The sequence below is a fragment of the Acinetobacter sp. ANC 5045 genome, from assembly GCF_004331005.1.
Classification (GTDB): domain Bacteria; phylum Pseudomonadota; class Gammaproteobacteria; order Pseudomonadales; family Moraxellaceae; genus Acinetobacter; species Acinetobacter towneri.
This window is the reverse complement of record NZ_SJNS01000001.1, coordinates 1-115,343: the sequence shown is the minus strand read 5'-3', so window position 1 is coordinate 115,343 and position 115,343 is coordinate 1. Positions and strand designations below refer to the sequence as shown.

111 protein-coding genes, 4 tRNA genes and 3 pseudogenes (1 of these 118 running past the window's edge) are annotated in these 115,343 nt (G+C 42.5%); 68 read left to right on the top strand and 50 right to left on the bottom strand.

The annotated features are described in order from the left end of the window. Positions 1–2,019, bottom strand: the 5' portion of a protein-coding gene (recG, locus tag E0H79_RS00600) for an ATP-dependent DNA helicase RecG (RefSeq protein ID WP_131260595.1). 27 nt of this gene lie to the left of the window's left edge; the window shows 2,019 of its 2,046 coding nt (coding positions 1–2,019); the start codon lies at positions 2,017–2,019; the stop codon falls past the left edge of the window. Positions 2,020–2,055: 36 nt separating this feature from the next. Here recG and E0H79_RS00595 point away from each other — a divergent pair, with 36 nt between their 5' ends. The 3 genes from E0H79_RS00595 to E0H79_RS00580 all read left to right on the top strand — a co-directional run bounded on the left by E0H79_RS00595 (position 2,056) and on the right by E0H79_RS00580 (position 4,484). Further along, the gene (locus tag E0H79_RS00595) at positions 2,056–2,835 is read left to right on the top strand and encodes an NAD-dependent epimerase/dehydratase family protein (RefSeq protein WP_131260594.1); all 780 of its coding nucleotides are present in this window, start codon (positions 2,056–2,058) and stop codon (positions 2,833–2,835) included. Positions 2,836–2,959: 124 nt separating this feature from the next. Continuing rightward, a complete protein-coding gene (locus E0H79_RS00590) occupies positions 2,960–4,021 on the top strand; it encodes an RNA-guided endonuclease InsQ/TnpB family protein (protein ID WP_131260593.1) in 1,062 nt (353 codons plus the stop codon). A gap of 127 nt (positions 4,022–4,148) precedes the next feature. After that, on the top strand, positions 4,149–4,484 hold the full coding sequence (locus E0H79_RS00580) for a type II toxin-antitoxin system HicB family antitoxin (protein ID WP_004974672.1): 336 nt from the start codon (positions 4,149–4,151) through the stop codon (positions 4,482–4,484). Between the two features lie 90 nt (positions 4,485–4,574). Here the strand turns inward: E0H79_RS00580 and plsB are convergent, their stop codons facing one another. Then, positions 4,575–7,139, bottom strand: coding sequence for a glycerol-3-phosphate 1-O-acyltransferase PlsB (plsB, locus tag E0H79_RS00575; protein WP_131260591.1), 2,565 nt, complete (start codon positions 7,137–7,139; stop codon positions 4,575–4,577). A 304-nt stretch (positions 7,140–7,443) separates the two neighbouring features. Between plsB and E0H79_RS00570 the strand changes: the two genes are divergently transcribed. Then, positions 7,444–8,316 (top strand): acyl-CoA thioesterase, encoded by an 873-nt coding sequence (locus tag E0H79_RS00570; RefSeq protein WP_004974677.1) that lies wholly within the window; start codon positions 7,444–7,446, stop codon positions 8,314–8,316. Positions 8,317–8,481: 165 nt separating this feature from the next. Next, complete coding sequence (locus E0H79_RS00565) at positions 8,482–9,723, top strand: dicarboxylate/amino acid:cation symporter (RefSeq protein WP_004974680.1); 1,242 nt, start codon at positions 8,482–8,484, stop codon at positions 9,721–9,723. 78 nt (positions 9,724–9,801) lie between these two features. On the opposite strand, the gene E0H79_RS00560 is transcribed toward E0H79_RS00565, so the two are convergent. The 5 genes from E0H79_RS00560 to E0H79_RS00540 form a co-directional block, all read right to left on the bottom strand. Then, on the bottom strand, positions 9,802–10,215 hold the full coding sequence (locus E0H79_RS00560; RefSeq protein ID WP_019836869.1) for a VOC family protein: 414 nt from the start codon (positions 10,213–10,215) through the stop codon (positions 9,802–9,804). A gap of 216 nt (positions 10,216–10,431) precedes the next feature. After that, complete coding sequence (gene yihA / locus E0H79_RS00555) at positions 10,432–11,274, bottom strand: ribosome biogenesis GTP-binding protein YihA/YsxC (RefSeq protein ID WP_131260590.1); 843 nt, start codon at positions 11,272–11,274, stop codon at positions 10,432–10,434. A 130-nt stretch (positions 11,275–11,404) separates the two neighbouring features. Next, a complete protein-coding gene (locus tag E0H79_RS00550) occupies positions 11,405–11,848 on the bottom strand; it encodes an RrF2 family transcriptional regulator (RefSeq protein WP_004974689.1) in 444 nt (147 codons plus the stop codon). 92 nt (positions 11,849–11,940) lie between these two features. Continuing rightward, positions 11,941–13,152 (bottom strand): NO-inducible flavohemoprotein, encoded by a 1,212-nt coding sequence (hmpA, locus tag E0H79_RS00545; protein WP_004974691.1) that lies wholly within the window; start codon positions 13,150–13,152, stop codon positions 11,941–11,943. A 239-nt stretch (positions 13,153–13,391) separates the two neighbouring features. Then, the gene (locus E0H79_RS00540) at positions 13,392–14,975 is read right to left on the bottom strand and encodes a helicase HerA-like domain-containing protein (protein WP_131260589.1); all 1,584 of its coding nucleotides are present in this window, start codon (positions 14,973–14,975) and stop codon (positions 13,392–13,394) included. A 251-nt stretch (positions 14,976–15,226) separates the two neighbouring features. Between E0H79_RS00540 and E0H79_RS15445 the strand changes: the two genes are divergently transcribed. After that, on the top strand, positions 15,227–16,927 hold the full coding sequence (locus E0H79_RS15445; RefSeq protein ID WP_225543809.1) for a vWA domain-containing protein: 1,701 nt from the start codon (positions 15,227–15,229) through the stop codon (positions 16,925–16,927). Between the two features lie 55 nt (positions 16,928–16,982). On the opposite strand, the gene E0H79_RS00530 is transcribed toward E0H79_RS15445, so the two are convergent. Further along, on the bottom strand, positions 16,983–18,170 hold the full coding sequence (locus E0H79_RS00530; RefSeq protein WP_131260588.1) for a PLP-dependent transferase: 1,188 nt from the start codon (positions 18,168–18,170) through the stop codon (positions 16,983–16,985). A 148-nt stretch (positions 18,171–18,318) separates the two neighbouring features. On the opposite strand from E0H79_RS00530, the gene E0H79_RS00525 reads away from it, so the two are divergent. The 30 genes and pseudogenes from E0H79_RS00525 to E0H79_RS00380 all read left to right on the top strand — a co-directional run bounded on the left by E0H79_RS00525 (position 18,319) and on the right by E0H79_RS00380 (position 34,739). Further along, complete coding sequence (locus tag E0H79_RS00525) at positions 18,319–19,062, top strand: type 1 glutamine amidotransferase (RefSeq protein ID WP_131260587.1); 744 nt, start codon at positions 18,319–18,321, stop codon at positions 19,060–19,062. Positions 19,063–19,487: 425 nt separating this feature from the next. Beyond that, positions 19,488–19,799, top strand: a complete 312-nt coding sequence (rpsJ, locus tag E0H79_RS00520) for a 30S ribosomal protein S10 (RefSeq protein WP_000070912.1) — start codon at positions 19,488–19,490, stop codon at positions 19,797–19,799. Positions 19,800–19,858: 59 nt separating this feature from the next. Then, a complete protein-coding gene (gene rplC / locus E0H79_RS00515; RefSeq protein WP_026438075.1) occupies positions 19,859–20,497 on the top strand; it encodes a 50S ribosomal protein L3 in 639 nt (212 codons plus the stop codon). An 11-nt stretch (positions 20,498–20,508) separates the two neighbouring features. Next, positions 20,509–21,111, top strand: coding sequence for a 50S ribosomal protein L4 (gene rplD, locus E0H79_RS00510; RefSeq protein WP_004974702.1), 603 nt, complete (start codon positions 20,509–20,511; stop codon positions 21,109–21,111). Further along, positions 21,108–21,428 (top strand): 50S ribosomal protein L23, encoded by a 321-nt coding sequence (gene rplW, locus E0H79_RS00505; protein ID WP_004974703.1) that lies wholly within the window; start codon positions 21,108–21,110, stop codon positions 21,426–21,428. The genes rplD and rplW overlap by 4 nt, the downstream gene beginning before the upstream one ends. An 11-nt stretch (positions 21,429–21,439) precedes the next feature. After that, on the top strand, positions 21,440–22,264 hold the full coding sequence (rplB, locus tag E0H79_RS00500; RefSeq protein ID WP_004974706.1) for a 50S ribosomal protein L2: 825 nt from the start codon (positions 21,440–21,442) through the stop codon (positions 22,262–22,264). A 19-nt stretch (positions 22,265–22,283) separates the two neighbouring features. Continuing rightward, the gene (gene rpsS, locus E0H79_RS00495) at positions 22,284–22,559 is read left to right on the top strand and encodes a 30S ribosomal protein S19 (protein WP_004673001.1); all 276 of its coding nucleotides are present in this window, start codon (positions 22,284–22,286) and stop codon (positions 22,557–22,559) included. 11 nt (positions 22,560–22,570) lie between these two features. After that, a complete protein-coding gene (rplV, locus tag E0H79_RS00490; RefSeq protein WP_001982638.1) occupies positions 22,571–22,900 on the top strand; it encodes a 50S ribosomal protein L22 in 330 nt (109 codons plus the stop codon). A 1-nt stretch (position 22,901) separates the two neighbouring features. Next, positions 22,902–23,718: pseudogene (gene rpsC / locus E0H79_RS00485) on the top strand (30S ribosomal protein S3). Continuing rightward, a complete protein-coding gene (rplP, locus tag E0H79_RS00480; protein WP_004691317.1) occupies positions 23,658–24,071 on the top strand; it encodes a 50S ribosomal protein L16 in 414 nt (137 codons plus the stop codon). The pseudogene rpsC and the gene rplP overlap by 61 nt, the downstream one beginning before the upstream one ends. Beyond that, positions 24,071–24,268, top strand: coding sequence for a 50S ribosomal protein L29 (gene rpmC / locus E0H79_RS00475; protein ID WP_004650482.1), 198 nt, complete (start codon positions 24,071–24,073; stop codon positions 24,266–24,268). Before rplP ends, rpmC begins: the two co-directional genes overlap by 1 nt. Beyond that, positions 24,265–24,522, top strand: coding sequence for a 30S ribosomal protein S17 (gene rpsQ, locus E0H79_RS00470; RefSeq protein ID WP_131260586.1), 258 nt, complete (start codon positions 24,265–24,267; stop codon positions 24,520–24,522). The genes rpmC and rpsQ overlap by 4 nt, the downstream gene beginning before the upstream one ends. Positions 24,523–24,613: 91 nt before the next feature. Continuing rightward, positions 24,614–24,982, top strand: coding sequence for a 50S ribosomal protein L14 (rplN, locus tag E0H79_RS00465; protein WP_001982634.1), 369 nt, complete (start codon positions 24,614–24,616; stop codon positions 24,980–24,982). A gap of 9 nt (positions 24,983–24,991) precedes the next feature. Then, positions 24,992–25,309, top strand: coding sequence for a 50S ribosomal protein L24 (gene rplX / locus E0H79_RS00460; protein WP_004974717.1), 318 nt, complete (start codon positions 24,992–24,994; stop codon positions 25,307–25,309). A gap of 16 nt (positions 25,310–25,325) precedes the next feature. Beyond that, positions 25,326–25,862: a 50S ribosomal protein L5 gene (gene rplE / locus E0H79_RS00455; RefSeq protein ID WP_004974719.1), complete on the top strand. Its 537-nt coding sequence runs from the start codon at positions 25,326–25,328 to the stop codon at positions 25,860–25,862. A 9-nt stretch (positions 25,863–25,871) separates the two neighbouring features. Then, complete coding sequence (rpsN, locus tag E0H79_RS00450) at positions 25,872–26,177, top strand: 30S ribosomal protein S14 (protein ID WP_004825185.1); 306 nt, start codon at positions 25,872–25,874, stop codon at positions 26,175–26,177. A gap of 12 nt (positions 26,178–26,189) precedes the next feature. Then, positions 26,190–26,585 carry a 30S ribosomal protein S8 gene (gene rpsH, locus E0H79_RS00445; RefSeq protein ID WP_004974720.1) on the top strand — a complete coding sequence of 132 codons (396 nt, stop codon included), beginning with the start codon at positions 26,190–26,192 and terminating at the stop codon, positions 26,583–26,585. 16 nt (positions 26,586–26,601) lie between these two features. Continuing rightward, positions 26,602–27,135, top strand: coding sequence for a 50S ribosomal protein L6 (rplF, locus tag E0H79_RS00440; RefSeq protein WP_131260585.1), 534 nt, complete (start codon positions 26,602–26,604; stop codon positions 27,133–27,135). Between the two features lie 14 nt (positions 27,136–27,149). Then, positions 27,150–27,500: a 50S ribosomal protein L18 gene (gene rplR / locus E0H79_RS00435; RefSeq protein WP_004281497.1), complete on the top strand. Its 351-nt coding sequence runs from the start codon at positions 27,150–27,152 to the stop codon at positions 27,498–27,500. 2 nt (positions 27,501–27,502) lie between these two features. Beyond that, entirely contained in the window at positions 27,503–28,000 is a 498-nt protein-coding gene (gene rpsE, locus E0H79_RS00430; RefSeq protein WP_004974725.1) for a 30S ribosomal protein S5, read from the top strand. 6 nt (positions 28,001–28,006) lie between these two features. After that, positions 28,007–28,183 carry a 50S ribosomal protein L30 gene (gene rpmD / locus E0H79_RS00425; RefSeq protein ID WP_004786899.1) on the top strand — a complete coding sequence of 59 codons (177 nt, stop codon included), beginning with the start codon at positions 28,007–28,009 and terminating at the stop codon, positions 28,181–28,183. A 3-nt stretch (positions 28,184–28,186) separates the two neighbouring features. Further along, entirely contained in the window at positions 28,187–28,627 is a 441-nt protein-coding gene (rplO, locus tag E0H79_RS00420) for a 50S ribosomal protein L15 (protein ID WP_004974728.1), read from the top strand. 45 nt (positions 28,628–28,672) lie between these two features. Next, on the top strand, positions 28,673–29,992 hold the full coding sequence (secY, locus tag E0H79_RS00415; RefSeq protein WP_171062591.1) for a preprotein translocase subunit SecY: 1,320 nt from the start codon (positions 28,673–28,675) through the stop codon (positions 29,990–29,992). Between the two features lie 20 nt (positions 29,993–30,012). Continuing rightward, complete coding sequence (gene rpmJ, locus E0H79_RS00410; RefSeq protein WP_000867907.1) at positions 30,013–30,129, top strand: 50S ribosomal protein L36; 117 nt, start codon at positions 30,013–30,015, stop codon at positions 30,127–30,129. A gap of 107 nt (positions 30,130–30,236) precedes the next feature. Beyond that, positions 30,237–30,593, top strand: coding sequence for a 30S ribosomal protein S13 (rpsM, locus tag E0H79_RS00405; RefSeq protein WP_004974734.1), 357 nt, complete (start codon positions 30,237–30,239; stop codon positions 30,591–30,593). 19 nt (positions 30,594–30,612) lie between these two features. Next, on the top strand, positions 30,613–30,999 hold the full coding sequence (gene rpsK, locus E0H79_RS00400) for a 30S ribosomal protein S11 (protein WP_001040166.1): 387 nt from the start codon (positions 30,613–30,615) through the stop codon (positions 30,997–30,999). Positions 31,000–31,011: 12 nt separating this feature from the next. Then, positions 31,012–31,638 (top strand): 30S ribosomal protein S4, encoded by a 627-nt coding sequence (gene rpsD, locus E0H79_RS00395; RefSeq protein ID WP_004974744.1) that lies wholly within the window; start codon positions 31,012–31,014, stop codon positions 31,636–31,638. Positions 31,639–31,655: 17 nt separating this feature from the next. Next, the gene (locus E0H79_RS00390; protein ID WP_004974745.1) at positions 31,656–32,663 is read left to right on the top strand and encodes a DNA-directed RNA polymerase subunit alpha; all 1,008 of its coding nucleotides are present in this window, start codon (positions 31,656–31,658) and stop codon (positions 32,661–32,663) included. An 18-nt stretch (positions 32,664–32,681) separates the two neighbouring features. Further along, complete coding sequence (gene rplQ, locus E0H79_RS00385) at positions 32,682–33,047, top strand: 50S ribosomal protein L17 (RefSeq protein ID WP_004974746.1); 366 nt, start codon at positions 32,682–32,684, stop codon at positions 33,045–33,047. Positions 33,048–33,248: 201 nt separating this feature from the next. Continuing rightward, on the top strand, positions 33,249–34,739 hold the full coding sequence (locus E0H79_RS00380; protein ID WP_131260584.1) for a flavin-containing monooxygenase: 1,491 nt from the start codon (positions 33,249–33,251) through the stop codon (positions 34,737–34,739). 74 nt (positions 34,740–34,813) lie between these two features. On the opposite strand, the gene E0H79_RS00375 is transcribed toward E0H79_RS00380, so the two are convergent. Further along, positions 34,814–35,986 carry an acyl-CoA dehydrogenase family protein gene (locus E0H79_RS00375; protein WP_131260583.1) on the bottom strand — a complete coding sequence of 391 codons (1,173 nt, stop codon included), beginning with the start codon at positions 35,984–35,986 and terminating at the stop codon, positions 34,814–34,816. Positions 35,987–36,171: 185 nt separating this feature from the next. Between E0H79_RS00375 and E0H79_RS00370 the strand changes: the two genes are divergently transcribed. From E0H79_RS00370 to E0H79_RS00350, 5 genes are all read left to right on the top strand, one after another. Further along, positions 36,172–36,429, top strand: coding sequence for a succinate dehydrogenase assembly factor 2 (locus E0H79_RS00370; RefSeq protein WP_004974752.1), 258 nt, complete (start codon positions 36,172–36,174; stop codon positions 36,427–36,429). Continuing rightward, positions 36,422–36,844: a protein YgfX gene (locus E0H79_RS00365; RefSeq protein ID WP_131260582.1), complete on the top strand. Its 423-nt coding sequence runs from the start codon at positions 36,422–36,424 to the stop codon at positions 36,842–36,844. The genes E0H79_RS00370 and E0H79_RS00365 overlap by 8 nt, the downstream gene beginning before the upstream one ends. Before the next feature lie 445 nt (positions 36,845–37,289). Then, positions 37,290–38,336 carry a hypothetical protein gene (locus E0H79_RS00360; RefSeq protein ID WP_004974758.1) on the top strand — a complete coding sequence of 349 codons (1,047 nt, stop codon included), beginning with the start codon at positions 37,290–37,292 and terminating at the stop codon, positions 38,334–38,336. Between the two features lie 103 nt (positions 38,337–38,439). Continuing rightward, positions 38,440–39,021, top strand: a complete 582-nt coding sequence (gene rrtA, locus E0H79_RS00355) for a rhombosortase (protein ID WP_104853260.1) — start codon at positions 38,440–38,442, stop codon at positions 39,019–39,021. Positions 39,022–39,241: 220 nt separating this feature from the next. Then, positions 39,242–41,449: a TRAP transporter large permease subunit gene (locus E0H79_RS00350; RefSeq protein WP_131260581.1), complete on the top strand. Its 2,208-nt coding sequence runs from the start codon at positions 39,242–39,244 to the stop codon at positions 41,447–41,449. Between the two features lie 109 nt (positions 41,450–41,558). Here the strand turns inward: E0H79_RS00350 and E0H79_RS00345 are convergent, their stop codons facing one another. The 6 genes from E0H79_RS00345 to rnr all read right to left on the bottom strand — a co-directional run bounded on the left by E0H79_RS00345 (position 41,559) and on the right by rnr (position 48,437). Beyond that, positions 41,559–42,452 (bottom strand): DMT family transporter, encoded by an 894-nt coding sequence (locus tag E0H79_RS00345; RefSeq protein WP_131260580.1) that lies wholly within the window; start codon positions 42,450–42,452, stop codon positions 41,559–41,561. Positions 42,453–42,553: 101 nt separating this feature from the next. After that, positions 42,554–42,964, bottom strand: a complete 411-nt coding sequence (locus tag E0H79_RS00340; protein ID WP_104852579.1) for a hypothetical protein — start codon at positions 42,962–42,964, stop codon at positions 42,554–42,556. A 21-nt stretch (positions 42,965–42,985) separates the two neighbouring features. Continuing rightward, the gene (locus E0H79_RS00335) at positions 42,986–43,195 is read right to left on the bottom strand and encodes a YheV family putative zinc ribbon protein (RefSeq protein ID WP_171324836.1); all 210 of its coding nucleotides are present in this window, start codon (positions 43,193–43,195) and stop codon (positions 42,986–42,988) included. Positions 43,196–43,235: 40 nt separating this feature from the next. Beyond that, a complete protein-coding gene (locus tag E0H79_RS00330) occupies positions 43,236–45,275 on the bottom strand; it encodes a M3 family metallopeptidase (RefSeq protein WP_131260579.1) in 2,040 nt (679 codons plus the stop codon). A gap of 74 nt (positions 45,276–45,349) precedes the next feature. Then, positions 45,350–45,934: a hypothetical protein gene (locus E0H79_RS00325; protein ID WP_111885424.1), complete on the bottom strand. Its 585-nt coding sequence runs from the start codon at positions 45,932–45,934 to the stop codon at positions 45,350–45,352. A 79-nt stretch (positions 45,935–46,013) separates the two neighbouring features. Beyond that, entirely contained in the window at positions 46,014–48,437 is a 2,424-nt protein-coding gene (gene rnr, locus E0H79_RS00320; RefSeq protein WP_131260578.1) for a ribonuclease R, read from the bottom strand. Positions 48,438–48,701: 264 nt separating this feature from the next. Here rnr and E0H79_RS00315 point away from each other — a divergent pair. From E0H79_RS00315 to E0H79_RS00290, 6 genes are all read left to right on the top strand, one after another. Continuing rightward, positions 48,702–48,791 (top strand) — tRNA-Ser (locus E0H79_RS00315). Positions 48,792–48,806: 15 nt separating this feature from the next. Further along, positions 48,807–48,883, top strand: a tRNA-Arg gene (locus tag E0H79_RS00310). Positions 48,884–48,932: 49 nt separating this feature from the next. Continuing rightward, a tRNA-Arg gene (locus E0H79_RS00305) sits at positions 48,933–49,009 on the top strand. Positions 49,010–49,221: 212 nt separating this feature from the next. Beyond that, positions 49,222–49,298, top strand: a tRNA-Arg gene (locus E0H79_RS00300). Positions 49,299–49,491: 193 nt separating this feature from the next. After that, complete coding sequence (locus E0H79_RS00295; RefSeq protein WP_096901373.1) at positions 49,492–49,989, top strand: YcxB family protein; 498 nt, start codon at positions 49,492–49,494, stop codon at positions 49,987–49,989. 40 nt (positions 49,990–50,029) lie between these two features. Beyond that, positions 50,030–50,668: a fumarylacetoacetate hydrolase family protein gene (locus E0H79_RS00290; protein WP_096901374.1), complete on the top strand. Its 639-nt coding sequence runs from the start codon at positions 50,030–50,032 to the stop codon at positions 50,666–50,668. A 71-nt stretch (positions 50,669–50,739) separates the two neighbouring features. On the opposite strand, the gene msrA is transcribed toward E0H79_RS00290, so the two are convergent. From msrA to lgt, 7 genes are all read right to left on the bottom strand, one after another. Further along, positions 50,740–51,261, bottom strand: a complete 522-nt coding sequence (msrA, locus tag E0H79_RS00285) for a peptide-methionine (S)-S-oxide reductase MsrA (protein ID WP_004974785.1) — start codon at positions 51,259–51,261, stop codon at positions 50,740–50,742. 62 nt (positions 51,262–51,323) lie between these two features. Then, positions 51,324–51,791 carry an META domain-containing protein gene (locus E0H79_RS00280; RefSeq protein ID WP_004974787.1) on the bottom strand — a complete coding sequence of 156 codons (468 nt, stop codon included), beginning with the start codon at positions 51,789–51,791 and terminating at the stop codon, positions 51,324–51,326. A gap of 153 nt (positions 51,792–51,944) precedes the next feature. Then, positions 51,945–53,000, bottom strand: coding sequence for a DUF4105 domain-containing protein (locus E0H79_RS00275; RefSeq protein WP_131260577.1), 1,056 nt, complete (start codon positions 52,998–53,000; stop codon positions 51,945–51,947). A 70-nt stretch (positions 53,001–53,070) separates the two neighbouring features. Next, positions 53,071–53,583 carry a dihydrofolate reductase gene (locus E0H79_RS00270; protein ID WP_004974792.1) on the bottom strand — a complete coding sequence of 171 codons (513 nt, stop codon included), beginning with the start codon at positions 53,581–53,583 and terminating at the stop codon, positions 53,071–53,073. A 91-nt stretch (positions 53,584–53,674) separates the two neighbouring features. Next, positions 53,675–54,517 (bottom strand): thymidylate synthase, encoded by an 843-nt coding sequence (thyA, locus tag E0H79_RS00265; protein WP_004974795.1) that lies wholly within the window; start codon positions 54,515–54,517, stop codon positions 53,675–53,677. 98 nt (positions 54,518–54,615) lie between these two features. Further along, on the bottom strand, positions 54,616–54,999 hold the full coding sequence (locus E0H79_RS00260) for an AzlD domain-containing protein (RefSeq protein ID WP_004974797.1): 384 nt from the start codon (positions 54,997–54,999) through the stop codon (positions 54,616–54,618). A gap of 111 nt (positions 55,000–55,110) precedes the next feature. Then, a complete protein-coding gene (gene lgt / locus E0H79_RS00255; RefSeq protein WP_096901379.1) occupies positions 55,111–55,920 on the bottom strand; it encodes a prolipoprotein diacylglyceryl transferase in 810 nt (269 codons plus the stop codon). A gap of 93 nt (positions 55,921–56,013) precedes the next feature. Here lgt and E0H79_RS00250 point away from each other — a divergent pair, with 93 nt between their 5' ends. Then, positions 56,014–56,796 (top strand): NRDE family protein, encoded by a 783-nt coding sequence (locus tag E0H79_RS00250; protein ID WP_004974805.1) that lies wholly within the window; start codon positions 56,014–56,016, stop codon positions 56,794–56,796. Positions 56,797–56,836: 40 nt separating this feature from the next. Here E0H79_RS00250 and E0H79_RS00245 read toward each other — a convergent pair whose 3' ends face one another. From E0H79_RS00245 to rdgB, 5 genes are all read right to left on the bottom strand, one after another. Beyond that, positions 56,837–59,152 (bottom strand): PhoX family protein, encoded by a 2,316-nt coding sequence (locus E0H79_RS00245; RefSeq protein ID WP_131260576.1) that lies wholly within the window; start codon positions 59,150–59,152, stop codon positions 56,837–56,839. A 172-nt stretch (positions 59,153–59,324) separates the two neighbouring features. Beyond that, positions 59,325–60,110 carry a twin-arginine translocase subunit TatC gene (gene tatC / locus E0H79_RS00240; RefSeq protein ID WP_004974811.1) on the bottom strand — a complete coding sequence of 262 codons (786 nt, stop codon included), beginning with the start codon at positions 60,108–60,110 and terminating at the stop codon, positions 59,325–59,327. Then, entirely contained in the window at positions 60,107–60,577 is a 471-nt protein-coding gene (tatB, locus tag E0H79_RS00235; protein WP_019836836.1) for a Sec-independent protein translocase protein TatB, read from the bottom strand. The genes tatC and tatB overlap by 4 nt, the downstream gene beginning before the upstream one ends. 18 nt (positions 60,578–60,595) lie before the next feature. Beyond that, positions 60,596–60,820, bottom strand: a complete 225-nt coding sequence (tatA, locus tag E0H79_RS00230; protein ID WP_004974820.1) for a Sec-independent protein translocase subunit TatA — start codon at positions 60,818–60,820, stop codon at positions 60,596–60,598. A 169-nt stretch (positions 60,821–60,989) separates the two neighbouring features. Then, on the bottom strand, positions 60,990–61,616 hold the full coding sequence (rdgB, locus tag E0H79_RS00225; protein ID WP_004974822.1) for an RdgB/HAM1 family non-canonical purine NTP pyrophosphatase: 627 nt from the start codon (positions 61,614–61,616) through the stop codon (positions 60,990–60,992). 130 nt (positions 61,617–61,746) lie between these two features. Here rdgB and E0H79_RS00220 point away from each other — a divergent pair, with 130 nt between their 5' ends. Next, positions 61,747–61,992 carry a cytoplasmic protein gene (locus tag E0H79_RS00220; RefSeq protein WP_225530414.1) on the top strand — a complete coding sequence of 82 codons (246 nt, stop codon included), beginning with the start codon at positions 61,747–61,749 and terminating at the stop codon, positions 61,990–61,992. A 50-nt stretch (positions 61,993–62,042) separates the two neighbouring features. Here E0H79_RS00220 and E0H79_RS00215 read toward each other — a convergent pair whose 3' ends face one another. From E0H79_RS00215 to E0H79_RS00180, 8 genes are all read right to left on the bottom strand, one after another. Next, on the bottom strand, positions 62,043–62,633 hold the full coding sequence (locus E0H79_RS00215) for a tetratricopeptide repeat protein (protein WP_070153255.1): 591 nt from the start codon (positions 62,631–62,633) through the stop codon (positions 62,043–62,045). Then, positions 62,630–63,223, bottom strand: a complete 594-nt coding sequence (gene metW, locus E0H79_RS00210) for a methionine biosynthesis protein MetW (RefSeq protein ID WP_004974832.1) — start codon at positions 63,221–63,223, stop codon at positions 62,630–62,632. The genes E0H79_RS00215 and metW overlap by 4 nt, the downstream gene beginning before the upstream one ends. After that, complete coding sequence (gene metX, locus E0H79_RS00205; RefSeq protein ID WP_004974835.1) at positions 63,223–64,383, bottom strand: homoserine O-succinyltransferase MetX; 1,161 nt, start codon at positions 64,381–64,383, stop codon at positions 63,223–63,225. The genes metW and metX overlap by 1 nt, the downstream gene beginning before the upstream one ends. 93 nt (positions 64,384–64,476) lie before the next feature. Further along, positions 64,477–66,174, bottom strand: a complete 1,698-nt coding sequence (gene leuA / locus E0H79_RS00200) for a 2-isopropylmalate synthase (RefSeq protein ID WP_131260575.1) — start codon at positions 66,172–66,174, stop codon at positions 64,477–64,479. Between the two features lie 227 nt (positions 66,175–66,401). After that, positions 66,402–67,508 (bottom strand): alpha-hydroxy acid oxidase, encoded by a 1,107-nt coding sequence (locus E0H79_RS00195; RefSeq protein ID WP_004974839.1) that lies wholly within the window; start codon positions 67,506–67,508, stop codon positions 66,402–66,404. Next, a complete protein-coding gene (locus tag E0H79_RS00190) occupies positions 67,505–68,188 on the bottom strand; it encodes a Fe2+-dependent dioxygenase (protein ID WP_131260574.1) in 684 nt (227 codons plus the stop codon). Before E0H79_RS00190 ends, E0H79_RS00195 begins: the two co-directional genes overlap by 4 nt. 159 nt (positions 68,189–68,347) lie before the next feature. Next, complete coding sequence (locus E0H79_RS00185) at positions 68,348–70,582, bottom strand: catecholate siderophore receptor Fiu (protein WP_131260573.1); 2,235 nt, start codon at positions 70,580–70,582, stop codon at positions 68,348–68,350. Positions 70,583–70,876: 294 nt separating this feature from the next. Continuing rightward, a complete protein-coding gene (locus tag E0H79_RS00180; protein ID WP_131260572.1) occupies positions 70,877–73,015 on the bottom strand; it encodes a TonB-dependent receptor domain-containing protein in 2,139 nt (712 codons plus the stop codon). A 265-nt stretch (positions 73,016–73,280) separates the two neighbouring features. Between E0H79_RS00180 and tig the strand changes: the two genes are divergently transcribed. The 4 genes from tig (at position 73,281) to E0H79_RS00160 (ending at position 77,657) form a co-directional block, all read left to right on the top strand. After that, positions 73,281–74,612: a trigger factor gene (tig, locus tag E0H79_RS00175; protein WP_004974853.1), complete on the top strand. Its 1,332-nt coding sequence runs from the start codon at positions 73,281–73,283 to the stop codon at positions 74,610–74,612. A 190-nt stretch (positions 74,613–74,802) separates the two neighbouring features. Continuing rightward, complete coding sequence (clpP, locus tag E0H79_RS00170; protein ID WP_004974855.1) at positions 74,803–75,408, top strand: ATP-dependent Clp endopeptidase proteolytic subunit ClpP; 606 nt, start codon at positions 74,803–74,805, stop codon at positions 75,406–75,408. Positions 75,409–75,437: 29 nt separating this feature from the next. Beyond that, entirely contained in the window at positions 75,438–76,748 is a 1,311-nt protein-coding gene (gene clpX / locus E0H79_RS00165; RefSeq protein WP_004974856.1) for an ATP-dependent protease ATP-binding subunit ClpX, read from the top strand. Between the two features lie 192 nt (positions 76,749–76,940). Then, positions 76,941–77,657 (top strand): DUF2846 domain-containing protein, encoded by a 717-nt coding sequence (locus tag E0H79_RS00160; protein ID WP_070153234.1) that lies wholly within the window; start codon positions 76,941–76,943, stop codon positions 77,655–77,657. A gap of 102 nt (positions 77,658–77,759) precedes the next feature. Here the strand turns inward: E0H79_RS00160 and E0H79_RS00155 are convergent, their stop codons facing one another. Further along, positions 77,760–79,286 carry a fumarate hydratase gene (locus tag E0H79_RS00155; protein WP_131260571.1) on the bottom strand — a complete coding sequence of 509 codons (1,527 nt, stop codon included), beginning with the start codon at positions 79,284–79,286 and terminating at the stop codon, positions 77,760–77,762. A gap of 236 nt (positions 79,287–79,522) precedes the next feature. Here E0H79_RS00155 and E0H79_RS00150 point away from each other — a divergent pair, with 236 nt between their 5' ends. After that, on the top strand, positions 79,523–80,134 hold the full coding sequence (locus E0H79_RS00150; protein ID WP_131260570.1) for a class I SAM-dependent DNA methyltransferase: 612 nt from the start codon (positions 79,523–79,525) through the stop codon (positions 80,132–80,134). A 114-nt stretch (positions 80,135–80,248) separates the two neighbouring features. Here E0H79_RS00150 and pta read toward each other — a convergent pair whose 3' ends face one another. The 4 genes from pta to E0H79_RS00130 form a co-directional block, all read right to left on the bottom strand. Further along, a complete protein-coding gene (gene pta, locus E0H79_RS00145; RefSeq protein WP_131260569.1) occupies positions 80,249–82,390 on the bottom strand; it encodes a phosphate acetyltransferase in 2,142 nt (713 codons plus the stop codon). A gap of 55 nt (positions 82,391–82,445) precedes the next feature. Then, entirely contained in the window at positions 82,446–83,663 is a 1,218-nt protein-coding gene (locus tag E0H79_RS00140; protein ID WP_096901391.1) for an acetate/propionate family kinase, read from the bottom strand. 340 nt (positions 83,664–84,003) lie between these two features. Beyond that, entirely contained in the window at positions 84,004–84,414 is a 411-nt protein-coding gene (locus tag E0H79_RS00135; RefSeq protein ID WP_026438428.1) for a hypothetical protein, read from the bottom strand. A 186-nt stretch (positions 84,415–84,600) separates the two neighbouring features. After that, positions 84,601–85,866 carry a glutamate-5-semialdehyde dehydrogenase gene (locus tag E0H79_RS00130; RefSeq protein ID WP_131260781.1) on the bottom strand — a complete coding sequence of 422 codons (1,266 nt, stop codon included), beginning with the start codon at positions 85,864–85,866 and terminating at the stop codon, positions 84,601–84,603. Between the two features lie 341 nt (positions 85,867–86,207). Here E0H79_RS00130 and E0H79_RS00125 point away from each other — a divergent pair, with 341 nt between their 5' ends. After that, positions 86,208–87,542 (top strand): alpha/beta fold hydrolase, encoded by a 1,335-nt coding sequence (locus E0H79_RS00125; protein WP_004974874.1) that lies wholly within the window; start codon positions 86,208–86,210, stop codon positions 87,540–87,542. A gap of 59 nt (positions 87,543–87,601) precedes the next feature. Here E0H79_RS00125 and E0H79_RS00120 read toward each other — a convergent pair whose 3' ends face one another. Together E0H79_RS00120 and nagZ are read right to left on the bottom strand one after the other, a co-directional pair. Next, positions 87,602–88,492, bottom strand: a complete 891-nt coding sequence (locus tag E0H79_RS00120) for a class I SAM-dependent methyltransferase (protein ID WP_004974878.1) — start codon at positions 88,490–88,492, stop codon at positions 87,602–87,604. A gap of 557 nt (positions 88,493–89,049) precedes the next feature. Next, the gene (gene nagZ / locus E0H79_RS00115) at positions 89,050–90,153 is read right to left on the bottom strand and encodes a beta-N-acetylhexosaminidase (RefSeq protein ID WP_004974880.1); all 1,104 of its coding nucleotides are present in this window, start codon (positions 90,151–90,153) and stop codon (positions 89,050–89,052) included. Between the two features lie 194 nt (positions 90,154–90,347). Between nagZ and E0H79_RS00110 the strand changes: the two genes are divergently transcribed. The 8 genes and pseudogenes from E0H79_RS00110 (at position 90,348) to E0H79_RS00075 (ending at position 100,623) form a co-directional block, all read left to right on the top strand. Then, positions 90,348–92,552, top strand: coding sequence for a carboxy terminal-processing peptidase (locus tag E0H79_RS00110; RefSeq protein ID WP_131260568.1), 2,205 nt, complete (start codon positions 90,348–90,350; stop codon positions 92,550–92,552). Between the two features lie 322 nt (positions 92,553–92,874). Continuing rightward, complete coding sequence (locus E0H79_RS00105) at positions 92,875–94,941, top strand: putative bifunctional diguanylate cyclase/phosphodiesterase (RefSeq protein WP_131260567.1); 2,067 nt, start codon at positions 92,875–92,877, stop codon at positions 94,939–94,941. A 3-nt stretch (positions 94,942–94,944) separates the two neighbouring features. Beyond that, positions 94,945–95,181, top strand: a pseudogene (locus E0H79_RS00100) (Fic family protein); the annotation flags it as partial. Positions 95,182–95,317: 136 nt separating this feature from the next. After that, positions 95,318–96,910, top strand: a complete 1,593-nt coding sequence (locus E0H79_RS00095) for a peptide chain release factor 3 (RefSeq protein ID WP_131260566.1) — start codon at positions 95,318–95,320, stop codon at positions 96,908–96,910. Between the two features lie 163 nt (positions 96,911–97,073). Then, positions 97,074–97,889, top strand: coding sequence for a hypothetical protein (locus E0H79_RS00090; RefSeq protein WP_096901395.1), 816 nt, complete (start codon positions 97,074–97,076; stop codon positions 97,887–97,889). 49 nt (positions 97,890–97,938) lie between these two features. Next, on the top strand, positions 97,939–98,955 hold the full coding sequence (locus E0H79_RS00085) for an RsiV family protein (RefSeq protein ID WP_096901396.1): 1,017 nt from the start codon (positions 97,939–97,941) through the stop codon (positions 98,953–98,955). Between the two features lies 1 nt (position 98,956). Beyond that, a complete protein-coding gene (locus E0H79_RS00080; protein WP_004974890.1) occupies positions 98,957–99,781 on the top strand; it encodes a TatD family hydrolase in 825 nt (274 codons plus the stop codon). A 68-nt stretch (positions 99,782–99,849) separates the two neighbouring features. After that, positions 99,850–100,623, top strand: coding sequence for a ThiF family adenylyltransferase (locus tag E0H79_RS00075; RefSeq protein ID WP_004974901.1), 774 nt, complete (start codon positions 99,850–99,852; stop codon positions 100,621–100,623). Between the two features lie 63 nt (positions 100,624–100,686). Here the strand turns inward: E0H79_RS00075 and dusA are convergent, their stop codons facing one another. Further along, entirely contained in the window at positions 100,687–101,709 is a 1,023-nt protein-coding gene (dusA, locus tag E0H79_RS00070; protein ID WP_131260565.1) for a tRNA dihydrouridine(20/20a) synthase DusA, read from the bottom strand. Positions 101,710–101,940: 231 nt separating this feature from the next. Here dusA and E0H79_RS00065 point away from each other — a divergent pair, with 231 nt between their 5' ends. After that, positions 101,941–102,585, top strand: coding sequence for a hypothetical protein (locus E0H79_RS00065; RefSeq protein WP_131260564.1), 645 nt, complete (start codon positions 101,941–101,943; stop codon positions 102,583–102,585). Between the two features lie 28 nt (positions 102,586–102,613). On the opposite strand, the gene E0H79_RS00060 is transcribed toward E0H79_RS00065, so the two are convergent. Then, the gene (locus E0H79_RS00060; protein WP_004974921.1) at positions 102,614–103,804 is read right to left on the bottom strand and encodes an MFS transporter; all 1,191 of its coding nucleotides are present in this window, start codon (positions 103,802–103,804) and stop codon (positions 102,614–102,616) included. A gap of 94 nt (positions 103,805–103,898) precedes the next feature. After that, positions 103,899–104,822, bottom strand: coding sequence for a DMT family transporter (locus E0H79_RS00055; RefSeq protein WP_131260563.1), 924 nt, complete (start codon positions 104,820–104,822; stop codon positions 103,899–103,901). 882 nt (positions 104,823–105,704) lie between these two features. Here E0H79_RS00055 and E0H79_RS00045 point away from each other — a divergent pair. The 3 genes from E0H79_RS00045 to E0H79_RS00035 are packed head-to-tail and all read left to right on the top strand — an operon-like array spanning position 105,705 to position 108,616. Further along, positions 105,705–106,832 carry a Re/Si-specific NAD(P)(+) transhydrogenase subunit alpha gene (locus tag E0H79_RS00045; protein ID WP_004974923.1) on the top strand — a complete coding sequence of 376 codons (1,128 nt, stop codon included), beginning with the start codon at positions 105,705–105,707 and terminating at the stop codon, positions 106,830–106,832. 11 nt (positions 106,833–106,843) lie between these two features. After that, positions 106,844–107,167, top strand: coding sequence for a proton-translocating transhydrogenase family protein (locus E0H79_RS00040; RefSeq protein ID WP_004974924.1), 324 nt, complete (start codon positions 106,844–106,846; stop codon positions 107,165–107,167). A gap of 3 nt (positions 107,168–107,170) precedes the next feature. Beyond that, positions 107,171–108,616, top strand: coding sequence for an NAD(P)(+) transhydrogenase (Re/Si-specific) subunit beta (locus E0H79_RS00035; RefSeq protein WP_004974925.1), 1,446 nt, complete (start codon positions 107,171–107,173; stop codon positions 108,614–108,616). Positions 108,617–108,897: 281 nt separating this feature from the next. Here the strand turns inward: E0H79_RS00035 and rsfS are convergent, their stop codons facing one another. The 5 genes from rsfS to E0H79_RS00010 all read right to left on the bottom strand — a co-directional run bounded on the left by rsfS (position 108,898) and on the right by E0H79_RS00010 (position 114,970). Next, the gene (gene rsfS, locus E0H79_RS00030) at positions 108,898–109,299 is read right to left on the bottom strand and encodes a ribosome silencing factor (protein WP_131260562.1); all 402 of its coding nucleotides are present in this window, start codon (positions 109,297–109,299) and stop codon (positions 108,898–108,900) included. A gap of 75 nt (positions 109,300–109,374) precedes the next feature. Continuing rightward, positions 109,375–110,169 (bottom strand): hydroxypyruvate isomerase family protein, encoded by a 795-nt coding sequence (locus E0H79_RS00025; RefSeq protein ID WP_131260561.1) that lies wholly within the window; start codon positions 110,167–110,169, stop codon positions 109,375–109,377. A gap of 45 nt (positions 110,170–110,214) precedes the next feature. After that, complete coding sequence (locus E0H79_RS00020; RefSeq protein WP_131260560.1) at positions 110,215–111,081, bottom strand: NAD(P)-dependent oxidoreductase; 867 nt, start codon at positions 111,079–111,081, stop codon at positions 110,215–110,217. Positions 111,082–111,171: 90 nt separating this feature from the next. Further along, positions 111,172–111,957 (bottom strand): crotonase/enoyl-CoA hydratase family protein, encoded by a 786-nt coding sequence (locus tag E0H79_RS00015; RefSeq protein ID WP_004974929.1) that lies wholly within the window; start codon positions 111,955–111,957, stop codon positions 111,172–111,174. Positions 111,958–112,153: 196 nt separating this feature from the next. Further along, on the bottom strand, positions 112,154–114,970 hold the full coding sequence (locus E0H79_RS00010) for an ATP-binding protein (protein WP_131260559.1): 2,817 nt from the start codon (positions 114,968–114,970) through the stop codon (positions 112,154–112,156). A 163-nt stretch (positions 114,971–115,133) separates the two neighbouring features. Between E0H79_RS00010 and E0H79_RS15440 the strand changes: the two are divergent. After that, positions 115,134–115,343: pseudogene (locus E0H79_RS15440) on the top strand (RNA-guided endonuclease TnpB family protein); the annotation flags it as partial.

Here is a 115,343-nt window from a genome sequence, read left to right as displayed (position 1 = left end):
AGGCAGCCAGCGTTTTAGCAAAGCTTCGGCATGTGTAGGATAATCGTTTAAAATTTGCTGTGCCACATGATGCGCCTGTGCCAGCAAATGATCATCCCGTTCTAATTTAGCCACCCGAAAGCCCATATCTCCCGTTTGTTTGGTTCCCAAGAGTTCACCTGGGCCGCGCAGTTCTAAATCTTTTTCTGCAATCACAAAACCATCGTTGGTTTCCCGCATAATCCGCAAGCGTTCTTGTCCATTTTGCGAAAGTGGATTTTTATACAACAGGGCACAAAAACTGGCTTTGGCACCCCGTCCGACTCGTCCACGTAGCTGATGTAGCTGTGAAAGTCCTAAACGCTCGGCATTTTCGATCACCATAATTGAAGCATTCGGTACATCGACCCCGACCTCAATTACTGTGGTGGCAATCAGCAACTGTAATTGATTGTCTTTAAATTGCTGCATGACGGCTTGTTTTTCATCGGCTTTCATTTTGCCGTGTACCAGCCCAATATTCAGTTCAGGAAAGCGTTCTTTAATTTCAGCAAAAGTCGCCTCGGCAGCTTGCGCATCTAAGGTTTCCGACTGTTCCACCAAGGTACAGACCCAATAGGCTTGTTTGCCTTCGGCACAATTGCTGGCAATGCGTTGTAAGACTTCTTCACGCCGATCTAGCGGAATAGTCACCGTTTGAATAGGTGTACGTCCTGGCGGTAGTTCATCAATCACCGAAGTGTCCAAATCGCCATAGGCGGACATGGCTAAAGTTCGCGGAATAGGCGTTGCAGTCATCACCAATTGATGCGGTGTAGTGTGATTGGCACCTTTATTGCGCAAAGCCAGACGTTGATCGACCCCAAAACGGTGTTGTTCATCAATAATCACCAAACCTAATTTGGCAAATTGCACATTGTCCTGAAATAACGCATGTGTCCCAACCACCAAATTGGCGCTACCATCTTGAATGCTCAGTTCAGCCGCTGCGCGTGCTTTGCCTTTTTGTTTGCCAGACAACCATGCCACTGTTAAGCCCAATGGTTCAAACCATTTTTGAAAGTTCAGATAATGTTGTTCTGCCAAAATTTCAGTGGGTGCCATCAGCGCGACTTGCCAGCCTTCTTCTAGGGCATGACAGGCTGCGACTGCAGCGACCAAGGTTTTACCTGCACCTACATCACCTTGTACCAAGCGCAGCATGGGTTTATTACGCTGCAAATCCTGCATGATTTCTTGCGAAACCCGTTGCTGTGCGCCTGTCATTTGAAATGGCATGTTACCGAGTAACGCAGGTGCTAGTTTTTGACTTGGGGAAAATGCAGGTGAGGCAATTTGCTGAATATAAGCCCGTCGGGTTAGTAAACTGACTTGATGCGCCACCAATTCTTCAAAAATCAGGCGTTGCTGTGCAGGGTGAGAGCCTTGTGCCAATTGCAGCATATTGGCATTTAAAGGTGGATGGTGAATATAATCCAGCGCCTGTTTGAGTGCGTAGCCATTGGTCATTTTTTCAGGCAAGAGTTCAGGCAAATCATCGCTATGCTGTGCCAAAGCTTGTTTGACGTATTCACGTAATTTGGCTTGGGTCAGCCCATCGGTGCTTGGGTAAATGGCAGTCAGTTGGGTTTTAGGCAGTGGGGTATGTTCAGTAATCAGTTGTAATTCGGGGTGATACATTTCCAGACCACGCGCCCCAACCCGTACTTCGCCAAATACTCTTAAACGATTGCCGAGTTTGGCACGATCTGTAATGCCTTTATAAATATGATAAAAACGTAAGGTGATTTTGCCAAATTCATCTTCTAAATTGACCGCCATTGACTTGCGTTTACCCGGTGGAAAATCGACCCCTTTAACCACACCTTCGAGTAAATAGCTGCGCCCCACGTTTAATTGGTTCATGGGAATGATCGTGCTACGATCTTCATAGTCACGCGGTAGATGAAACAGCAAGTCATCTGTGGTGAAAATATTTAGTTTTTCGAGTAATGCAGCAGAGGCAGAGCCTACCCCTTGCAACTGATGGACTGCAGCCATGTCCCCTCAACTTCAAATGCTATGATTAGGTGCTGAATGCATATTCTATTTATTGGTTATGGTAAAACATCGCAGCGTGTTGCAAAACAACTATTTACGCTCGGTCATCAAATTACCACAATTAGCCGCAGTCCGAAAACAGATCCTGATATGACGCATCTGCTTCAAGATATTCAACAGCTCGATTTATCACAGACTCAACCTGTTGATGCCGTTTATGTATTACTTGCACCATCTCGGAATACGGTTTTGAGTTCTGTAGAAGCGTATCAACAGACTTATGTAGATTCTGTGCAGCCGATTGTCGCTGCATTAAAAGATCATCCTGTAAAGCGAATTATTGTGGTGTCATCTACACGGGTTTATGGCGAAAACGCAGGTGAATGTATTGATGATGATACTGTGCCTAAGCCGAATGATGTACAAGGGCAGTTGTTGTTGCAGATGGAACACTTGTGGCAACAGGCTTATCCTGAACAATGTGTGATCGTACGTCCTTCGGGTATTTATGGCACTTCGACTGCACGCATGCTCAAACTTGCGGAAAGCACACAAAGTTACCCGAATATACATTGGTCAAATCGGATTCATATTGATGATTTGGCAGGTTTTTTGGCACATTTACTTCACGTGGAACATCCAGAACCATCATATATTTGCAGCAATAACCAAGCTCAGCCTTTGCATGAAATGATTTTAAAGATTCAGCGTGAATTGAATTTACCTGAATTGGTATTAGAAAGTGAGAGAGAAACAGGGAAAAGGATTTTTGCTCAGAGGATGGTGGCGAGTGGGGGTGAATTATTCAATGTGTAATCATTTATCAAATGGAGCGTAAAACTCAGTCCTTCAGGTCAGAGATATAAGCGACACGACATGAAGTGTCGTTTGATTTAACTAAGGACTATTTTTCTTGAGTTTTAATTGTTAATATAAGTACATGAAAACCCTTAAATTACGTATAAAAGACAAACATTGCAAGGTGTTAGACCAACTAGCATCAGAAGTGAACTTCGTCTGGAATTATGTCAATGATTTAGGGTTTAGGCATTTGAAGCGGAAAGGTGAATTTCTCTCTGCTTTTGATATTGCCAAATATACGAAAGGCACATCCAAAGAATGTAATTTACATAGTCAAACCATTCAGGCTGTAACTGAAGAATTAGTCACCCGAAGAAAGCAATTTAAAAAGGCAAAGCTGAAATGGCGTATCAGCAATAAAAAATCAGCAAGGCGCTCTTTGGGATGGGTTCCCTTTAAAAAGKTGGCTATCAAATATGCCAMTGGATATGTCCAGTATGGAAAACACCAATTTAAGCTTTGGGATAGCTACGGTTTAAGCAAATACACGTTAAAAACAGGTTCATTTGTAGAGGATAGCCGTGGGCGTTGGTATGTATGTCTTGTTGTTGAATCGCCTAAGCAAGATAAATCGACAGCAACCAAATCGATTGGTATTGATCTAGGCTTAAAAGATATTGCCACCTGTTCTGATGGCACTGTAATTTCAAATCCAAAATTCTATCGAAAATATGAGCAGACATTAGGTATTGCTCAGAGAGCCAGGAATAAGAAGCGTGTTCGTGCATTACACGCCAAGATTGCAAATAGTCGAAAAGATCATTTGCATAAAGCAAGCACCAAGCTTGTGAATGAAAATGCATTGATTATTGTAGGTGACTTGAGTGCTAAAAAATTAGTAAAAACCAAAATGGCAAAATCTGTTTTGGATACAGGATTTTCGGCACTAAAAACAATGCTCAAGTATAAATGCGAGAACGCAGGCGTATTGTTTGAAGAAGTCCAAGAAGCCTATACCACCCAAATCTGTTCGTGCTGCGGTGAGATCACCTCAAGTAGTCCCAAAGGTAGTACAGATTTTGGAATAAGAGAATGGGAGTGCATGAGCTGTGGTACAGCTCATGATCGAGATATAAACTCAGCTTTAAACATTCTTGCGCTTGGGCATAAGCGTCTAGCTGTAGGAATCACCCTCTTTTAAGGGGGGGAGGATGTCAAAACCTCAAAACCGAGCACATGGTTTTACTGCATCGACCTCACCCTGAAAATGAAATCAAAGGTGGGGCATTGAAAGCTGTAAAGCAAGCACTCAAGCAGGAGGGTTTTTTATGAGTTATTTTAAATACAAAGGTTATCTCGGGACGATTGAACCAGACCTTGAAACAGGTGAGTTATTTGGAAAATTGGCGTTCATTCGAGATCTTATTACTTATGAGGCTGAAACCTTAAAAACACTTGAGCAAGCTTTTCAGGAATCGGTAGATGGATATTTAGATTCTTGTGCAGAATTAGGGAAGAAACCTGATCAGCCATTCAAGGGAACATTTAATGTTCGTATCAGTCCTGAATTACATCGCAAAGCTGTTTTAGCTTCGGAGGAGAGTTCTTTGAATGCATTTGTGAGTGATGCAATTCAAGAGAAATTAATGCGCTTAGGTGTATGATTTTATCAATGCTATAAACTTTATTCTATATTCAATTTAAAGCATAGCGACCTATTGCTATACAGATCGCTATGTTTTTTTGTGTGAAAATTACTTCTTCTTACGTTTTAAGCGTTTCTTCGCCTGTTGTGCAGCAAGAGCCTCTAACGCCTCACGCAATTCTTCATCGCTAAAGGTGGTGATGTGTTGCAGCATCTGTAAAGTCACATCATCCAACACCAAATTGGCGTATTGTGCGACGTTTTTAAAGTTATCATCAAACACAATCGCATTGTCACTGTTGGTGCTGATATAACCTTGCTGAGTTAAGACTTTAATAAAGCTTTGGAACAAGGCTTTGTCAAAGAATTCAGGTGAGTTGAATTCATACAGCACCGACAAACGCTGACCGACCAAATGGCTGAGTTCTTCGACCTGACGTGCCGAAATATTGCCTGAGCCGCGTTGTGTAATCAGCGCCAGTGTCATGTAATAACGCTCTAAACTCTGCATTACAGGTGCAGCCAATACTACCAACTGGTTATGGTCTTCACTATTTGGTGCAGGTGAAATTAAGTTGCCTTCCGCATCTTCAGAAATCAATTTGGCCTGAATTAACGCTTCTACATAGGCACAAATCCGTTCTTTGAGTTCCTGATCTTGCCATTTCAAGAACAACTCGGCTTTCAGGAACGGATATAAGGTGCGGATGACGTTGATTAAATCGCCACGACGAATCGAACCATTATGTTTCACCAATGCTGCAATTAAAGATGGTAAGACAAAGGCATGCAAAATATTGTTGCGGAAGTAGGTGAGTAACACCGCCTGATGGTCTTCAATCGCGATAATATCGCCCAAAACGTGCTGCACTCGTTTAATCAGTTTGAGTTTTAAGCCGTAGGCAATAATTTCTTTACCTGATAATGGTGTGACTTGAGTGCGCTCATCATAAGGCAGGGCAGTGAGCAGATTACGGTAAGTGTCTAACTGCTTCACACAAATTTCTTCATCCAAGGTATGTTTTGGTGTTGCCAGTAAAATCAGCGATAACAAAGATACCGGGTTAATTACCGCAGCACGGTTAATGTTTTCCAAAATCGCATGTGCTGAAGTATTCACTGCATCTGACACTTGTGGTGGAATAGGATCATCATTTTTTTCAATGCTGATGTGTTCGGCATCGTGTTGTTTTAGAACATCATCTAAAAACACAGGTTCGCCAAAATTGACATGCACCTTGCCAAAAATCCGTTCAATCTTGCGCATGGTTTTTAAAATGCCCATTAGCGATTCAGATTCTTTTGGCTTGCCTTGCATTTCACCGACATAGGTTGAACCTTCCATCAGGCGTTCATAACCAATATAAGTTGGCACAAAAGCAATCGGTTTAGCACGACCACGCAAATGACTGTGAATGGTCATGGCGAGCATGCCTGTTTTTGGTGGCAACAAGCGGCCTGTACGTGAACGTCCACCTTCAATAAAGTATTCAAGCGGCGTGTTACGCGACAAAATACTGAATAAATATTCTTTAAAGACGGTTGTGTATAAGCCGTTGCCACGGAAAGTACGACGGATAAAAAACGCACCGCCACCACGAAGCAATTGACCTACAAATGGCATATTCAGGTTATCGCCCGCAGCAATGTACGGCACCATCATGCCGCGTTTGTAAATCACATAAGACAGCAATAAATAGTCGATATGACTGCGGTGACATGGGGTATAGATAATTTCATAGTCTTTGGCCAGTTCGCGCACGGTACTAAAATTATGCACTTCCACGCCATCGTACAATTGTGTCCATAAGCGGGTCAGTGCCATATCGGCAAAGCGTACCGCTGCATGAGAGTAGTCCGACACGATTTCATTTAAATAACCAATCGCACGACGCTCGGCTTCAATCACGCTAATTTTACTGCGTAAACTTTCACGACGAATGGCATCTTGCACATCGGGAGATTTAATCAGACTGAGCATGACATTGCGGCGGTCAGACAAGTCTGGGCCAAGTACGACTTCACGTTGTCCATCTAAGTAATTATTTAGCGTGTTAACAATAAAGGTCGCAGGCGACAGGTTTGGATGCTCAGTTTTGGCATGTTCAATTAAAGCGCGTAATGATTGTGGCTCGTGAAATTCCAAATAAGACTGACGACCATGTACTCCAATATTCATCAACTGCTTGACTGTGCCAGGCGTTGCCCAGGTATCGGTAAACAGTAGTTTAAACCACGAATCTTCTTTGTCTGGAGAGCGTCCCCACAACACGGTCACAGGTACCAGTTCAATATCAAGTTCTGGGTGTTGTTCTAATTGTTCAATTAAACGTAACAAGCGTGGTGGAAAAGCATAAGGTGGTGGATTGAGTAGGTTGTTCTCATCGTGATGCTGTAAAAACAGAATCGAGGCTTTTTCTTTATGTGAACCCATCACCAATGGATCAAGTGCAGGCGTGAGTTTTAAGCGACGTGTTTCGCCATCGACCACCAAGGCATTGCTGCGTGAGTGATTTTGCAAGACATAGCAGGTTATCTTGGTGCGAGTAGCATCTGAGTCTGCACTTTGCGCATCCTTGACAGGGACTTCACCCAAAACATGCGGTGTCACTACAAGGTCAAGCAGCTTACCAGAAAGCTGACGATACATTTGACCAAAACCACGCTTGGACATACTCACTCCTACTTCATCACCTAAGTCCCTAGCCAGTAGGGAATTTATTTTGCGTCATTGTATCTAATAATCGCGCTGCATTTTTAGATAATTTGCATGAATATTGTTAGATTTTATCGTTAAAAATCGTATTTTTAGCAAAATTGATCGGCTAAGTTGTGACACAGCGGTCAGTCTTTGATGGGTAAAAGATGCAGAATCTATGGCAAAATAGCAGGCTTAAAATAGTCAGTTTATTTTGACGATTTATTTTTTCATCGACTTCGATCCCGCATCCCCAATTTCCGCCATACATAGGTTAGTTATGAACGCACTCACACAAGAGCTGGTTGAACTTCTTTGTTTAGAAAAGTTAGAAGAAAATATCTACCGAGGTATCAGTCGTAACTTGGTGGGTAAACGTGTTTTTGGTGGACAGGTTTTGGGACAGGCTTTACGTGCTGCATCTTATACCACTGATCGTCCTGCGCACTCATTGCATGCCTATTTCTTGTTTGGTGGCGATGTCAACGCACCTATTATTTATGAAGTTGACCGTTTGCGTGATGGTAAAAGTTTTTCTAGCCGTCAAGTACGTGCCATTCAGCATGGGCGTACCATTTTTACTGCGATGGTGTCCTTTGCGCCGTTGGAAGACGGTCTGAATTATCAAATTTCAGAGCCAAACTATCCTGCAGCAGAAGCTTTAAAAAACGAAGCGGAACTCAAACAGCATATTGTCGAGTTTGTACCTGAAAATGTGCGTGCCAGTTTTATGCGTGATCGCTTGGTGGAGATTCGCCCGATTAATCCGAGCAATCCATTTTTACCGCAGCCTGAAGCACCTGCTTATGCACACTACATTCGTACCCATGACAGCATTTCACCAGAGGTGGATGAAGTGTCTTTGCATCAGGCAATTGCGGCATTTTATTCAGACTTCACGTTAATGACCACAGCACTGCGTCCGCATGGTTTGAGCTATTTATCACCAAGTTTGCAGTGTGCCAGTATTGACCATGCCATGTATTTCCATAAACCGTTCCGTGTGGATGACTGGATGCTGTACGACATGGAAGCCACCATTAGCACTAGTTCGCGTGGTTTGAACTTTGGGCGCATGTGGCAAAATGGTGAATTGGTGTGTAGCACCAGTCAGGAAGGCTTGATTCGTTTACGTGAAATCGAAACGCAATAAAATATAGCCTTTAAAATCTACATTCATCAGCCGACATTCATGTCGGCTTTTTTACATCCTGAAGCACGATCTGAACCTAATCAAAGTGCGCTAGAAAAATAATACTCGATTCAATTTCAGCCACATGGCATAGTCCACACATCACATTAAAAAACTCAATTGCGTATGAGCCTCAATACACAAATTCTAATTGCCGCAATTTTGGGTGTGGTGTTTGGTTTTATTCTGAATCTATTTCCAGACAGCACATTTTTTAGCGCCAGTTTGTATGGCATTGGTTTAATGAGCAGTATTTTTATTGGTTTACTGAAAATGCTGCTGATCCCACTAATTTTTAGCTCAATTGTGGTCGGTGTGTCGAACTTACAGGCTGTAGGGCAATTGAGTCGAGTCTGGAAAATTACGTTGGCGTGTTGTGTCACCACCACGACTTTGGCTTTAATTTTAGGTTTGGCGTGTGCGCATTTATTTGCAGTGGGTAAAGGCGTAGATATTGTGATGTTTCAAGATGCTATGGCGCAGCATCAAAGCCCAGACACGCTTACGCCGTCTTCGTTTTTTACCAATTTCATTCAAAACACCTTAATCAATCCGTTTAAAGCTTTTGCCGAGGGTAATGTTTTGGCAGTGGTGATATTTGCCTTATTGGTGGGTGTGGCGCTGGTCAAAGGCGGGGAGCACTTTAAAACGGTACGTAAACTCAGTCAGCAATTTTTTGAAATTATGATGTTGATGATTGGCTGGGTAATGAAACTGGCACCTTTGGGGATTTTTGCTTTATTGGCTAAGTTGGTTGCAACCGAAGATATTTCAGTCCTGAGTCGTTTGGCAGAGTTTGCTGCAGTGGTCACGGGCACCACGATTTTTCATGGTGTGGTGGTCTTGCCTTTGCTGTTGTGGATATTTGGCAAAATGGATCCGATCACCTTTTTTAAAGGCACACGTGCTGCCTTAATTACGGCTTTTGCCACCAGTTCCAGTTCTGCCACTATGCCACTTTCGATGAAATGTGCGCAGGAAAATTTAGGTGTGCGTCCGCAAACTGCAGGCTTTGTGATCCCGTTAGGTACACAACTGAATATGGATGGAACGGCATTGTATGAAGCTGCAGCGGCTTTGTTTGTTGCCAATTTAATGGGGCTGGATTTAAGTTTAGGACAGCAATTAATTGTCTGTGCCACAGCCATGATCGCTTCTTTGGGCGCGCCTGGTATTCCAAGCGCAGGCATGGTGACGATGATTATGGTATTACAATCGGTGGGCTTGCCTGCAGAAGCGATTGCGATTTTATTGCCGATCGACCGTTTGTTGGATACTGTGCGTACTGTGGTCAATGTGCAGGGCGATATGATGATTAGTGTGGTGGTCGATCGGCATACTCGTGATGACCCTGCACTGCATTCCTGATAATGGGTTTAAAATCGAATCAAGTTTTCAGCATCATCCTGTTTTATTGTGCTATGTAAAGACATGAGCCAAAGCAGATTAATCCCAACATGGGCTGTAGGCCACTTCCCAAATATGACCATCTAAGTCCTGAAAATAACCTGCATAACCGCCGTAAAAGGTGCTCTGTGCAGGTTTTAAAATTTTCGCACCTGCATTTTTTGCTTGTTTCAATACCTGATCGACCTCGAGTGGGCTATGTACATTATGTCCTAAAGTGATTTGTGCAGCACTGCTGGCTGTACCTGTTAAGCCTGTATCTTGTTGTAAACTTTGTTTAGACCATAAAGCCAGTTTTAAGCCTGCTTGCAGTTCAAAAAAGACCACCGCACCTTGTTCAAATTCCTGTCCAATAATGCCTTCAGTTACAAGTCCTAAGCCGTCGCGGTAAAAATCGAGTGCACGTTGTAAATCTTCTACCGCTAAGGTAATCACTGAAATGTGTGCCTGCATGTTTGATCTCCTTATCTTATGTAATTGTTTAAGCGTTTAATTGTTATGATCTTGACAGTAGGGCATTTCTGGCTGCGTTGTAAAGTGCAACTTTGGTGGAGAGGGAGATTGTGATTACGGCGTAAAACTGAAAGTGGACATACAAATAAAAAGTCCTATTCGAGATTGAGCGAATAGGACTTTATGTTATAGACCAATAGTCAGTAATTTAACGGACTATTTGGTTTCGGTATCAGATGCGGTTAAATCGTCAGTTTCTAAAAATTCAGGCTGATCAACATCAACATCAACATCATCGCCAGTCGCTTCTGGAATGCTGTCTAAATCAAATTGATGCGCTTGTTCTAAGGTAAAGTTCAAACGTCCGCCCATCACACTCGCAAGTTCTTCCAAACCTTGCTTATTGAGTGATGAAAACAATTGAATCGAGAAATCTAGTTTCATCTTTTTCAACTGCTGTTTGACTTCAAGCAATACTTTATTGGCAGGGCCGCGGTTGAGTTTGTCCGATTTGGTGAGCAATACATGCACGAACAATTTACGCGAATACGCCCATTCCAGCATCATCACATCAAAGTGCTGTAAGGGATGGCGAATATCCATCAGTAACACCAAGCCTTGTAAACTTTTACGATGAATCAAATAATTTTCGAGTTCTTTTTGCCACACAATTTTCATGGCTTCAGGTACGGCTGCATAACCATAACCGGGTAAATCGACCAAACGCTGTTCGGGGTTGCCCAAACTAAAGAAGTTGATCATTTGAGTACGACCCGGTTTTTTAGAAGCACGTGCCAATTGTTTTTGATTGGTTAAAGCATTAATTGCACTGGACTTACCTGCGTTGGAGCGTCCTGCAAAAGCCACTTCGTAGCCAGTATCTTCTACACATAAATTCAGTTTAGGCGCACTCATTAAAAACTCGGCTTTACGCAGCCAGTTTAAGGCGCGAACAGAGTATTCAGTAATGGCAGGGTCTACTTTTTTCTCGTAGCTAATTTTCTGCCGTGGCTGTGCTGCTGCCTTACTGTTTTTCGATTTTCCTCTGCTATGGTGCATAACTTAACTTCAATTCATGGTCTACAAACAGGCATTATAAAGCAAGTCATACAGGCAAGCGACCTTTGCGCCCTGAATGCCCGAAAAAAGCAACATCTAGAATGATATTGCTTTGACCGTTTAAGTTACTTTAAAGATGAATCAGCGGGATTGGAGATTGTGTACTGAACTGTAAATTGGGTACAGGCTGTAGCACTTCACCCAAGCTGTATTGATCTAAGCTTTGATAAAACTGTTCCATTGCCTGATTGAGAATGCCTTTTAGTCCACATTGCGCACGCAGCACGCAGGGCGGGGTATTACACTCTACAATTTGATTTTCACCTTGCAGGATTCTCACCACATGACCTAAACGCAAAGGCAATGCTTCAGGATGCAAGCGAATCCCGCCACCTTTACCACGAGTGGTAATTAGCCATCCTTGCTTACCCATAAAGTGAACGATTTTTACCAGATGGTTCTGGGAAACATGCAAATCCTGTGCAATTTCCGCAATGGTATAGGGTACATCTCGAGGACGCGAGATATACATTAAAATACGCAGCGCATAGTCGGTGAATTTATTTAATTGCATGATCGCACAGATGTTTTTTTTAAATACAAATAAATTAAGGCTAGTCTAGCATAACTAGACTAGCCTTACCTATTAGCTTTTAACGCTTTAGATTAGTGGCGAACACCACCTGTACCAAACGCTTCGCTATGGATTTGCTCATCTTTGATGCCACGCGCAAGTAAAGCTTTACGCTGTTCTGCCATGAATGGCATTGGACCACATAAGTAGTAATCTGCATCGGCTGGTAACAGCGCTGCATCTACAGTGCTGAGGTCTAAACGACCTGCAACATCGTAATCTTGACCCAGTACATCACCTTCGTTCGGGAACTCATACGCAGTCAACGTATGAATACGTGGACATTTTGCAGTTAAGTCTTGGAGATGCTGTTTCATGGCATGTACTTGTTTGCTACGACATGCGTGAATAAATGTCACAGGTTGTGGCACATCTAAAGTCACCAATTGATTCAACATTGCAATCATTGGTGTTAAGCCAACGCCGCCACTAATGAAGACATTGCGTTTGTTGCTGTCGATGAGGAAGAAGTTACCTGTTGGTGCAGATACTTCAACTTCAGAACCTTCTGGTAATTGGTGCAATACGTTCGATACCCAACCTGCAACTTTATCTGCACCATTGCCTGGCTCACGTTTTACAGAAATACGTAAGTAATCTTGTTGTGGGCTAGTCGATAGCGTGTATTGACGTGGTTGCTTCAAGCCAAGTTCAGGTACAAATACGCGTACTGAAATATATTGACCTGCTTCGTATTTTGGTAAATCGCCACCATCTACTGGCTCGAAGTAGATTGAAGTGATTTCGTCACTTTCTACAACTTTCTTGGCAATTTTGAAATTACGCCAGCCTAACCAGCTGCCTTTAGTTTGTTCGTGTTGTTCGTAGATTGCACGTTCAGCATTAATAAACACTTCTGCTAACTGACCATAAGCAGCTGCCCATGCATCAATTAGAGGATCTTCCATTGAAATATTTAATACTTCGCTAATAGAGTGAAGTAGGTTTTCGCCCACAATATTATAGTCAGGTGCTTGAATGTTTAAGCTCACGTGTTTGTGGGCAATCAATTCAATCACAGGCGCAAGCACAGAAGGATCTTCAATGTTTTCAGCATAAGCCAATACAGCACCTGCAAGCGCTTGAGCCTGCGCACCACTACGTTGGTGACCCATGTTAAAGGTTTCTTTTAGATCAGGATTATTCCCCAACATGCGGTTATAGAAATAACCAGTCAGTGCGACACCATTTTCACGGAGTACAGGAACAGTTGCTTTTACAAGGTCAATTTGCTGTGGAGTCATGTTCGATCTCTCATGGCTGTTATTTATAAGATGTATTCAAAATACATCTTATAAATAAGGATTGCAAACATTTTTTTGTGAAACCTTAAAAAAAATATGGATTATAAAAATATCCCATTATTTTTAAAGTTTTTATGGGGTTTGTAGATGTGACAGCGAGAGGTTTGTAAGTGTTCATTTAGGTTTTGGATGGTGCATCCATGAATGAAATCTATACAAACCTCATCGTTTATAACATGCTATTTCTTACCAAATAATGACCCTAACAAACCTCGTACAATTTTCTGCCCTGTAGAACCGCCTAAGCTGCGTGCTGCGCTTTTGGCAAAGGTACCCACAATATCCTGAGTCAGTTTTTCACGCTGTTTGGCAGCGCGTTCTGCTTCTTTTTGCTGTTCGCGGGCTAGACGTTCTTGCTCGCGCGCTTGTTGTTTGGCCAGTGCCTCGGCCTCTTTAGCCTCTTGCTTGGCGCGAGCTTCAGCTTCTTTGGCTTCAATTTTAGCTTGTTCTGCTGCTGCCGTTTGTTGCTGACGTTGTTCAACTTTTTGTTGCAGCATTTCATAAGCACTTTCACGATCTAGCTGCTGCTCATAAACACCTGCAATAACACTTTGGCTGATACAGGCTTGACGTTCTTCTGTGCTAATTGGGCTAAACGATGAGTAGGGTGGCATTACCCAAGCACGTTCTACAATTTGTGGTGTGCCTTGTTCATCTAAGCAACTAATTAAGGCTTCACCTACCGCAAGTTCGGTAATGGCTTGTTCAACTTTAAAGTCTGGGTTGGCACGGAATGTATCTGCGGCAGTTTTTACTGCTTTTTGGTCTTTGGGTGTAAAAGCACGTAAGGCATGCTGAACACGGTTACCCAATTGTCCCAATACGCTTTCAGGCAAGTCCAGCGGGTTTTGGGTCACAAAATAAATCCCCACGCCTTTAGAGCGAATTAAGCGTACCACTTGTTCAATTTTTTCTTGTAGCGCGCTGCTGGCATTGTCAAATAACAAGTGTGCTTCATCAAAAAAGAACACCAGTTTTGGCTTGTCCATATCGCCCACTTCAGGCAATTGTTCAAACAGTTCTGATAACATCCATAATAAAAAGGTGGCGTACAGTTTTGGCGTGTTCATGAGTTTGTCTGCAGCCAAAACATTAATATTGCCGCGTCCCTGACTGTCAGTTTGAATAAAATCCAAAATATCCAAACTTGGTTCACCAAAGAATTTATCACCGCCCTGATCGGCTAAAGCCAGTAAATTACGCTGAATCGCACCCAAACTGGCCGGAGAAAGATTGCCATACTCGGCTTTAAATTCACTGGCATGCTCGCTGACATAGGTCAGCATGGCTTTTAAATCCTTAAAATCAATCAGCAATAAGCCCTGATCATCGGCAATACGGAATACCGCAGACAACACGCCTTCTTGGGTATCATTCAAGTTCAGCATTTGCGCCAATAATAACGGGCCAATTTCAGAAATGGTGGTACGAATTGGATGACCCTGTTCGGCAAATAAATCCCAAAACACCACAGGAGATGCTGCAAACGGAATGCTTTCGATACCTAAGCTCTGAATACGTGCATCGAACTTTGGACTGATGCTACCTGCTTTGGCTAGACTGGAAACATCGCCTTTGGCATCGGCCAGAAAGACTGGGACACCAATGCGGGAAAAACTTTCTGCCAGTACCTTTAATGTTACGGTCTTGCCGGTACCTGTTGCCCCAGCAATCAGGCCATGACGGTTGGCAAGCTGAGAATGCAGCACGATATCCTGTGTGGTATCGGCGGTTTTTTTAGCAATAACGATTGGTGTATTCATTGACTTGAAAACCTCTATATAAATTTTTGTCTTTTGGAATACTTAAATTTCCCTTATGCACGGATTCGTGATTTAAGCCTCTTTTTTGGTTTATTGTGTTACATGTTAAGGTATTTTTACTTTATTGTTGAAATTGTATCCATTTTTTTTGTAATATTCACCATTCATTTTATTTTTAATAACATTATGAAAAATAAAATTTTAATTTAATAGCTTTTATTAAATAGTTTGAAAACGGTTAGAGGGTATAAATGAAACTTAACAAACAATTATTAGCAATGTTAGTGGGAACATCTGTATTTTTAACGGCATGTGGTGGTGATTCAGATAGCTCAATATCTACAAAGCCTACTGATCCAGTTCCACCAGAACAGCCAGACGAAACGCTTACTACTATTCAAGATGTTGCAACTGTAGTAAGTGAAAAGGCAAATATTGCAGTTTTTGGTGCAGTGAATCCTAAATATTTTACAGAGACAGCATTAACATCAGGTCGGACTGTTTTATTGTTAGATGATAATGTGACAAAAGCAGCTGGATTTGCTTCACAGGTTGATTTAACTGCTTCATCGGCACAGAATCAAGCGAAAGTGAGATCCGTTGTATTAAATCAAAATTTAGATGAATTTAGTAAATTCTATTTAGCTGCATTTACTGATGCTCTTATCCAGCAAAATGCAAAAGTCAATATTTTAACTAATCGTGTATCTACGAATGCTCAAGGTGAAGTGGTTAATGTAATCTTGGATATTGATTTTTCTAATGCCAATGAACTGACTAAAGTTCGTGATCTGTTGTTATCTGTATTAAATTCAAATTCATCTGTTACTACTCCTGTAGCCGTACAAGCAAGTGATAAAAAATTACGTCTCAATCTATCTTTTTGGCTTGCAAACCAATTAGGTTATATTTGGGGGAATACTTACGTAGCGAGTAATAGTGATCAAGTTAACCAAGTATATGGTGATTTGAATATTGCTAGTGCTTTAAGTAGCAATGCGGTTATTGAAGTGGCTACAGTAAAAGAAACTTTTACTCAAACAACACAATCTGCAAATGCGGTTGACATTTTATGGAATATTGATTCTTCAGGTTCAATGTCTGAAGAACAGCGTAACTTGGCTAATGGTGCTGCACAGTTCTTTAAATCATTGAATCAAGCAGGTGTAGATTATCGTTTAGCAGTGAATACGCAGGATGCGTACGCATGTAAGTCGCTTAGAACTTTAAAAGATAAAACGACTAATTTTATTGATAGAAATACACCTGATGCAGAGCAAGAGTGGGCAACCTTGGCTCAACCTGGAACTTATGGTTCAGCTACTGAAACAGGTTTTTACTGCGTTCGTGAAGCAGATTTGACTGGTTTTGACCGTCCAAACGTGAAGAATTTAGTGGTGTTTGTTTCAGATGAGCCTGAAAATGAAACATATTGGCAGTCCAGTCCAGTATATAGTAACTATACACGACGAGATTTTAATGATTATAAAAATTATTTCTTGTCTACAAACACTACCTACTTTTCGATTGTAGGTACATCTGATCATATTCGTCCAACTTTTGCAGATCCTACAATTTCTTGGAGTACACCAGGATTCGAATGTAATGGTCAAGGTGGATCAGCAGAGGGCGGTGGTCATTTTAAAGAGATTGCACGGTTGACTGGTGGGGCTTCTGCTTCAATTTGTGCGGATGCCACAAGCTGGAATGTAGTATTTGATGACATTATTCGTGTAGCAACCGGTCTTGCAAGTCAGTTTAGTTTAAAACAGGTACCAGTACCTTCAACTGTTAAAGTGACAGTAAATGGTCAAAATGTTGCGCGTGATACAACACATCGACAAGGCTTTGATCTAGTTTATAGTAATTCTGGCGTAAGTTTAGTGTTCTATGGAACAGCTTTACCAAAAGCAGGTGAGACTGTTTCAGTAAGCTATGATTACTTTAAGTAAAGCGAAACAATAATGTAAAAAATTGGGCAAATTGCCCAATTTTTTATGTCGATATTTAAGCTAAGACTTTTAAAGCTTGTTGAATATCCTGAATCAGATCTTCCGGATGTTCCAGACCAATACAGAAACGAACCAGAAAACCCTCCTTCAAATGTGAATGTTCAAGCACACGCATTTCTTTTAAGTTATATAGCATGACCAGACTGACAGGACCACCCCAGCTAAAGCCAAGCTTAAACAGTTTTAAGCTGTCACAGAAATTGCGAATATCTTGCAACTTGTAGTTATTGTCAAAAATCACGCTGACCAAACCTGCGCTGTGTCCATCGCGGCAAATTTCTTTCCAATACGCATGCCCCGCAGATGTGGCATCGGCAGGGTGCAACACCTGAGCAAATTGTGGTTGTAGTTTCAGCCAGTTGAGTAATTCAATTGTGCTTTTTGCTTGGTGCTCATAACGTAGTTGCATCGAAGCCAAACTGCGTTGTACTTGCGCGACATCATCCCCCGATACGCAAATACCTTGAATGGCATGCATACGAAACAGTTGATGATGTAAGTGTTGATCACGGGTCACGACAGACCCCATTAAAATGTCACCACCACCACTTGGGTATTTGGTCAGGGCATGCACGGTCATATCGACACTTAAATGTTCATTGCCAAAATCAAAAGCATTAAAGGCAAGACCTGCACCCCAGGTATTGTCCAGTGCAGTCAGAATGTTATGGGCTTGGGCTTTTTTTACCAGACCAATTAAGTCCGGAAACTCCAGTGTCACCGAACCAGCCGCTTCGAGCCATAACAGTTTGGCTTTATCGCTTGGGCTAAAGTTTTCTACCTCCAACGGGTTATAGACCTTGACGGCAATGCCATAACGCTGCTGCAGATTACGCAGATGCTCCATATTCGGACCATAAATATTGTCCGGAACCCAGACCTCATCACCCTGGCTTAACAAGCAGGAATTGACCAGATTAATCGCAGAGAGGCCGCTCGGCGCCAGCAGGTGATACAGACCGCCTTCGATCTGCGCGATGTGATCACCTAACGTAAAGGTCGTCGGTGTGCCATGTGTGCCATAGCTATAATCATAAGCATCAGTCCAGTGTCGATTAAACAGTGCATCTGTGTTTTCAAAGATAATGGTCGATGCACGAAATAGGGGAGGCTGTACCGTTTGAATATATTGTGGGGCACGTCTTGGTGCATGAATTAAAGCAGTTTGAGCATTTTTCTTCACAGGTTCACTCAGAAAATAAGCAAATATTGAGTTTAGCTTAAGAGAAATACTGGCTTTAGGCTATAAAAAGCTGCACTACAAGACATGCCTTGAACTTGGCGCTATTTTTGCAGAAGCTGAAGTATAGAAAATACAAAGGATGATCCAGATGAAAGCACCACTAAGCGTGCATTATTTTCAGCATAGTGCAGGTGAAGGTTTTGGAAGTTGCTATGACTATTTAAAGCAGATGGGGGCGCATATCACTGCAACCGAATTTTTTGCTTTACCGCCTGAGCAAAATATTGAAATTGAAGCCTTACCCAAAGTTGAAGATATTGACCTGTTAATTGTGATGGGCGGTGCCATGAGTGTAAATGATGAAGTACATTATCCATGGTTAAAAACAGAAAAACGCTGGATTAGGCGTTATTTGGCGATGGGTAAACCTGCAATCGGTTTGTGTTTAGGTGGGCAGATGATTGCCAATGCGTTGGGTGCAGCAGTGAGTCCTAATCCTGAACAGGAGCGCGGTTGGCATCCTGTCTATAAAGTCGAAAATATACCAGAAAGCTGTTTCCAAATGCCTGATCAAATCTCAGTGATGCAGTGGCATGGCGAAACTTTTGAATTACCTAAGGGCGCGGTAAGACTTGCCAGTAATGCCGCTTGCACCAATCAACTGTATCAAATTGGGAAAAACGTACTAGGATTTCAGTTCCATCCAGAAATTACCCCACGGGCTTTGCAGTTGTTTTTGGACAATGCTGAAATGAAACCTGCATTTTCAGGCATGTATGTACAACCCGCGCATGAATTAAAACAGATGTCTGCAGCACAATTTCAGGCAGGCAACCAATTAATGAATCGTGCAATAGATTATGTTTTAGCACAAAGCAAACTTAGGGAATAAAGTCATGGATTGTGGAGTGAACACAAAAAATGAAAGTTAGTCATGGTGAGGATGATTTGCGCTGTCAAGGTAGAGGAAATGGTCAAAAAGCAGATTACCTACATTTACACTCAATAATTGGATAGGAATGCTGCCTAACTCATATATAAAGTGCTAATCGTATATTTTAAAAAGAGAAATCGGCAGAGCGTGAAAAATAAAGCAATAAAGCCAAAAAGAGATTTGCTTATGCATTAAACAATCGTTATAATGGGCGACCCTTTATGCAAGGGGGTTAACTGCGAAGAAAGTAGTTAACATCGTGACAGTCGTGGCATCGATCATGACCTTAGTGATAATTCACTGCCTTTGACACTTGCCTTAAATTAGTGGGGTGAGATGCGTCAAGGGTGATTCTTTATATATTTGGCTTGGAGTTAACTGGTATGTCTAACCAGAGAATTCGTATCCGTTTGAAGTCTTTTGATCATCGTCTGATCGATCAATCTGCTCAAGAAATCGTAGAAACCGCTAAGCGTACTGGCGCACAAGTTTGTGGTCCAATCCCGATGCCAACTCGCATCGAACGCTTCAACGTTTTAACATCACCACACGTAAACAAAGATGCGCGCGACCAGTATGAAATCCGTACTTACAAGCGTTTGATCGACATCGTTCAACCTACAGATAAAACTGTTGATGCGTTGATGAAATTAGATCTAGCAGCTGGTGTTGATGTTCAGATTGCATTGGGTTAAGGCTTTCGGTTAATTAACACTCTAAGTTAATTAGGCCGCTTTTTTAGAGGTTTATGCACATGGCTATTGGTTTAGTCGGTCGCAAGTGCGGTATGACCCGTATCTTTACAGATGCTGGTGTTTCTGTACCTGTTACAGTGATTGAGGTTGATCCTAACCGCATCACTCAAATCAAAACGCTTGAAACAGATGGTTATCAAGCAATTCAGGTTACTACTGGTGAACGTCGCGAATCTCGCGTAACTAACGCTCAGAAAGGTCACTTCGCTAAAGCGGGTGTTGCTGCTGGTCGTTTAGTTCAAGAATTCCGTGCTACAGAAGCTGACCTTGAAGGTCGTGAAGTTGGCGGAACTATCGGTGTAGATTTGTTCACAGTAGGTCAGATCGTTGACGTAACTGGTCAGTCTAAAGGTAAGGGTTTCCAGGGTGGTGTTAAGCGTTGGAACTTCCGTACTCAAGACGCTACTCACGGTAACTCTGTTTCTCACCGTGTTCTAGGTTCTACAGGTCAAAACCAGACTCCTGGTCGCGTATTCAAAGGCAAAAAAATGGCTGGCCATTTAGGTGCTGAACGCGTAACTGTACAGGGTCTTGAAATTGTATCTATCGACACAGAGCGTTCAGTTCTTGTTGTTAAAGGTGCGATTCCTGGTGCGACTGGTGGTGACGTAACTGTACGTCCTACGATCAAGGCTTGAGGGGAAATAACGTGAATTTAAATACTGTTTCCGGCTCTGCTGTTGAGTTATCTGAAGTTGCGTTCGGTCGTGAATTCAATGAAGCACTTGTACACCAAGTTGTTACGGCTTACTTAGCTGGTGGTCGTCAAGGCTCTAAAGCTCAGAAATCACGTGCAGACGTTGCTGGCGGTGGTAAAAAACCATTCCGTCAAAAAGGTACTGGCCGCGCTCGTGCTGGTTCTATTCGTAGCCCAATCTGGGTTGGTGGTGGTAAAACTTTTGCTGCTCGTCCACAAGATTGGTCTCAAAAAGTTAACCGCAAAATGTACCGCGGTGCAATGCAATGTATCTTAGCTGAACTTGTTCGCCAAGATCGTCTTGTATTGGTTGAAGAGTTTGCTGTTGAAGCTCCTAAAACTAAAGAGTTGCTTGCAAAACTTAACGACTTGAATGCAACTCGCGCATTGATCGTAACTGAAGCTGTAGATGAGAATCTATATCTTGCAGCGCGTAACCTTCCACACGTTGATGTGGTTGATGCTACTGCAATCGATCCTGTTAGCTTGATCGCGTTCGACAAAGTTGTAATGTCTGTTGCTGCTGCTAAGAAAATTGAGGTAGAACTCGGATGAACAACGAACGTTTATATCAAGTCCTACAAGGACCTGTATTTTCAGAAAAAGCACAAGTTTTAGGCGAAACTGCTGGTGTTCAAGTATTCAAAGTTGCATTAAATGCAAACAAACTTGAAATCAAAAAAGCAGTTGAGCAATTATTTGGTGTGGAAGTTGTTAAAGTTAACACGACTATCACTAAAGGTAAGACTAAGCGCTTTGGTCGTACATTAGGACGCCGTTCTGATGTTAAAAAAGCATACGTCACCCTGAAAGCTGGCCAAGATGTTGAAATGGCTGACTTGGGCGATACCGCTGAAAGCGCAGCGGAATAAGGACGAAATTTATGCCGATTCAAAAATGTAAGCCAACGTCTCCAGGACGTCGCTTTGTAGAGAAAGTCGTTCACGACCATCTTCACAAAGGTGCGCCTTATGCGCCGTTGGTGGAAGCTAAAAAACGTACTGGTGGTCGTAACAACAACGGTCACATTACTACACGTCACGTTGGTGGTGGTCATAAGCAACACTACCGTATCGTAGACTTCAAACGTAACAAAGATGGCATTCCTGCTGTTGTAGAGCGTATTGAATACGATCCAAACCGTACTGCACACATCGCATTGTTGAAGTATGCTGACGGTGAACGTCGTTATATTATTGCGCCTAAAGGTTTACGTGCTGGTGATCAAGTTCAATCTGGTAACGATGCTCCAATTCGTCCAGGTAACTGCTTGCCACTTCGTAACATGCCAATTGGTGCTACTCTTCACAACATCGAACTTAAAATCGGTAAAGGTGCTCAATTAGCGCGTTCTGCTGGTACATCAGTTCAATTGTTGGGTCGTGACGGTTCATACGCTATCGTTCGTCTACGTTCAGGCGAAATGCGTAAAGTGCACGTTGAATGTCGCGCTGTGTTAGGTGAAGTATCTAACTCAGAAAGCAACCTTCGTTCACTTGGTAAAGCAGGTGCTTCGCGCTGGCGTGGTGTTCGTCCTACCGTTCGTGGTATGGCAATGAACCCGGTTGATCACCCGCACGGCGGTGGTGAAGGGCGTACTAAAGGTATCCAACCTGTAAGCCCATGGGGTCAAAAAGCTAAAGGGTACAAGACACGTACCAACAAGCGTACGACTAAGATGATTATTCGCGACCGTCGCGTTAAGTAACAAGTAAAGGAATCTGACAATGCCTCGTTCTCTGAAAAAAGGCCCATTCGTCGATGCGCACTTGTTCGCTAAGGTTGAAGCGGCAATCGCGGCTAATAACCGTAAGCCGATCAAAACTTGGTCGCGTCGTTCGATGATCCTCCCAGATTTTGTTGGTTTAACAATTTCTGTTCACAATGGTCGTAACCATGTTCCAGTGATTATCTCTGAACACATGGTTGGTCATAAACTCGGTGAATTCGCGCCAACTCGTACCTATCGTGGTCACGGTGTTGACAAGAAGTCTAAACGTTAATAGGTGCTATGATGGAAGTAACTGCTAAATTACGCGGTGCCGCTATCTCGGCACAAAAAGCACGTTTGGTTGCAGATCTTATCCGCGGCAAATCTGTTGCGCATGCACTTAACATTTTAAACTTCAGCAACAAAAAAGCTGCTGTTTTAGTTAAGAAAGCATTGGAATCTGCAATTGCAAATGCTGAACACAATAACAGTTTAGATGTAGACGACCTTAAAGTATCTACGATTTACGTTGATGAAGGCATGAGCCTTAAACGTATTATGCCACGTGCTAAAGGCCGTGCAGATCGTATTACTAAGCGTACTTGTCACATCACCGTTAAGGTAGGGGTTTGATATGGGTCAGAAGGTTCATCCAATCGGTATCCGCCTAGGTGTTGTGAAACGTCATAACGCTAACTGGTATGCGAATCCGAAACAATACGCTGAATACTTGCTTAAAGACCTTCAAGTTCGTGAGTTTTTAACTAAAAAACTTAAGAACGCAATGGTAAGCAATATTCTTATCGAACGTCCAACGGGTGCTGCTAAAGTAACAATTAGCACTGCGCGTCCTGGTATCGTAATCGGTAAAAAAGGCGAAGACATTGAGAAATTACAACGCGAATTAACATCTATTATGGGTGTTCCTGCGCAAGTAAGCATCAACGAAATTGACCGTCCAGACTTAGATGCACGTTTAGTTGCTGAAGCAATCGCTTCTCAATTAGAAAAGCGTGTAATGTTCCGTCGTGCTATGAAGCGTGCGGTACAGAACTCTATGCGTGCTGGTGCTAAAGGTATCAAAGTTGAAGTTTCTGGTCGTTTAGGTGGTGCAGAGATTGCACGTACTGAATGGTATCGTGAAGGTCGTGTACCTTTGCATACACTTCGTGCGGACATCGACTATGCAACTATGCGTGCTGAAACTACTTACGGTACGATTGGTGTTAAAGTTTGGGTATTCCGTGGTGAAATCTTGGGTGGCATGAAGCAAGTCATGAACCCAGCACCTGCTGAAGAACGTCCAGCTAAACGCGGTCGCGGTCGTGGTGAAGGTCAAGAGCGTCGTGGTCGTCGCAATGATCGTTCTGCTGAAAAAGGAGAATAATCCATGTTGCAACCTAAACGTACTAAATTCCGTAAGGTGCAAAAAGGCCGTAACACTGGCTTAGCGCACCGTGGTAGCTCAGTATCTTTCGGTACTATCGCTCTTAAATCAGTTGAGCGTGGTCAAATGACTGCGCGTCAAATTGAAGCGGCACGTCGTACAATCAGCCGTCGTATTAAGCGTGGTGGTAAGATCTTTATCCGTGTATTCCCAGACAAACCAATTACTTCTAAGCCTCTTGAAGTGCGTATGGGTAAAGGTAAAGGTTCTGTGGAATATTGGGTTTGTCAAATCAAACCAGGTAAAGTCTTGTACGAAATTGATGGTGTGAACGAAGAATTGGCGCGTGAAGCATTTACGCTTGCTGCTGCTAAACTTCCGTTTAAAACCACTATCGTGACTCGGACGGTAATGTAATGAAAACTAAAGATCTACGTGAAAAGTCGGTAGAAGAGTTGACAGCTTTGCTTGATGAGCAACAGCTTAACCAATTCCGTCTTCGTATGGCGAAAGCAACTGGTCAATTGGGTAAATCGCATGAAGTTGCGCTTACTCGTAAAACTATTGCACGCATCAAGACCCTCCTTACCGAAAAACAGGGGAACGGGCAATGAGTCAAAATACAGTCCGCACGTTAACTGGCAAAGTTGTAAGCGACAAAATGGAAAAATCTATTGTTGTCCTTATTGAACGCCAAGTTCAACACCCGTTGTATGGCAAATTGATTCGCCGTTCAACCAAATTACACGCTCATGATGAGAACAATGCCGCCAAGATTGGTGATGTTGTAACCATCAAAGAAAGCCGCCCAATGTCTAAAACTAAGTCATGGACTTTAGTTGAAGTTGTTGAAGCTGCTGCTGAGTAATTAACGTTCTTGTTGCATCATCGGTCAATTTCGAGTACTCTTTGAGCCTTTCGAAATTGTGACCGGTGATGCTCGGTTTTGGAGTAGGGCAATGATTCAAACCGAAACGATGCTTGACGTAGCTGACAACAGTGGTGCTCGCCGCGTACAATGTATTAAAGTACTAGGTGGTTCACATCGTCGTTATGCTTCTGTTGGCGACATTATTAAAGTTACTGTAAAAGAAGCTATTCCACGCGCACGTGTTAAAAAAGGTGACGTGATGAATGCTGTTGTTGTACGTACAAAGTTCGGTATTCGTCGTCCAGACGGTTCTGTGATCCGTTTTGATGATAACGCTGCTGTTATTTTGAATAACAACAAAGCACCGATTGCAACTCGTATTTTCGGACCAGTGACTCGTGAACTTCGTACTGAACAGTTCATGAAAATCATTTCATTGGCTCCTGAAGTTCTATAAGAGGCAATCATGGCTAAGATTAAAAAAGGCGATCAAGTAATTGTGATCGCAGGTAAAGAAAAAGGCAAACAGGGTACTGTTCTGTCAGTTTCTAATGACCGTGTTAAGGTCGAAGGTCTTAACTTGGTTAAGAAGCACCAGAAGCCAAACCGTGCTACGGGCGCTGAAGGCGGTATCGTAACGCAGGAAGCTTCGCTTCATATCTCAAACGTGGCAATTTTTAATGCTACAACCCAAAAGGCTGACCGTGTTGGTTACCAAACGATTGATGGCGTGAAAACTCGCGTTTATAAATCGAATGGTGAATCAGTGGCGGTGGCGAAGTAATAGGTTGAAATAGGCAATGGCCAGACTTAAAACACGTTACAACGACGAACTTAAGGCTCAATTACAAGAACAATTGGGCGTTAAGAATGTGATGGAGATCCCTCGCATCACTAAAATTACCATCAACATGGGTGTTGGTGCTGCAGCTGCTGACAAGAAATTGTTAGATGGCGCTCTTTCTGATATGCAAGCTATTGCTGGTCAAAAACCAGTTTTAACATTAGCTCGTAAATCAATCGCTGGTTTTAAAATCCGTGATGGTTGGCCGATTGGTTGTAAAGTTACTTTACGCGGCGAACGTATGTACGAATTCTTAGACCGTTTGATCTCTATCGCGATCCCTCGTATCCGTGACTTCCGTGGTTTCTCTTCGAAATCATTCGATGGTCGTGGTAACTACTCTATGGGTCTCAAGGAACAAATCATGTTCCCTGAAATCGATTTCGATAAGATTGATCAAATTCGTGGTATGGACATCACCATCACTACGACTGCTCGCACCGATGACGAAGGCCGTGCGCTTATGCGTGCATTCGGCTTCCCGTTCAAATAAGAGGTCGATATGGCTAAGAAAGGTATGATTAATCGCGAATTGAAACGCGAAGCTACTGTTGCGAAATACGCTGCAAAACGTGCTGAATTAAAAGCAACGATTGCAAACGTAAATGCAAGCGACGAAGAGCGTTTCGAAGCGATGATGAAGTTACAAGCATTACCACGTAATGCGTCTCCAGTACGTCTTCGTAACCGTTGTGGTTTAACTGGTCGTCCTCATGGTTACTTCCGTAAGTTCGGTTTAAGCCGTAACAAATTACGTGACACAGTAATGCAAGGTGATGTACCGGGCGTTGTTAAGGCAAGCTGGTAAGGAGCACTATAAATGAGTATGCAAGATACCGTTGCCGACATGCTAACGCGTGTTCGTAACGCCCAAATGGCAAAGAAACAAACTGTTTCTATGCCTAATTCTAAGTTGAAGGTTGCTATTGCAAACGTACTTCAACAAGAAGGTTATATCGCAAATGTAGAAGTGGCTGACAACGAAGGCAAACCTACATTAACGATTACTTTAAAATACTATGAAGGCAAACCAGTTATCGAAACTGTGAAACGCGTAAGCCGTCCAGGTCTACGTCAGTATCGTGGTAAAGATGCTCTTCCAAGCGTTAAGCAAGGTTTAGGTATTGCAATCGTTTCTACAAGCAAAGGCATCATGACTGATCGCGCTGCACGTGCTGCAGGTATCGGTGGTGAAGTTATTGCTTTTGTTTCTTAATAATAGGTGATTCCTCATGTCTCGTGTGGCTAAAGCCCCAGTAACTGTACCTAACGGTGTTACAGTTACTCAGAACGGCCGGCAGGTCGAAGTGAAAGGCAGCAAAGGTACATTGTCTTTCAACCTGCATGCGCTGGTCGAGCTAAAACAGGAAGACGGTATTTTAGCTATTGCTCCTAAAGCTGAGTCGAAAGACGCTTGGATGCAAGCTGGTACTGCTCGCGCTGTGCTTAACAACCTTGTAAAAGGTGTGAGCGAAGGCTTCGAACGTAAGTTGCAATTGATTGGTGTTGGTTATAAAGCTACGGTAAAAGGTAACGTTGTTAACCTTAACCTTGGTTTTTCACACCCAATCGATTACACCCTTCCTGAAGGTGTGACTGCAGAAACTCCAACTGCAACTGAAATTATCCTTAAATCTGCTGATAAAGCAGCTTTAGGTCAAGTTGCTGCGGATATCCGTGGATACCGTCCACCAGAGCCATATAAAGGTAAAGGTGTTCGTTATTCGGATGAAGTTGTTCTTCGTAAAGAAGCTAAGAAGAAATAAGGCGCGAGGTTCTTATGAACGAAAAGAAACAATCCCGTTTGCGTCGTGCGAAAAGCACACGCTTGCACATCCGTGCATTGGGTGCGACTCGTTTGTGTGTAAACCGCACGCCGCGTCACATCTATGCTCAAGTTATTTCAGCAGATGGTGGCAAAGTTTTAGCGCAAGCTTCAACTTTAGATGCTACTTTACGTGCTGGTACAACTGGTAACGTTGAAGCAGCTCAAAAAGTAGGTGCTTTAATTGCAGAACGCGCGAAAGCAGCTGGCGTAACTAAAGTTGCGTTTGACCGTTCTGGTTTTAAATATCATGGTCGTATCAAAGCCTTGGCTGATGCTGCTCGTGAAAACGGCTTGGAGTTCTAATCATGGCTAAAGTTGAACAAAACGAAGGTCTTGTTGAAAAGCTGGTTGCCGTTGATCGCGTAGCCAAAGTTGTTAAAGGTGGTCGTATCTTCTCTTTCACAGCATTAACTGTTGTGGGTGATGGTAATGGTCGCGTAGGTTTTGGTCGTGGTAAAGCACGTGAAGTTCCAGCTGCTATTTCTAAAGCACTTGAAGCTGCACGTCGTAACATGATCACTATCGAATTGGCAGATGGTACTTTACAACACCCGATTCATGCGCGTCATGGTGCAAGCCGTGTTTACATGCAACCAGCATCTGAAGGTACTGGTGTAATTGCGGGTGGTTCTATGCGTGCAGTTTTAGAAGCTGCAGGTGTACGTAACGTATTGACTAAATGCCGTGGTTCTACTAACGCTGCAAACGTAGTGAACGCAACTTTTAACGGTTTGCGTGACATGACAACTCCTGAAAAGGTTGCTGCGAAACGTGGTCTTTCAGTAGAACAAATTCAAGGGTAATCAATCATGAAAACGATTAAAGTTACCCAGACTAAATCTGCATCGCACCGCTTGAAAAATCACAAGCTTAGCCTTAAAGGTTTAGGTCTGCGTCGTATTGGTCATACTGTAGAAGTGCAAGATACGCCTTCTAACCGTGGTATGATCAACCAAGTCTACTATATGGTTAGTGTAGAGGAATAAGCCATGACTCTGCGTTTAAATGAACTTGCACCTGCAGAAGGTGCTAAGCGTGAAGCCCGTCGTCTAGGCCGTGGTATCGGTTCTGGCGTTGGTAAGACTGGTGGTCGTGGTATCAAAGGTCAAAACTCACGTAAGAGCGGTGGTACACGTCCTGGATTCGAAGGTGGTCAAACTGCGTTATATCGTCGTTTACCTAAATTCGGTTTCACTAGCCAAATCGCTTTGAAAACTGCTGAAGTACGTTTATCTGAGCTTGCTAAAGTGGAAGGCGACATCGTTAGCCTTGAAACTTTAAAAGCAGCGAACGTTGTACGTAAAGATATGGCTCGTGCTCGTATCGTACTTTCTGGTGAAATTACTCGCGCATTCACTATTCAAGGTGTTGCTGTGACTAAAGGCGCTAAAGCTGCTGTTGAAGCGGCTGGCGGTAAAGTCGAGGAGTAATCCCCAGTGTCTATGTCTCCTAGTTCTTCAGGTCATGTTCACATGATGAAAGGCCAACCATTTCACGTGAAATACCGTGAAATTATACGCCGAATGATGTTTCTCATTGGTGCGTTGTTGGTATTTCGACTAGGAGCGCATATTCCAGTACCAGGCATTAATAATGCCGCACTTGAACAATTGTTTAATGCAAACCAAGGTACAATCCTTGGTTTGTTTAACATGTTTTCGGGTGGTGCATTAGAGCGGATGTCGATTCTTGCTTTAGGGATCATGCCATACATTTCTGCTTCGATTATCGTACAGTTGATGTCTACCGTGGTTCCTTCGCTTGAAGCTTTGAAAAAAGAAGGCGAGCAAGGCAAACGCAAAATTAATCAATATACGCGCCAAGGCACATTGTTTCTTGCACTTGTGCAAGCGATTGGGATGTGTGCAGGTCTGATTGGTCAAGGTATTACCTTAACGTCAGGTCTGGCTTTTTACGTTCCAGCTGTGACCTCTTTGGTTGCAGGCACAATGTTCTTAATGTGGTTGGGTGAACAAATTACCGAACGCGGAGTGGGCAATGGTATTTCCATGATCATTTTCGCAGGTATTGTTGCAGGCTTGCCTAATTTAATTATGCAATCCTTCACATCTATTGACAGTGGCCAGTCAAGCCTGATTGGTTTGGCAATTTTTGGTTTATTGTCTTTGGGTGTACTTGCAGCAATTGTGTTTATTGAGAAGGCGCAGCGTCGTATTCCAGTAAACTATGCTCAAAAACAACAAGGTCGTCGTGTATTTACTGCTCAGCAAACGCATTTGCCATTAAAAATTAATATGGCAGGTGTGATTCCAGCAATTTTTGCCAGTTCATTGCTTTTGTTCCCAGCGAGCTTAGGTCAATGGGTCGGCAGTGCGGATCCTAGTGCTGGATTAATCAAGCGTAGTCTACAAGACTTGGCATTGGTATTGTCGCCTGGACAACCGTTGTATTTGGTGCTCTTTGGTGCGTTAATTATCTTTTTCTGTTACTTCTACACTGCGCTAGTTTTCAGCCCTAAAGAAGTTTCGGAAAACTTGAAACGCAGCGGAGCTTATGTGCCTGGTATTCGCCCAGGTGAGCAAACTGCTCGTTACTTAGATCATATTCTCAGTCGTTTGACCTTTATTGGCGCGATTTACATCACTGTAGTCTGCTTAATGCCGATGATTCTACAAAGCTCATTTGGAATTCCATTTAGCTTAGGTGGTACATCATTATTAATCGTTGTAGTGGTTGTGATGGACTTTATGGCTCAGCTTCAAGCACATCTCACCTCGCACCAGTACGATAATCAAACGTTAATGAGAAAAACGACTGCTCATCCTAAGGGATAAGCGCACTTAGAGGTTTCATCATGAAAGTACAAGCTTCTGTAAAGAAAATTTGTGGTAGCTGCAAAGTTATCCGTCGTAATGGGGTTATTCGCGTAATTTGCAGCGCAGAACCTCGTCATAAGCAGCGTCAAGGTTAATTTGATTAAGACCTGTTGATTTCAGTAGGCTAATTAGGTTATTATCCGCCCCTCAAGATTTTTGTGGGGCGGTTGATTATCTTAACTGCCTTTTTGGAGAAAATTGAATGGCTCGTATTGCCGGTGTAAACATTCCGGATAACAAGCACGCTGTTATCTCTCTCACTTATATCTTTGGTATTGGTCGCCACACTGCTAAGACTATCTTAGCTGCTGCTGGTATCGCACCAACAACAAAGATCCGTGAATTAGATGACGCTCAGCTTGATGCGATTCGTGCAGAAGTTGCTAAGGTTCCGACCGAAGGTGACTTACGTCGCGAAATTTCCATGAACATTAAACGTTTAATGGATTTAGGCTGCTACCGCGGTCTTCGTCATCGTCGCAGCTTGCCTGTCCGTGGTCAACGCACCAAAACTAACGCACGTACCCGTAAAGGTCCGCGCAAACCGATTAAGAAATAAGATTTCTGGAAGCTAAAAGATGGCTAAAGATACTCGCACACGCAAGAAGGTCACTCGTACCGTCTCTGAAGGTGTTGCACACATTCACGCTTCTTTTAATAACACCATTGTGACCATTACCGATCGTCAAGGTAATGCACTGGCTTGGGCTACCTCAGGTGGACAAGGCTTCCGTGGATCACGTAAATCAACTCCGTTCGCTGCTCAGGTAGCTGCTGAAGTTGCTGGTAAAGCTGCTTTAGATTACGGTTTGAAAAACTTGGACGTCCTTGTTAAAGGTCCTGGTCCAGGTCGTGAGTCTGCGGTTCGTGCATTAGGTGCAGTGGGTTATAAAATTAACAGCATTACCGATGTGACTCCAATCCCTCACAACGGTTGCCGTCCACCTAAAAAACGTCGCGTGTAAGGAGAAACATTCATGGCTCGTTATATTGGTCCAAAATGCAAACTCTCTCGCCGCGAAGGGACAGACCTGCAACTAAAATCTGGCGTTAAACCATTTGACGTCAAAACTAAAAAACACGCTAAAGCTCCTGGCCAACATGGCGGGGCTCGTGGTGGTAAGCAATCTGAGTACTCACTACAATTACGTGAAAAACAAAAAGTACGTCGTATGTACGGTGTTTTAGAGCGTCAATTTAGTAACTACTATAAAGAAGCTGCTCGTGTGAAAGGCGCAACAGGTGAAAACTTGTTGAAATTGCTCGAAAGCCGTCTTGATAACGTTGTTTATCGCATGGGTTTTGGTTCTACACGTGCAGAAGCTCGTCAGCTTGTATCTCACCGTAGCATTACTTTAAATGGTCGTCGTGTTAACATTGCGTCTATTCAAGTTAAAGCTGGTGATGTAATTGCAGTTCACGAAGGTGCAAAACAACAATTACGTATTAAAAACGCAATTGAATTGGCTGCTCAACGTGGTATCCCTTCATGGATGGAAGTTGACCATTCTAAATTTGAAGGTACGTTTAAAGCTGCACCAGATCGTTCTGATTTACCTGCTGAAATCAACGAAAGCTTGATTGTAGAATTGTATTCTAAATAATCCTTGAGGTAGCAATAATGACGCGTACTGCAAATGAGTTTCTTACTCCGCAAGCGATCAAGGTCGAAGCGGCAAGCGGGACCTCGGCAAAAGTTATTCTAGAACCATTAGAGCGTGGCTTTGGTCACACTCTTGGTAATGCTTTACGTCGCATCCTTCTTTCTTCTTTACCTGGCGCAGCTGTGGTAGAAGTTGAAATTGAAGGTGTCGAGCACGAGTACAGTACTTTGGAAGGCTTGCAGCAGGACATCGTCGAGCTCTTGCTGAACCTGAAAGGATTGTCTATTAAGCTGTTCGATCAAAATGAAGCTTATTTGACATTGGAAAAACAAGGTCCAGGCGATGTAACTGCTGCAGACCTTCGTTTACCGCATAATGTTGAAGTGGTTAACCCTGAACACTTGATTGGCACTTTAAGTGCTACAGGCAATTTAAAAATGCGCCTGAAAGTTGCTCAAGGTCGTGGTTATGAAACATCTGACTCACGTTTCCCAGAAGGCGAAACTCGCCCTGTAGGTCGTTTGCAGTTAGATGCTTCTTATAGCCCAATTAAACGTGTGTCTTACATCGTAGAAAATGCGCGTGTAGAACAACGTACTGACCTTGACAAGTTGATCATTGATCTTGAAACCAATGGTACAGTTGATCCAGAAGAAGCAATCCGCAAAGCGGCAACAATCTTGCAACAACAAATTGCAATTTTTGTTGATCTTCAGAAAGATCAAGCTCCTGTTGCTCAAGAGCCTCGTGAAGAAGTTGACCCAATCTTGCTTCGTCCAGTAGATGATCTAGAGCTTACTGTTCGTTCTGCTAACTGTTTGAAAGCAGAAAATATTTACTACATTGGTGATCTTGTACAGCGTACTGAAGTTGAGCTACTTAAAACACCTAACTTGGGTAAAAAATCGCTTACAGAGATCAAAGATGTTCTGGCTTCTAAAGGCTTACAGCTCGGCATGCGTTTAGAGAACTGGCCACCGGCTAGTCTCCGTATGGACGATCGTTTCGCCTATCGTAGCCGTTAATTAAGTAGGACTATCACCATGCGTCATCGTAATAGTGGTGTGAAATTAGGCCGTACAAGCAGCCATCGCAAAGCGATGTTCCAAAACTTGGCTAATTCTTTGTTCGAACACGAGTTAATCAAAACAACTGTTCCTAAAGCAAAAGAATTACGTCGTGTTGCTGAGCCTTTAATCACTTTAGCTAAAAACGATACAGTAGCAAACCGTCGTTTAGCGTTTGCTCGTACTCGTTCAGCAGCAACTGTTGGTAAATTATTTACCGTTCTTGGCCCTCGTTACAAAGAGCGTAACGGCGGTTATCTACGTGTTCTTAAAGCGGGCTTCCGTGCGGGTGATGCTGCACCGATGGCTTACGTTGAGCTTGTAGATCGCGAAGTTAAATAATTTCGCTAAGAATAACGCACGTTGTTCAGAAAAAGACCGGTTTTACCGGTCTTTTTTTATGAAAAAAATATATTGAATCTCAATAAATGATGAAATTGTCCCGAATTGATATAAATTTTAGTAACTTTTGCTAAACTTGACATTGTGTATTGTCAAATTTATGCTTTAATAAAAAACATCATTCAAGCTGGACAATAAAACATGGATAAGCAGGTTGATATATTAATTATTGGGGCAGGGATTTCGGGCATTGGTGTAGCAGCACATTTAAGTCAAAACTGCCCACAGCGTTCTTTTGAAATTATTGAGCGTCGTCAAAGTTTTGGTGGCACTTGGGATTTATTCCAATATCCGGGCATTCGTTCAGATTCGGATATGTCGACTTTTGGTTATAATTTTAAGCCTTGGAAAAAAACCAATGTACTTGCCGATGGCGCATCTATCAAAGGTTATTTAGCAGAAGTCATTCAAGAAAAAGCCTTACATTCAAAAATTCATTTTAAACATCGTGTACTATCTGCCAATTATGATTCTCAAACACGTAAGTGGACGTTACGCATAGAAAATGCAGCACAACAGATTGAAACTTGGGTGGCTAATTTTGTTTTAGGCTGCACAGGCTATTACAATTACGATCAAGGTTTTCAGCCTGACTTTCCGAATCAGCAGGCGTTTAAAGGCACATTTATCCACCCTCAGCATTGGCCTGAAAATTTAGATTATCGTGGTAAAAAGGTGTTAATTATTGGCAGTGGTGCAACTGCGATTACCTTAGTCCCTGCCATGTCGAAAGGTGGTGCAGCGCATGTCACCATGCTGCAACGCTCACCGACATATATTGCTTCAGTGCCTGCAATGGATTTTGTTTATCAGCAAATGCGTAAAGTTTTGCCTGAAGATGTTGCTTACAAAATCACGCGCGCACGTAATATTGGCATGCAACGCGCAATTTATGCTTTAGCACAAAAACAGCCGAAATTACTGCGGACTTTGTTGCTGAAATCTATCCAAATGCAGCTCAAAGGCAAGGTGGATATGAAGCATTTCACGCCACATTATAATCCGTGGGATCAGCGTTTATGTGTTGTGCCTGATGGTGATTTATTTAAGATTTTACGCGAAGGGCATGCCTCGATTGAAACTGATCAAATTGCAAGTTTTACTGAAACAGGTGTGCAATTAAAATCAGGTAAGCATCTGGATGCCGATATTATTGTCTCTGCCACTGGTTTGAATATTCAGATTCTAGGTGGTATTCAAGCCACAATTGATGGTGAGCCTTTAGACACTTCTAAGCACATGCTGTATCAAGGTGTGATGGTTAGCGATGTGCCGAATATGGCGATGATTATTGGCTATATTAATGCATCTTGGACACTTAAAGTGGATGTGGCTGCGGATTATATTTGTCGTTTGCTCAATTATATGGATCGACAAGGTTATGACGAGGTGATTCCTCAAGGCGATCAAACTGAGTTATTGGAAGATACGGTGATGGGCAGTTTGAGTTCAGGCTATATCGCGCGTGCTGCTGATGTGATGCCGAAGCAAGGCAAACATGCGCCATGGCGAGTCACCAACAATTACTTAGAAGATCGCAAAACCTTAAAACAGGCAAGTTTTGAAGATGGTATTTTAAAGTTCAAACAAGCTGTGCCTGCACAGCAGCGTAAACCTAAATTAGTGTCTTAAATCATCAGGGGCAAAAATAGCATGGTGCAAGGGATTTAAAATCTCTTGCGCCATTTTATGTTGAGGTGGAAGTTTTATAAAGAACGTGAAATCAGCTCTTTCATAATTTCATTGGTGCCTGCATAAATGCGATTGGCCCGATTGTCTAAGTAAGCACGTGCAATTGGATACTCAAGCATATAGCCATAACCACCATGCAGTTGTAGACATTCATCCACCACTTTGGAGTACATCTCTGAAATTTTATATTTGGCGGCCGCTGCAGCTTCAACACTGAGCTGATCTTGAAGTTGTAACTGCATACATTGATCTAAAAAAGCACGACAGAAATCAATTTCGGTGCGTAATTCTGCCAGTTTAAAGCGCGTATTTTGAAAGCTATGAATACTTTTGCCAAAGGCTTGACGTTGCTGAGTATATTGCAGTGTATGTGCAAAAGCAGCTTCTGCACCTGCTTGGCAAATAATCGCGACAATTAAGCGTTCCCAAGCCAGTTCTTTCATCAGCATGATAAAGCCCATGCCTTCTGCACCCAATAAATTGCTGCGAGGCACGCGGACATTATCAAAAAATAATTCGCAAGTGTCCTGACCTTTCATACCAATTTTATTCAGTGGTTTGCCTTTGCTAAATCCCGCACGGTCTGCTTCTACCAATATTAAAGACAGATTGGCTGAACCTTTGTCTGTGTTCGCTGTTTTACATACCACAATCGCCATGTCGCACAAATAGCCGTTGGTAATAAAAATTTTAGAACCATTAATCACGTATTCATCGCCATCCAATACCGCAGAGGTACGCACAGCTTGTAAGTCTGAACCTGTACCGGGTTCGGTCATGGCAATCGCGGTTATCACTTCGCCTGTGGCCATGCGGGGTAACCAGTGTTGTTTTTGTTCAGTTGTGCCAAAGTTATTAATGTAATTGGCGACAATATCTGAATGCAGTGAAAAACCGGTAGCACTGTCACCTGCATAGGCTTGTTCTTCAATCAAAATCATGCTGTATAAGCGGTCTACCCCTGAACCTGCATATTCTTCAGGCATGGTGCTACACAGCAAACCCAAAGTACCTGCTTTACGCCATAGATCACGGTCTACATGCTGCTGCGCTTCAAATTTTTCAGTATGGGGGATGACTTCCTGCAAATAGAATTTTCGTACCAAATCACGAAAACTATCGTGTTCAGCACTGAATAAGGTGCGCGGTAACATATTGGCAATGGGGCGAATTGCGGCAGATTGCATGGTTTTATCTTCTTGATGTTGTTATTTTGAATTCACCTTAGAAGAATTTATAGGGGGCAACAAGGTGCAAAAGTTTCAATTGCAAATGAAAGATGATGCTTTTGGTCAATGCTGCATAAAAGTCATCGAAACTTTAAAAGGGGTCGGTTAAACTAGCCTGAGTTTAATTTTAATGGGGAAACCGCATGAGTGATGACATCAGCTTAGAAGAACGCAAAGTGATTTACCGTGCCCGTCGTGGTTTAAAGGAAATTGATGTCTATTTTGACCCGTATGTGAAAAATCATTATTTGACTGCCAGTGCGGAAGAAAAACAAATGTTTGCCGATTTGGTTGAGCAGGAAGACCCAGATTTATTGGATTGGTTTATGGAAGTGTCTGAGCCACCACGTCCTGAGTTGAAAGATTTTATCCGTAAACTAAAGCATTATGTGCATGGCTAAGCAGCAGTTTCAGCTGAAACCTAGTGTCATCGCAATAGTGTTTCAGCTGATGATCGCTCTACTCATCGTTTGGCTTTTACTACAAGTGTTAAAGCCATGGCTTAGCGTTGTATGTATTGTCATTATGGGCTGGACATATTTTAAATTTGTTCGTGCAAACCGAATTGTTGGTTTAGATCAATTAGATGACCGTGAATGGTCAATTTCCTATCTCGCGCCTCGTGTAGTATCACAACAGATTAAAAGCACAGCTCGCCAAATTGAAATTCAGCGTGTGCAACTGCGTCAAGTGATAGATCATCAAATTTATATCGTCATGGAATTTCAGCAAGCCTTTAAACCTGTGGTGATTTGGTGTGATCAGGTTTCCAAGGCGGAATGGAAGGCTCTAAAAGTATTGGCGAAAATGCTCTAATTTACAGACAGCTGTATATTTTTATAATAATAAAAAACTATAAGTATCATAAAGATAAAATTATCATCTATTTTTCGTGTCCTGATCAGTCATTTTATATTGGCATAAAAGATTACACATATCCCTATTTTCAGTTATATTCATTCCAGACAAGTGTAGATCAATACAAATCAGATTCCTGAAATGTGCAGATTTAAATTTAGTCGAAAGATTTTTTAAGATAAGCCCGAATTGGGCATCAGTTAATAAGTAGCATGTGCTGAACCGTCGCAATGCTACTTTTTTTTGCCTAAATTTTGTCGGATGACAGATTTCAGTCAATTTTAGTCACTTTAAAACATGGCAAAGTTATCCATCTGAAGCAGCAAGTAGACGCTTTTATTCAGATATTGCTTCTGCTATGTTTGTTGCAATGGACATAAACACAATTATAGAGGACAGGAAAATGTCGCAAGTCCAAAAAATAGGCCAGGGTGTGGCCGTATTTGCAATCACAAGTTTATTATTATCAGGTTGTTCACAAGTGATCAAAACAGGTGCCAATGTCGCACTTGGATTTACTGAAAAACATATTGTGCCGCCAATTTTAGCGATGGAAGATGCTGAAATGGTGTGTAATTCTGGTAATTCCTTAACCCCTGCCATTATGGCGACTAAAGATATGGGCGCAGACCCAACCCGTGTTGCGGTACTAATGTATTCGGCTGCGGGTATTTGTGCCGAAGAAAAAGCTTTGGATGCTGAATTGCGTTATTTACGTGCAGCAAAAGCAGGGCAAGTGGGCGAAGCGCAAGATGCGCGGATTCAGCAAAAACGTTGGGCGGCTTTGGCGGCACAGCGCCAATACACAGGCTATCAATTGTTTCAGCATCGTTGGGAAAAGAAATATCGGAAACCTTTGGGCGAAGGTTGTCCAAAAATGAACAGTGATATTGATCAAACTGTGTATATGTTGGGGATGTTGAGTGGCTTGCAAGCCATGACCAATGATATTAATTCAGGCGGGGCAGTGCATGTGCCTAAAGATATTGCCGCGATTGTTGAACGTGGTATGACCTGTTTAAACAATGAAAAATTCTGGGGCGCACCAGAGGCTACACGTGCCGTAATTTGGACTTTGCTTCCAGGTGCGGGAGATGGCAAACCTGATCCGTATCAAACCTTAAAGCAGTCGATGCAAATTGGTGAAAATAAAGGGGTGCGTTTATCACACGCTTTATATGCGGTTGCTGCCCAAGCCAGTGGTGAAGATGCCAAAATCCGCGATGCACTCAAAGCCTTTTCTAATGCACGCAGTGACGAAAAACCTGTAAATCCACAATTTAAATTGATTGATGCCATGGCAGGAAGCATGGTACAAGGAATTTCAGACCGTTACTGGACTGAACATACAGGTGTGCGTACTGGTGATCAGCAACGTTTCTGGGATGAACAAGATGATTCATCTGAATTAGATGATTTATTTAATGAGGATACGGCAGCTCAATTGTAAAAATATCAAGATTGCCCAATTCAATATAGACAAGAAATTTTAGGATTGGGCAATCCGTTTGCCGAAGCACATAACAAGAATAATTTGGAGGATGCAAGCGCCTATGCAATATTCATCTCAATTTCTCAGTCGAAAAATTGTGTTTATTGCGGCATGTATGTCGGTTTCGGCATGTTTGCAGATTTTTGCAGAGCATTTTATTTATTGGTCTACACATTTATTGGATGAATTTTGGCGCTTATGGACAGGGCATTGGGTGCATGTGGGCTGGATTCATTATTTACTCAATATGATCGCGTTTGCCTGTTTACCTTTTATTTTTCCGCATGCCAAAGTATGGCACTTTGTGGCGCTTTTGTTGGTACTACCGCCAGCGATTAGTCTGAGTTTCTATTACTTCCTTGCCGATATTGATGCCTATGCAGGACTTTCTGGGGTGTTGCATGGTGCTTATGTGGCGGTGGCATGTGTGCATTTGCTTTATAAAAAAGAACGTGGCTTTGCCACATTGGTCTTGCTGCTTATTTTATCTAAACTGATTTGGGAAAATACCGTGGGCAGTTTGGGTACAGCAGAATTAATCGGGAGTCCTGTATTAGTTGAGGCACATTTATTGGGGGTGATTTGGGGAGTAATTTTTGCACTGGCTTATATTATTTGGGCCTATTGCATTGATCCGCATTAAAATTACATCAAAATGATGGCAAAAAGGGCTCACATAAAATCTCACAATTGACCATTTTTACTTAAAAGAAAATCTATATTGTCATTTTAAAAATAACGACGTTCATTCACATTTAAACTGAATACAAAAATGCTCAATGGAAGATGGACATTCCGTTGAATAAGGATAGACAGAAATTCGAGTGTCTCGGTTTCTGCATAGAATAAAAACAGGAAAATATATGCACAATAACGGACAACGCAGGTCTGGCTTGGCTTTGCTCAGACATATATGGACAGAATGGATTTCTACATTCGTTATTTTGATCTTGTTGCTACTGACACTTATTATTGGTACAGGTGAAATGGTACATGGTCAGTTGTTGCGCATGGGTGAACGCCTATACGGTGACCCTGCAACGGGTATGCAGTATTCATTTTTGCGTGCCGAACCCACTGCACCTGACTGCGAACGCAACCCCGATATCGATGCACAAGTACATGCCCAAATGCAAGCCAATGCTGCTGATGAGTTTGCCGATATTTTTGGTACTGCCTCTGAGTCAGATGTCCGTGCTTCAATTTTGGCAGCCAAACAAATTTGTGAAGAAAAATTTCAATTTCATGATCAGGCGATTCAGCATATTCAAGCCCATCCAAGCTTGAAAATTTATCGAACCATTGAAACCTCTTTTTTTGGTATTTTTAAATTTGGTACTGAAAACCGTGCCATTTTATTGGTATTGATGGTGGTCTTTGCTGCAATTAGTGCCACTTTAAAGACCCATCACATTGGTTTACGTGGCCCTGCGACCAAAATTGACTTCAAGGTGTATTCGACCTTAATGGTGGTGGCGAATGGTTTCTTAACCTCGTCAAGTATCAGTCAATATCGTTCAGTACTCAATTCAGGCGTACCGATGAGTGGTGAAACGCAAATCATTTACTGGATGTGGATGATTCTGTTTGCAACTCTGACTTTAATTAGTTTATTCCAGCTTATTAAGCCACCTGCACCGACCCGTGAAGGCGGTAGTTTAGGTCTTGCTTTCCTGAGCGTACCTTTGTATGCCTATATGGCAATTAGTACGGGTTTCTCTTTTACCTTCCTGATGGATTATCCAATGGGGCAAGGGATTTACCTAGGGCAACTGGTCGAATTCTCTAGTATTTTCTTGAACTTGGCTTTGTTTATTTGGGCGGGGATGTTGCTCAAACAAACCCGAATTGTGGATTTGTTCCTGAATATTCTGCGTCCGTGGAATTTGGCACCTGAAACTTTAACCTGGCTGATTTTGATTGCTGCGGCATTGCCGACGGCTTATACCGGTGCATCGGGGATTTTTGTCATTGCCGCAGGTGCGATCATTTATAAAGAAGTTTGGAATGCGGGTGGACGACGTCAGTTTGCACTGGCGGCAACAGCTATGTCGGGTTCAATGGGGGTCGTGCTTCGTCCATGCCTATTGATTGTTGTGGTGGCATCGCTGAATAAAGAAGTCACAACGGACATGCTGTATCACTATGGTTTGTATGTGTTCCTACTGACTTCAACCCTATTTTTAGTGATTTCGTTGTTCTTTGCTGAAAATAAATTCCGCATTGCTGCACCGAACATAGCTGCGCCATTGTCCTTACGTGCTTTTGGCCCAGTATTGCCATATATCCTCATTTTTATGTTGATTTGGTTGTTCTATAAATATGCTTTAGACACCAATATGAATGAATTTACTGCACCTGTAATGATGCCGGTTATTTTATTGATGATGGTGTTGTTTGATAAATTGCGCCATGAACCTGCGCCTATTCCAGCGATGGGGCAGTGGGATCAGACTTTAGATCACAAGCCTGTAGCACAACAGACAGCAGCTTCATCTGAGCGCTCATTATTGACTGCACCTGATTCACCATTGCGTCAGTATGGTTTCTTCAAAGCTCTGCATTTATCGACCAGTGAAACGGTGGGACATATTGGGGCATTGGTAATTTTGATGGCGCTTTCAGTCAGTGTAGGTGGCTATTTAGAACGCATTGAAATTATGGAAGCGTTCCCAACCGACATTAGCAGCATCTTTATTGTGATTAGCCTGATTGTTGCCCTGATGATTTTTGTGGGCATGATTATGGATCCATTCGGTGCGGTAATTCTAATTTCGGCAACAGTTGCGCCCGTGGCGTATCAGTATGGGATTCATCCTGTGCATTTCTGGATGATTACCCTCATCGGCTTTGAATTGGGCTATGTGACGCCACCTGTAGCGCTGAATCACTTATTGGCAAGGCAGTCAATTGGTGATGAAGAAGTCGCTGCAGCCGATGCGGAAGTTCGTCATAAACCGTTCTATTATCGCTTTGAGCGTTGGGTTTTACCTGTGATTGTGATGCTGCCTGCGATGTTGATTATTGCCTATGTACCGTATGTGTTTAAGCTATTCGGTTGGTATGAATAAGCATACTTAATCACAGTCATCTTATTGTTTAACAACACCCTGTAGTTCGCTACGGGGTGTTTTTTTATAAGGTTTATGAGGCTGATGTGTAGGGAATACAAAAACAGCATTAAGAATGTGGTGAGTGGTGATTCAGGTGTTTTTGTAACAGTGGACTGCACAAAATAATGGCAAGCAAAATTAGGGCAAAGCCAATTAAACTAAATAAGTCTGGCGTTTCATGCCAAAAGCTAAAGCCCCAAATCCCTGCAAAAATAATCGCAATGTAATTGACAGGGCCAATTTGCCCAGCAGGGGCAAGACGGTAGGCATTGGACATAAAGATCTGACTGATATTGGCCAGCAATCCTGCACCAATTAAAAAACTCAATTCTTTTAAGTTGTAAGGACGCCATGACCAGAACATCGGTACAACAGAAATGAGTGTCCCAATCATGCAAAAATAAAACACAATGCGTTCAGGCGGTTCGGTTTGAGTCAGGGCGCGTACCGTGACAAAAGCCATCGCTGCTAAAAAACTGGCACTGAGTCCAATTGCGGACATGCTATTAAACATACCTGCATCGGGTTTGGCGACAAATAACACGCCAAATAAACCAATGAACGCAGCCAATAGCATCGGTTTGGTGATTTTTTCTTTAAGGAATAGCCATGCAATTAAGGGAATAAAAATAGGCGATGAATAGGTAAAGACCATCGCATTGGACAGTTTTAGATTGGCAATCGCGTAGAAAAAACCATACATGGCGGTTAAGCCGACCACCGAACGCCAAGTGTGCATCCATAACTTTTCAGTTTTAAAAAAGCCCAAGCCTTTATTGAAAATGAACGGGATAAAAATAAACAAACCAATAAAATTACGGAAAAATACCACTGTGGCATTATCTACCGTTTCTGAGGCGTAACGAACGCACACTCCCATGAGTGAAAACAGAAAGGCAGAGCAGGTCAACAGCATAATTGCTTTGAGCAAATTTTGTTGGGCAGAACCAGAAGATGTCATACAAATAAAGCCAGAATAACCTCTGGCTATTCTAGCTTAAATTGGCTACAACACTGACCCTTTATCGTATTTTAAAATGACTGATGTGAAGCAGAGGAGGCTTACTGTGCCAGTTGGGCTTCCAGTATTTTGATTTGTTCTTCTTTCAGTTTAATCAATTCATCGGCATCGTTATGTTGCTGTTTTAATAAGGCACGTTGATCATTCAGCTGATTTTGAATGTCATCTAATTTAGCCACTTCTTCTTTGGCAAGCGCTGCATTCTCAGATACAGGTGCTTTGAGTAAATCTTCTGTGACCAACTGTTTTGGTGCTGCTTCATCTTCTTGCAATGGCGTTGCTTCAGCAGGTACAGCTTTCGCTACAGACGCCGTAGTTGGGGCAGTTTCTATAGGCGCAGTATTGTCGCTATCGCCCATCCATTGAAAGATAAATACGGCAATAATGACAATAATTAACCCACCCGTAATCGCCCATAAAAGCTTAGGGTTATGTCGTTGATCTTCAGTCATGCGTTGTTGAACCTTATTGTTTTACTTTGACTGACGCGGCTTAAACTGGATCACCCCAATTTCATCTGAAACCTCTGGGATTTCAGGTTCATCAATATGTGTTGGACGGTTTTCCGTATAATCACACTCGATACATTCGATCCATTCAGCTTCGTCAGCGGTGAGCATGACAACCCGATCCATCGCCTGACATTTCGGACATTTTGCGCCTGCAATGAAACGACGTTTAATGGTCATCACGACTCCCCTAACTTCATCTAAAGTTCTTAGTTTAAGCGTTTTTGACTATGTTCGTCCAACCTTGATGACGTAATAGTGCGTCTATTTTTGGCTCGCGTCCGCGGAAATTGATAAATGCGTCAAGCGCTGAATCTTTTCCGCCAACTGCTAGAATAAACTGTCTAAACTGCTTGCCAGTTTCGGTGTTAAATAGCCCTTCATTTTCAAAGCGATCAAAGGCATCGCTGGCCAAAACCTCTGCCCATTTGTATGAATAATATCCTGCAGCATAGCCGCCTGCGAAAATATGGCTGAAGCTGTGCTGGAAGCGGTTGTAAGCTGTAGTTGGCGCAACGGCATAGTTTTGACGAATATCATCTAGCATGGCTTGAATCTGTTCCGCATTTAAAGCAGGGTTGCTGCGATGAATACTTAAATCGAACAGGGCAAATTCAATTTGGCGCAGGCTCTGCATTCCCGACTGGAAGAAACGTGCATCTAACAGTGCTTTAAGCAGGTGTTCTGGCAGGGTGTCTTGGGTTTCAATATGCGCACTCAGCATATCTAAACTATCTTGATCCCAAGTCCAAAATTCCATGAATTGGCTTGGTAATTCCACCGCATCCCAAGCGACACCATGTGTACCTGCCACAGCAATATTATCTACTTCAGTTAGCATGTGATGTAAGCCATGTCCAAATTCATGGAATAGGGTGATGACTTCATCATGCGTTAAAAGCGCGGGTTGGTCTGCAACAGGTGGGGTAAAGTTACACACCATATAGCAAATTGGTTTTTGTAAACCTTGTGCCAATTGCATGCGTGAACGGAAACCACTCATCCATGCGCCGCCGCGTTTGCCTGTACGGGCATATAGATCAAAGTAAAAACCACCAATCACTTGACCTTGATCTTCAAGTTCAAAATAACGTGCATCAGGATGCCAAACAGGGGCAGCGCGCTCAATAATATCGACATCGTATAAACGCTTGACGATGCTAAATAGACCTTCAACCACTTTCGGTGCAGGGAAATATGGTTTTAACATTTCTTGTGAAAGGTTAAATTGCTGTAATTTTAATTTTTCAGAATAGTAGCCTGTATCCCACGGTTGTAAGGTATCAATCCCATCTTGGGCGGCAATGGCTTTGAGTTCGGCAATTTCTTGTTCTGCAGGTGCACGAGCATGTTCTGCCAGTTCACGCAGGAATTGATCGACTGCTTCGACACTTGGTGCCATTTTGCTGGCAAGGGATAATTCTGCATAGTTGTTAAAACCGAGCAATTGCGCCATTTCTTGACGTAAACGCAAGATTTCTTCCATGATCGGGGTGTTGTCAAATTCAGACTGGGCTGATTGATCGGACGCGCGAGTAGTGTATGCCTGATACAAGGTTTCGCGCAAAGCACGATCATCGGCATAGGTCATAATGGCTAAATAGGCAGGAATATCCAGTGTTGCCACAGCTTGTTCCAATTCGCGTTGCTGACCATATTGTTTCAGCAATTCAACGCTGCTTGGCGGTAAACCTTTGAGCTGATCTTCGGACAATACTTTGTAATAGGCTTGGGTGGCATCCAATACATGATTGGAAAAGTCTGATGACAGTTGCGATAAACGCGCTGAAATTTCAGCATAGCGTTTTTTAGCTTCACCTTCTAAGGCCACACCTGACAGTTTAAAGTCGCGCAATGCCAGTTGAATTGCGCTTTGTTGTGCAGCAGGCAAATCTTTAAAGGTGTTGGCGTCGTGAATATGTTGATAGCTTTGATACAACACCGTGTGCTGACCCAATTGAGTGTAGTAGTCGCTTAAACTTGGTAACAGCGCTTGATACACTTCGCGGGTTTCAGGATTATTCATGACCGCATTTAAATGTGACAGCACGCCCCATGCTTCGCTCATGTTATTTTCGAGCTGATCAATCTGTTCTAAAACATTTAATTGCGCCGTCGTATTTTCAGGTACTGCAGTCAGATTATTTAAAAAGTTTTGTCCCTGCTGAATGGCATGCTCAATTTTTTGTTTTAAATCTGCCAGGGTAATTTGATCAAATTGTGGAACAGGCAAAGTTGCCTTTTCTAATGTCATGTCGGTCTGCCGATTTATTTCCTGTGTTATTTGTAGAAGTAAGGCTTCTAGAAGGATAAATCAAGCCTTGGGTGCTATTTATTCGCTCTTGTTTCACCGTGGATAGATTGAATATCTTGGATGTAGGTGCCAAAGCGCCCCTCAATGACCGATAATTTTATGAATAGATTTTGATTTTTGTAGTGTTCATATTCATCTACATTGATTCGAAACATACCAGTAGAGTCATACGGTGTTTCAATAGAATAGTAGACACTTCCTTTTTTACCATGTTTTTTAACAGCGCTTGCTTCCAATGTCACCACAGTAGGTGTACCCAAAACTAGGGTATGAAGCAGAGGAGGATAGACAACTAGATTTAAGTAAAGAAACAGAATTACAAAAATAGGGAAGAGGAGTAAAAAATAGAATTTTGGCTTTTTTTGTACATTTGTCCATGTACGTGGAATGATCCATTGTCCGTATCTATGCAGAACATAAAAGTAGATCAAAACAGCCAAATAAATCAACGTTGCAACAATGAAGGCTGTGATTTTGACTTGATTTGTTGGGGTGAAGTCTATAAAAAAGAGAGCAATCAGTGCTGAAATACTAAGTACAAAGACTAAGCATATTACATATTCATGGTAATAGTATTTAGTAATTTTCTGTGATGTCATGATTTTTAAGTGGTTTATTTTTATAGAGATATATTAAATGAAAAAGAGCACCGTAGCACTCTTTTTTATTTAGTAAAATTTACTCACCCTTTGCTTTGGCATTGGATTTTTTCTTTTTCACCTTGGTCTTTTTTTTGGCTTTGTCTTTCGGTTTAGCTTCCGACTTCGCTGAGGTTTTTTTACCGTAAGAGCTCGGTTTGCTTTTTGGCTTTTTCTTCGGCACAGGTTGCTCACCGTTTTCACTTAAAGTCGCCTTGCTTGGACGCTCAGAAAAAACTTCTTCAGTGGCTTCACGGCTGAACGGTTTTGCCACGCGCGGTGCGCGCATACGAATAGCACGACCTGCATGGGTGAGTTGCTGCATGAGCTCAAAATCAATTTTGCGATCTTCTAAATTGACAGCCGCGACTTTAATTTTAACTTCATCGCCCAAGCTAAAGCTTTGACCACGTGCTTGTCCAATTAGACTTTGGCTGGCTTGGTCAAATACAAAGAAGTCATCGCCCAACTGGCTGACATGAATCATGCCATCGACATAAAGGTCTTTGAGAGTAACAAATAAACCAAATTCGGCTACTGCAGAAATTACGCCCACAAATTCTTCACCCAAATGCTGCTGCATATAGTGGCATTTTAGCCATGTGGTGACAGAGCGTGAGGCTTCATCGGCACGACGTTCAGTTGCAGAATAATGTTCGCCTGCATCATCTAAAGCTGCGCCCGAAAGTGGTGATGGTTTTTGTTTTAAATGCGCTTTAATGGCACGATGCAACAATAGGTCAGGGTAGCGACGGATTGGTGAAGTGAAATGCGTGTAGGCATCGTAAGCTAAACCATAGTGACCTGAATTATTGGCGCCATAATAGGCTTGCATCATTGAGCGTAATAACACCGCGTGAATACTTGGTGCATCAATACGATCTTTAGTGGCTTCAATCACCGCTTGATAGTCGGCCTGAGTGGGTTGTTCTGGAAAATGTAGCCCAAGTAATTTGACAAAATCACGGACTTTTTGAATACGTGAAAACTCTGGCGGTTCATGCACACGGTACAGCATCGGCACATCATGTTTGAGTGCATATTCTGCTGCTGCGACGTTGGCGAGTAACATACATTCTTCAATCAGTTTATGCGCATCGTTACGGCTGCGCGGCAAAATTTCTTTAATTCCACCTAACTCATCAAAGGTCATGTAGGTTTCAACGGTTTCAAACTCCATGGCATGACGTTCAGCACGTAAACCTTTCAGCACTTGATACAGTTGGAACAGAGTATTTAATGATTTGCGCACCTCCCGATCTTCTGGAATTGCCGCACTATCACCCTCAAAATATTGTGCCACTTGAGTATAGGTTAAACGTGCTTTGGAATGCATGACCGATGGATAAAATTCAAAACCTGTGACACGACCTGCGCGTGACAGTTTTAAATCGCAGACCATACACAAACGGTCAACCTGCGGATTGAGTGAACATAAACCATTCGATAAAGCTTCAGGCAACATCGGTAATACAAAATGCGGGAAATAGACTGAAGTCCCACGTTCCTGTGCTTCATCATCCAATGGTTTGCCTGTGCGGACATAATGGCTGACATCGGCAATCGCGACCACGACACGGTAGCCACCGCCTGGACGTTTTTCTGCGTACACCGCATCGTCAAAGTCGCGGGCATCTTCACCATCAATGGTCACTAAGGCTAAATCGCGTAAATCAATACGTCCTTCACGGTCTTGGGCTGTCGGTTCTTGAAAGCTTTCGGCTTCTTGAATGACCTCTTCAGGAAACTCATACGGCAGACCAAATTCTAAAATGGTTTGCGGAATAATAATTTCAGTATCGGCTTTGTCTGCCATCGACTGAATAATATGTCCTGTGGCAAATTCTTCGCGGGTTGGATAGTCGTCAATCGCAATGCGCACAGAATCGCCCAATTTAACTTGGGCATGTTCAATCAATTCTTTTTCAAGGGTAATGGGCTGATGGCTATTTGGCTGGGCAGGCTGAATAAAATATTCACCATCGTATTCTGACAATTTACCAATGATTTGTTTGACACGACGTTGGGTGACTTCGGTAATAAAGCCCCATGCCTTGCCTTTACGATCTACCGATGTCTGGCGGACTTTGACTTGATCGCCATTAAACACCAAACGTAGTTCGCGTTCAGGCAATAAAATATCTTCATGACCTGCAATATTGGCTGTGCCTAAACCTTTACTGTTGATGTAAACCGTGGCGTCATGAGTCGGTTGTTCTGCAGCCAGCTGGAACTTGAATCCATCTTTCATGAGCTGACCATCACGTACCATGGCAATTAAACGATGGCTCAGGGCATCAATACTTTTTTGATCGGCAATCGCAAAATGCTCTACCAAGTCTGCATGTGACTGTGCCGCTTGCAAGGTTTCAATGGTTTCTAAGATTAAGGTACGGCTTGGAATAGGATTTTCGTAGCGTTCGGCTTCAGCTTTCGCTTCAGGATCGACCCAATTTTTCATCATGGAATAAACTTCATGTCAGAAGATAGGTTTAGCATAAGTCATGTACGGAAAGACTGCACGTAAATGATTGCAATAATGTGTTTTCTGTCGTTATTTTACGATGTTTCTAGTTTTTGTGCAGCGATTGCCAAAAGTTCAGGCGTAATTCTGGTGATGAATCCTGAAAATTGTTTAAAAAATATTTAATTGAGCAAAAATATGCAAAAATTGTGGTATCGAAGCTTGCAGTGCTAGCACTTAATTTGTATTATGGCGGCACGTTACGGTGAGATGGGTGAGTGGCTGAAACCACGTCCCTGCTAAGGACGCATACGGGTAACTGTATCGAGGGTTCGAATCCCTCTCTCACCGCCACGCTTTACTTATGTCGCGCTCATAGCTCAGCTGGATAGAGCACTTGGCTACGAACTAAGGGGTCGGGAGTTCGAATCTCTCTGAGCGCACCAATAAGTAAACCGAACAGTAACGTATCGCCTAAATTGGCACACAAGTAATGCGCTCATAGCTCAGCTGGATAGAGCACTTGGCTACGAACTAAGGGGTCGGGAGTTCGAATCTCTCTGAGCGCACCAACTTGAACAATCAACCGCTTAAATGCGGTTTTTTTGTGCCTGAAATTTAGTAAACTCAAACAATAATCAGTTTATTAAAAAGAATAGCGTACTCATGGTTTTACGTTAAAATTCTTTTGAATCGTCCAATATCTGTGCATTTGATTGCAAAATGATGAATTAATACTTAACAGCCAGAAAAAAACACGTATAATGCACCCCATCAAGTCGTCGCGCTCATAGCTCAGCTGGATAGAGCACTTGGCTACGAACTAAGGGGTCGGGAGTTCGAATCTCTCTGAGCGCACCAACTTGAAATAAAAAACCGCACTTTTGATGCGGTTTTTTTGCATCTACACTATCTAAAAATGATGAAATTTCTGTGTCAAAAGCATGACCATTGTTTTACGTCTGGCTTTGAGCGAATAAACACGAAAAAAATAAGGAAAGTGCTCAATCTAGTGTAAGATTTAGCTCAATTTGAATGACTTGATGATGAGCTTATGTCTGACACGCAGCCAGCATTGTCTTTGCGCTATTTTTTAAATTTAGAAGAATCTCAAGACGGCTTTGCCCTTGCGACTTTTGGTAAAAAACAATTTACCCGTTTTATTACACCGTTGATTAGTGTGGCGATTATTGCTTGGGGCTTTTATTTGGGCTTCGATGGGGTAGGTCGCTATTATGTTGCACTCGGTGCTTTCTTTTTAATCTTGCAAACTTTAATGCGTTATTGGTTTTTGCCAATGATGTTTAAACGCCAGTTTGTAAAATACCAATTTGGAAAAAGCGAGCAAGGCATTGATTTATTTCAGGACTATGCCGAGCTGTATGCCAATGGTCGTAAACAGGTATTTCATTATAACGAGGTGCAAAATTTCGCTGTGGGTAAACTCACCTATATGCTGGAATTAAAAAATCGTACAGTGGTGATTGTACCGAAACGTGCATTTAATCTGCCTGCAGAACAAACGGTTTTTGAAAATACTTTTAAAAAGTAAGTTTTAATTTTCCCAATTTACGAGTTATTTGAGGATGATCATGAGTACACGTCCATCTAAAATTGTCTGTGTCGGTCGCAGTTATGCAGACCATGCCAAAGAATTAGGTAATGCTGTACCTGATCATCCTGTGTTATTTATTAAACCGCCAAGCAGTTTACGCAGTTTAAGTGATGGGATTACGTGGAATAAGGTCTGGGGCAATTGTCACTATGAATGTGAATTGAGTTTACGCATTGACCAGCCTTTAAATGCAGACACAGATCCTGCCAAAGTATTGGATGCTGTAGGTGCAGTGACTTTGGGCTTGGATTTAACTTTGCGTGAATTGCAGGATGAACTTAAGAAAAAAGGACAGCCGTGGGAACGAGCCAAAGCGTTTGACGGTTCTTGTGTGTTGGCAGATTGGGTGGATGTATCGGAAATTCAGGACTGGAAAAACGTGCAATATCGTTTGGACATTAATGATGAATTACGTCAGCAAGGCGATACCAGTTTATTGATTTTTGATATTGCGGCATTGTTGGCAGATATTAGCCAAGTATTTAGTTTAGAACCTGGTGATGTGGTAATGACTGGTACACCTGCAGGGGTGGCAGCATTACAGTCGGGCGATCAGTTGAAGATGACCTTACAAGGACGTACTCAGGCATTTGTCTGGACGACTTTTGTAAAATAAATAGTGGTGTAAACGGTGATGTCATCAAAAGATGAGTATCACCGTTTTGTACTTGCTTTTAAATCCAATGGTTATACTTTCAGTAAATGCTGAAATTTACTGCGTAATTTATTCAGTTTCGGTGGAATGGAAAAATTGCAGTAGCCCTGATTTGGATTTTTGGCAAAGAAATTCTGATGATAGTCTTCTGCAGGGTAAAATTCAGGTGCTGCACTGAGTTCAGTCACAACATTCACACCTTCAGCTTGTAAGGCTGCAATCATCTCGGCGGCAGCTTGTTGCTGTGTAGCATCTAAATAATAAATCACAGAGCGGTATTGTGTGCCGACATCATTGCCCTGACGGTTTAATGTGGTTGGGTCGTGTGTGGCAAAAAACACCTCAAGTAATTGTGAATAGCTGATCTGCTGCTCATCAAAATCAATCAAAATGACTTCTGCATGTCCGCTGTCGCCACGGCAAATATCTTCATAGCTTGGGTTTAAGGTATGTCCACCTGCATAACCGCTGGTGACTTTTTCTACGCCTTGCAGTTGTAAAAATACGGCTTCGACACACCAGAAACATCCGCCACCAAACAATGCTTGTTGCATGATTTTGTCCTTATATTTTATGAATAAACCATTTTAAGCCTGTCTATTATTAGGCTTAGCCGTTAACGTGCAGCCGTTGGTGTTTCAAATTGAATCAGTAAATTTCCATGGCGATCTAGCAATTTCAGGGTTTTACCATAGACCTGATAATGCGTCACTTTATTTAGGGCTTCATGAAATTTCTGATCTAAGTTGTTGTTATTTAAGCAAGCCATTCGCGTGGTTGCCAATTGCCCCAATTGTAGGGTGTCACGTCCTGCGACATAACTACCGCTGAGTCGGTTACAACTATCTGAACCTGTGACTGTTTGTGTGGCGGCATCAAAGTTTAAATATGGCAAGTTTTGGCGGTTTGCTTCTGTTTTTAACATGCTGTTGCCCAATTGCGTAGCAGTCCATGTACGTTGTACTAAGTTGGCTTGATTGATTGCGCTAATTTGGCTTGCACTCGTTTGAGTTGGCATAGTTTCACATCCTGATAAAGCAATCATTGCACCCAATAAGGTGATCCCGAAGTATTTTTTTAGCATGGAATGATCTCTAATTTTTTGAAATTGTTGCTATCTAAACAAATTATGCGCCGTGGCTCTAGTTAAATTTGTATGTTTGCTGCAACTTTTTCCAAGATATGGTGTGGTTTTTTCTCTGAATTGATTGTATCTGCGCAAAATGACCAAAATAGGTCAGGGCAGCACTTTGTTCTGATAAGTCGGATGCGAATAAGGCGTGCTGATGTTTGCTGAAGAATCGAGCTGCACGCCTTGTCGAATGAGCGCGGAAAAGTCTTGGCTGTGGATATCTTTTAAGTTTTCCACACGTGGGTTAATGTGGGCACGTTGATACCAAGTTTGCATATCCCAACGATGATCCAGCGCATGCAAATCATATAAATAATTGGGTAAATAACCCGAAGCAAACAGACGATAGTCGGCAGGGAAACGTTTTTGAGATACTGCCTGAATCATGTCAAACAGCAGCGTGGTGCAATTACTGGTCAACGTATTATACCAACGCGCTTTGGCGGCTAAAGCATCGGCTTTATGCAGATATTCCTGAAACAGTGCTTGTGCTTCTTGTGGATTGAGCTGGATCGGGAAAAAATAAACTTGCTCACCCCGAATATTGCTGCGGGTGTAGATGATATCTTTTTCATCGGCAGCGACAAGGCTGAGTTCATATTGCCGAAAGAAGCCACCAATCGCAGAAAACTCTTCGTGTTTTTCTTTGCGAATTTCAATGGAAAAGGTGAGTGGCGCTTGATCGGCAAAGTCAAAACTGACTAAGGTATGCGCAATTTTTGGCCCCATCCAGTAAGAGGTGATGATATTCACCCCCGTAATCTGTTTCAGGTTAAATTGGCGGGTTTCCCAACGTTCGGTATAGCGACCATCGGCATGCCAGTCAAAATTGCGGACATTGTGCAGCGTGACCTGATCTTGTACTTGTTCATAATGCAGCATACGGGCTACTTCAGGGTTCCAGTCACGGTCTTGCTTGGCATCCATCCCAAAATACCAAAACAGCCCCAAGGCAAAACCCAAAAGATAAACCAAAATATCCTGATTGCGACTGAGCAAATGCTGAGTGATATAAATGCCCAAAATGCTGAGGGTGAAGGCTAGCCAAGTCCCAATCAGCACACGGCTCATTAACCAACCCAAAGGCTGATGAATCCACAAGGCCATACTGAGCCAAATAGAAGAAAGAACGACACCTAAACTGAAGATGAAATGCAGCATCCGCCATTCCTGAGGCAAAGTTAAATTCCGTTTAAGTCATCATAATCAAATATTGCCAAGGCTGTCAGCATTATTTTTGATAGCGGGCAAACTCAAAGGCAATCCCTGATTTTTCATCGACATGCTGTTCTGAGGCCACTTTTTTAAACTCGGCAGGAATGGCAGGATAATGCGCATCTCCCTGAACATCTAGTTCAATATGCGTCAGTTCCAAACGGTCAGCAATCGGCATAGTTTGGCTAAAAATTTCACCACCACCAATAATAAATAAAGTGTTTGGTTTTTCTGAGGCTTGAACATCGGCAACGGCTTGTTGCAAGGCATCTTCAATGCTATGCGCCACTTTTGTGCCTTCAAATGCCCAGTTTGGGTCGCGGGTAATCACCCAATTGACACGTTTAGGCAGGGTGCGTCCCATCGACTCCAAGGTTTTGCGTCCCATAATCACCACGCCACCTTGGGTGATTTCTTTGAAGTGTTTTAAGTCTGCCGAAATATGCCACGGCAATTGGTTACCCTGACCAATGCAGCGTTGTTGATCCATAGCGACTACGTGTACAACTTCTAAATTTTGAAATGACATAATTAGGCTCGTATTTTCTTAGTCTGCCAAGCATCTTTTGGGGACGTTGGGGCAATTTAAATGTTGAGATGATAAATCTAGCAACAGGCAATTAAACAGCGACAGGTGCTTTAATTGCAGGATGTGACTCATAGCCTACAATTTCAATATCTTCAAATTTAAAATCGAAAATATCTTTGATTTCAGGATTGAGTTTTAACTGACATAACGCCAGTGGTTCACGGCTTAGCTGTAACTGTGCCTGTTCAAAGTGGTTGGCATATAAATGCGTATCGCCACCTGTCCAGACAAAATCTCCGACTTCTAAATCACAGACTTGCGCGATCATGTGGGTTAGTAAAGCATAGCTGGCAATATTAAAAGGCACGCCTAAAAACACATCGGCACTGCGTTGATATAGCTGGCATGAGAGTTTGCCGTTGTGCACAAAAAACTGGAATAAAGTATGGCAAGGCGGTAAAGCAACTTGACCTGCTTCTTTCGGGTTCCAGCCTGACACGATTAAACGCCGTGAATTTGGATTGGTTTTAATTTCATTGATTAACCATGCAATTTGGTCAAAACCATCTTGCTCATACAGACCATCGGCTTTTTGTGTTGCACCAAAATTACGCCATTGATGTCCGTACACTGGGCCAAGTTCACCTTCAGGACGACCAAAGCGCGCGGTTTGTTCTGCGGTAGACCATTCATCCCAAATACTGACTTTATGTTCTTGTAGATATTTGACGTTGGTATCGCCTTTTAAAAACCATAACAGCTCAATTACGATAGAACGGAAATGTACTTTTTTGGTAGTCAGCAGTGGAAAACCTTGTGCAAGGTTAAAACGCATTTGGTGCCCAAACACTGAACGTGTGCCTGTTCCGGTACGGTCACCTTTGTCGCCACCATGGTCAAGAATATGTTGGAGTAGGTCTAAATACTGGCGCATAGCGTTCTCTGGTCAAGCAAAAGAAATATTTTTTGTTTGGGCAATTCGATGCCCAGTAAATCAGAAAGAATAATAGCAGAGTTTTTAAAGTTGTGACTTTATTGTGTGTCGGAAGCGTGATGTTGATGCAGTAAAGCCAACGGCGAAAACAGGCAAATAGCCAAAGCGGTAAAGCCAATGCCTTGAGCGCCCGACAGTAAAATTTCACCGTGTTGAATCTGCATGAAAATTATTGCGAGTAACAACGCCAGTGGAATCCAAGTCAATAGTCGTGCCAACCAACCTGTGGGATGTTGTGCAGTAAAATGAATTTTGCAGTAACGACAAATTAAAAAAACAATACCTGTGGCCAGAAACATTAAAATCGCATCGAGCTTTAAGGGTTCTAAGAAGTATACCGCTGCAGTGACCAGCGCGATCACCATCAGCAGGGCAATTTTCTTTGTGACCGCAACCTGTGGGTTAAACCAAAATTCAAGCATGTGAGATATTGATGTCTGAAAAGTGTAAGTAATAGATAGCACTGTAGCATAAAAAAGGCGAAGATTGACTTCGCCTGAATGGATGAAACCTGCATTTAAATGGGTAGTAGCTTAGCTGTTTTTTTGCGGCCCCCAATCATAAATTTTCTTTTGATAGGCATACCACATCATCCAGAAACCGACCAAAATCATTGGTAAGCTCAGGAATTGTCCCTTACTCATCCATGCAATAAAGAGCTGACCATGATCGGGTTCGCGGAAAAATTCGACAACAAAGCGCGCCAAACCATAACCAATCAGGAATAGGGCAGACACTGCCATGCGTGGACGTGGCTTTGAACTAAACCACCACAGTACAATAAACAGGATTAGACCTTCACATAAGGCTTGATACAATTGCGATGGATGACGTACCAATTGTAAAGGATCGGTCGGGAAAATCATCCCCAAAGCAAAATTCGGATCGGTCACAGGGCGACCATATAATTCACCACCAATAAAGTTACCAATACGACCAAACATTAGACCTGTAGGTACACATGGGGCAATAAAATCCAAAGTTTGAAACCACGTCATTTTGTATTTTTTACACCAGAACAGCATGGCTAAAATCACGCCCAGAAAGCCGCCATGGAAACTCATGCCGCCTGTCCAGACTTGGAATAACCACAGTGGATTTTCCAAAAATTGTTCAAAGCCGTAGAAAAACACATAACCGACACGTCCACCAATCACCACGCCCAAAGCGCCGTAAAAGATCAGGTCGGAAACCATGTCTGGTGTCCAGCCACGCTGTTTGGCACGGTAAGTTGCCAAACCCCATGCAAATAAAAATGCCAGTAAATACATCAAGCCATACCAATGGACTTGTAAAGGCCCGAGCGAAATAGCAACGGGGTCAATATTTGGATAGGTGAGCATTCCTGTTCCTTGTGATTCTGTTTTGCACAGATTTTAGCTGAATGTGATGAAAAATGTTGTACATTCAATGTGTAAAGATCAAGAGTTTAAATTATGTGTATTGTGGCATTGGCTTGGCAGGTCTTGACAGACACACCACTGTGTTTGATTTCAAATCGAGATGAGTTCTATCGGCGTCCGACAGCAGCACTGGCAGCATGGTCTGATAGTCCAATTGTTGCAGGGCAAGATTTAGAATCGGGCGGTACGTGGATGGGCATTACCCCATCGGGACGCTGGGCTGTGATTACCAATTATCGTGATGCGAATGATGTTCGTGAATATCCAACTTCACGTGGGCATATTATTCAGGCTTTTTTAGAATCTGAGCAAACGCCTATCCGTTTTGCGCAAGCCTTAGAAAAACAGCAATGTGAATATGCAGGTTTTAATTTATTTGTGGGTGACACCACTCAAGCGGTGTACATGAGTAACCGTGGAGAAGCGCCGCAGGTTTTAGCTAAAGGCGTTTATGTGGTGTCGAATGGATTGATGAGTGACCCTTGGGAGAAAACTGCACGCTTACGCAAACGCTTTACGCAGGAGTTTTTACCGATGCTGCAATTGCCTGATCTTGCAACGGCAGAGCTAAATGCTGCGGCGTGGGATATTTTGCAAGATGAACGCAAAGTTGCATCTGAATTGTTACCGCAAACAGGGATTTCATTGGAGATGGAAGCGTTGTTGTCATCGACTTTTATTCAAAGTCCACTTTACGGTACACGTTGTTCCAATTTTTTACGTATGCAGGCGCAGCAATTTACATGGCTGGAAAAAACACAATATGGTGAGCAAAAGGGAGATATTGTGCAGCAACAGTTGAACATTGAGGCATAAAAAATGCCGACGTGATGTCGGCATTTTTAATTTATGGATGTTATCCAGCAATTGCTTTGCCGTCTTTACGGGTGATGACAACCGTTGCTGAACGAGGACGTGCAGTTTTATTGTTCATGTCAGTTTGTGTTGCAGGCCAATGGCTGCTTGGCGCATCAAAACTCTTTGAATCTTCACCTGGGTGCTGAACGTTAATAAAGATTGCTTTGTAGTCAGGTGTCATGGTTACACCTGTAATTTCACATTCTTTTGGCCCAACAAGGAAGCGACGTAAGTTTTTATCGGTGACTTGAGCACCAGCAATTGTACTTTGATCACCAACAGTTTTTACAACACCGCCATCACCAACTTGACCAGGTAGTGCTGCTAACATCATACAGTTTGTAACATCTGTATATGCGCCATCATCTGTTTGAATCCAAAGAACACCACGTGGGTCAAACCACATACCATCTGGACTTGAGAAGTCGTTTGCATCGCTTAAATTAGAAAGGTTAATTGTCGGATCCATACTTGCTTCAGCACCAAATAGATAGATATCCCATTCAAATGATGTTGCTGCAGTATTCTCTTCTTTAAAGCGGATAATATGACCATTGACGTTACCTTTACCACCTTCAGGATCGGTGTAGTTACGTGGGTTTGCAGGATCTGTTGCATAGCTTGAACCACGGTTCGAGTTATTGGTTAAAGTCACGTACACTTCACCATTTTCAGGGTTTACAGCAACCCATTCTGGACGATCCATTTTTGTAGCTCCTACAGCATCTGCTGCAAGACGAGCAAAAGTAAGGACATCCGCTTGTGAGCTAAATGGGTAAATAGCGTTTGTTTCGGTTAAGCCATTTTTACCATAAGCCAGTTCAATCCACTCTCCTGTGCCTGATGCATTAAATTTAGCGACATAGAATTTCCCTGAATTCATATATTTGTCGCCAGCTCGATAGCCACCATTCACATCTTTAGGATCCCATGTTGCATCTGATACAAATTTGTAGATGTACTCACCGCGCGAGTCATCGCCCATATAGAATGCAAATTTTTGCCCTTCAATTGCGCGGCTGGCGCGACAGTCTTCGTGAGCAAAACGACCTAATGCAGTACGTTTTACTGGGTTTGAGCGGCTATCGAATGGATCAATTTCTACAATCCAGCCAAATGTATTTGGCGCATTACGATAGTCTTGAGTTGCAGACTCTTTGGTTACGTTAGCAGCCCAACGATCATACATGTCTTGAGATTCAAAACCAGCTTCTGCTGTTTCCCAACCATAGCGTGAAGATTTATTCAAATACACGATGCGATCTTGCTCATCGCGTTCTGGAATTTTTTTACCATCAGCATCTAAAATATAAATGATGTTGTTTTTCGCATCACGTTTAACACTACCGTCTGCATTTTTTTCAGTTTGATAAGAGATCTCTAAGCCTAAGCCATAGCGTTTAAGTGCTATTTTTTCAGCTTCACTACGGGCTGAGTATTGGTCTGTACCTGAGCGTTGGAAATAACCAATAAAATTTTCTTCAGCAGTTAAATAAGTGCCCCATGGTGTATAACCATTACCACAGTTATTTTGTGTGCCTCGAGTTTGACGACCAGCGGGAGAGAATGCTGTGTGCAGTAATGGAGAACCAGCTACAGGCCCTGCAAAATCCATGACAGTCGAAGCTGTAATACGACGGTTAAATGGTGATGACTTCACAATCTCTACAGCTTGAGTTTCAGCATTTTTCTTAATATGAACGACTGAAACACCGTGTGCATTTACTTCACGAATCACTTCATCTTCTGGGCGACGTCCATCCTTTTTAGTTGCGCCTTTTGGATGTAAGAAGGTTTGGTTGATATATTCGTGGTTCAAAACCAATAAGCCATGATCTGATGCATTTTCATCATAACGACCAGTTTTAGTACTTAAGCCAAAATAGCTCATGCCATCGTGACAGTCACCAGAGCGGAATTGGAAACTTGGGCCAGATGGAACATCTGCATCTGCATTCCAATTGCTATAAGAAGGATTGATTGAGTCACCTAAAGCATATAATACAGTTGCTTGGTAACCTTCAGGAACAGTAACAATATCATTTAAATTTTTATCTACAGCTTTAAATGTTAATGTTTCAGGCTTGGTATTGGGTTCTTCTTTACTTGTTGGTGGTGTTACATTTGTATCTTCATCATCATCACTACATGCAGATAAAGAAGAAGCTAAAGCTAAAGCTGCTGCACCGCTTGCAGTTTTTTTAATTAAACTGCGACGGCTCATGCGTTGTTCTAGAATGTCACGAAAGTGCGTATTGTCTGAAGTGTTATTATCTAACTCTTGATCTTCATTGTAAGGCATAAAATCAGTCATTTTTTTTCCTAGCAAATTGCTTAGTCGTTTGAAAGTTATATGTAAATTAGTGGCTAAACATGACATGCGGGTTAAGCTTATGTGTCAAACTGATTAAATCCGTTCAGTTGTGATCTACACGCACAAAAAAAGAAGCAACCATGTGCTTCTTTTTAAAATTCAATATTTTAGATTAGCTGTGACTGACTCGGCGCTTCTCAATTAATTTGCCAAAAAACAAACCAATTTCAAACAGCATCCACATCGGAATGGCAAGCATGATCATCGATAAAGCGTCTGGCGGTGTGACAAACATGGCCACAAAAAAACAGCCAACAATAATAAAGCGACGTTTTTCAACCAAAGTTTGCGTAGACACGACACCAATCATAATCAGCAAAAGTGTGACAATTGGAATCTCAAAGGTAAAACCAAAAACCAAAAACAGCTTCAAACAAAACGTAAGATAGCTATTAATGTCGGTCATCGGGGCGACTGTTTCAGGGGAAACGCTAATGAAAAAGTGCAGAATGGATGGCAAGGCGACAAAGTAAGCAAAGCTAATTCCGATATAGAACAAGCAAATACTGCCGATCAGCAAAGGCAGCGCCAAACTTTTTTCTTTTTCATATAACGCTGGTTTTACGAATGCCCAAATCTGATACAAAATAAATGGCATCGCAATGAACAGCGCGACAAAAAAGTTTAGTTTAAACGGCGCCATAAAGGTTGCGGTAACATCAGTCGCAATCATGGTTGATGTATGTGGCAACTGTGCACGTAGTGGTTCCGACAATACTTGATAAGTTTTATTGGCAAAGGGCAATAAACAGAAGAATAAGGCAAGAATAAGCCCTACAATTTTAAAAAGATGATTACGCAGCACCATCAAGTGCTTGGTAATTGGCATTTCTTCTAATGCGGCTTGCTCTGCCTTCACAGGCAAATGTGAAAGCTCAGAAGCGTTTGATTGGCTCATACTGCAACCTTCATTTCAGTATAGGGCGCTGTAGTATGTTGTAGCGCAGATAAATTTGAATGTGATGTCATTTTAGTTTTAGGGAGTAACACCGCAGAGGTTTTTTCAGTATTTAAAACCAAGGTGTAATGATGCTGTTGTAAGGTATTTTTTGATACGGCATGCGGGGAATGTGTGCTTTTTGCAGTTGTATCTTCAAATATTTTTTCTTGCTGCATTTCATGCATTTGTGCTTGCATCTTTGCTTCAAGTTCCTGAATACGCGCCATTTCTTGCTGCATTTGCTCGCGTAATTCAGATAAACGCAATTCGCGGTCAATGTCATTTTGAACATTACTGACCATACGTTTAATTTTAGCGTACCACTTGCCGACAAAACGCGCTGCTTCAGGGAGTTTTTCAGGACCCAGCACCAATAATGCAATGATGCCGAAAATCAGCAGTTCCGTCATTCCAATATTGAGCATAATCTCAAACCCTCAGCCTTAATGCTTTACAGTCGAATTTACATCACTGCTATTGGCTTGATGTTCAATCGTACGAGGTTCTTTCAGTTGCGCCGCTTCTGCCTCATCATCTTTTATTGATTTTTTAAAATCTTTGACCGCGCCACCTACATCTTTACCTAAGTTTTTAAGCTTAGATGTACCAAATAATAAAATGACCACAATTGCAAAAATCAGCACGTGCCAAATAGATAATCCTGCCATGATTTAGACCTCTCAATAGTTGAGCCTATCTCAACAGGTCTGTATGACAATGCGGTGACGAATGTGTTGCGATTTGACGACAAGGGATGTTTGACCTGATTTGTAAAGCTTGAAAATAAAACAGCCCGTGTTTGAAAACGGGCTGTAAGATCAATCACATCTGTTAAATCTAAGCTTGTAAACTTGCTTTAAACAGTTGCATCGCCTGACCACGGTGACTGATTTTATTCTTTTCTGCTTTCGACATTTCTGCGCTCGACACTCCCAATTCAGGCAACCAAAAGAGCGGGTCATAGCCAAAACCATTTTCACCACGAGCTTCTGCTAAAATCTCGCCTTTCCAAATACCTTGGAAAATTTGTGGTAATGGATCATCGGCATGTTCAACCAAAGCCAAAACACAAACAAACATACCTTCAATTGCTGCGCCGTCTTGACGTAGTGGTTTGAGTTTATTCAAAAGTTTTTCATTGTTGGCTGCATCATTGCCATGTTCGCCTGCAAAACGTGCAGAATAAATCCCCGGTGCGCCGCCTAAAATAGGCACACATAAACCAGAGTCATCTGCAATGGCAGGCTTTCCTGAAATTTTTGCGGCATGGCGTGCTTTTAAAATGGCATTTTCAACAAAGCTCAAACCATCTTCAACAGCATCTTCAATATTTAGTTGACCTTGCGGAATCACTTGCACAGGCAAGTCTAATTGCGCAAACAGGGTTTCAAATTCTGCAATTTTTCCCTTGTTATTGCTTGCTAAAACCAAAGTACCTTGAGCACGCCAATCAGTTGCAGCCATAATTCAGATCTTAATTCAAAATAATCTTGGATATTTTAACGGATTTTGCAGACTTAAAAGTTTAATCTTAGATAGATTTGTTTTAATACATACCAATTATGCTGAGATATAAAAAAATAGGGGAATCATGATGAGCAAAATTTCAGAGATCTACCGTTATTCGAGTCAGCACCGTACATTATTGCAGCAAAGTGAGCGTTCTGGCTGTTTTTACTGTCTGGAAACTTTTGCTTATAGCGAAATTGAAGATTGGTGTGATGATGAGCAAACCGCAATTTGTCCGCATTGTGGTATAGATGCGGTATTAGGTTCTGCTGCAGTAGAAGAATTCAGTCCTGAACTGCTACAGGCCATGCAGGCAGTTTATTTCGGATAAAACAAAAAGCACCCGAAGGTGCTTTGAGATCACTTCAAACGTAGTTAAATTTATTGCGCTTGAATCCATTGGTCTGCGCGGTCACGTGCTTGACGAATTTGTTCTTGAGTTAAGTTAGCTGCCAAAGCGGTTTTCTTACCTTCAGACAAAGAAATTACTTTATTGTCGAGCATGCCATCACGGGTAGATAACTCATACCACTGATACGCACCCATATAGTTTTTCTTTTGTTCTTCCATCATGGCAAGGTTAAAGCTGGCACGGTTATCACCACGGCTAGCCGCCTTTTCAAAATATTGACGTGCTAAGACTTCGTCTTTTTTCGTGCCAATACCATCTGCCAACATACGACCTACATTTAATTGCGCAGCCGATAAACCTTGATCTGCCGCAGCTTTGTACCAAGCAAACGCTTGACGGCTGTCTTGTTGAACGTCTTTACCTTGTTGATATTTTGTCGCTAAGTAAAATTGTGCGCCTGCCTGACCTGCTTTGGCTGCTTTAATCAAGCCATTAATATCCATGGTTGAATATTGAGCCGCTTGGCTCGCTACAGAAGATGATGGTGAAACATAATCTGCATGGGCTTGAATGCTCAACAGTCCAACCAATAGCGTGGTGCTTAATAATAGTTTTTTCATAGAGCGCTCACTCGATAAATTGCGACTTCACCAAACAAATTAGGCAGATGCTTACTGAGTAAACTATCTTGTTGATTCCCATTCACGGCAAGTCGGTTAATGATGCGAATATTATTTTCGGCACAAAGTGCCTCAAAATCACGAAACGTACACAAATGAATATTTGGGGTGTTGTACCACATATAAGGTAATGCATCTGAAACAGGCATTTTCCCTTTTAAGGCAAGAAAAGAGCGAGTCTTCCAATGCGCAAAGTTCGGAAAGGTAATAATTGCCTGTTTACCCACACGTACCATATCTCTTAATAATACGTCAGGTGCATCTACTGCTTGCAAGGCTTGTGCCATGACCACATAGTCAAAAGACTGGTCTGCAAAACGGCTAAGCCCCAAATTCAAGTCTTGTTGGATGATATTTAACCCGCGACTGATCGCAATTGCAATCTTTTCTTGATCAATTTCTAATCCGTATGCACGAATATTATGCTGTTTGCTCATGTGTGCCAACAGTTCACCATCGCCACAACCCAAATCGAGTACTTTAGAATTGGGTTTAATCCACTTTTCGGCAAGTTGCTGATCAAGACGCATTACACGGCCTCCTGTGGGGTTGCTTGAAGATGTTCTGTTCCGCCCAAGAATGCACGCATGGCTTTCACGTACAGTGGAATTGGGAACAAGAACGAGTCGTGTCCTTGTTCGGCATCAATATCTAAATAGCTGACAGGTTTATGATTGCTAATTAGCGCATCCACAATTTCCTGCGAACGCTCAGGGCTAAAGCGCCAGTCGGTGGTAAATGACACCACTAAAAACTTGCATTTTGTATTCGCCATGGCTTTTTGTAAGGATTGCTCGTATTCACGTGCAGGATCAAAATAATCCAGTGCCTTGGTCATAATTAAATAGGTATTGGCATCAAAATTACGGCTAAATTGTTCGCCCTGATAGCGCAAATAGCTTTCGACCTGAAATTCGACATCAAAACCATACATAAACTTGCCAGATTTTAAGTCACGACCAAATTTCTGTTTCATGGCTTCTTCAGACAAATAGGTGATGTGTCCGACCATGCGTGCCAAAATCAATCCACGTTTTGGATAGCTGTCATGTTCCAAATAACGTCCATGATGAAAATCTGGGTCAGATAAAATCGACTGACGCGCGACTTCGTTAAAAGCAATATTTTGTGCAGACAGTTTTGGTGCACTGGCAATAATCACGCATTTTTTCAGACGGTCAGGATAATCTACCGACCACTGCAAGGCCTGCATACCACCCAAAGAGCCGCCAATAATCGAATACCAGACCTCAATGCCTAAACGATCAGACAGCATGGCTTGGGTTTTTACCCAATCTCGCACCGTAACTAACGGGAAGTCTGGGCCATAAGGACGGTTGTCATTTTCAGGGTTAGGCGATGTGGGGCCAGTAGAACCGTTACAGCCGCCAATATTGTTTAGCGCCACCACAAAGAAACGACTGGTATCAATGGCTTTTCCAGGGCCAATACAGGCATCCCACCAACCTGCTTTTTTATCATCGGCATGATGATAACCCGCAGCATGGTGATGCCCTGATAGTGCATGACAGATCAGAATCGCATTGGATTTATCGGCATTTAGCGTGCCATAAGTTTCGACCATGAGTTCAAAGCGGGGCAGAACACGACCGCATTCGAGTTCTAAAGGTTCTTCAAATTGGAATTTTTCTGGAACAACAATACCTACTGAGTCAGCTGGAAAAGACACGGGAATAATTCGCCTTAAATCCTGAGGATGAATAAATAAAAGGATACCACTTGGGGTATCCTTTTCAAAATGCTTTTACATGTTAGCGCAAGATTATACTGCTGCTGCAACTACTTGATCTGTGCTTAATACGCCTTGTTCAATCAAGCGGTTGGTGCAGGCAATAATTGCATCAATAGATGAGGTCACGATGTTGTCATGTACCCCTGCACCAAAGGCAGATTTACCTGTGCCTTTGACTTGCAACTCAATCAATGCCAACGCTTTTGCATGTGCGCCAGAGCTAATGCTGCGTTCTTCATAATTCAAGACATCAATTGGTAATTGAAGTGCATTCAAAATTGCTGAAATTGGGCCATTGCCTTCACCGCGTAAGCGTTGCGTTTCGCCGTTCACGACCACATCTAACTCAATGACTTGATTGCCATTTTCATCAGATAGTTTGTAGTTTTTGGTCGCATAGTGCGCATCTTTTACTGCAACGTAAGTGTCTTTAAACAAGTTCCAGATTTCACTTGCGCTAATTTCTGTGCCTTGCTCATCGGTACGTTGTTGCACAATTTGTGAGAATTCGATTTGTAAACGACGTGGTAAAGTCACGTTGTAGTTCGATTCTAACAAGTAAGCTATCCCGCCTTTACCCGATTGTGAGTTGACACGAATCACCGCATCATAGTCACGACCTAAGTCTTTCGGGTCGATTGGCAAGTAAGGCATATCCCAAATTTCTTCGTTTTTCTGGAATTCAAAACCTTTCTTAATCGCATCTTGGTGTGAACCAGAGAATGCAGTAAACACCAAATCACCTGCATACGGATGACGTGGATGCACTGGCAAACCTGTGCATTCTTCAACTGTGGCAATAATTTCGTTGATGTTCGAGAAATCCAATTCTGGTGCAACACCTTGGGTGTACATGTTCAAGGCAATTGCAGCAACGTCTACGTTACCGGTACGTTCACCATTACCAAATACACAGCCTTCTACACGGTCTGCACCTGCCATGATTGCCAATTCAGATGCGGCAATACCACAACCACGGTCATTGTGACAGTGTACTGAAATGATCACGCCATCACGACGCGCAATGTTGCGGTGCATCCATTCCACTTGGTCGGCATACACGTTTGGTGTAGACACTTCTACCGTTGCAGGCAAGTTTAAAATTACTTTATTGGTTGGCGATGCTTCCCAAATTTCAGTCACGGCATCACAAACATCTTTAGCCACTTCCAACTCAGTTGCAGTAAAACATTCTGGGCTGTACTGGAATACCCATTCTGTTTCAGGTTGCTTCGCTGCGTATTCTTTTACTTTGCTTGCTGCATTGATTGCCAATTGTTTGGCACCTTCAACATCAACATTCAAGACTTTGTTACGGAAGGTTGGTGAGTTGGCATTATAAATATGCACAATCGCACGTTTAGCACCTTGTAAAGATTCAAAAGTACGTTGAATTAAGTGGTCACGCGCCTGTACCAAGACTTCAATATACACGTCATCTGGAATATGACCTTCTTCAATCAATTTACGGGTGAAATCGAAGTCAACTTGAGATGCCGATGGGAAACCAATTTCGATGTGTTTAAAACCAATTTTCACAAGCATTTGGAACATTTTGAATTTTTGTTCGATGTTCATTGGCTCAAAGATCGCTTGGTTACCGTCACGTAGGTCGGTACTCATCCAAATTGGCGCTTTGGTAATTTCGTTATTCGGCCATTGGCGGTCTGGTAAATCGACACGCTGGTACATACGACGGTATTTTTTGCTTGGATCTGCCAACATCATGTGAAAACTCCTTGAATAGTAGCGGTTGCATCGCGTGGATAACGGCAACTTACTATAAATATAGATTGTGTCTATTCTATCAATTTACAAGCTGTTTTCAGGAGGCTATCGCTAAAAGTAGAATCATGGCACTTGTAAACCAATATCTGTATGTTAATCGATCTGCAAGGGTAATAATTCCCTGTTTTTTACAGATACGGCATGTGTTGTGAAATATTTTTCTGATATTAGCTATTTTGGTGATAAATATAGCTGCTGTTGATTTGTTTGATGCAGCTTGTTCCCATAAGTGCCATTGTGACTTCAAATTCTTCCTTTAACAGTTTAATGCTATGCGCTGCCCCTAGCGCGCCTGCAACTGCCAAGCCATAAATATATGGACGACCGACCAAAACCGCACTTGCTCCCAAGGCCAGTGCTTTAAAAATATCTGTGCCACGACGAATCCCACTGTCTAATAAAATTGGGAAATCGTGCGATAAAATTTTTCGCATCGTGCCTAAAATTTGAATTGGGCTGACCGCGGTATCTAAAATTCGGCCACCATGATTAGACACAATAATACCGTGTGCTCCGTACTGATATGCCTGCTGCGCATCGGCAGGATGTAAAATACCTTTGAGTAAAATAGGCAGTGGACTGTGTTGTAGCAACCAAGCAATATCTTCCCATGTGGCAGCCTGCTGCATCAATCCATCAAAAAGAGGGTGCTGATTTTCCTTAAGCGGAGTGGTATTTACAGATGATTGATATACCGCCCGAATATGTGCAGGCAATTGAAAAGCAGCGCGACGTTCCCGATCTCGAATGCCCATGTGCGGTGCATCAACCGTGAGTACAATGGCTTGATAGGCATAGTGTTGCGCTTGAAAAATCAAATCCAAAGCAGCTTTACGACTGCCTTGCCAATACAGTTGAAACCATTTTGCCGCGCCCGAAACCTGATTCAGTGTGCTCATTGAAGTGGTACTTAAATGACTGAGAATCATGGGGGCTTGTAGGGCGGCTGCCGCTTGCGCTGTAGCAATTTCCCCCTGTGGATGAAACAGTTGTTGGTAAGCTACGGGTGCTAAAAAAATTGGGTGTGGATACTGTTCGCCCAAGAGCTGAATTTGCGTATTTGCCCCTGCAAAAGTATTTAAATGACGGGGCAATAATTGAATATCGGCAAACGCACGTAAATTGTTGTTCAGACTATATTCATCGCCTGCAGCGCCTTCTAAATTGGCCCAAGTGGCTGCATCTAAATGTAATTGCGCCTGTTTTTGATAGTCGGCAATGGTGTGTAAATGTGGCGGGATGTGATTCAAAGCTGCCAATGGCGTGGTATTCATAACTGACTCCATTGACGAATCAGATTGTGATAATGTGCGGTTAGTGCCAATACTTCTGCTGTATCTCCAAGTTGTTGACGCAATTGCAAAATAGTCATATCTAAATTGAACAGCATACTGCGTTGCCAGTCATCTTTTACCATACTTTGACACCATGTAAACGCTGCAATTCGTTGACCTGCTGTAACAGGTTCGACCCGATGTAAACTGGTAGCAGGGTACACGATGGCATCACCTGCACTGAGTTTGACTTCATGACTACCGTAATTGTCTTCAATAATCAGTTCACCGCCCTGATATTCTTCAGGCTCACTTAAAAACAGGGTCATGGACACATCTGTGCGAATCGGACGTTGTACCTGTGCGCAATATTGCACGGCATTATCAACATGATTGCCGTAGGCTGCTGTGTTTTGATAACAATTGAACATCGGCTGGAGGATATGCAAAGGGAGCGCGAACGACTGTATTAAAGTCTGCTGTTTCAGTGCGCTGAGGATGTCTTGTGACAGTGTTGCACAGCTCGGATGTTGCAGGTCAAACTGCAAATTCTGTTTAATTTTCTGTGCTTGAGCCCCTGCACTGAGTTGACCATTTTGCCATGCATCTGCGGTGTCCAATTCAGCACGAATTCGTTGGACTTGAATTTTGCTGAGGACCTCTGGAATGTGAAGCATCATACCGATTCTTCCTGAAAAAGTTTGAATTCAAACTGCTGAACATTCTACAGCGTTGTTCGGCATGCAAAGTTCGAGCAATAGATGGTATGAAAAATAATCTATCGCTCGAATCTAAATCTGTAGCCTGTTTTAAGCGGGCTACTACAGATTTGCTATAACTTAGAACTTGTAGTTTAAGCTGATTGCTGCCGAGCGTGGCTGCCCAAGCACGACGCGACCACCACCATTGTTTAGCGTGCTGATGTATTCTTTATCGGCAAGGTTATAAAGGTTTAAATTTAACGAGGCATTTTTGTTGAAGTTGTAGCCTGCCAATGCATCAAACACGACATAGCCTGGAATATTTGGCATGTTGGCTGGTGCGTTGCTGTCAGTCACAACACGTTTTTGTTCATCGACATAACGCGCGCCCAAACCTAATTTAAAGCCCGCCCAGTCATAGGTCGACCATAAACTTGCAGTCCATTCAGGCGACCAACGTTCCGATAAGGTTGTGGCACTCGTTGAACGTTGATTGAGTTGTTTCACTTTCATGTGCGCAACGCCTGCAGACAAATTCCAGTTTTCGGTCATTTGACCAACGGCACTCAACTCAATGCCATCGACCCGTTTTTTACCCTCTTGTACAGCAAGCTGAGAAATTGGATCTATAGTCGATTGATTTTCATTTTCTGTACGATACGCTGCAGCAGCCAAAGCCAGCTTGCCTTGTAGTAACTCCCATTTGCTGCCTACTTCATAATGATGGGTTTCTTGAGGCTTGGCATTGATTGCGTCATTGCCCGATTCAGACAGGCTAAAGTTGGCGCTGCCGGGCGGAGTCAGCGATTTTGCATACGCAGCGTAAATGCTGCTATTTAACGTAGGCTTATACACAGCGCCAAGTTTCCAACTGAACAGCGTATCGTGGGTGCTCAGATCTGTGGCCACCAAAGCATTTCCCCCACGTGGCAGAGTAAGCCCTTGATAATCTGTTTCATAATAATCGACCCGTACGCCACCATTCAGTTGAAAACGCTCCCCAAATTTTAGAGTATCAAATAAATATGCGGCTGCCGTTTGGGTTTCACCATCGGTATAACCGCCATTATAAATAAGCGCTGGCATGGCTTGATTGCGGTCTGGGTGATAAAGATTGGCCCACGGTGTATCGGCAGTGGCTTCGCCAGGCATCTGGGTTGCCATGAGTTTGCTAGATTGCTGTTCTTTTAAAAACTCCATGCCTGCAACAACATCATGCTGTACTGCCCCCGTTTTGACACTCCAGTTTAAAGTGCTTTGATTGGCCAGAATTTTATTTTCTTGATCGACGCCTTGGCGGGAGCGGTTCACTTCCCATTCGGCAGGGTTTGATGAACCATTGGTTCGAAGACCATTTGCACCTGTATTGATGCCTGTTAAAACCCGATTCATGTGGGTTTTCGCTACACGGGTGATATTGGTCAGTTTGAGTTGATCGGTTAAATCACTTTCAATTTTTGCGGTGAACATATCAGCATCGACATCTTCATAGTCATTGACATGACCATAAAAATTCTCCCGATTAACTTTAGGCGCAGTGGCTAACAGTGAATCGGTATTGTAAAAGCCTTGCATGCCCACAGTTGGAATGCCACCATCTGGAATATTGCGTTGTCTGATGTGTTGAGAATATAAATAAAGGCGTGTGGCAGTGTTTAATCCAAAGGCAATAGAAGGGGCGATGGCATAACTATTGTTTTCAATATAGTCACGTCCTTCTATGCCGCCTTCTTGCCCCATTACATTTAGACGAAATGCGGTATTTGGATTGATGGCCTGGTTAATATCTGCAGAAAGTCTTGTATGTTGTGCTGTGTTGTAAGTTGCAGAAATTTCCTGACTGCTTTCACTTTGCGGTAATTTGCTGACTAAATTGATATAACCCGATGCTGCACCACGACCCGCTTCTGAACCCGATGGGCCTTTGACAACTTCAATTTGATCAATGTTAAATACATCACGGCTGATTGCGCCTAAATCTCGGACACCATCAACATAGGTCGAGGTTTGGGTGGAAAAACCACGCATTTGAAAGGCATCGCCAGCACTAGTATTGCCATTTTCTCCCAATTGTAGAGTAATGCCTGGTGTATTGCGTAAGGCTTCAACTAAGGACGTTGCGCCTTGTTCTTGTAGCATTTCTTTTTTAATCACAGAAATTGTTTGTGGGGTATCTAACAACGGCTGAGTGTATTTTGCGGAACTTAAGTTATCTGCCTTGTATTTGCTTTCAGCTTCAGATTTAACCGTAATAGTGGGAAGCTGGGTGACGTCATCTTCAGGGTTTGCTGCATGAGCAAGTAGCGGAAGAGAGGCTGCTAAAGCCATCAGTTGCGCAGAGCGGTTGTGTTTGCGACTTTTGATCTGTGCCATTTATGCGATTTCCCTAAGTATGAACCAACACGAGGTCATGCTTTATTCGTTGGTTCAAGCTCAAAATGTGAATAAAGTGTGAAGTTATTGTTATGACGTCTATAACAAGTGTTGCTAATTGTATTGAGAATCATTATCAATCTCAATGTGTGAGCGGTAGGTTTGTGCGGTTTTTATTTGAAAATAATAATCATTATCAATATATTTATTTAAAAAAACGATACAACAGTAAAAAAGGAGAGAGAAAAGGTAGAAAACCCTGCCGAAGCAGGGTTGAAAAAAGAAATTTAAGGCTTAGAAGTCATAAGAAACAGAGAGCCAGTAATTGCGACCTGCTAAATATGTGCCTTCAGAACTGCGTCCAATAGATAAATATTTATAAGCTTGTTGAGTATCACCATTGATATCAATGTAGTCCATATTTTCAGTAAAATCTTTATCAAGTAAGTTATTTACAGCCGCATTAATACGAATGCGATCATTTAATTGATAACTTGTACCCAAGTTAAAGAGATTGTAACCAGAGAACTCATTATTTGTTTGTGTTTCAATGCTTTGCGATCCTGCATCTGTAGGTTTAACGGTATAGCGAGGACGACCAGATTGATATTCATGCTGTAGCCAAATATCGAATGCATCATTTACATGCCAAGTTGAAGTTAAGTTAAGTAAATGTTTTGCAGTTGATTCTAAAGCATAACCTTTATCTTCTCCTTTGGTAATTTCCGATTCGGTAAAGGTATAGGATGCTTTGATATCCCATTCTGGAATAATTTGATACTGTAAAGATGTTTCTAAACCATAAACCTCTGCTTCATCAGCATTAAAGCTCTTACTAAAAGAAGTAACTTTGTTGCTGAAATTAGAACAATCATTGGTTAGACAGCTAAAATTTTTAGAAATAATTTTATCTTTAATTTGGTTAAAGAATGCTGTTGTGGTTATATTTAAAGTGTCTGTTGGTTGGTAATTAAAACCAATTTCGTAGTTAACTGAGGTTTCAGGGTCTAAGTCTGGGTTTCCTAAACTTGGTGTTGCCCCTTGCCCACTGTAACCATTGATTCCATTATATAAATCTTTAGCTGATGGGGTTTTATAGCCTGTGCTGATACCACCTTTAATTGTTAAGTCAGGTGTCGTATTCCAGACTAGATATGCGCGTGGGCTGAATTGTCCGCCGAAACCGCTGTGATCCTCAAAGCGTCCACCAAAGGTGAAATAAAGATTATCTCTTAATTGCCATTCATCTTCAGCATAGAGTGACCATGTATCTTGAGTAAATTCTTTTCCAATACCTGCGATATCATCGGCAATAGTCGTGTCTTTATACTCGGTACCAATAGTCAGTTTGTGATTTGCAATTGGTGCGACTAAGTGTGAATCTATAACTAAATCAGTATTTTCTAATTTACGCGGTTGTCCTGCCAATGCGGGAAATGCATCTGTTGGAATGGTGCGTCCTTTGGTTTCAGTCGTATTGTGGCTGATATAAGTTTTCCATAAACCGAAGTCATATTGTCCATCATGACCTGCAGCAATTTGAATACGATTAAACTCAAGTTCATCTTCATATCCTGCAATACCGCCACGAGAAATGAAGTTACCCAAACGTTGATCTGAATTGTCATATTTTTGAGTTGATGAAAAACCATCGATCCAAAAAGAGTTTTGATCATCAAGTTTAAAGTCTAATTTTGCACCGATATCATAATTATCAGCTTTGCTTGGGCGTGGGTCACGACCTGTTGAACCCTGAATACGCTCTGAACGTTGACGGTCTAAATAGCTGCCACGTAGTTGCAAACCTAAACGGTCATTGATCAGTGGTCCATTGACGACAAAACTGGTTTTCCATGAGTCTGCTTCGGCATTACTTTCCATGACATTACCGCTGACAGTGACATTCCCATTCCACTCATCAGACACTTTTTTGGTAATGATATTGATCACACCACCCATCGCTTCTGAGCCATAGCGAGTAGCCATAGGTCCACGAATCACTTCAATTCTTTCGATTGCAGCCAGTGGGGGTAAAAATCCGTTTGATGTTTCTCCAAAACCATTTGGGGTAACATCTGAAGAGGTAGTTTGACGACGACCATCAATTAAAATTAAGCTGTAATCATTTCCAAGACCACGCATTTTTATATTTAGACCAGAGGTTTTACCGACACCAGAACGTATATCGATACCAGGAACATCTGCCAGTAAGTCTGCAATGCTGGTCGCATTTTTTTTCTCAATATCTTCTTTACTGACTATACTTATAGATGCGGGTGCATTTTTTAGCTCTTGTTCAAAACCTGCCGCTGAAACCACAATTGTGGAAAGTTGGTGGGTTGAAGTCGCATCGGTAGAGGTATTTGCGAAAACAGCAGTAGAGGTTGCCCCAAGTAATGCAAGACACAGCGGGTGTAGGTTGAACTTAGCCATAAAATTATATCTCTAATATGAATCAATGATCCTAATTTAGACCTATATGGTAATTAGAATCATTCATGAAGGAGTTGGCTAATAATAATGATAAGGATTCTTATTTACAACAAGAAATATACACAAAGTTGAAAATTTACAGAAAATAGCGCTCCGATTAAAAAAATTCAGTCGAGATCAGAACGTATTTTGTATATCCTTTAATGTTGTCATATAATGTGGCACTTTTTTATAAACTGTTATTACTAACTATATCGAGGAAGCCATGCAAGTAACTTCTGAAGCGGTTTCGGGCGTTGCCCGTCGTTTAAATGTATCTGTACCGACGAGCCGTATTAACGAGCAGTTTGAAGCTCGCTTGAAACGCACTGCCAAAACTGTGAAGATCAACGGCTTCCGTCCAGGTAAAGTGCCTCTAAACGTTGTTCGTCGTGAATACGGTGCGGGTATTTATCAAGAAGTGGTCAACGACATTATTCGTGACACCGTGTTTGAAGCAATCCAACAAGAAAAAATCAATGCTGTGGGTATGCCAAACATCGAAAAAACTGAAATGAAAGACGACGCTTTAGTATATGAAGCGACTGTTGAAGTTTATCCAGAAGTTGAAGTGAAATTTGACGGTTTGGAAGTTGAACGCAAGTCTTCTGAAGTAAATGATAGCGATGTTGAACAAATGCTTGAAAACCTTCAAAAACAACGTGCTTCTTGGGTTGAAACCAAAGGCATGGCGAAAAAAGACATGCAAGTGACTTTTGACTTTGAAGGTACTGTAGATGGCGAGAAGTTTGAAGGCGGTGAAGCTGAAGACTTTAAACTGGTACTTGGTTCTGGTCGCATGATTCCTGGTTTTGAAGATGGTATCGTGGGCATGAAAAAAGGCGAAGAGAAAGTGATTGATGTAACTTTCCCTGAAGACTACCAAGCAGCGAACCTTGCAGGTAAAGCAGCACAATTCAAAATCACATTGAAGCTGGTTGAAAAGCAAAAACTTCCAGAAATTGATGCTGAATTCCTACAAATCTTCGGTATTTCTGAAGAAGAAGGCGTAGAAAAGTTAAAAGCTGACGTTCGTAAAAACATGGAACGTGAAGTGAAAAACGGTTTACGTAACCAAGTAAAAGGTGCAACTTTTGATGCACTCGTTGCGGCAAACGAAGTTGAAATTCCGTCTGCAATGGTTGCTCAAGAAATTGACCGTCAACGTCAACAAATGATTCAGCAATTCACACAGCAGTTTGGTGCGCAAGGTGCAAAAGCATTTGACTCAAGCATGCTTCCAGATGAGTTGTTCAAAGAACAAGCTGAAAAATCTGTAAAACTTGGCGTATTGGTTAGCAAAGTATTAGAAAATGCTAAACTTGAAGTAGATCAAGCGCGTGTAGATGCTTACATCGAAGACATGGCTTCTTCTTATGAAGATCCAAGCGAAGTGATTGAATACTTCAAAAACGACAAACAACAACGTTCACAAATTGAAGCTGTTGTTTTAGAAGACCAGGTTGTAGATCACATCTTAGCTTCTGCAAAAGTTACAGATACAACTGTAAGCTATGAAGACTTATTGAAAGAGCAGCAAGCTCGTCAACAAGGCTAATTTGCTTTGATACAAAAAGGCGCTTCGTGCGCCTTTTTTATTGCATCGCGGTTTTCAGTTTTTCAGAGATTGATCGCATTTAACTCAAAATATCTACGATTTAAGCCGTGAATATTTTGCAATTTAGACAATTATCCCTCATATTGTGAACATGAGTCGTGTCACAAGAATTTAGGAATAAATAACCATTATGTATGTTCCAACAATTGAAAATGCTTTAGTACCCATGGTGGTCGAACAATCATCTCGTGGTGAGCGTTCTTTTGATATTTATTCACGTCTTTTACGTGAACGTGTCATTTTCTTAACGGGTGAAGTCGAAGATAATATGGCCAACTTAATTGTGGCGCAGATGTTGTTTTTAGAAGCTGAGAACCCAGATAAAGATATTCACCTTTACATTAACTCACCAGGTGGTTCAGTGACTGCAGGTATGGCAATTTACGATACCATGCAATTTATTAAACCAGACGTCGTGACTTACTGTATGGGACAAGCAGCATCTATGGGTGCATTCCTGTTAAATGCAGGCGCAAAAGGTAAGCGTTACTGTCTTGAGAATGCCCGCGTTATGATTCACCAACCATTGGGTGGTTTCCGTGGTCAGGCATCAGATATTGAAATTCATGCGCGTGAAATTCTATTCATTAAAGAGCGTTTGAACCGTTTAATGGCAGAACATAGTGGTCAGGACTATGAAACTGTCGCAAGAGATACCGACCGTGACAACTTCATGACTGCGCAGGCAGCGAAGGAATACGGTCTTGTGGATGAAGTTTTAACAAAACGTCCATAAGTTTTAAAGATTGAGATATTGGAGTGACTATGTCCGAACATCCTCAGGGACAAAAACATTGTTCATTTTGCGGTAAAACGCAGTCTGAAGTCGGGAAGCTGATTGCAGGCGAGGACGCATACATCTGTAATGAATGTGTGGACGTATGCTTAGACTTGGTTCAGACCAGTCAACAAGTTGAGTCGGGTGATTGGGCAACACGTCCATTGCCAAAACCACATGAAATTCGTGCTGCGCTTGATCAGTATGTAATTGGTCAAGATACTGCGAAAAAAACCTTATCGGTTGCAGTATATAACCATTACAAACGCCTAAAAGTGAGCAATCAGGCGCATAAAGCAGGCGATGCTGTCGAAATCTCAAAAAGTAACATCATGTTGGTAGGTCCAACGGGTTCGGGTAAAACCTTACTTGCACAGACCTTAGCACGTCTATTAGATGTGCCTTTTGCAATGGCAGATGCCACGACTTTAACCGAAGCGGGTTATGTGGGTGAAGATGTCGAAAACATCGTGCAAAAGCTGTTGCAAAAAGCCGATTACGATGTAGAAAAAGCACAAAAAGGCATTATCTACATTGATGAAATTGACAAGATCACGCGTAAGTCTGAAAACCCATCAATTACTCGTGATGTGTCTGGTGAAGGTGTTCAGCAAGCCTTGCTCAAAATGATTGAAGGCACGGTGGCTTCTATTCCGCCTCAAGGTGGACGTAAGCATCCGCAGCAAGAATTCATTCAAATTGATACTTCAAATATCTTGTTTATTTGCGGTGGCGCATTCTCTGGTTTAGAGAAAATTGTGCAGCAACGCCAAGAAAAAGGCGGCATTGGTTTTACGGCAGACGTGAAGAAAAAAGATGAAGGCAAGAAATTGTCTGATTTATTTCGTCAGGTAGAAGCAACCGATTTGGTGAAATTTGGCTTAATTCCAGAGTTCATTGGTCGTTTGCCTGTAATTGCAACGCTAGACGAGCTAGATGAAGATGCATTGATGCAAATTCTGACCGAGCCGAAAAATGCCTTAACCCGTCAATATCAATACTTATTCGAGATGGAAAATGTCGATTTAGTCTTTGAAGATGCAGCATTACGTGCAGTGGCGAAAAAAGCCCTTGAACGTAATACAGGTGCGCGTGGTTTGCGTTCAATTCTGGAAAATGCCTTGCTCGAAACCATGTACGACTTGCCAAGCCGTACCGATGTTGGCACAGTGGTAGTGACTGAAGCGGTGATTGAAGAAGGTGCTAAACCTGAATTTCAGACCGAACGTCAGCCTCAAACAGAAGAACCTGCAGCAGAAAAAATTGACTTAAAAGTATTAGACAGCAAAACTGCTTAATACGCTATTCGTCTGAAACGTGCCGAAACGCTAGGTTTCGGCACGTTTTTTATTGTCAAAAAAATCAAGGCAGTGTTAATCTTAGACCTAGGCGTGGATGCCCATTATTCAAAACAACAATTGCAAAATGAATTTGCAGCGTGATTTCAAAAACGTGATTTACAAAAATAAGAAACGCAGTGAGGGATAGACATGCGTGGTGTCGCAATCTTGGTCGTGACCAGTTTAATGTTGCTGGGATGTCATGGCAAAAAAAACGTGGTGCAACAAACGCAACCACCTAGTACCTTAAAAGTTTTAGATTTAGAACAAAAACCTGGTTTTGTAGAACAACACCGTTTGGGCATGATGACCATTGGTGGTTGGGTCAATCAAAAACTAGGGCAAAATTTTAAACCTGTTCAGGCACAACATGCCGATGCTGCCATCGTGTATTTATATCGTCCAGATTCTAAATGGAATAGACAGGAAATTGTCGCGGCTAGTATGTTTATCAACAAACATCGGATTCCAAGTTTATTGCACAATCATTATTACTGGGTTGAACTGGCACCGGGCGCGTATCGTCTGAGTGTGAGTCGTCCTTTGGGTGCATTACATTTCCAAAAACCAAAGTATTTGGATTTTCAGGTACAGGCAGGGCAGTCGTATTTTATTAAATATGATGAAGAAAACTTGAGTACCCGCAAAGAGGTTTCAGGGCCTTTAATTCTTATGCCTTCAAGTACGGCACAACAGGAAATAGCGTTTACTCAATTGAAAACCGAAAGCTATAACTTTGTCGCGGAAGATCAAACCACAGGTAAGTTGCGTAAAAAGCCACAAAAAATCAAGCATGAGAAATATGACCCTGCGGAAGATGTGCACTTAACCCAACCCTTTAAATTGTGGGATCCGAGAACGTGGTAAGGTTTTGCATCTTTATCTCATGCATTGCTTTTATTTATTTCCAGTAAGCATAAAAAAGCACCCAATGTTGGGTGCTTTTTCGCTTATTACTAAATTGGAATATTATTCTGCTGCAGCATCTACAATGGGAATCTTGCCAATTTTAGCTTGCCAGATTTTTGGTGCAATCGCGTGGATAGATGTACCATTGACATCTACCGCAACAGATACAGGCATATCTTCAACTTTGAATTTGTAGATTGCTTCCATACCTAAGTCTTCAAAAGCAACCACTTCTGCTTCACGTACTGCTTTAGATACGAGGTAAGCTGCACCACCTACTGCCATGAGGTAAGTCGCTTTGTGGTCTTTGATCGCTTCAATGGCTGCAGGACCACGATCTGCCTTACCAATCATACCGAACAAACCAGTGTGTTCTAAGACTTGGCGGGTGAATTTGTCCATACGGGTTGCCGTTGTTGGACCTGCAGGGCCAACGACCTCATCACCAACAGGATCGACAGGGCCAACGTAGTAAATGAATTTGCCTTTTAAGTCGACTGGTAATTCTTCACCATTGTTGATCATGTCGACCATGCGCTTATGTGCAGCATCACGACCTGTGTAAATCGTACCGTTTAATAACAACGTATCGCCCGGCTGCCAAGAGTTCATTTCTTCTTGAGTAATGTTGTCTAAATCTACACGTTTAGATTTAGAAGAATCCCAAGTTACTTCTGGGTAGTCTTCAAGTTTAGGTGCTTGAATATGGGCTACACCTGAACCATCTAACTGGAAGTGTGCGTGACGAGTTGCAGCACAGTTTGGAATCATACCCACTGGTTTGCCTGCAGCGTGGCAAGGGTAGTCTTTAATTTTAATATCAAGAACCGTCGTTAAGCCGCCCAAACCTTGTGCGCCAATACCAAGAGCATTCACTTTCTCGAAGATCTCGATACGGAGTTCTTCCATTTTGTTTTGTGGACCGCGACGTAATAATTCGTCCATGTTGATTTCTTCCATAAGTGCTTCTTTTGCAAGCATCATGGCTTTTTCAGCAGTACCACCAATACCAATACCGAGCATACCCGGTGGACACCAGCCTGCACCCATAGTTGGAACAGTTTTAAGTACCCAGTCTACAATTGAGTCAGATGGGTTCAGCATGGCCAATTTAGATTTGTTTTCTGAACCACCACCTTTAGCAGCAACCGTAATATCAACTTTGTTACCCGGAACGAGTTTGTAGTGAATCACTGCTGGGGTGTTGTCTTTGGTATTTTTACGACCAAATGCAGGATCAGCCAATACCGATGCACGAAGTACGTTTGAGTTTTCTAGGTAACCTTGACGTACACCTTCGTTAATCGCATCGTCCAAGCTCATGGTTAAATCAAATTTAACGTCTAAACCCACTTCAAGGAATACGTTTACGATACCAGTATCTTGACAGATTGGACGATGACCTTCTGCACACATACGTGAGTTAATTAAGATCTGTGCAATCGCATCTTTCGCAGCTTTGTTTTCTTCACGATCATAAGCACGGCTCATCGCTTGGATGAAGTCTTGTGGATGATAGTAGGAAATGAACTGAAGCGCGTCTTTGATCGAAGTGATCAAGTCATCTTGCTTGATAATAGTTGTCATATCAAAAATCTCTTGAGCGGGCGGATAGCTAGCGGGCTAAATTATAAGATAAAATGCAGCGATTGTGGGCACTTTGATCAAGCTTTGGGCGAAAGTTTAATATCAGTCGTTAGCTTGAGAGAATTTGTGAAATATCCATAAAATTATGTCGTCAAAACGGGCCATGATTTTGCTGTTTTGTTGGTGCAAATTCAGCTATGTTCAAAGACTTCTTTGGAATGATGTTTGGGGTAAATATGAATGATCACACGCATTTAGCTGCTCAGATTATCCCCATTTATCAACGGCATGCAAAAGCGTGGACAGACTTGCGCGGTCAGTTGTTATATGAAAAAACTTGGCTGGATCGTTTTCTTGCTTATTTGCCTGCGCAGGCCAAAATATTAGATTTGGGCTGTGGTTCGGGGCGTCCTATTGCTGCATATCTATTACAGCATGGGCATCAACTTACAGGAGTAGATAGCGCAGACAGCATGCTGGAGATGGCACGTGAACATTTTCCTGAACAGTGCTGGATTGAAGCCGATATGCGCTCAGTGAACTTGAATCGGTGCTTTGATGGTATTTTGGCGTGGGATAGCTTTTTTCATTTAACGCCAAACGATCAGCGCTGCATGTTCGAGAAATTTGCGCAATGGTCTACCGCCAATACAGTTTTAATGTTTAGCAGTGGACCTGCTGCGGGTGAGGCGATTGGGGAAATGTTTGGTGAAGCACTTTATCACGCCAGTTTGTCGCAGGATGAATATCGGCAATTGTTAAAAGATTATGGCTTTAAAGTTGTGAAAATGCTCGCGGAAGATCAGGACTGTGCAGGGCATACGGTGTGGTTGGCGCAGAGGTTTTAAAAATAGATTGGATGGAGCTAATCAATTTTTGTAGTGATCTATGAATCTACAGTGTGGAATAAAAAAACCACCCAATTTTTCAATCAGGTGGTTTGTAAAACTTAACTTTACGAATTATTGAGCTGCTTGTTGCTCTGCCTGAATCGCAGTCAATGCAATCGTGAACACAATGTCATCTACCAATGCACCACGTGACAAGTCATTCACTGGCTTGTTCAAGCCTTGTAGCATTGGGCCAACACTCACCACGTTAGCAGAACGCTGTACTGCTTTATACGTCGTGTTACCTGTGTTCAAGTCAGGGAAAATGAACACATTGGCGCGACCTGCAACTTGAGAGTTTGGTGCTTTAGAGCGACCAACACTTTCAACCGATGCTGCATCGTACTGTAATGGGCCATCAATCAGTAAGTCAGGACGACGTTGTTTCGCAATTTCAGTCGCTTTCGCTACTTTTTCTACGTCAGCACCTGCACCCGAAGTACCAGTTGAGTAAGAAATCATGGCAATACGTGGGTCAATACCAAACGCTTTTGCAGAGTCAGCAGATTGAATCGCAATTTCAGCCAATTGTTCAGCATCTGGGTCTGGGTTAATCGCACAGTCACCGTACACATATACTTCATCTGGTAACAGCATAAAGAATACTGAAGATACCAATGAATAATCAGGTGCAGTTTTAATGAGCTGGAATGCGGGACGAACTGTATTGGCTGTAGTATGCACCGCACCAGACACCAAGCCATCAACCTGATCAAGTGCTAACATCATCGTACCTAATACGACAGTGTCTTGCAGCTGTTCACGTGCTTGATCGTCAGTAAGTTTGCCTTTACGCATCGCAACCATTTTTTCGACATAGTTTTCACGAATCAAGTCAGGATCAATGATTTCTAAGTCGTGTGGAAGCTCAATACCGCGTGCTTTGGCAACATCGACTACCGCTTCTGGTTTTGCCAATAATACGCAGTGGGCAATACCACGTGATTGACAAATCGCTGCAGCTTGAACGGTACGTGGCTCATCACCCTCTGGAAGCACGATACGTTTTTTCGCTGCAATAGATTTTTGCACCAATTCATGGCGGAACGCAGAAGGCGATAAACGTGGTTTATGCGTATCGCTGATTAATTGGGTTAACCATTCTGCATTGATGTGACTGGCCACAAAGCGGGTAACTTGTTCTGCACGCTCAGTATCATCTACAGGAATTTCGTTGCTCAGGTTTAATAACTGATGTGCAGTTTCAAAGGTGCTCAATTTAGTATGTAAAATTGGCAAGCCATTTTTCATTGCTGCTTGGCAGAACTCTAAAGCTTGTGCGCTTGGTGCTTGATGTTCAGTTAACACCAAACCTGCAAGTGGAATACCATTGCTGCTGGCTAAGCTACTGGCAAGCAATACATCGACACGGTCAGAACCACTGATAATCAGCTCGCCTGCAACGAATTTATGCATTTCGTGTTCAATATTCGATGCAATTAAGCTGCTGTGTAATACACGGCGCTGCGCTGCTTCACCTTGGTTAATCCATTCTGCAGAAATGTGTGCAGCCAAGTCCGACATGCGTGGCACACTTAAAGTATTGCTGAATGGCACCAAGCCAATCACTGGCATGCAATCTTTACCAATCATTGGATGTGTAGTTTGAATTTTGCTGACAAACTGGTTGGTGTCGCTAATTAAACGTAAGTTTGGATCAAGCGTAACAGGAATTTGTGCAGAATCTTCTGGTAAACCTTTGGTACGCATAAACAATACGCCCGCAGTACGCTCACAAGTTGCACCACCAAAGAAACGTAATTGATTGTCTACTTTTGACGCTGTTTTAACAGCATTGTTGATGTCGGCATTGCTGACAATAATGACTTTTGCATCAAGTGCTTTAGCCAAATTTGCATTCAATTCAGTTGCAAATGGATCACGTCCGTTTGGCAACACGCCTTCTACAATAATGATATCGTGATGTTTAGAAATTTCACGATGTAAACGAACTGCATCTTCAAGCAATTCGTCATTTTCATCATTTTTTAAACGCTCAGTCAGCGCAGTATAAGAAATCGGCTCAACTGTTTCATGCTTGAACAGGTGACGATACAACGCAGTTGTGCGGTCTGCTTCAGGTTGTAATTCTTGTGAAAAAGGCTTTAAGAAACCTGCTTTTACGCCTTGGCATTCCAAAGCGTAAATTAAACCTAAACATGCTGATGTTAAACCAACACCAATTTCTGTAGGAACCAAAAGTATTGTTTTCATAATTTTTTCTAAATCGTAAAGGGACTGATTGAAAGTGGCTGAGCACTACGATTGCTTAAGCAATCGCAGCGTCACATTCAGACTTTTTTGCAGCTGACTTTAGCTCCTCTGCAACTTGCGCAGTTTCTTTCGCAATACGGCCTTCTTCGTCAGTTGGTACAACCCAAATTTGTGGACCGCCTGTACCTGCATCAATACGACCTTCAGTACCGCGTTTTAAGCTGTCATTGCGTTCTTTGCTGAAGTTAAAGCCAAAGTGTGGCAAGTAAGATACAGTTTTTTCACGGATGTACGCAGAGTTTTCGCCAATACCACCTGTGAAGAATAAGCCATCTAAGCGTGGTAAACCACAGCTAAGTGCAGCTAAAGATTTAGCTAAACGGTAGCAGAATACTTCAATTGCAAGCGTTGCATCTTCGTTGCCTTGTTCAGATGCTTCAATCAGGGTACGCATGTCGTTCGATAAGCCTGACAAACCAAGTAAACCACTTTGGCTGTTTAGCATTTTGTCAATTTTGTAGATATCCCAACCTAAGTTGCTTGCAAGGAAGCTGTGTAAGCTTGGGTCTACATCACCACTACGAGTACCCATCACCAAACCTTCAAGTGGGGTTAGGCCCATCGATGTGTCTACACTTTGACCATTCCAGATTGCACAAGTCGAGCTACCGTTACCCAAGTGAGCAGTTAACCAGCCACCTTGTTTGAAGCTGCCAGCCAACTCTGAACCGCGCTCTGAAACGTATGCGTGACTTGTACCGTGGAAGCCATAACGACGTACGTTGTGGTCGGTATATAAGAATTTAGGCACTGCATAACGGTAAGCGTGAGCAGGCATCGTTTGGTGGAATGCAGTATCAAATACAGCCACTTGCGGAAGTTCTGGGAACAAACGCATTGTTGCTTCAATACCCACCAAGTGTGCAGGGTTGTGTAAAGGTGCAAGCGGAGTTGCTTCACGAATACGTTGCACGATTTCTTCAGTTAATAATTCTGCTTTGGTTAAAGTACCGCCGTGTACAACGCGGTGACCAATGGCTTGTGGCTTATATTGAGATAAGCGACCAAGAATAGTTTCCAATGCTTTTTCATGGTCAGCATGTGGAATAGAAAGTTCGAGCGGCTCACCACCTGCGGTAATGCCTTTAATGCGCGCATCAGCAGAACCTAGATTTTCTGCCAAACCAAAGATACGATCTCCAACGCTTTCAGATACAAGCGCATATTTGATAGAAGAAGATCCGCAGTTAATCACTAATACTGATGTAGTCACTTTTATGTACCCGAATTCTAATTGAAGTTATCCCTAGTCAATCAAGCTGCATTGCAAGATATGGCAAACGGCAATCTATTGTGTTGCAATCTTGATCATTACGTATGTTTTATCATGGGTTTTTTATTGCTCCTAGATAGACTTTAGGAGATTAGACTTAAGCATTATCGACCATGAAATCAGAAATAATTAAAATTTATCAGCCCGAAACTTTCATTTTTTCATGAAATGATGGTCTAAAATTTCTGCTTAATTCCTGTTGTATTCTCTTAACATAGCACACTTCATTCTGCAGGCGAGTGGCAAACTGTTTTAAATTATTTCCTCAATCTTTGTCGGTTTATTTTGATTTGGCAGCGTATTTAATTTCCGACCAACGGACAATCACATAAGCAATCAGTGCCACCATAAAAAACACCAACATCATCCACGCCAAGCCTTGTAAGGTTTCAATAATGGTGCGGTAAATTTCCAATACCCAGCGTTCTTGCGTCAGTTCAATCACAATTCTTTTGTCATTTTCGGCATAGGTGAGTGGGGTAATGTATTTTTCCATATCGTAAATACGAATGCCTGAAGATGTGCCGACCACCATGCCTGCAAATTTGGTGTACTTTGCCCATGCTTCATGAATTGGGTCGTGGATGATACGCGCCAAAATTGCATTGATGGAGCTGGAAAACAGACGCATGACAATGAACGACACCAACAGTGCTAAAGCAAAGGTACTAATAATCAAATAATAAAACATAAGCATCGCCACTCTTTTTGATGATTTTTCTAATCTTGATGGTGTTTTTATTTTAAGTGAGCGTTAGGCAGAAATGTGTAGTGGAACTGTGTCTTAAAACAATGTCTAAAAAATAGAAGGGAATAATGTTCAGCTTCCTGTGAAACTGAACATTATATTTGGATATTGCAAAATTACAGATGGATTTTATTGGCGGATTTGACCATCGCCAAACACGATCCATTTTTGTGAGGTTAAACCTTCCAAACCGACAGGGCCACGGGTATGAATTTTATCGGTAGAGATTCCAATTTCAGCACCTAAACCATATTCAAAACCATCAGCAAAGCGTGTAGAAGCGTTAATCATGACTGAACTAGAATCTACCGCAGCCAAGAATTGACGCGCCAAACTAAAGTTTTCAGTAATAATGGCATCAGTATGATGTGAACCATATTTATTGATATGTTCAATTGCCTCATCAATTCCTGAAACCACTTTAACTGCCAAAATTGGGCCTAAATATTCGGTGTACCAATCTTCTTCGGTTGCTGTTTTAACACTTGTACCCAAAATCTTTTGGGTTGCAGGACAGCCGCGTAATTCGATTTGTTTTTCTGCATATAGTTCGGCAATACGTGGCAAGAATTGTGCGGCAACAGCCTCATCGACCAACAATGTTTCCATGGCATTACAGACGCCATAACGGTGAGTTTTTGCATTCAGGGCAATAGGCAGGGCTTTTTGTAAATCGGCCTGTGCTTCTACAAATACGTGACAGTTACCATCCAAATGTTTAATCACTGGAATACGCGCTTCATTGCTGATGCGTTCAATCAGACTTTTACCGCCACGTGGCACAATTACATCTACATATTCAGACATGGTAATTAATTGCCCAACGGCAGCACGGTCTGAGGTGTTAATCACTTGCACCGATGTTTCTGGCAAGCCTGATGCTTTTAAGCCGTGTTGAATCGCGGCAGCAATCGCTTGGTTAGATTCCAGTGCTTCAGAACCACCACGTAAAATAATCGCATTGCCTGATTTTAATGCCAAAGACGCAGCTTCAAGGGTTACGTTTGGACGTGATTCGTAAATCATGCCCACCACACCTAGCGGTACACGCATTTTGCCCAATTGAATACCAGATGGACGGTAAGCCATATCGGTAATTTCACCAATTGGATCCATGAGACCAATCACATCTTTCAGACCTTGTAACATGCCTTTAAAGCGTGCGGGGTTAAGTTCTAAGCGATCAAGCAGTGCGCTATCCAAGTTGTTGTTACGACCTTTGGTCATATCAATTTGGTTGGCAGCTAAAATAGCGGACTCGCTATTTTCCAATGCCGTATAAATAGCCGATAACGCATTGTTTTTAGATTGGGTAGAAGCGCTTGCTAAGACACGAGAGGCTTGGCGTGCTTGTTGTCCTACCGTTTGCATATATTGTTCAATAGACTCTTGCATAGCGGTTTGATCACTTAGAAATTTCAACTCGATATTAACAGTCTGTGCCTGCACAATGAAGCGTCTCAGCGGAAAATCGACTAAATTGTTCAATCTTTTCATATTTTTCAATGCTTTCATCACAAAAATTAATATTTTGAAATGCTTTATGATTTAAAAGTAGATGAGCGGTCATAGAAAATGTTGCGTATAAAATCAGCACCTGTATAGAATGATGCGATAACGACATTGATGTCATTCACAACAATAAGCAGGATGCCACTTTAATTCAGATAAGTGGGTAATCGTTCAATGACGAACACTTGCACAATAAAAATAAAATGCGCATGGAGGTAAGGAATATGAATTCCATGATCCAGATGGACACGGATGTACAGGACGCAAGTTCGCATGTCTGTTTTTTTGATATTTACGATAAACACAGCTTTAAACAACCCGCTCGTACCACTTGGATCAACGGCTGGAAAGTGGAATACATGGCAATTGCTCAGCCAGAAACCGCACATTTAACTCCAATTGTGATTATTGGTGGTGCATTCCAAAACTTTAATTCATATAAATATTGTGTCGAGCAGCTTTTTCGTGCAGGGCCAATCATTTTAATTGATATGCCATCTATGGGCGCCAATCAGCAAATGACCAATGTGGAAACAGGTGAGTCGGCAGGAACGCTAGAACTGCATGATTTAGGTCAGATGTTGGGTGATTGGCTGGATATTGTCGGCTTAGATAAAGTATCCGTCATGGGCATGTCATTGGGTTCGGTGGTGGCATCGTGTCTAGCAGATCAGCGTCCTGAATTGATTGATCGCATGATTTTAATGGGGGTTATGCAAAAGACCCGTAAAAGTTGGCGCATGTTGCTTGAAGAATCACTGCATTTAATGAAAGAGCAGCGCATGGATGAATTTGGTCAGGCGGTGATTTTATACTTGGTCAATCATGCCAAAATGGAACAAACTCGCATGTCACCGACTGCAAAGCGTTTGTTTTACCGACAAATGGCCGACTTTACCGCTACAGAGCAAGATCGCTACGATGTGAACTGCAACCGTTTATTGCGGTTAACCAATGTGCCTATTCCGCAATGTAAGGTTTTGGTGGCGTGTGGGCAATATGACAGTTTTACCTTGCCGCATGAAAATGCCAATTTTGCCTTACAGTGCCCGAACATGGAATTTGCCATGATTGCCAATGCAGATCATGTGCCGCAATTACAGCGCCGTAAAGAAACCATGAATTTATTTGCGACCTTTTTAAGCGATGAATCTATTCAGGACTTAGATGGCATTATTCCAATGACACGTGCGCAACTATTGACGATGGAACGCCGTGGAGAAGCGCGTATTCGGGTGCAAAATCCGCAAAGTCATTTGCAGTATCGTCATTCTGATTTGAAAATTGCTACGCACATTGTCGATTTAAACTTCTTTGGTGTATTGCTTGATTTTGAAAATGCTGCGTTGGCGGCACAAGCAGCACAGTTTGAACGAGATATGGCCTTAGAATTACAGGATGAGGAAGGCAGTTTTAGCATTGAATGTTTAATTTTTGAAAGCCAAGGGCAGCAACTACGCGCATTATTTAAGCATGGTAGTTTTGAGGTGGCAGAACGTTTGTTGCGTTATGTGGAACGTCAAAAAGCGGCTGCACAAAATTTGGAATATGCCCGTTAGTAGATAAAATCAGTGCTTGGTTTAAAATTATCCAAAGAAAATAGAATCAAAATAGCGTGTTAAACCACGCTATTTTTTTTGTAGGCATGAACCATCCAGACTAAATCGCCTAAATGTTCTGCGGTTGTTTTTTCTAAAGAGCTGTTGGAAAAATACAGTTGTGGTTGTTGTAGCTGCACTTGCTCAAAACCTGCATTTTGAAAAAACTGAGTTAATTCCTGCGGAGATTGAAAGTGAAAGGTGAAAGCACTGCGTGACATAAATTTCAATAATCGGCTGCAGTTCCAAATAAAATTGGCGAGCTTGTTTTTGACGGGTTCAGGGTAAATATCGGTTAAATAATGCAGTTCTGGAAAGTCTTGGGTGTAGTTACACATGCCATTTAACAGCTGTTGTAGCATGTCTTTGCTGAAGTAGTTAATTAAACCTTCACTAATAATTACTAAGGGCTGCGAGTGATCAAAATATTCAAAGGCCTGTTGAAAGGATTCACTAAAAATATCGGCGGTGAGAACTTCAGGTGCGTCGTGGTCAATTTGTCGTAACGCTTGAGTTTTAATTTGCGCCATATCAGGCAAATCCAGTTCACGGTAATTCAGTTCAGGATATTTTTGTCGAAAGTTCCAGCTGCGTGGTGACAGCCCAGATGCAATTTCGAGCACTTGTAATTGCGGATGTTGCTGAATCAGTGCGGTTAAGTGTGCATCAATCATTTGGTGACGTTGTTTGAGGGTGCTGCGCATACTGCCGCCCACATGACGTTCTGCCCAGTTTTCTAAAGGATGTACCAATTTGGCTAAAAACTTGCCTTTTCGGGTCGCAAATACAGGATGTGAAATCCCCCTTTGATACCAGATATATCCCGTATAATGTGCGGTAAAAGAAATATGCCGATGTTTGGACAATGCAGTCGTGTCTGAGCGAGTTGGCTTGGCATCCGAGTTGTGCATTTCAGTCCTTTTTTCTGTCGTGATTTTGCTGTTCAGCAATGTTTTTGTCATTTTCGTATAGACCTTAATTGTTTGTATGGTGGTCGTTGTCTTTTTAGGCATGCTTTGACACTCAAGCTGCGGTGTCAGGCATATACTCAAAATAGAATAAGTTTATCATAATCAAAAAGGAATAAGCTGTCGTGTTCCTTTGTCGTATAAATGCTGTGAAAAAGTGAAGGCGTATAGGGTCTGTTGACATTTCATAAATGGCTTGCGCTGTAGGCTAAAACTGAGCAGATCAGGCATAAAACGCAGGGAATAGTGGACCTATTTTCAAGTTCCATAACGCAATCTGAGAAAGTTTTAGCCACATGAGCAAGAACAAAGCGTTGCTTTGTTTGCTGCGCAAGGGGGCGAGCATATTTTTTGCTGCTATTGCGTTATGTGCCAGTCATTTAGAATGACTAAATTTCCTGTCCCATGCCTTATATCAGCTAAAAAATCTTGCGAGATATATCTCTCACGTCGCAAACATAGACGAATTGTCAACAGACCCTAGTTAGTTTGTGGTGATCTCAAGTCGCAGCGTTTTTAGTGGTACTTGAATAATTGGTCGGGTCGTGACTAGTTTGTGCTGCCAGTAGCGCGGCACTTTGTTCTTTAAATACCAAGATACGATCACGGACGCTTCGCCATTCATCACCCAAGTCTAAAACTTCAGCAATGCTAAACTCTGCACTAAGCTCAGGGATTTTACCGCGCATGCGTTCTAAACGTGCCTGATTCGGCAAGGGTAAATCGGCAATCGCATTTAAAGCCAATCGTTGTGCAGCACGGTTGTTGCAGACCAATCCCATGTCACAGCCTGCAAGCAAAGCGGCATGAATACGTGCATCGGCATCGCCTGCTACACAAGCCGCCTGCATGCTTAAATCATCCGAAAAGAGTACACCATCATAGCCCAAGTCTTTGCGAAGCACTTGCTGTAACCAAAACTCAGAAAAACCTGCAGGGTTCGGATCGACCTGATCATAAATAACATGTGCAGGCATGAGGGCATCCAGTTGATTTTGCAGTTGGATAAAGGTTTGCATATCCTGTTGCTGAATTTCGGCAAAAGAACGTGAATCTATCGCGGCAGCAACGTGAGAGTCTGCTTTAACCGATCCATGCCCAGGAAAATGCTTGCCTGTGGTTGCCATTCCTGCACGATGCATTCCACGTAAAAAAGCATCTGCCAAAGCAATAATATCGACAGGACGCGCAGCAAAAGCACGATCTCCAATGACATCACTGATGTCATTTAAATCTAAAACGGGTGCAAAACTAAAATCAATGCCTACGGCTAATACTTCGGTGGCCATCAACCAGCCACATTCTTCGGCTAAATCTAAGGCACGTTCAGGTTCGTTTTGGTATAACTCGCCAAATCTACCCATAGCAGGCAATAGGGTAAAACCTTGTTTTAAGCGTTGTACGCGTCCGCCTTCCTGATCGACTGCAATTAAAATATCAGGGCGTACCTGACGCATGTGGTCGGTCAAGGCGCGTACTTGCGCAGGAGATTGGATATTTCGGGCAAATAAAATGACTCCACCGACTTGCGGAGCGCTTAATAGTTCAATATCTTCTTGAGTAAGTTCTGTGCCAGCGATGTCGAGCATCAATGCGCCAATCATATTGGGTGTCCGTATTCGATTTTTATCAATAAAAAAACAATACCTGAATTCTGCAATGATTTGCTACATTTTGACAGCACAGATTATGATAAAACTACACGACAGACCCAAATTAAGTTGTATAAGATTTTGAATCTGCTCAATTCATTGTGAAAAGCAGAGATTGGTCAAAAACCAAGGACGTAAATATTTTTATGAAACTTCAAACCATCGCTTGTGCGGTTGCAATAGCAACTGGCGGTTTTTTCTTTTCTCACGCCATTAACGAGGCAATTGCAGCCAATAATACCGCTGTCGTTGCTAACAGTATTGTGCCGACGCAGGAACAAGCTTTGGTTTCGCGTCAATTGGCGACCTTGGTCGATCGTCAGCATTATTTAAATCAGCGTTTAGATGCTGCGACGTCGCAGCGCATTTTTGATTTTTATATCGACAGTTTAGACCCTGACCACACTTTGTTTTTGGCTAAAGAAGTTGAGCAATACCGCAAACAATATGCAGCAACATTTGGCGCTTCATTAAAAGCAGGCAATTTGGCTGGACCGTATCAAATTCATGCACAGTATCGTGAACGCTTAAAACAGTTTTATCATTTCATGTTGGCAGAGCTGAAAAAACCACAAAATTTAAAACAGCCAAATATCACGATTGAAACAGATCGGGAAAAAGCACCGTTCTTTAATACTGAAGCAGAAATGCGTAAGCATTGGCAAAAAATGCTGGTGTCGCAGCTCATTAACCTGACCATTAGCAAAGAAGAAGAATTGGCAAAACAAAAAGCCATTAAAGATAACCCTGAATTGACCAATGGGCAGGATTTGGCAAGTCCAGAAGATTTGACACCAGTTCAGACTTTAACCAAGCGTTATACCCGCCAGTTAGAGCGAATGGATCGTTTAAAGAGCGATGACGTGCTGGATAAAACTTTGAATGCGATGATGCTGACTTATGATCCGCACAGCAATTATTTCCCACCTGTCGATGCGATGGAGCTGAATCGTCAAACGACTTTGCAGCTTGAAGGGATTGGGGTGTCGATTCGTCCTGAACGGGGCAATGAAGACTACACCAAAATTGAAACCATTGTTGAAGGTGGTCCTGCCAGTAAAACTGGGCAGGTGAAATCGGGTGACCGCATTATTGGTGTAGCGCAAGATGGCGAAAAAATGGTGGATGTTGTGGGTTGGCCGAGCAATGAAATTGTGGGGCTGATTCGCGGTAAACGTGGCACCAAAGTCACTGTGCGTTTGTTGGGTGCGGGTGCGGCGATGAATCAGGCGCGTAATGTGACCATTGTGCGTGATGTGATTCAGGAAGAAGATGCGGGAGTTCGTTCACGAACGATTGACATCAAACGTGATGGTCAAACTTATACCTACGGTGTGATTGAAATTCCATCCTTTTATTTGAATTACCGTGCGCGTCGCGCAGGTAATGAATATCGCTCAGTGTCGGAAGATACCAACAATGCCCTGAAAAGTTTGGCGGCCAAAAATGTCGCAGGGATTATTGTCGATTTACGTAACAACCCTGGCGGCTCATTGGAAGAAGTGGCACGTATGCTTGGGCAAGTAATCAAATCAGGCCCTGTGGTGCAAATTCGTGATGGCAATGGCAACGTGAGCGTATTTGAAGATGACGATGGCGGTGCACAGACTTATGCAGGCCCATTGGCAGTGATGATTAACCTCGCTTCTGCTTCGGCCAGTGAAATTTACTCTGCTGCAATTCAGGACTATCAGCGCGGGATTGTGATTGGTAGCACCACCACTGGTAAAGGTACAGCGCAGGTACAACTCGACACCTTGGCCTATGGTCAGGCGACCTTAACCCAACGTAAGTTCTACCGTATTACAGGCGGAAGTACCCAAAACAAGGGTGTGATTCCAGACATTAAACTGGTAGATATTTACAATGAGGAGTTTGGTGAACGCAAAGCGAAAAATGCTTTGAAGTGGGATACTATTCCAACTGCACCATTTAAGCGTGAAGGTTCAGTACAGCCGTACATCACCAAGCTAGGGCAATTGTCACAGCAACGTGTCACGCTTGATCCGCAATTTCAATATTTGGAACAACGTAAGCAAATTGCCAAACAAACTGAAGATCGCAAAAGCATTGTGTTAGATATTGAACAACGCAGAGCTGAGTTGTTGGCTTTGGAGCAACAAACGCTGACTGCGGAAAACAAACGCCGTCAGGAAACAGGTTTGAAACCATTTGCCAATTGGGAAAGCTATCAGGCATCTATTGATGCTTTGGCAGAAGCGCGTGCCAAAATGAAGGCGGCACAACGTCCTGCCTTGCCTGAGGAAGAAGCTTTTGTGATTGAAGCAGCACAGGTTTTACAAGACTATGCCATGTTGCAAAAAGGTGTTTCTGAGCCGAATCAACCTTAAAACAATGTTAGAATCTTAATCAAATAGAACCAGCAGCTAAAAGTTGCTGGTTTTTTCAGGCTAAAGCGAAAAGTAAAGTGACAAGATGCATATAGCTTTGAGTCAGACAGCTATTTTTAGCAGTTTTGAATTGCCATTATTTCATGATGACATATTATATATTTGACTATTGACCAAAGCGGAATAGTATTAGACTCTTAAGTCAATGCAGTCTTTGCTAGATCAATCCGTCGTTCAGGTTGCTTTTTAGTTATTATTTATAAGAGAGTGTGAGATTGAGTAGCCGAAAAACAATAAAATATGACAGAGATGGATACATCTAATGATGCATGTACATTATGATCTGAGCTTGGTAATTGGCTCGGTAGCAATCTCAGTATTGGCCTGCTATTTTGCAGTGTCTGTTGAGCAAATGCTTTTTCAAAATGTACAACAACAACTAAAAAAAATTGCATTAATCATGAGTGGTTTACTGCTGGGTGCGGCAGTGTGGAGTATGCATTTTGTGGGCATGTTGGCATGCCAGTTACCTGCACCGTATCAATTTGATCTTAGCTTTACGACCCTATCTTTTGTTATTGCATTTATCGCTTCTACGTTTGCGGTTTGGCTGACCACGCAATCGACCCTGCCTGTGGCGCGTTTGATCCTGAGCGGCATTTTAATGGGGTTGGGTATTTCAGGCATGCACTATACGGGCATGATGGGAATTCAGGTAGAAGGCTACCGTAGTTATTATGATCCTACCATTGTTTTGCTGTCTGTATTAGTGGCCATTGGCGGTGCAATACTTACCTTTTGGTTTATGTTTCATTCCAAGTGCAGAATGGGGCGTCAGGCACAATATAAAATTTTCATTGCGGTGCTCATGAGTCTGAGCATTGTTGCCATGCACTATATAGGCATGGAAGCACTGCATCTTTACTCTACAGCAGATTTGCCTCAATCAGGGCACTTCCAGATCGGGCAAGGGCCAGCTCTGTTGGTGGTTATTTTAGTGACCAGTCTGATTTTTGCTGCTGCGGTGGGCGTATCTCTGCTGGAGCTGCGCTTAGAAGAAAAAAGCAGACAATTGTCTTTAGCCAACCGTGAATTGGCCAATCAGGCAGTCAAAGATAACCTGACCAAATTGCCCAACCGTTTATATTTAGCTGAATATGCACAATTGCTTTTTTCTGAGCATCGGCAAAAAAACACTAAAATTGCATTTTTGTATATCGACTTAGACCGCTTTAAAGCGGTGAATGACGTATTTGGGCATCATGTTGGCGATCAATTGCTGATTCAGTTGTCTAAACGTGTGCAATCCCACTTGGGCGAAAATACCCAGTTATTAAGAATTGGTGGCGATGAATTTCTTTTGGTGATTGAACATACCGACATTGCAGAAGCCACGCTCATTTCTGAAAAAATATTAGAACTGATTCAGCAAAGTTTCTTAATTGCAGGCAAGGTCATTAATATTTCAGGCAGTATTGGCATTGCGATGTATCCAGAGCATGGCACCAATTTGCAAGATATTTTAATGAATGCTGATGCGGCGATGCTGACCTCTAAATATCAGGGGCGTAACACCAGTTCAATATTTAATTATGATCTGGAGTTACTTGAGGCTAAAAGCCAAAGTAAGTTGATTAATGATTTATATAAAGCAGTTGAACAACAACAATTTGCGTTGTTCTATCAGCCAAAGTTTAAAGCCGCTGACCATAAAATTTGTGGCGTAGAAGCTTTAATTCGTTGGTATCACCCCGTACATGGTTTACTTACCCCAAATATGTTTATTAAAGGAGCTGAAAAGACGGGGTTGATTATTCAAATTGGCTATTGGACGCTAGAAGAAGCCTTTAAACAAATTCAAATTTGGGAAAGATCGGGTGCACCGTTATTTCCTGTGGCTGTGAATTTATCGGCAGTGCAGTTTGAACATAAACACTTATTTTCGACTTTAGAAAACTTGTTTAAACGCTATGAGATTCAACCCCAACACTTGATGATTGAAGTGACTGAAAGTACAGCAATGCATCATATTGAATCGAGTATTCGTAGTTTTGAGCGTTTGCGTCAAATGGGGATTCAATTGGCGATTGATGATTTTGGCACAGGACATTCGAGCTTCTTATATTTGAAAAAATTGCCAGTCGATGAGTTGAAAATTGATCGTGCTTTTATTTTAGATTTGTGTTTGGACAGCAAAGAAGAATTAATTTTAGAAAGTATTATTCAGTTGGCGATTAAACTGGGTTTAACTGTGACCGCTGAAGGGGTGGAAACGCCGTTACAAGCAGAAATTTTAACCCGTTTAGGCTGTCAGCAATTACAGGGCTACTTATTAGGCTTACCAATGGATGTTGAGCGTTTAGAAGAGCTGTTTAAACATTCGGCTTAAGCTAGCGATCATGCTACCGCTCAAGATAGCGTACAAGTGAGCGACCAAGTCCAGCGTTTAATTTCAGTGATGAAACAAGATGAATATAGTTTGGCTGAGTTGATGCAGTTGTTAGGTTTAACTCATAGCGCAACATTCCAAAAGAACGATGTGAATCCTGCCATAGAATTAGTTTTGATTGAGCGTACGATTCCAGAAAAACCGAAAAGCCCAAAGCAAAAGTATAGATTGAAAAAATAACTATATTCTCAGTTATGGATAAATTAGAACATATCAACAATCAATAAAATTTGATTCAAATCTGCTACAATTACGCCAATTTTTCATATTGATCATTTTGATCTTATACACTGCAGTTCTGCAGTAGGTGTCTTGCATGAGTTTTAAAGATGAGTTAGCGGCGCAGGTCGCACAGCGACGTACTTTCGCGATTATTTCCCACCCCGATGCTGGTAAAACCACCATGACAGAAAAACTGCTGTTATGGGGACAAGCCATTCAAGTTGCAGGGATGGTAAAAAGCCGTAAGTCAGATCGTGGCGCAACATCTGACTGGATGGAAATGGAAAAAGAACGTGGTATTTCCATTACAACTTCGGTGATGCAATTCCCGTATAAAGACAAAATGATTAACCTGCTCGATACCCCAGGGCACGAAGATTTCTCTGAAGATACTTACCGCACTCTAACTGCGGTGGACTCTGCACTGATGGTGATTGATGGTGCGAAAGGTGTCGAAGACCGTACCATTAAATTAATGGATGTGTGTCGTATGCGTGACACACCCATCATTTCATTCGTCAACAAAATGGACCGCGAAATTCGTGAACCATTAGAGTTGTTGGATGAAATTGAAAATGTCCTCAAAATTAAGTGTGTGCCAATCACTTGGCCAATGGGTACAGGGCGTGATTTCGCAGGGGTGTTTAACCTCATCGAAGAAAAGTTTTATGTGTACAAATCAGGTTTTGGTTCAACCATTCCTGAAATTGAAGTACGTGATGGCTATAACCATGCAGACCTACGTGAAAAAGTAGGTGAATTGGCATGGGCGGCATTTGAAGAATCACTTGAATTGGTACAAATGGCGAATGAGCCTTTAGACCGTGAAGAGTTTTTAGCGGGTCGTCAAACACCAGTGCTGTTTGGTACGGCTTTGGGTAACTTCGGTGTAGATCATGTATTGAATGCATTCAGTGAATATGCGCCGCCGCCAAAAGCACATCCAACGCAAGACCGTATTGTAGAAGCCAATGAAGAAGGCTTTAGTGGTTTTGTTTTTAAAATTCAGGCCAATATGGATCCGAAGCACCGTGACCGTATTGCTTTCATGCGAATCTGTTCAGGCAAGTATGAAAAAGGCTTAAAAATGAAGCATGTGCGTATTGATAAAGATGTACGTATCAGCGATGCCTTGACCTTCTTGGCAGGTGACCGTCAGCACCTCGAAGAAGCTTGGCCGGGCGACATTATTGGTCTACATAACCACGGGACGATTCAAATTGGCGATACCTTCACTTCGGGTGAAAAGTTGCAATTTACAGGGATTCCGCACTTCGCACCTGAAATGTTCCGTCGTGTACGCTTGAAAGACCCATTGAAGTCCAAACAGCTGCAAAAAGGCCTTAAAGAGCTTTCAGAAGAAGGTGCAACGCAAGTCTTTATGCCACAAAACAGCAATGATTTAATCGTAGGTGCTGTTGGTGTGCTACAGTTTGAAGTCGTCGCCTATCGCCTGAAAGAAGAATACAAAGTCGATTGTATTTACGAGCCTGTCAGCATCAACACGGTACGCTGGGTGTCTTGTGCCGATGAGAAAAAGTTTAACGAATTTAAGAAAAAAGCCCACGATCAGTTGTCTCTCGATGGTGGTGGTCACTTAACTTATCTCGCGCCAAGCCGTGTGAATTTACAGTTAATGCAAGAGCGTTACCCTGACATTGAGTTTAGAAACACGCGCGAGCACTAAGCCGTTGCTAATGTTTGATCTGGCAGGTGCGATCAGCGTAGCGTAGATGAATGTTCAGCGTGGCTAAAAGTTTCAAAATTAAAACAGCTTCTTTAGGAAGCTGTTTTATTATGGGGGCGGTAAAAGATTAAAGATTATTTTTGATAAGTGAATTGGGGAAATCATGCAGCAAAAATCGGTTTATCTGGGTGCAATTTTGAGCGGGATGGTTTTGCTTAGCGCCTGTGACTCATCTAAACAAGATCAAAACTCAGATGAGCAAACGTCTATTTTTCAGAAAGATCAAGCGGATGTTTTACCGTATTTGAATATCAAGCAACAGGCAGCAGAAATTGCCTTGCCATTTTGTGAAAATAAAAACTGCATTGAATTAGAGGTACAAACTTTAAATACCCAAGATACATGGCTCAACAGTTGGATTGCAAAAAATCAGGCCATGGTGATTCAAGATCAAATTGGCTTAAAACAAAACATGAGTTTGCAGCAAGCCGTAGATGCCTATGTGAAAAAATCCGATGCTTGGCAGGCACAATTAGATCAAAATAAAGCTTATGAATTGGCGATGTACACCCGTATGGCATATCAACGCAATCAATATGTTTTGTTGCAAGTCGGGGTAGATAGCAAACAGGAAGGCACGCAGGTCAAAGAACGCTATTATTTCTTTGTGGCAGATCGGAAGCAGCAAAAAGCCTTGTCTGTTTTAGATGTGATTGATGCCAAACAACAAACCCGTATGAATACTTTTGTACAGCAGGCCTATCAGGATTGGCTCAAAACACAAAGCAGTGACGTGCAAAAAGCAGCACCTGCCAAATTATACTGGGGGCAGGCAGATTGGTTTTTTGATGATCAGGGCTTAGGATTGCATTATCGCACCCATGAAATTGTCAAAGATGGCACGCAGTTAGATATTTACCTAAGCAAAGCACAAACACAACAAGTTTTAAAAGCAGACATCTATCCATCTATGTTTTAGTAGGTGAGTACGGTGACAAGCAAAAATAGATGAAATCAAGGTTGGATCCATGTTGAAAAATAAAAGTATTTTGGCGATCAGTATTTTAATTACAACGCTAGGGATTACTGCATGTCAGCCAAAGAAAACCGAACCAGAAACAGTCGAGCCAGAGCAGACGCAGGCGGAACAACAAAGCTTAAAACTGGTCGGGGATACTGAAAAACTGAATTTGTCGTTGCCTAAATGTGAAGGGAATAACTGCCCTGAAATTTCAATTGAGCGTTTGAATAGTAATCAGGCCTTTATCGACCATTTTATTGATCAGAAAATTATTCAAGAATTGGCACAAATTTTAGAAATTGCACCACAGCAGGCGGCTTCTGAGGCTATAGCAGTTGAGAATGCAGCCAGTGAAAATACAGCAGCCAGTGCTGCAGATGCACCTGCCAGCAACCCCACTGCAGCAGCCATTGCACAAGTGGAAACTTTGGCGCAAAAATTAGAAAAACAAACTGTGCCTTATGTGCAAAGCTTTTTGGTACTTGATCAGGAACTGAAAGCTTTAAGCTCAAATCATAAAATCAGTTTGATGATTAAGCCTAAAATTTTGAATGCAGATCAGCCTTTGGCAACCGTGGTACTGAATAGCAGTAGTTATTTGGGAGGAGCGCATGGTGCATCGGCACAGCAATACTATAATTTTGATTTAGAACAGAAAAAATTAGTATTGTTAAATGACATTCTGTTAGAGAAGCAGCGTCCACAATTGGAGCGCAAAGCCTACGAAGCGTTTAAACAATGGGTCATCGCATCTGAACTTTCCACCAATGTGCAAGAATATGAACAAGCGTGGAAATTTAAGCTGTCGGAAAATTACTATTTAGGTCAACAGGGTTTAATTCTGCAATACGCAGAATATGAAATAGGCCCTTATGTCGTTGGTTTACCGCGTTTAACCATTCCGTATGCAGAACTGCAGGGGATTTTAAAAGCTGCGTATTTGCCTGTAACAGAAGCAGCCTCTGAAGCAACCGCAAAATCTGCCGAAGCCAGTGCAGTAAACACAACCAAAGCGAAATCTTAATATGAGCATTGCGCTGTTTGATACGCATACCCATTTTGATGTACCTGATTTTGACTCAGATCGGGAGCAATTGGCGTATGCGGCCAAGGCAGCAGGCGTAGAACATTTGGTACTGATTGGCTTTGTACAATCACGTTTTCAAGATTTAATCTCTACACAACAGTTTTTAAACCAACTTGAGCATGTGCCACAAAGTCATCTTGCACCAGGCTTGCATCCTTTTTATATCGAACAACATCAAGACCAACATTTACAAGATTTAGAACATTTTTTGCAACAACAGCATTGTGTCGCGGTGGGTGAAATTGGCTTAGACACTTTTTTGGTTGAACATAAACAGCCTGAAGCGTTTCAAAAGCAGCAAGATTTTTTTGCCGCGCAATTGGAAATCGCACGCCATCGACAAAAACCTGTACTGCTACATATTCGTAAGGCCCATGCCGAAACCTTAAAAATACTCAAACAACAACAATTTCAGTTTGGTGGCATTGCACATGCTTTTAGCGGTGGGGTAGAAGAAGCCAAAGCACTGATCAAATTGGGCTTTAAAATTGGTGTGACAGGGCAGATTACCAATCCCAATGCAAAAAAACTGCGCCGTGTTGTGCAGGAAATTGGTGCTGAACATTTGGTTTTGGAAACCGACTGCCCCGATATGACGCCTTTATGTTGTCAGACAGATACTCAATCACGAACCCGAAATACCCCTGCGAACCTGATTTATGTGCTTGAAGGTTTAGCGGATTGTTTAGATATTGCACCGCAAACTTTAGCCGCACAGATTTGGCAGAATAGCATTCAAATATTAGACTTGCCTAAACTTTAGATGAAACAACACGAAGTCTGCGAAACGCAGTAAAATGCCCACACTTTGAAATTAGATTTGATTGCAGCATGACAGACCTTCTTCAAGATGATGAATATGAACGCCGTTTTGCGGGTGTGGCCAAGATTTATGGCGACAGTGCTTTTCAGCATTATGCCCAAAGTCATGTCATGGTGATTGGAATTGGCGGTGTCGGCTCTTGGGCAGTTGAGGCGTTGGCACGTACAGGTATCGGCGAGCTGACATTGGTGGATATGGATGTGGTCGCAGCATCTAACATTAACCGTCAATTGCCTGCCATGAGCTCAACCTTGGGGCATGAAAAAATTAATGTCATGGCAGAGCGTTGTCGCGCCATTAATCCACGTATCAAAATTAATTTGGTCGATGATTACCTCAGTCCAGATAACGTCAAAGCGTTATTGGCGACTGCACCTGATTTGATTTTAGATTGCATTGATGACGTAAAAGCTAAACTAGCGTTGATGCTGCATTGTCGTTTTAACAAGATTCCACTGATTGTTTCGGGTGGTGCAGGTGGCAAACTTGATCCGTTGAAAATTCGAGTGGCAGATTTATCTAAAACCGAACAAGACCCAATGTTGGCCAAATTGCGCGCCCAATTACGCAGCAAAGGTATTTGTAAAAAGCCAAAAGAAAAGTTTGGGATTACCTGTGTGTATTCCATCGACAATCCATTTTCTAGTGCCGATGTATGCCCAAGCGCAGGCTTGCGCTGTGGCGGCTATGGTTCGGCGGTGGTGGTCACGTCCAGTTTTGCGATGGTAGCTGTGGCAGAAGTGTTGAAAAAGTTAGATGCCTTACAGGCTAAAAATACATAAATCAAAGCCATGCGAGGCATGGCTTATAAAAAAGTTCTTTGATTTTGCACATCGCCAATGACTTTATTCAGTAGGTCGTTGTAGCTGCTGCTCTTTTAAATAGTCTTCTGTACGTTGCATTGCTGCTTGAATATTCACCAGTGCTTGCTCTACATCGGCAAATGTTTTGGCATTGCCGCCACTTAGTGCTTGACGCCATTTACGTGCCCCAGGCAGGTTTTGGAATAAACCTAAAATATGGCGGGTGATGACAGAAAGTGGTGCACCTTGTTGTAGACGTTGTTCAATATACGGCAACATGCGCTGCATAATTTCAAAACGGTCAGGCAATTCTATGCCCCATAATTGTCCAAGCTCTGCCAGTAAATAAGGGTTGTGATAGGCTTCGCGACCAATCATTACCCCATCGACATGCTTGAGGTGTTGTTGGGTTTCGGCAAACGTTTTAATTCCACCATTAATTTCAATTAACAATTCAGGGCGGTCTTGTTTTAGACGATACACATCTTCATAACGCAGCGGTGGTACTTCACGGTTTTCTTTAGGTGATAAACCTTGTAATAAGGCAATTCGGGCATGCACGATAAAGTTGTTGCAACCTGTTTGAGCCACAGTATCCACAAAATGCAGCATCTCTGCATAAGAGTGCATGTCATCAATCCCGATGCGATGTTTTACGGTCACAGGAATATCAACCGATTGACGCATGGCGGCAATACACTCTGCAACCAAGTCTGGTTCTGCCATTAAACACGCACCAATTTTATTGTTTTGTACTCGATCACTTGGGCAGCCAACATTCAGGTTGATTTCATCATAACCCCAGTCTTGTGCCATTTTACTGCAGGTCGCAAGGTCTTTCGGATTTGAACCGCCCAACTGCAAGACAATAGGATGTTCTTCTTTGCTGTAATCTAAATGGCGCTTGGCATCACCAAATAAAATTGCGCCAGTGGTTACCATTTCAGTATACAGAATGATATTGGGGTTAAATAAACGTGCAAAAAAACGGTAATCGCGGGTAGTCCAATCCATCATCGGGGCAACCGAAATGCGAGGTTGTAAAGTTTGGATGGCACGTGTCATAACCCACCTGAATTGAAAAACAAAAGCACAAGACCACGCATTATACGGGGTTTGCGTGAAAATCGACAGTATCCCCAACCCACATCCATTGGCATCAACTTTGCTTTGTTCGCTATGAACAAAGCAGCGCAACCGTAGACGCCAAAGCGGAACTGCTCAGTATTTGTATGCGTAGCCGTTTTTTAGTATGTTGAAAAGATAACGATAACGCAGCATAAGAGGGAGAATAAAATGTTGGTATTAGAAGAAATTTATCGCACTAAGAAAAATGAATTTTCAACAGCATTTAATTTACGCATGCAGCGCAGTTTAAGTTGGTGGAAAAAAGCCATTGAGTTTCATGATGATGTCGATATGCAATTTATGACAACATGGGTGGCATTGAGTGCCTTGTATGCGCAAGGTCAGACGGCAGAGCATACACAACAGACCTTGCAGCAATTTGTGCAGCGCATGTATCAAAAAGATGTCGATCAGCGCATGGCGAGAATCATTTGGGAAAAATATCCACAAAGTTTAGAGGTATTGCTGACCAATCCTTATTTGTATCAAAGTTTTTGGGATTGGCGTAATCAAAAAATGACTGAAGCTGAATGGCGTGCAGATTATGAGGCAGAAAAACAGCAGATTATGCAGGCATTGCACATTCATGATTCGGTCACAATTTTGGCATGTTTGTTTAAGCGCTTATTGACGTTACAGCAGCAACTTTTACAAGGTGGTGCAACTTATAACAGTGCAATCAACCGCAAACAACTCAGCCATGCCAATACTTTATTGTGTGCGTTGATGCCGTGTTTTATCCAAATTTTATTGGAAAATTTAGAAAATGTGGAATTGAGTCAGCCATTTTACCCTGTGATGCAAATGTCTTAAGCGACTTGCTTGATTGTAATCGCAGCGTTTAAGGCATGGCGGTGTGTTGACGTTGATGCTGCCAGTCGAGTAGGGCAAAGCTCATTGCGGCGGTAACAAAACACAAACCAACTAGGCAACTCCATAACCATCCACCGTGTTGCCATGCATAGATTCCCAAGGCAGAACCACAAGCACCGCCAGTAAAATAACTGGTCATATAAATTGAGTTAATCCGCGATTTGGCATCGGGGTGTAAACGGAAAATCACGTTTTGGTTGCTGCTGTGTACGGTGGCAAGCCCAAGGTTAATTAAGCCAAAACCAAGAATATAACTCCATAAGCTGAATTGTCCGTTGTATAGAAAGACCCAGCTAATTGCCAATAACGCCAACCCCCCCCAAGTCAGTGCTGTAACATAGCCGCGATCTGCAATTTTTCCCACATGTTTAGTCGAAAGAGCACCGAATACACCCACCATTGCCACAATGCCCACCATAAAGTCAGCTAAGCCAAAACTGGATTTGAGTAATACTGCAATGGTGGAAAACAACACGCTCATCGCTGCAAAAGCAAACGCACCGAGTAAGGCACGATAGACCAAACGACGTTCTTCTAAAATGAGTTTGCCCATAGACTGAAATACGGCCAAATAGCTGAGTTTGCTGGTTGAGATAAACGGCAAGCGCGCTTTGAGGACTGCGGCAATGCATAGCATCAGCACGCCACTAATCAGGTAAATCACTTTCCAGTGGAATAAATTGGACAGCAAACCTGCCAAACTGGTCGAAAGTAAAATACCGACCAATAAACCACTCATCAATAAACCGACCACTTCACCCATTTTTTCAGGTTTTACAGTCATGGTGGCAAAAGGAATTAAGACTTGTGCTGCCACAGAAAATAGCCCTGTGATAATCGTGCCAATCCATAACATGCTTAAATTGCTGGAAAAGGCACATAAAAATAAGCCAATCGAGGCCAAAAACATTAATAGGGGAATGAATTTGGTTTTATTGACAATATCGCCCATAGGCACAATGAACAATAAACCCAGTGCATAAGACACTTGTGCAAAAGTCACCGTCAATGCCACTTGGGATTGCGGAATTTGGAAAGATTGATGAATCGAGTAAATCAGCGGTTGGCAATAATAATTCGCACCCGCGCATAGACCACAGGCAATCGCCATCAACCAGAGCAGGGTTTTATCTTGGCTGATGTCGGGTGCAGTGTTCATAATTATCCTAAGGTCAATGGTAAAACGGGGTTGCAGTAGCTCAAAGATTGAATCCAATATTCAACTTCATTAGTGGCAGGATGTCGCCTTTAACTTAATGAGAGAACTTGTTTTTGGACAAGGTGATCATCATCACGCCTACAATATTGAGCATGCAGCCGAACCATTGTATGCCATTTAGATGTTCACCTAAAAATGCTGTGGCCAATAGAATCGTCAAGATGGGGCCAATTGAAGCAATCATGGCCGATTGTGCCGCACCTAAACGGGCGATACTGTGCGCCATGAGTAAGGTGGGCAAGACTGTGACAAATATCCCTAAAGCTATGCCATAGCCCAGCACTTCTACAGGCAGTTGTTGCACCAGTCCCAGTGGATTCGGTGTGACCAAACTGTAATGCGTAAGCGTACCGATGCAGGCAATACTTAAAGCCAGACCTGTAAAATTCCATGAACCAAAATGCTGAATCAGGCTTTTGGTCAGCAATAAATAGCCTGCAAAACACACTGCACTGGCGAACACCAAACTACTGCCTAACCAAAAATACGTGTCATGTGGGGTATTGCTCTGTTCCTGTAACATCACAATCACTGTTCCGCCATAACTCAGAGCAATTGCAAACAGACTCAGCCAGCTCAGTTTCAGCCGATACATTACGCTCGAAGCCAGAACGGTGAGCGTTGGATATAAAAACAGAATAATGCGTTCTAATGAAGCGCTAATGAACATCAGCCCTAAAAAATCCAGCCAGCTAGAAAAATAATAGCCCATCAGACCTGCAAATATTATTAGCAGCCAATTGCGTGTAGAGATGTTGCGACTGTGATGGCGATTGAGCCAACAAATCAGCAAGAAGAAAGGCAGGGCACTTGCCATGCGCAAAGCCATGAGTACGGTTGCATCGACCAACGGTGAAAGTGCATAAGCCTGTTTAATAAAAATGGCTTTGGTACTAAACAAAAAGGCTGCAAATAAGGCAAAGATGGAGCCCCATTGTGTGGCGTTAAGTCTGATCATGAAAAATGCTGTCGAGCAAGGTGGATGCAAGAGAAGTGACACATGCCGCGCACACAAATGCAAGTTGCATGATAGATAAAGGCAGATGCGACTGCATGGATCAAGCTGTGTGTGCTGTATTTGAGCAAGCATAGCCGATTTTATGCAGATGGTCTGCTTGAGATGGCATAAATTTTGTGAAAAGTAGAGTAAATGGGATTTGCACGATAATGGTGCAAATTAGTTGAAAATATTGCAAAACAGAGAAAATCCATCATCAGACAAAATGACGCACAAAAAAAATGAAAAAAATAGCAGCACTTAACTTAGACCTGAGTTGAATAAATTCAAGCTTCTTTTAAAAGTTTTACTGTTTCAAATATTCGGTTTTACTCATAAGGCAAAGGTAGGTTTTTCTAAGGTTTTCAGATGCGCAAAACACTTCTAAATTGAACCATGTTGTGCGGTGTAAAAATTGTCAAAAAAGTCAATTTGGTGTTTAAGTTTTTGCTTTTAGCGCTTAAATGTATAGATATGCAATCTTTTAGCGCTAAGTCGGATTTTCCCAATTAAGTGAAATGCGTGTCAGAATGATCAATGCTTAATTCATTTAAATGTGGTCAACTGCAAGCTCAAAGCATCGCTTTTTTTCTTTTAGACACTTCAAATCGAAGTTTTGCTGAATAATTAGACTTATATTCAATAAGCAAAACTTATCAATTATATCTCGCAACAATATTTTTATGAATCATCAGTTCAAAATATGGGTATTTATTAAATAAATATTGGGTGGTAATTTAAAAATGTTGCATTAGAATCCAAAAATTCAACAAAACTTATCCTGAGGGGAAAGCATCGTTATCCACGATGTTGACTTAAGAAAAACTAGCTTGAGGAACGCTCATGCAGATCGGAATTCCAACCGAAACTGTTGTCGGTGAAAATCGTGTCGCTGCGACGCCAGAAACAGTAAAGAAGTTGATTAGCGCGGGTCATAGCGTAGTCATTGAACGTGGTGCAGGCGTAAAAGCCGCTTATATCGACAGCGCTTATGAACAAGTAGGCGCGACCATGACAGATGATGCTTATCGCGGTAGCCAAATGATTTTGAAAGTTCGTGCCCCAAAGGGTGAAGAAATTCAAAAACTTGCACCGAACAGCACTGTGGTGGCGATGTTTGATCCTTACCGCAATACTGAATTAGACCAATTTGCTGCGGCTCAGGTGTCTGCATTTGCTTTAGAGCTTTTGCCACGTACCTTGTCGCGTGCGCAAAATATGGACGTGTTGTCATCACAAGCCAACTTGGCAGGTTATAAATCTGTGTTGTTGGCTGCAGCAGAATATCAACGCATGTTCCCAATGTTAATGACGGCAGCGGGTACTGTAAAACCTGCGCGTGTTGTGATCATGGGTGTGGGTGTTGCTGGTTTGCAAGCCATTGCAACAGCGAAGCGTTTAGGTGCTGTAGTCGAAGCAACTGACTTGCGTCCAACGGCAAAAGATCAGGTGGAATCTTTGGGTGGTAAGTGGTTAGACGTACCAATGTCTGAAGAAGAACAACAAAAAGCTGCCGATGCTGCCAAAAATGGTTATGGCTGGATGCCTGGTGAACAATACATTAAAGACCAAGCAGTGATTGTCGATAAAGCCGTTTCTAATGCGGATATCGTGATTACCACTGCGTTATTGCCGGGTCGTGATGCACCGCGTTTAATCAAAGCGGAAACTGTGGCAAAAATGAAGCCGGGTTCTGTAATTTTAGATATGGCAGTCGAAACGGGCGGTAACGTCGAAGGTTCACAATGCGGTGAAACTGTAGTGACTGCCAATGGTGTGAAAATTTTGGGTATTCCAAATATTCCATCGACTGTATCGACAGAAGCATCTGCACTATATGCGCGTAATGTGTTGAATTTTGTTGAAACATTATTTGATAACGACAAGAACTTCGCATTGAATCCTGAAGAAGAAATTCAGAAAGCGTTGCTGGTCACTCATAACGGTCAAGTGCTGTTAAAGCGTGGTTAAGGAGAATTCTCATGGTTGAAACAATTACGATTTTTGTCCTTGCCATCTTCGTAGGTTACTACGTGGTGTGGGGGGTAACACCTGCGTTACATACGCCATTAATGGCAGTAACCAATGCACTTTCTTCAATCATTATTGTCGGTGCGATGATTCAAACTGTTGGTCTACCAATCATGGGTGTAGAAGGCAGTGTCGATTTCCAAACCATTAATGTGGTGAGTGTACTGGGTGCGATTGCTGTGTTCTTGGCAAGCATCAATATTTTCGGTGGTTTTGCAGTGACTGCACGTATGCTGGAAATGTTCAAACCAAAAGCAAAGAAAAAAGAGGGCTAATGCATGGAATTTATTCGTGAATATGCAGACTGGTTCTATTTAATCGGGGCTGTGCTCTTTATCTTAACTTTACGTGGTTTGTCTGGGCCTAAAACTGCGATTGCGGGCAACCGTTACGGCATGATCGCAATGGCGATTGCAGTCTTGACTACATTCTTTGTGGCAGACAATCCAGTTGTGTGGATGATTCTGGCAGCTATGGCAGCAGGTGCGGTGGTGGGTATTGCCCGCGCACGTACGGTGCCAATGACTCAAATGCCTGAAACTGTAGCGTTAATGCACTCTTTAGTCGGTTTGGCTGCAGTTTTAATTGCGATTGCTGCGATTATTCATAACAACAAGTTGATCGAACTTGGTCCAGACTTGTTGGCTGCAAATGGTATTACTTTCCATGAAATGAGCAAAGTTCATTTATTTGAATTGTTTGTAGGCTGTTTCGTGGGGGCGATTACCTTTACTGCATCTGTTTTTGCATACGGTAAATTGGCGGCGAAGAAATGGGCAAAAACTATTTCGGGTGCATGGGTAAAACCTGTTCAGGCGTTAATTTTCCTTGCTATGCTCGGTTTTGGGATTCACTTCTTCCTGAGCGGCAACATGACTTCATTCTGGGCAATGACAGGTTTAGCATTGGCATTCGGTTGGGTATGGATTGCACCAGTGGGTGGTGGTGACATGCCAGTTGTGGTGTCATTGTTGAACTCGTTCTCAGGTTGGGCGGCAGCAGGTATTGGTTTCACACTTGAAAACAACATGCTGATTGTTGCAGGCTCATTGGTCGGTTCTTCAGGTGCGATTCTGTCTTACATCATGTGTAAAGCCATGAACCGTTCAATCATCAACGTATTGTTTGGTGGTGCGATGGGCGGTGCAGCAGCACCAACGGCAGCAGCGGGTGCGCAAGTACAACGTAACTACCGTTCAGGTTCTGCTGATGATGCTGGCTTCTTGATGTCAAATGCAGACAGCGTAGTAATTGTACCGGGCTATGGTATGGCGCAAGGTCGTGCACAGAATGCAGTCAAAGAATTGGCCAACTTGTTAAAAGAGCAAGGTGTAACTGTGCGTTTTGCGATTCACCCAGTGGCAGGTCGTATGCCGGGTCACATGAACGTATTGCTTGCAGAAGCTGACGTACCGTATGAAGACATCTTAGAAATGGACGAAATCAACTCAGATTTCCCTGCAACAGATGTGGTGTTGGTGATTGGTGCAAATGACGTAGTTAACCCTGCGGCAAAAGACGATCCAAACTCGCCAATTTACGGCATGCCAATTCTTGAAGCGCATAAAGCACGTACCATTATGGTCATCAAGCGCTCAATGGCAACAGGTTATGCGGGTCTAGACAACGACTTGTTCTATAACGACAAGACCATGATGATTTTTGGTGATGCCAAGAAAGTTGTGGAAGATATGACTAAATCAATCAACGGTACAGGTCACTAAGACACTGTTTCCAGATATGAAACCGCCTTCGGGCGGTTTTTTTTATGGCTGATGTAAAGTGGTTAATTGAGATCAGGCAGATTGAGTTCGGGCGAGTTTTATAGGATTGGTTTGAAGCAATGTATTGGGTAGGGGGTGATATAAACCAATATTTGGTGGGTAGATTAATGCGATATAAAAATGATTAGGGATATGAGCTTCAAAAGATCTGCATTAAAAAAGCGACTTATTTGAAAGTCGCTTATTGTGTATCTTTAAGGCTGCTCAAGTGAGCTGTTGTATTAAGCAACAGACTCAGGCGTAGTGCGCCATAAGCTTTCTAGGTCGTAGAATTTACGCGCTGTTGGTAGCATGATGTGAACCACTACCATACCAAGATCGACCAAGATCCATTCTGCATCACGTTCACCTTCAATACCAATTGGGCGGAAGCCTGCTTTGCGTGCTTTTTCGGCAACATTGTCGGCAAGAGATTTTACGTGGCGAGTTGATGTACCGCTAGCAATCACAATGGCATCTGAAACATTGCTGATGCTGCTGACATCAAGTTCAACAATTTCTTTGGCTTTTACATCAAGGAGAGCTTCATGTACAACTTTAAGACAAGTTTGTACGTCATGCTTTTGGGTATTCATTGCAAGATCGTGAGAATTAGAAGCGCCGGGCGATGGTTCTAAATTCATGGGGTGTATAATTTCCTAAAATTATTCATCGTCTAATATAGCTGTTTTAGCCTGAAATTTCAAATCGGTTTAATTTTAACCACTTTGATTTGAGGGAAAGTATTTGTCTTTCCATGCAAATGATTGATTTGACGCCAGACTTGGGCGGTATTCTGCAGCGATATAGCCTGAATAAGCACTGTGCTGTAACCATTTGAAAATAGTAGTATAGTCTAGCTCGCCTGAATCGGGTTCATGGCGTCCTGGATTGTCGGCAAACTGGATATGACCAATATCCTGAATGTTTTCTTGCAATGCGCTCAGCACATCTTCACCCATCATCGCCATGTGATAACAGTCGTATTGCATTTTAAGAGCAGGATGTTTGACTGCTTCTAGCATCTCTTGAGCTTGCGCAATATTTTGTACTAAAAAGCGTGGCATGTCGGTGCCATTAATCATTTCAAAGACAGGCTGAATATGATGTTGAGTGAGCATCGAGCTGGCCAGTTTTAGGTTTTCTGCCAGTGTGTTTAAGCAAGGCAGTAAATCGGCATCGACAGGTTGTTTGCCTGCCAAAATATTGACGCTAGGGACATTTAATGCCGTGGCATAGCGGATGGCTAACTCTAAGGCATGATGAAATTCAATCTCTTTTCCGGGTACGCCCGCCAAACCATTGCCGCCTTGCATGAGGTCACCCGCAGGGACATTGATTAAACACAGGCTGAGTTGGTGGAGTGTGAGTTGGGTTTGAATCTGCTCAATACTCAGCTCATAGGGAAATTGAATTTCAACATGCTGAAAACCATGTTCGCGTGCAAGGGCAAAGCGTTCAATTAAAGGCACTTCGGTAAAAATCATCGACAGATTAACCGCCAGTTTAGACATGCAGGTGCTCCTTGCAGGCAAAGGTTGGATCAGGAATCAAGCCGATTAAGCTTCGACCTGATGAATAATGGTGGCTAAATCTGCTTCTGCAAAACCCTTGGCTTGATGGGCTTGCAGTTGTGAAAGGGCTTTTTCTGCCACAGGAATCTGTAACTGAAATTGCGCTGCCAGTTGTAAGGCATTGTTTAAATCTTTAGACAGGGTTTGGACTTTCCATTGCACAGGCTCAAAACTGTGAGTTGCCATACGTGGAGTTAAAATCTGAAACGGTTTCGAGTCGGCAAAACCACCCGCCAAAGCAGGTGCAAGTAAACGGGTGTCTACGCCTGCCTGTCCTGCTAAGGCAACAGCTTCGGCAATTAGGGTGCTGTTGGCAGCAACAATCAGTTGGTTGCAGATTTTAGTGGCTTGTCCTGTGCCTGTTTCGCCCATACGGGTCACACGTTGTGACAGCACATCATAAATCGGGCTTAATTTTTCGATGGTGTTTGCATCACCCCCTGCAAAAATCACCAAACTACCTTGTTCGGCTCCCGCAGTGCCACCCGATACAGGTGAGTCAATCCATGTGACCTGTTTGAGGTTGGCTTGCTGCGCTAGCTTTTGGGTTTGATCTACAGACAAACTGGAAAAATCGACAATGACTTGTTGAGCAGTCAAAAAAGGCTCAATTTGATCTAATACAGCTTGGACGGCATTATCATCGGCAAGGCAACTCAAGATCACTGGATATTGTCCGATCTCGCTCAATTGCAGCGGTTTTGCCCCCAGACTGAGCACAGATTCGCAAGCCGCAGGGCTACGATTCCACACCGCGACCTCAAAACCTGCCTGAACTAAGCGGGTTGCCATGCGCGTCCCCATAAGTCCCATACCTAAAAAAGCGATTTTTGTGTCACGATCAAAATGCATAGCGCTGATTCTCCATTTTTGCCTACAGTACAAGTCTGGCTTGAAATGTCAATTTAGCCTTTGGTCAAAGTCTGTTGTGTTTGAACTGAATCAAAACTGACGCGGTGCAAAGGTCACTTCAGGGTTCTTGTCCTTTTTACGTGCCAGTTGGCTATTTTTACCCAGCAATAATTTTAATTGCCAAATTTTTTCTAAACGTAAAGATTTATTTGGCGCATGTTCCATAGCATCCAGCACTTGTTTGGCTGCAGCCAATGCATCTGGGGAGCGTTGTGCAATTTCTTCAGCAAGGGCTTGTGCTTTTTGTAAGGGGGTTGCATCTAAATGCGTGACCAAACCAATTTCTTTGGCATAGTTGGCATCAAAAATACGCGCAGTTAAAGTCAGCTCTTTGGCAAGGTCTAGACCGATTAAACCTTTTAAAGAACGGCTTAGCCCCATATCAGGCACTAAGCCCCAACGGCTTTCCATAATCGACATTTGTGTGTCAGGATGCGCGATACGAATATCTGCGGCCAAGGCCAATTGCATCCCTGCACCAAAACAATAGCCTTCAATTGCAGCAATTACAGGTACAGGCAATTGTTGCCAAACGAGAAATGCTTTTTGAAACAGGCTTTGCCCTGGCTTAATTAACTCCCAAGCCGCAAATGCACGGTTTTGTGGATTGTTGAGGTCGGCCAAGTCAATGCCTGCACTAAATACCTTTGCTTCGCCTGTTAAAATTACACAACGTAAGCTGCGGTCTTTTTTAAGTTTTTCGGCAGTCCGCACCAATTCTTTGAGTAGGGCAAAACTCATGGCATTGCGTTTGTCTGGGCGGTTCAGGGAAACTGTGGCGATGCCATTATTTTTTTCGATACGAAGTAAGGTCATGATGTGAGCTCTTGTTTTTACTGGGCAAAGCATAACATGGGCAGCAGTGCGATAAATGACAGCAGAGTCACGGCAAAGCCTTGCGACCTTGCCTTTGATTACGTGACTTTTTTTTGTGAATAGTGCTGGGTGAGTCGTGCTTACAAACTGTATCTTCTCGTTGAGGCGTTCGCGGTGAATGTCACTTTGATGTTGGCTAACTCACCGCATTGTGTTTGGTAAAAATGTGTTCTGCCGCATGTTCAACTTGCTGTATACAGGTTTGTAATTCCTGATAACGGTTTAAGACCTCTTGCACAAACAGATCATCGGCTTTACGACGTTCTTTACGTAAGGTCGAAACAAACTGTTCAAATGAGCCTGTTACTTCTTGCAGGTTCGGTGTGCCAACATAGCGGGTCGCACCATACAGACGATGCAACACATGCTCGAGTTGTGGGAAATCTTCCAGTTCAATCAGCTGTTCAATTTCATGTAATTCTGTGGCAAAGCTATCCACTAGCATTTTCAGTAAATCCACTGCAAGGTCTTCTTTGTTGGCTGCCAGCATTAGGCTTTGTTGCCAATCCAACACCTGTGGATCTAGCGCTTCAATCACAATGGCTTTATCGACTGCAGGTGGCTTATTAAAACTTTGCGTGGTCCAATGGGTTAAAATTTGGATGATTTGTTCAATCTGAATCGGTTTGGTGACATAGTCATCCATACCGACTTTGAGTAATTTTTGCTTTTCATCGGCAAGAGCATGCGCGGTGAGGGCAATAATAGGTAAGCGTTTGTGATTTTCCAAAGTCGATTCTAAAGAACGAATCGCACGGGTGGTATCTACCCCCGACATCACAGGCATTTGAATATCCATAAAGATCAGGTCAAATGGTTGCTGTCCCTGCTCAATGCGTTGCTGCAAAATCCCCAAAGCTTCCTGACCACTTTGCGCTTTGGTGGTGGTCACATTCAGTTCGCCCAACAAGGCTTCGAGTACAATCAGGTTTGGTAGATGGTCATCCACCGCTAAAACGTGCAGGCCTTTACCATCAAATGATGCAGACTCCTGTTCATCAAAACTGTTTTCATTGTTGAGTAAGTCAATTAAGGCTGAACGACTGAGCGGTTGATACAAAGCGCGCGCACGATATTCATTTAACAGGCTTGGGTCTAGCGCCATTTGATAGCCATACACTGCCAAGTTACCTTGATAACGGGTACGAATTTCTTTTAATAAAGCTTCGGTGTCGCCACTATGATCAACAATCAACCAAGTATTGTCTTGCAGGTCGGATACATCTTTTAAGCGGCTAAATAAATCTAAAATTGAAGCGGCTTCAATATGTCGCACCGCATAATTTTCAAGATAATGACGCAAGACATTCGCTGTGGCAGGGTGCGCCAAATACGACACCACCTGAATCTCTTTAAAGTTTGGATGCTGCTGTGCATGCGCTTCATCTACCGCAAACATGGCAGTAAACCAGAAGGTCGAGCCTTTTTCGGTTGGGGCGCGTTCCTGATTGTCTTCAAAGCCAATTTGACCTTGCATCAAATGCACCAACTGTTTGGAAATGGCCAAACCTAAACCTGTACCACCAAATTGACGCGTGACCGAAGTATCACCTTGAGAGAAAGACTCAAACAATTTTTTACGGTCTGTACCGCTTAAGCCAATGCCACTGTCTTGGACGCTAAAGTGAATTAAGCATTGTCCAATATCGTCATGTTCTACCCGCGCCCGTACAATAATTTCACCATCGGGGGTGAATTTAATCGCATTGGAAATTAAATTGGTTAAAATTTGCTTGAAACGTAAAGCATCGCCCAGCACATATTGCGGCACGTTATCGGCAAAATAAAAGGCCATGTTGATGTGTTTTTGCGCAGCCAAAGGCGAGAGCATATCCATCACATCAAAAATGGCTTCTTCTAAATCAAAGGGTGCGGTATCCAGTTCCAGTTTGCCTGCATCAATTTTAGAAAAATCCAATACGTCATTAATGAGTGCTAAAAGATGCGCCGATGATTTACGAATGGTCTGTAAATATAAATTCTGTTCATTGCTAAGATTTTCCTGACGCAATAACAGGTGAATAAAGCCATCAATACTGTTCAATGGTGTTCTGAGTTCGTGACTGATGTTGGCTAAAAATACCGATTTAGACTGGTTGGCAGAAATCGCTTGGTCACGTGCCTGACGATAAGTGATGTTTTGCACTTCCAAAGTATCGAGGGTGCGGCGCAAGTCATCTTCGGTTTGTTCGGTATGTTCTTTGAGTTCTAAAAAGCTGAAATGCAGGCGTTTTACCACATTGGCAATATCCCGCTGCAGTAAGCGTAATTCGCCAGTACTGTTAATGACCATGTGTTGATCGAGCGTATCGGCATTCAGGCGTTGTAGCTGCATGCGAATTTCATACATGGGTGCAATCCAGCGTCGTGAATAGAAATTCAGACACAGCAATAACAACAACAGGGTCAGCAAGCCTGTGGCAATTAATACAATCATGACCCGATAACGGGCAATTTGTAATGGCTGATTGTCCAGTTCAATCAGCAACCATGCAGGACGGTTGATGTCTTGCTGAATTTGCATGCCATACACATGATTATTTTTATACAGAATTGGGCCAAAAAAATCGGCATTTTTAGGGAATTTGGGCCATTCGGCTTGGTCTTGAAAGCCCATGCTTAAACGGCGTGTACCAGAAGCATCAATCAGTGCAGTACGAATCAAGTGCTTTTCGTTCATCATGTTTTGCATAAAAGTACGTGCTTCTTCGTACTTCCACGGAAAGCTAGCCAGTTGATGCAAAGCTGCTTCAGATGGCAACTCAAAACGGGTCAAAATCGCAATTGCCATTTGTCGCTGCTGTGCTTTTGCGGCATTCGAGGTTTCAGATAAAACTAGCATCGTGCCGACGCATGCCAAAACCATAATTGGCACAAAAATAAGTGCAATCAGCTGTCCATAAGCATGATTTAAATGTAAGCGCTTAAATAACTTTTTATTGATATTTGACATGGTTAACGCAGTTTAATCCCTATGTTTGGCAGTTTAGCATGCTTTATCAAATGGAGCGTAAAACTCTGTCCTTCAGGTCAGAGATATAAGCGACACGACATAAAGTGTCGTTTGATTTAACTAAGGACTATTTTCCTTGAGTTTTGATTGTTAATATAAGTACATGAAAACCCTTAAATTACGTATAAAAGACAAACATTGCAAGGTGTTAGACCAACTAGCATCAGAAGTGAACTTCGTCTGGAATTATGTCAATGATTTAGGGTTTAGGCATTTGAAGCGGAAAGGTGAATTTCTCTCTGCTTTTGATATTGCCAAATATACGAAAGGCACATCCAAAGAATGTAATTTACATAGTCAAACCATTCAGGCT

Bases quoted from the DNA above. Each gene is read 5' to 3' on its own strand.
- E0H79_RS00595 (WP_131260594.1), top strand. From the start codon at position 2,056: ATGCATATTCTATTTATTGGTTATGGTAAAACATCGCAGCGTGTTGCA.
- E0H79_RS00580 (WP_004974672.1), top strand. From the start codon at position 4,149: ATGAGTTATTTTAAATACAAAGGTTATCTCGGGACGATTGAACCAGAC.
- plsB (WP_131260591.1), bottom strand. From the start codon at position 7,139: ATGTCCAAGCGTGGTTTTGGTCAAATGTATCGTCAGCTTTCTGGTAAG.
- E0H79_RS00570 (WP_004974677.1), top strand. From the start codon at position 7,444: ATGAACGCACTCACACAAGAGCTGGTTGAACTTCTTTGTTTAGAAAAG.
- E0H79_RS00565 (WP_004974680.1), top strand. From the start codon at position 8,482: ATGAGCCTCAATACACAAATTCTAATTGCCGCAATTTTGGGTGTGGTG.
- E0H79_RS00560 (WP_019836869.1), bottom strand. From the start codon at position 10,215: ATGCAGGCACACATTTCAGTGATTACCTTAGCGGTAGAAGATTTACAA.
- yihA (WP_131260590.1), bottom strand. From the start codon at position 11,274: ATGCACCATAGCAGAGGAAAATCGAAAAACAGTAAGGCAGCAGCACAG.
- E0H79_RS00550 (WP_004974689.1), bottom strand. From the start codon at position 11,848: ATGCAATTAAATAAATTCACCGACTATGCGCTGCGTATTTTAATGTAT.
- hmpA (WP_004974691.1), bottom strand. From the start codon at position 13,152: ATGACTCCACAGCAAATTGACCTTGTAAAAGCAACTGTTCCTGTACTC.
- E0H79_RS00540 (WP_131260589.1), bottom strand. From the start codon at position 14,975: ATGAATACACCAATCGTTATTGCTAAAAAAACCGCCGATACCACACAG.
- E0H79_RS15445 (WP_225543809.1), top strand. From the start codon at position 15,227: ATGAAACTTAACAAACAATTATTAGCAATGTTAGTGGGAACATCTGTA.
- E0H79_RS00525 (WP_131260587.1), top strand. From the start codon at position 18,319: ATGAAAGCACCACTAAGCGTGCATTATTTTCAGCATAGTGCAGGTGAA.
- rpsJ (WP_000070912.1), top strand. From the start codon at position 19,488: ATGTCTAACCAGAGAATTCGTATCCGTTTGAAGTCTTTTGATCATCGT.
- rplC (WP_026438075.1), top strand. From the start codon at position 19,859: ATGGCTATTGGTTTAGTCGGTCGCAAGTGCGGTATGACCCGTATCTTT.
- rplW (WP_004974703.1), top strand. From the start codon at position 21,108: ATGAACAACGAACGTTTATATCAAGTCCTACAAGGACCTGTATTTTCA.
- rplB (WP_004974706.1), top strand. From the start codon at position 21,440: ATGCCGATTCAAAAATGTAAGCCAACGTCTCCAGGACGTCGCTTTGTA.
- rpsS (WP_004673001.1), top strand. From the start codon at position 22,284: ATGCCTCGTTCTCTGAAAAAAGGCCCATTCGTCGATGCGCACTTGTTC.
- rplV (WP_001982638.1), top strand. From the start codon at position 22,571: ATGGAAGTAACTGCTAAATTACGCGGTGCCGCTATCTCGGCACAAAAA.
- rplP (WP_004691317.1), top strand. From the start codon at position 23,658: ATGTTGCAACCTAAACGTACTAAATTCCGTAAGGTGCAAAAAGGCCGT.
- rpmC (WP_004650482.1), top strand. From the start codon at position 24,071: ATGAAAACTAAAGATCTACGTGAAAAGTCGGTAGAAGAGTTGACAGCT.
- rpsQ (WP_131260586.1), top strand. From the start codon at position 24,265: ATGAGTCAAAATACAGTCCGCACGTTAACTGGCAAAGTTGTAAGCGAC.
- rplN (WP_001982634.1), top strand. From the start codon at position 24,614: ATGATTCAAACCGAAACGATGCTTGACGTAGCTGACAACAGTGGTGCT.
- rplX (WP_004974717.1), top strand. From the start codon at position 24,992: ATGGCTAAGATTAAAAAAGGCGATCAAGTAATTGTGATCGCAGGTAAA.
- rplE (WP_004974719.1), top strand. From the start codon at position 25,326: ATGGCCAGACTTAAAACACGTTACAACGACGAACTTAAGGCTCAATTA.
- rpsN (WP_004825185.1), top strand. From the start codon at position 25,872: ATGGCTAAGAAAGGTATGATTAATCGCGAATTGAAACGCGAAGCTACT.
- rpsH (WP_004974720.1), top strand. From the start codon at position 26,190: ATGAGTATGCAAGATACCGTTGCCGACATGCTAACGCGTGTTCGTAAC.
- rplF (WP_131260585.1), top strand. From the start codon at position 26,602: ATGTCTCGTGTGGCTAAAGCCCCAGTAACTGTACCTAACGGTGTTACA.
- rplR (WP_004281497.1), top strand. From the start codon at position 27,150: ATGAACGAAAAGAAACAATCCCGTTTGCGTCGTGCGAAAAGCACACGC.
- rpsE (WP_004974725.1), top strand. From the start codon at position 27,503: ATGGCTAAAGTTGAACAAAACGAAGGTCTTGTTGAAAAGCTGGTTGCC.
- rpmD (WP_004786899.1), top strand. From the start codon at position 28,007: ATGAAAACGATTAAAGTTACCCAGACTAAATCTGCATCGCACCGCTTG.
- rplO (WP_004974728.1), top strand. From the start codon at position 28,187: ATGACTCTGCGTTTAAATGAACTTGCACCTGCAGAAGGTGCTAAGCGT.
- secY (WP_171062591.1), top strand. From the start codon at position 28,673: ATGAAAGGCCAACCATTTCACGTGAAATACCGTGAAATTATACGCCGA.
- rpmJ (WP_000867907.1), top strand. From the start codon at position 30,013: ATGAAAGTACAAGCTTCTGTAAAGAAAATTTGTGGTAGCTGCAAAGTT.
- rpsM (WP_004974734.1), top strand. From the start codon at position 30,237: ATGGCTCGTATTGCCGGTGTAAACATTCCGGATAACAAGCACGCTGTT.
- rpsK (WP_001040166.1), top strand. From the start codon at position 30,613: ATGGCTAAAGATACTCGCACACGCAAGAAGGTCACTCGTACCGTCTCT.
- rpsD (WP_004974744.1), top strand. From the start codon at position 31,012: ATGGCTCGTTATATTGGTCCAAAATGCAAACTCTCTCGCCGCGAAGGG.
- E0H79_RS00390 (WP_004974745.1), top strand. From the start codon at position 31,656: ATGACGCGTACTGCAAATGAGTTTCTTACTCCGCAAGCGATCAAGGTC.
- rplQ (WP_004974746.1), top strand. From the start codon at position 32,682: ATGCGTCATCGTAATAGTGGTGTGAAATTAGGCCGTACAAGCAGCCAT.
- E0H79_RS00380 (WP_131260584.1), top strand. From the start codon at position 33,249: ATGGATAAGCAGGTTGATATATTAATTATTGGGGCAGGGATTTCGGGC.
- E0H79_RS00375 (WP_131260583.1), bottom strand. From the start codon at position 35,986: ATGCAATCTGCCGCAATTCGCCCCATTGCCAATATGTTACCGCGCACC.
- E0H79_RS00370 (WP_004974752.1), top strand. From the start codon at position 36,172: ATGAGTGATGACATCAGCTTAGAAGAACGCAAAGTGATTTACCGTGCC.
- E0H79_RS00365 (WP_131260582.1), top strand. From the start codon at position 36,422: ATGGCTAAGCAGCAGTTTCAGCTGAAACCTAGTGTCATCGCAATAGTG.
- E0H79_RS00360 (WP_004974758.1), top strand. From the start codon at position 37,290: ATGTCGCAAGTCCAAAAAATAGGCCAGGGTGTGGCCGTATTTGCAATC.
- rrtA (WP_104853260.1), top strand. From the start codon at position 38,440: ATGCAATATTCATCTCAATTTCTCAGTCGAAAAATTGTGTTTATTGCG.
- E0H79_RS00350 (WP_131260581.1), top strand. From the start codon at position 39,242: ATGCACAATAACGGACAACGCAGGTCTGGCTTGGCTTTGCTCAGACAT.
- E0H79_RS00345 (WP_131260580.1), bottom strand. From the start codon at position 42,452: ATGACATCTTCTGGTTCTGCCCAACAAAATTTGCTCAAAGCAATTATG.
- E0H79_RS00340 (WP_104852579.1), bottom strand. From the start codon at position 42,964: ATGACTGAAGATCAACGACATAACCCTAAGCTTTTATGGGCGATTACG.
- E0H79_RS00330 (WP_131260579.1), bottom strand. From the start codon at position 45,275: ATGACATTAGAAAAGGCAACTTTGCCTGTTCCACAATTTGATCAAATT.
- E0H79_RS00325 (WP_111885424.1), bottom strand. From the start codon at position 45,934: ATGACATCACAGAAAATTACTAAATACTATTACCATGAATATGTAATA.
- rnr (WP_131260578.1), bottom strand. From the start codon at position 48,437: ATGATGAAAAATTGGGTCGATCCTGAAGCGAAAGCTGAAGCCGAACGC.
- E0H79_RS00295 (WP_096901373.1), top strand. From the start codon at position 49,492: ATGTCTGACACGCAGCCAGCATTGTCTTTGCGCTATTTTTTAAATTTA.
- E0H79_RS00290 (WP_096901374.1), top strand. From the start codon at position 50,030: ATGAGTACACGTCCATCTAAAATTGTCTGTGTCGGTCGCAGTTATGCA.
- msrA (WP_004974785.1), bottom strand. From the start codon at position 51,261: ATGCAACAAGCATTGTTTGGTGGCGGATGTTTCTGGTGTGTCGAAGCC.
- E0H79_RS00280 (WP_004974787.1), bottom strand. From the start codon at position 51,791: ATGCTAAAAAAATACTTCGGGATCACCTTATTGGGTGCAATGATTGCT.
- E0H79_RS00275 (WP_131260577.1), bottom strand. From the start codon at position 53,000: ATGCTGCATTTCATCTTCAGTTTAGGTGTCGTTCTTTCTTCTATTTGG.
- E0H79_RS00270 (WP_004974792.1), bottom strand. From the start codon at position 53,583: ATGTCATTTCAAAATTTAGAAGTTGTACACGTAGTCGCTATGGATCAA.
- thyA (WP_004974795.1), bottom strand. From the start codon at position 54,517: ATGCGCCAGTATTTAGACCTACTCCAACATATTCTTGACCATGGTGGC.
- E0H79_RS00260 (WP_004974797.1), bottom strand. From the start codon at position 54,999: ATGCTTGAATTTTGGTTTAACCCACAGGTTGCGGTCACAAAGAAAATT.
- lgt (WP_096901379.1), bottom strand. From the start codon at position 55,920: ATGCTCACCTATCCAAATATTGACCCCGTTGCTATTTCGCTCGGGCCT.
- E0H79_RS00250 (WP_004974805.1), top strand. From the start codon at position 56,014: ATGTGTATTGTGGCATTGGCTTGGCAGGTCTTGACAGACACACCACTG.
- E0H79_RS00245 (WP_131260576.1), bottom strand. From the start codon at position 59,152: ATGACTGATTTTATGCCTTACAATGAAGATCAAGAGTTAGATAATAAC.
- tatC (WP_004974811.1), bottom strand. From the start codon at position 60,110: ATGAGCCAATCAAACGCTTCTGAGCTTTCACATTTGCCTGTGAAGGCA.
- tatB (WP_019836836.1), bottom strand. From the start codon at position 60,577: ATGCTCAATATTGGAATGACGGAACTGCTGATTTTCGGCATCATTGCA.
- tatA (WP_004974820.1), bottom strand. From the start codon at position 60,820: ATGGCAGGATTATCTATTTGGCACGTGCTGATTTTTGCAATTGTGGTC.
- rdgB (WP_004974822.1), bottom strand. From the start codon at position 61,616: ATGGCTGCAACTGATTGGCGTGCTCAAGGTACTTTGGTTTTAGCAAGC.
- E0H79_RS00220 (WP_225530414.1), top strand. From the start codon at position 61,747: ATGAGCAAAATTTCAGAGATCTACCGTTATTCGAGTCAGCACCGTACA.
- E0H79_RS00215 (WP_070153255.1), bottom strand. From the start codon at position 62,633: ATGAAAAAACTATTATTAAGCACCACGCTATTGGTTGGACTGTTGAGC.
- metW (WP_004974832.1), bottom strand. From the start codon at position 63,223: ATGCGTCTTGATCAGCAACTTGCCGAAAAGTGGATTAAACCCAATTCT.
- leuA (WP_131260575.1), bottom strand. From the start codon at position 66,174: ATGATGTTGGCAGATCCAAGCAAAAAATACCGTCGTATGTACCAGCGT.
- E0H79_RS00195 (WP_004974839.1), bottom strand. From the start codon at position 67,508: ATGAATACCACGCCATTGGCAGCTTTGAATCACATCCCGCCACATTTA.
- E0H79_RS00190 (WP_131260574.1), bottom strand. From the start codon at position 68,188: ATGATGCTTCACATTCCAGAGGTCCTCAGCAAAATTCAAGTCCAACGA.
- E0H79_RS00185 (WP_131260573.1), bottom strand. From the start codon at position 70,582: ATGGCACAGATCAAAAGTCGCAAACACAACCGCTCTGCGCAACTGATG.
- E0H79_RS00180 (WP_131260572.1), bottom strand. From the start codon at position 73,015: ATGGCTAAGTTCAACCTACACCCGCTGTGTCTTGCATTACTTGGGGCA.
- tig (WP_004974853.1), top strand. From the start codon at position 73,281: ATGCAAGTAACTTCTGAAGCGGTTTCGGGCGTTGCCCGTCGTTTAAAT.
- clpP (WP_004974855.1), top strand. From the start codon at position 74,803: ATGTATGTTCCAACAATTGAAAATGCTTTAGTACCCATGGTGGTCGAA.
- clpX (WP_004974856.1), top strand. From the start codon at position 75,438: ATGTCCGAACATCCTCAGGGACAAAAACATTGTTCATTTTGCGGTAAA.
- E0H79_RS00160 (WP_070153234.1), top strand. From the start codon at position 76,941: ATGCGTGGTGTCGCAATCTTGGTCGTGACCAGTTTAATGTTGCTGGGA.
- E0H79_RS00155 (WP_131260571.1), bottom strand. From the start codon at position 79,286: ATGACAACTATTATCAAGCAAGATGACTTGATCACTTCGATCAAAGAC.
- E0H79_RS00150 (WP_131260570.1), top strand. From the start codon at position 79,523: ATGAATGATCACACGCATTTAGCTGCTCAGATTATCCCCATTTATCAA.
- pta (WP_131260569.1), bottom strand. From the start codon at position 82,390: ATGAAAACAATACTTTTGGTTCCTACAGAAATTGGTGTTGGTTTAACA.
- E0H79_RS00135 (WP_026438428.1), bottom strand. From the start codon at position 84,414: ATGTTTTATTATTTGATTATTAGTACCTTTGCTTTAGCACTGTTGGTG.
- E0H79_RS00130 (WP_131260781.1), bottom strand. From the start codon at position 85,866: ATGCAAGAGTCTATTGAACAATATATGCAAACGGTAGGACAACAAGCA.
- E0H79_RS00125 (WP_004974874.1), top strand. From the start codon at position 86,208: ATGAATTCCATGATCCAGATGGACACGGATGTACAGGACGCAAGTTCG.
- E0H79_RS00120 (WP_004974878.1), bottom strand. From the start codon at position 88,492: ATGCACAACTCGGATGCCAAGCCAACTCGCTCAGACACGACTGCATTG.
- nagZ (WP_004974880.1), bottom strand. From the start codon at position 90,153: ATGATTGGCGCATTGATGCTCGACATCGCTGGCACAGAACTTACTCAA.
- E0H79_RS00110 (WP_131260568.1), top strand. From the start codon at position 90,348: ATGAAACTTCAAACCATCGCTTGTGCGGTTGCAATAGCAACTGGCGGT.
- E0H79_RS00105 (WP_131260567.1), top strand. From the start codon at position 92,875: ATGATGCATGTACATTATGATCTGAGCTTGGTAATTGGCTCGGTAGCA.
- E0H79_RS00095 (WP_131260566.1), top strand. From the start codon at position 95,318: ATGAGTTTTAAAGATGAGTTAGCGGCGCAGGTCGCACAGCGACGTACT.
- E0H79_RS00090 (WP_096901395.1), top strand. From the start codon at position 97,074: ATGCAGCAAAAATCGGTTTATCTGGGTGCAATTTTGAGCGGGATGGTT.
- E0H79_RS00085 (WP_096901396.1), top strand. From the start codon at position 97,939: ATGTTGAAAAATAAAAGTATTTTGGCGATCAGTATTTTAATTACAACG.
- E0H79_RS00080 (WP_004974890.1), top strand. From the start codon at position 98,957: ATGAGCATTGCGCTGTTTGATACGCATACCCATTTTGATGTACCTGAT.
- E0H79_RS00075 (WP_004974901.1), top strand. From the start codon at position 99,850: ATGACAGACCTTCTTCAAGATGATGAATATGAACGCCGTTTTGCGGGT.
- dusA (WP_131260565.1), bottom strand. From the start codon at position 101,709: ATGACACGTGCCATCCAAACTTTACAACCTCGCATTTCGGTTGCCCCG.
- E0H79_RS00065 (WP_131260564.1), top strand. From the start codon at position 101,941: ATGTTGGTATTAGAAGAAATTTATCGCACTAAGAAAAATGAATTTTCA.
- E0H79_RS00060 (WP_004974921.1), bottom strand. From the start codon at position 103,804: ATGAACACTGCACCCGACATCAGCCAAGATAAAACCCTGCTCTGGTTG.
- E0H79_RS00055 (WP_131260563.1), bottom strand. From the start codon at position 104,822: ATGATCAGACTTAACGCCACACAATGGGGCTCCATCTTTGCCTTATTT.
- E0H79_RS00045 (WP_004974923.1), top strand. From the start codon at position 105,705: ATGCAGATCGGAATTCCAACCGAAACTGTTGTCGGTGAAAATCGTGTC.
- E0H79_RS00040 (WP_004974924.1), top strand. From the start codon at position 106,844: ATGGTTGAAACAATTACGATTTTTGTCCTTGCCATCTTCGTAGGTTAC.
- E0H79_RS00035 (WP_004974925.1), top strand. From the start codon at position 107,171: ATGGAATTTATTCGTGAATATGCAGACTGGTTCTATTTAATCGGGGCT.
- rsfS (WP_131260562.1), bottom strand. From the start codon at position 109,299: ATGAATTTAGAACCATCGCCCGGCGCTTCTAATTCTCACGATCTTGCA.
- E0H79_RS00025 (WP_131260561.1), bottom strand. From the start codon at position 110,169: ATGTCTAAACTGGCGGTTAATCTGTCGATGATTTTTACCGAAGTGCCT.
- E0H79_RS00020 (WP_131260560.1), bottom strand. From the start codon at position 111,081: ATGCATTTTGATCGTGACACAAAAATCGCTTTTTTAGGTATGGGACTT.
- E0H79_RS00015 (WP_004974929.1), bottom strand. From the start codon at position 111,957: ATGACCTTACTTCGTATCGAAAAAAATAATGGCATCGCCACAGTTTCC.
- E0H79_RS00010 (WP_131260559.1), bottom strand. From the start codon at position 114,970: ATGTCAAATATCAATAAAAAGTTATTTAAGCGCTTACATTTAAATCAT.